This window comes from Cupriavidus pauculus (genome assembly GCF_003854935.1).
Taxonomy (GTDB): domain Bacteria; phylum Pseudomonadota; class Gammaproteobacteria; order Burkholderiales; family Burkholderiaceae; genus Cupriavidus; species Cupriavidus pauculus_C.
In genome coordinates this window covers 1139170-1251894 of record NZ_CP033970.1, presented here as the reverse complement: position 1 = coordinate 1251894, position 112725 = coordinate 1139170, and the positions used below count along the sequence as shown (strand labels likewise).

General features: G+C 69.8%; 110 protein-coding genes (2 of these 110 cut by a window edge). 60 read left to right on the top strand and 50 right to left on the bottom strand.

Going from position 1 to position 112725, the window contains the following annotated elements; translation table 11 throughout:
• From fliD to rfbG, 8 genes are all read left to right on the top strand, one after another.
• Positions 1-502, top strand: partial view of a flagellar filament capping protein FliD gene (fliD, locus tag EHF44_RS23720; RefSeq protein ID WP_124686128.1) — the 3' end only. It extends 920 nt beyond the left edge of the window; only the last 502 of its 1422 coding nucleotides appear in the window; its start codon lies beyond the left edge, outside the window; the stop codon is at positions 500-502.
• Between the two features lie 17 nt (positions 503-519).
• Positions 520-969: a flagellar export chaperone FliS gene (fliS, locus tag EHF44_RS23715; protein ID WP_124686127.1), complete on the top strand. Its 450-nt coding sequence runs from the start codon at positions 520-522 to the stop codon at positions 967-969.
• A 2-nt stretch (positions 970-971) separates the two neighbouring features.
• The gene (locus EHF44_RS23710; RefSeq protein WP_124686753.1) at positions 972-1301 is read left to right on the top strand and encodes a flagellar protein FliT; all 330 of its coding nucleotides are present in this window, start codon (positions 972-974) and stop codon (positions 1299-1301) included.
• 74 nt (positions 1302-1375) lie between these two features.
• Complete coding sequence (locus EHF44_RS23705) at positions 1376-2719, top strand: flagellar hook-length control protein FliK (RefSeq protein ID WP_124686126.1); 1344 nt, start codon at positions 1376-1378, stop codon at positions 2717-2719.
• Complete coding sequence (locus tag EHF44_RS23700) at positions 2716-3018, top strand: EscU/YscU/HrcU family type III secretion system export apparatus switch protein (RefSeq protein ID WP_124686125.1); 303 nt, start codon at positions 2716-2718, stop codon at positions 3016-3018. Before EHF44_RS23705 ends, EHF44_RS23700 begins: the two co-directional genes overlap by 4 nt.
• Positions 3019-3205: 187 nt before the next feature.
• Positions 3206-5440: an O-linked N-acetylglucosamine transferase family protein gene (locus EHF44_RS23695; protein WP_124686124.1), complete on the top strand. Its 2235-nt coding sequence runs from the start codon at positions 3206-3208 to the stop codon at positions 5438-5440.
• On the top strand, positions 5437-6210 hold the full coding sequence (rfbF, locus tag EHF44_RS23690) for a glucose-1-phosphate cytidylyltransferase (RefSeq protein ID WP_124686123.1): 774 nt from the start codon (positions 5437-5439) through the stop codon (positions 6208-6210). The genes EHF44_RS23695 and rfbF overlap by 4 nt, the downstream gene beginning before the upstream one ends.
• Complete coding sequence (gene rfbG, locus EHF44_RS23685) at positions 6210-7286, top strand: CDP-glucose 4,6-dehydratase (RefSeq protein WP_172966169.1); 1077 nt, start codon at positions 6210-6212, stop codon at positions 7284-7286. The genes rfbF and rfbG overlap by 1 nt, the downstream gene beginning before the upstream one ends.
• Here rfbG and EHF44_RS23680 read toward each other — a convergent pair.
• From EHF44_RS23680 to fliE, 6 genes are read right to left on the bottom strand one after another with little or no spacing between them, the layout of a single operon-like run.
• The gene (locus EHF44_RS23680; protein ID WP_124686121.1) at positions 7270-7758 is read right to left on the bottom strand and encodes an acyltransferase; all 489 of its coding nucleotides are present in this window, start codon (positions 7756-7758) and stop codon (positions 7270-7272) included. The two genes, rfbG and EHF44_RS23680, sit on opposite strands and share 17 nt — an antisense overlap.
• Positions 7755-8669: an NAD-dependent epimerase/dehydratase family protein gene (locus EHF44_RS23675; RefSeq protein ID WP_124686120.1), complete on the bottom strand. Its 915-nt coding sequence runs from the start codon at positions 8667-8669 to the stop codon at positions 7755-7757. The genes EHF44_RS23680 and EHF44_RS23675 overlap by 4 nt, the downstream gene beginning before the upstream one ends.
• A gap of 6 nt (positions 8670-8675) precedes the next feature.
• Positions 8676-9242: a dTDP-4-dehydrorhamnose 3,5-epimerase family protein gene (locus EHF44_RS23670; RefSeq protein WP_124686119.1), complete on the bottom strand. Its 567-nt coding sequence runs from the start codon at positions 9240-9242 to the stop codon at positions 8676-8678.
• 2 nt (positions 9243-9244) lie between these two features.
• The gene (gene rfbH, locus EHF44_RS23665) at positions 9245-10561 is read right to left on the bottom strand and encodes a lipopolysaccharide biosynthesis protein RfbH (RefSeq protein ID WP_124686118.1); all 1317 of its coding nucleotides are present in this window, start codon (positions 10559-10561) and stop codon (positions 9245-9247) included.
• A gap of 58 nt (positions 10562-10619) precedes the next feature.
• Positions 10620-12140, bottom strand: coding sequence for an alpha/beta fold hydrolase (locus EHF44_RS28910; protein WP_124686117.1), 1521 nt, complete (start codon positions 12138-12140; stop codon positions 10620-10622).
• A 51-nt stretch (positions 12141-12191) separates the two neighbouring features.
• Entirely contained in the window at positions 12192-12515 is a 324-nt protein-coding gene (gene fliE / locus EHF44_RS23655) for a flagellar hook-basal body complex protein FliE (RefSeq protein WP_124686116.1), read from the bottom strand.
• A gap of 382 nt (positions 12516-12897) precedes the next feature.
• Here fliE and fliF point away from each other — a divergent pair, with 382 nt between their 5' ends.
• The 9 genes from fliF (at position 12898) to EHF44_RS23610 (ending at position 23447) form a co-directional block, all read left to right on the top strand.
• Positions 12898-14583, top strand: a complete 1686-nt coding sequence (fliF, locus tag EHF44_RS23650; protein ID WP_124686115.1) for a flagellar basal-body MS-ring/collar protein FliF — start codon at positions 12898-12900, stop codon at positions 14581-14583.
• Positions 14570-15583: a flagellar motor switch protein FliG gene (fliG, locus tag EHF44_RS23645; RefSeq protein WP_124686114.1), complete on the top strand. Its 1014-nt coding sequence runs from the start codon at positions 14570-14572 to the stop codon at positions 15581-15583. The genes fliF and fliG overlap by 14 nt, the downstream gene beginning before the upstream one ends.
• Positions 15570-16481, top strand: a complete 912-nt coding sequence (gene fliH, locus EHF44_RS23640) for a flagellar assembly protein FliH (protein ID WP_124686113.1) — start codon at positions 15570-15572, stop codon at positions 16479-16481. Before fliG ends, fliH begins: the two co-directional genes overlap by 14 nt.
• The gene (gene fliI, locus EHF44_RS23635) at positions 16474-17925 is read left to right on the top strand and encodes a flagellar protein export ATPase FliI (RefSeq protein WP_124686112.1); all 1452 of its coding nucleotides are present in this window, start codon (positions 16474-16476) and stop codon (positions 17923-17925) included. The genes fliH and fliI overlap by 8 nt, the downstream gene beginning before the upstream one ends.
• The gene (gene fliJ / locus EHF44_RS23630) at positions 17918-18370 is read left to right on the top strand and encodes a flagellar export protein FliJ (protein WP_124686111.1); all 453 of its coding nucleotides are present in this window, start codon (positions 17918-17920) and stop codon (positions 18368-18370) included. The genes fliI and fliJ overlap by 8 nt, the downstream gene beginning before the upstream one ends.
• A 16-nt stretch (positions 18371-18386) precedes the next feature.
• Positions 18387-19859: a flagellar hook-length control protein FliK gene (locus tag EHF44_RS28905; protein ID WP_124686110.1), complete on the top strand. Its 1473-nt coding sequence runs from the start codon at positions 18387-18389 to the stop codon at positions 19857-19859.
• Between the two features lie 256 nt (positions 19860-20115).
• Positions 20116-21120: an alpha/beta fold hydrolase gene (locus tag EHF44_RS23620; RefSeq protein WP_124686109.1), complete on the top strand. Its 1005-nt coding sequence runs from the start codon at positions 20116-20118 to the stop codon at positions 21118-21120.
• A gap of 96 nt (positions 21121-21216) precedes the next feature.
• Entirely contained in the window at positions 21217-21879 is a 663-nt protein-coding gene (gene alkB / locus EHF44_RS23615) for a DNA oxidative demethylase AlkB (protein ID WP_124686108.1), read from the top strand.
• A gap of 110 nt (positions 21880-21989) precedes the next feature.
• The gene (locus EHF44_RS23610) at positions 21990-23447 is read left to right on the top strand and encodes an SLC13 family permease (protein WP_124686107.1); all 1458 of its coding nucleotides are present in this window, start codon (positions 21990-21992) and stop codon (positions 23445-23447) included.
• A 10-nt stretch (positions 23448-23457) separates the two neighbouring features.
• Here the strand turns inward: EHF44_RS23610 and EHF44_RS23605 are convergent, their stop codons facing one another.
• Positions 23458-23715 (bottom strand): helix-turn-helix domain-containing protein, encoded by a 258-nt coding sequence (locus EHF44_RS23605; RefSeq protein WP_124686106.1) that lies wholly within the window; start codon positions 23713-23715, stop codon positions 23458-23460.
• 153 nt (positions 23716-23868) lie between these two features.
• The gene (locus EHF44_RS23600) at positions 23869-24567 is read right to left on the bottom strand and encodes a GntR family transcriptional regulator (RefSeq protein ID WP_124686105.1); all 699 of its coding nucleotides are present in this window, start codon (positions 24565-24567) and stop codon (positions 23869-23871) included.
• Between the two features lie 151 nt (positions 24568-24718).
• Here EHF44_RS23600 and araD point away from each other — a divergent pair, with 151 nt between their 5' ends.
• The 6 genes from araD (at position 24719) to EHF44_RS23570 (ending at position 31930) form a co-directional block, all read left to right on the top strand.
• A complete protein-coding gene (gene araD, locus EHF44_RS23595; RefSeq protein WP_124686104.1) occupies positions 24719-26458 on the top strand; it encodes an L-arabinonate dehydratase in 1740 nt (579 codons plus the stop codon).
• A gap of 10 nt (positions 26459-26468) precedes the next feature.
• Positions 26469-27188 (top strand): ribonuclease activity regulator RraA, encoded by a 720-nt coding sequence (locus tag EHF44_RS23590; RefSeq protein ID WP_124686103.1) that lies wholly within the window; start codon positions 26469-26471, stop codon positions 27186-27188.
• Between the two features lie 101 nt (positions 27189-27289).
• Positions 27290-28261 (top strand): Bug family tripartite tricarboxylate transporter substrate binding protein, encoded by a 972-nt coding sequence (locus tag EHF44_RS23585; RefSeq protein WP_124686102.1) that lies wholly within the window; start codon positions 27290-27292, stop codon positions 28259-28261.
• A gap of 43 nt (positions 28262-28304) precedes the next feature.
• The gene (locus tag EHF44_RS23580; RefSeq protein WP_124686101.1) at positions 28305-29243 is read left to right on the top strand and encodes a 2-hydroxyacid dehydrogenase; all 939 of its coding nucleotides are present in this window, start codon (positions 28305-28307) and stop codon (positions 29241-29243) included.
• Between the two features lie 424 nt (positions 29244-29667).
• Positions 29668-31257 carry an EAL domain-containing protein gene (locus EHF44_RS23575; RefSeq protein WP_124686100.1) on the top strand — a complete coding sequence of 530 codons (1590 nt, stop codon included), beginning with the start codon at positions 29668-29670 and terminating at the stop codon, positions 31255-31257.
• Positions 31258-31312: 55 nt separating this feature from the next.
• Complete coding sequence (locus tag EHF44_RS23570; protein ID WP_124686099.1) at positions 31313-31930, top strand: LysE family translocator; 618 nt, start codon at positions 31313-31315, stop codon at positions 31928-31930.
• Positions 31931-31951: 21 nt separating this feature from the next.
• On the opposite strand, the gene EHF44_RS23565 is transcribed toward EHF44_RS23570, so the two are convergent.
• Both EHF44_RS23565 and EHF44_RS23560 read right to left on the bottom strand, forming a co-directional pair.
• Positions 31952-32941, bottom strand: a complete 990-nt coding sequence (locus EHF44_RS23565) for a tripartite tricarboxylate transporter substrate binding protein (protein ID WP_124686098.1) — start codon at positions 32939-32941, stop codon at positions 31952-31954.
• A gap of 103 nt (positions 32942-33044) precedes the next feature.
• Positions 33045-33971, bottom strand: coding sequence for a LysR family transcriptional regulator (locus EHF44_RS23560; RefSeq protein ID WP_124686097.1), 927 nt, complete (start codon positions 33969-33971; stop codon positions 33045-33047).
• 265 nt (positions 33972-34236) lie between these two features.
• On the opposite strand from EHF44_RS23560, the gene EHF44_RS23555 reads away from it, so the two are divergent.
• Positions 34237-34680, top strand: coding sequence for a polyhydroxyalkanoate granule-associated phasin (locus tag EHF44_RS23555; RefSeq protein ID WP_216643995.1), 444 nt, complete (start codon positions 34237-34239; stop codon positions 34678-34680).
• Between the two features lie 154 nt (positions 34681-34834).
• Positions 34835-35200 (top strand): hypothetical protein, encoded by a 366-nt coding sequence (locus EHF44_RS23550; protein WP_124686096.1) that lies wholly within the window; start codon positions 34835-34837, stop codon positions 35198-35200.
• Positions 35201-35278: 78 nt separating this feature from the next.
• On the opposite strand, the gene EHF44_RS23545 is transcribed toward EHF44_RS23550, so the two are convergent.
• Genes EHF44_RS23545 through EHF44_RS23520 form a run of 6 tightly spaced genes read right to left on the bottom strand, consistent with a single transcriptional unit; the run spans position 35279 to position 41468 of the window.
• The gene (locus EHF44_RS23545; RefSeq protein WP_124686095.1) at positions 35279-35890 is read right to left on the bottom strand and encodes a hypothetical protein; all 612 of its coding nucleotides are present in this window, start codon (positions 35888-35890) and stop codon (positions 35279-35281) included.
• 3 nt (positions 35891-35893) lie between these two features.
• On the bottom strand, positions 35894-36520 hold the full coding sequence (locus tag EHF44_RS23540; RefSeq protein ID WP_124686094.1) for a hypothetical protein: 627 nt from the start codon (positions 36518-36520) through the stop codon (positions 35894-35896).
• Positions 36517-37320, bottom strand: coding sequence for an ABC transporter ATP-binding protein (locus EHF44_RS23535; RefSeq protein WP_124686093.1), 804 nt, complete (start codon positions 37318-37320; stop codon positions 36517-36519). Before EHF44_RS23535 ends, EHF44_RS23540 begins: the two co-directional genes overlap by 4 nt.
• Positions 37313-38326, bottom strand: a complete 1014-nt coding sequence (locus tag EHF44_RS23530) for a FecCD family ABC transporter permease (RefSeq protein WP_124686092.1) — start codon at positions 38324-38326, stop codon at positions 37313-37315. Before EHF44_RS23530 ends, EHF44_RS23535 begins: the two co-directional genes overlap by 8 nt.
• Complete coding sequence (locus EHF44_RS23525) at positions 38323-39426, bottom strand: ABC transporter substrate-binding protein (protein WP_124686091.1); 1104 nt, start codon at positions 39424-39426, stop codon at positions 38323-38325. Before EHF44_RS23525 ends, EHF44_RS23530 begins: the two co-directional genes overlap by 4 nt.
• Positions 39426-41468, bottom strand: a complete 2043-nt coding sequence (locus tag EHF44_RS23520) for a TonB-dependent receptor (protein ID WP_172966168.1) — start codon at positions 41466-41468, stop codon at positions 39426-39428. The genes EHF44_RS23525 and EHF44_RS23520 overlap by 1 nt, the downstream gene beginning before the upstream one ends.
• Before the next feature lie 190 nt (positions 41469-41658).
• On the opposite strand from EHF44_RS23520, the gene EHF44_RS23515 reads away from it, so the two are divergent.
• On the top strand, positions 41659-42366 hold the full coding sequence (locus tag EHF44_RS23515; protein ID WP_172966167.1) for a Crp/Fnr family transcriptional regulator: 708 nt from the start codon (positions 41659-41661) through the stop codon (positions 42364-42366).
• 138 nt (positions 42367-42504) lie between these two features.
• Here the strand turns inward: EHF44_RS23515 and acnB are convergent, their stop codons facing one another.
• Positions 42505-45096, bottom strand: a complete 2592-nt coding sequence (gene acnB / locus EHF44_RS23510) for a bifunctional aconitate hydratase 2/2-methylisocitrate dehydratase (protein ID WP_124686088.1) — start codon at positions 45094-45096, stop codon at positions 42505-42507.
• A gap of 498 nt (positions 45097-45594) precedes the next feature.
• Here acnB and fliL point away from each other — a divergent pair, with 498 nt between their 5' ends.
• The 7 genes from fliL to fliR all read left to right on the top strand — a co-directional run bounded on the left by fliL (position 45595) and on the right by fliR (position 50145).
• Positions 45595-46083 carry a flagellar basal body-associated protein FliL gene (fliL, locus tag EHF44_RS23505; protein WP_124686087.1) on the top strand — a complete coding sequence of 163 codons (489 nt, stop codon included), beginning with the start codon at positions 45595-45597 and terminating at the stop codon, positions 46081-46083.
• Between the two features lie 149 nt (positions 46084-46232).
• A complete protein-coding gene (gene fliM / locus EHF44_RS23500) occupies positions 46233-47243 on the top strand; it encodes a flagellar motor switch protein FliM (protein ID WP_124686086.1) in 1011 nt (336 codons plus the stop codon).
• On the top strand, positions 47236-47709 hold the full coding sequence (gene fliN, locus EHF44_RS23495; protein WP_124686085.1) for a flagellar motor switch protein FliN: 474 nt from the start codon (positions 47236-47238) through the stop codon (positions 47707-47709). Before fliM ends, fliN begins: the two co-directional genes overlap by 8 nt.
• Entirely contained in the window at positions 47706-48230 is a 525-nt protein-coding gene (gene fliO / locus EHF44_RS23490) for a flagellar biosynthetic protein FliO (protein ID WP_253700193.1), read from the top strand. The genes fliN and fliO overlap by 4 nt, the downstream gene beginning before the upstream one ends.
• A complete protein-coding gene (gene fliP / locus EHF44_RS23485; protein WP_253700191.1) occupies positions 48227-49036 on the top strand; it encodes a flagellar type III secretion system pore protein FliP in 810 nt (269 codons plus the stop codon). Before fliO ends, fliP begins: the two co-directional genes overlap by 4 nt.
• Positions 49037-49049: 13 nt before the next feature.
• Positions 49050-49319 carry a flagellar biosynthesis protein FliQ gene (fliQ, locus tag EHF44_RS23480; RefSeq protein WP_124686084.1) on the top strand — a complete coding sequence of 90 codons (270 nt, stop codon included), beginning with the start codon at positions 49050-49052 and terminating at the stop codon, positions 49317-49319.
• Between the two features lie 40 nt (positions 49320-49359).
• Entirely contained in the window at positions 49360-50145 is a 786-nt protein-coding gene (gene fliR, locus EHF44_RS23475; RefSeq protein WP_124686083.1) for a flagellar biosynthetic protein FliR, read from the top strand.
• A 15-nt stretch (positions 50146-50160) separates the two neighbouring features.
• On the opposite strand, the gene blaOXA is transcribed toward fliR, so the two are convergent.
• Complete coding sequence (gene blaOXA / locus EHF44_RS23470) at positions 50161-50985, bottom strand: OXA-1206 family carbapenem-hydrolyzing class D beta-lactamase (RefSeq protein ID WP_124686082.1); 825 nt, start codon at positions 50983-50985, stop codon at positions 50161-50163.
• Positions 50986-51125: 140 nt separating this feature from the next.
• Here blaOXA and EHF44_RS23465 point away from each other — a divergent pair, with 140 nt between their 5' ends.
• Positions 51126-52772, top strand: coding sequence for a hypothetical protein (locus EHF44_RS23465; protein WP_124686081.1), 1647 nt, complete (start codon positions 51126-51128; stop codon positions 52770-52772).
• Here the strand turns inward: EHF44_RS23465 and EHF44_RS23460 are convergent.
• Positions 52763-54391, bottom strand: coding sequence for a methyl-accepting chemotaxis protein (locus EHF44_RS23460; protein WP_124686080.1), 1629 nt, complete (start codon positions 54389-54391; stop codon positions 52763-52765). The genes EHF44_RS23465 and EHF44_RS23460 overlap by 10 nt on opposite strands.
• A gap of 384 nt (positions 54392-54775) precedes the next feature.
• On the opposite strand from EHF44_RS23460, the gene EHF44_RS23455 reads away from it, so the two are divergent.
• Together EHF44_RS23455 and EHF44_RS23450 are read left to right on the top strand one after the other, a co-directional pair.
• A complete protein-coding gene (locus EHF44_RS23455) occupies positions 54776-55978 on the top strand; it encodes an NnrS family protein (protein WP_124686079.1) in 1203 nt (400 codons plus the stop codon).
• Positions 55979-56115: 137 nt separating this feature from the next.
• Positions 56116-56556, top strand: coding sequence for a nuclear transport factor 2 family protein (locus EHF44_RS23450; RefSeq protein WP_124686078.1), 441 nt, complete (start codon positions 56116-56118; stop codon positions 56554-56556).
• 115 nt (positions 56557-56671) lie between these two features.
• Here the strand turns inward: EHF44_RS23450 and EHF44_RS23445 are convergent, their stop codons facing one another.
• The gene (locus tag EHF44_RS23445; protein WP_124686077.1) at positions 56672-56974 is read right to left on the bottom strand and encodes a zf-TFIIB domain-containing protein; all 303 of its coding nucleotides are present in this window, start codon (positions 56972-56974) and stop codon (positions 56672-56674) included.
• Between the two features lie 190 nt (positions 56975-57164).
• Between EHF44_RS23445 and EHF44_RS23440 the strand changes: the two genes are divergently transcribed.
• Positions 57165-57773 (top strand): biliverdin-producing heme oxygenase, encoded by a 609-nt coding sequence (locus tag EHF44_RS23440; protein ID WP_172966166.1) that lies wholly within the window; start codon positions 57165-57167, stop codon positions 57771-57773.
• A 14-nt stretch (positions 57774-57787) separates the two neighbouring features.
• Positions 57788-59419, top strand: a complete 1632-nt coding sequence (locus EHF44_RS23435; protein ID WP_124686076.1) for a sensor histidine kinase — start codon at positions 57788-57790, stop codon at positions 59417-59419.
• A 33-nt stretch (positions 59420-59452) separates the two neighbouring features.
• Here the strand turns inward: EHF44_RS23435 and EHF44_RS23430 are convergent, their stop codons facing one another.
• Together EHF44_RS23430 and EHF44_RS23425 are read right to left on the bottom strand one after the other, a co-directional pair.
• Positions 59453-59896, bottom strand: coding sequence for a response regulator (locus EHF44_RS23430; protein ID WP_124686075.1), 444 nt, complete (start codon positions 59894-59896; stop codon positions 59453-59455).
• On the bottom strand, positions 59853-62297 hold the full coding sequence (locus EHF44_RS23425; RefSeq protein WP_124686074.1) for an ATP-binding protein: 2445 nt from the start codon (positions 62295-62297) through the stop codon (positions 59853-59855). The genes EHF44_RS23430 and EHF44_RS23425 overlap by 44 nt, the downstream gene beginning before the upstream one ends.
• A gap of 324 nt (positions 62298-62621) precedes the next feature.
• Between EHF44_RS23425 and EHF44_RS23420 the strand changes: the two genes are divergently transcribed.
• The 6 genes from EHF44_RS23420 to EHF44_RS23395 all read left to right on the top strand — a co-directional run bounded on the left by EHF44_RS23420 (position 62622) and on the right by EHF44_RS23395 (position 68826).
• Positions 62622-64130 carry an NCS1 family nucleobase:cation symporter-1 gene (locus EHF44_RS23420; RefSeq protein WP_253700187.1) on the top strand — a complete coding sequence of 503 codons (1509 nt, stop codon included), beginning with the start codon at positions 62622-62624 and terminating at the stop codon, positions 64128-64130.
• Between the two features lie 27 nt (positions 64131-64157).
• The gene (locus EHF44_RS23415; protein WP_124686073.1) at positions 64158-64895 is read left to right on the top strand and encodes an aspartate/glutamate racemase family protein; all 738 of its coding nucleotides are present in this window, start codon (positions 64158-64160) and stop codon (positions 64893-64895) included.
• 255 nt (positions 64896-65150) lie between these two features.
• Complete coding sequence (locus EHF44_RS23410) at positions 65151-65906, top strand: GntR family transcriptional regulator (protein ID WP_172966165.1); 756 nt, start codon at positions 65151-65153, stop codon at positions 65904-65906.
• A 158-nt stretch (positions 65907-66064) separates the two neighbouring features.
• Positions 66065-66754: a hypothetical protein gene (locus EHF44_RS23405; protein WP_124686071.1), complete on the top strand. Its 690-nt coding sequence runs from the start codon at positions 66065-66067 to the stop codon at positions 66752-66754.
• 216 nt (positions 66755-66970) lie between these two features.
• Positions 66971-67567 carry an RBBP9/YdeN family alpha/beta hydrolase gene (locus EHF44_RS23400; protein WP_124686748.1) on the top strand — a complete coding sequence of 199 codons (597 nt, stop codon included), beginning with the start codon at positions 66971-66973 and terminating at the stop codon, positions 67565-67567.
• Positions 67568-67662: 95 nt separating this feature from the next.
• Positions 67663-68826, top strand: coding sequence for a porin (locus EHF44_RS23395; protein ID WP_124686070.1), 1164 nt, complete (start codon positions 67663-67665; stop codon positions 68824-68826).
• 121 nt (positions 68827-68947) lie between these two features.
• Here the strand turns inward: EHF44_RS23395 and EHF44_RS23390 are convergent, their stop codons facing one another.
• Positions 68948-69967 (bottom strand): AraC family transcriptional regulator, encoded by a 1020-nt coding sequence (locus EHF44_RS23390; RefSeq protein WP_124686069.1) that lies wholly within the window; start codon positions 69965-69967, stop codon positions 68948-68950.
• 117 nt (positions 69968-70084) lie between these two features.
• Here EHF44_RS23390 and EHF44_RS23385 point away from each other — a divergent pair, with 117 nt between their 5' ends.
• From EHF44_RS23385 to EHF44_RS23375, 3 genes are all read left to right on the top strand, one after another.
• Positions 70085-71143, top strand: a complete 1059-nt coding sequence (locus tag EHF44_RS23385; protein ID WP_124686068.1) for a 3-keto-5-aminohexanoate cleavage protein — start codon at positions 70085-70087, stop codon at positions 71141-71143.
• 26 nt (positions 71144-71169) lie between these two features.
• Complete coding sequence (locus EHF44_RS23380) at positions 71170-71376, top strand: DUF1289 domain-containing protein (RefSeq protein ID WP_124686067.1); 207 nt, start codon at positions 71170-71172, stop codon at positions 71374-71376.
• 140 nt (positions 71377-71516) lie between these two features.
• Positions 71517-72494, top strand: a complete 978-nt coding sequence (locus EHF44_RS23375) for a tripartite tricarboxylate transporter substrate binding protein (protein WP_124686066.1) — start codon at positions 71517-71519, stop codon at positions 72492-72494.
• Between the two features lie 51 nt (positions 72495-72545).
• Here the strand turns inward: EHF44_RS23375 and EHF44_RS23370 are convergent, their stop codons facing one another.
• On the bottom strand, positions 72546-73442 hold the full coding sequence (locus tag EHF44_RS23370; protein WP_124686065.1) for a LysR family transcriptional regulator ArgP: 897 nt from the start codon (positions 73440-73442) through the stop codon (positions 72546-72548).
• Positions 73443-73515: 73 nt separating this feature from the next.
• Between EHF44_RS23370 and EHF44_RS23365 the strand changes: the two genes are divergently transcribed.
• The gene (locus EHF44_RS23365) at positions 73516-74178 is read left to right on the top strand and encodes a LysE/ArgO family amino acid transporter (RefSeq protein ID WP_124686064.1); all 663 of its coding nucleotides are present in this window, start codon (positions 73516-73518) and stop codon (positions 74176-74178) included.
• Between the two features lie 69 nt (positions 74179-74247).
• On the opposite strand, the gene EHF44_RS23360 is transcribed toward EHF44_RS23365, so the two are convergent.
• Genes EHF44_RS23360 through EHF44_RS23350 form a run of 3 tightly spaced genes read right to left on the bottom strand, consistent with a single transcriptional unit; the run spans position 74248 to position 77760 of the window.
• Positions 74248-75900, bottom strand: coding sequence for a fatty acid--CoA ligase (locus EHF44_RS23360; protein WP_124686063.1), 1653 nt, complete (start codon positions 75898-75900; stop codon positions 74248-74250).
• Positions 75901-75921: 21 nt separating this feature from the next.
• Positions 75922-76770: a TauD/TfdA dioxygenase family protein gene (locus EHF44_RS23355; RefSeq protein WP_124686062.1), complete on the bottom strand. Its 849-nt coding sequence runs from the start codon at positions 76768-76770 to the stop codon at positions 75922-75924.
• A gap of 9 nt (positions 76771-76779) precedes the next feature.
• Positions 76780-77760 (bottom strand): quinone oxidoreductase family protein, encoded by a 981-nt coding sequence (locus EHF44_RS23350; protein WP_124686061.1) that lies wholly within the window; start codon positions 77758-77760, stop codon positions 76780-76782.
• Positions 77761-77947: 187 nt separating this feature from the next.
• Between EHF44_RS23350 and EHF44_RS23345 the strand changes: the two genes are divergently transcribed.
• Positions 77948-78949 (top strand): AraC family transcriptional regulator, encoded by a 1002-nt coding sequence (locus EHF44_RS23345; protein ID WP_216643994.1) that lies wholly within the window; start codon positions 77948-77950, stop codon positions 78947-78949.
• A gap of 10 nt (positions 78950-78959) precedes the next feature.
• Here the strand turns inward: EHF44_RS23345 and EHF44_RS23340 are convergent, their stop codons facing one another.
• From EHF44_RS23340 to EHF44_RS23320, 5 genes are read right to left on the bottom strand one after another with little or no spacing between them, the layout of a single operon-like run.
• On the bottom strand, positions 78960-79991 hold the full coding sequence (locus EHF44_RS23340; RefSeq protein WP_124686059.1) for a DUF2955 domain-containing protein: 1032 nt from the start codon (positions 79989-79991) through the stop codon (positions 78960-78962).
• Positions 79981-81126, bottom strand: coding sequence for an HlyD family secretion protein (locus tag EHF44_RS23335; protein ID WP_124686058.1), 1146 nt, complete (start codon positions 81124-81126; stop codon positions 79981-79983). Before EHF44_RS23335 ends, EHF44_RS23340 begins: the two co-directional genes overlap by 11 nt.
• The gene (locus EHF44_RS23330; RefSeq protein WP_124686057.1) at positions 81123-82625 is read right to left on the bottom strand and encodes an efflux transporter outer membrane subunit; all 1503 of its coding nucleotides are present in this window, start codon (positions 82623-82625) and stop codon (positions 81123-81125) included. Before EHF44_RS23330 ends, EHF44_RS23335 begins: the two co-directional genes overlap by 4 nt.
• Before the next feature lie 2 nt (positions 82626-82627).
• Positions 82628-83746 carry an AI-2E family transporter gene (locus EHF44_RS23325; protein ID WP_124686056.1) on the bottom strand — a complete coding sequence of 373 codons (1119 nt, stop codon included), beginning with the start codon at positions 83744-83746 and terminating at the stop codon, positions 82628-82630.
• 38 nt (positions 83747-83784) lie between these two features.
• On the bottom strand, positions 83785-84057 hold the full coding sequence (locus EHF44_RS23320; RefSeq protein WP_124686055.1) for a hypothetical protein: 273 nt from the start codon (positions 84055-84057) through the stop codon (positions 83785-83787).
• 171 nt (positions 84058-84228) lie between these two features.
• Between EHF44_RS23320 and ppk2 the strand changes: the two genes are divergently transcribed.
• The gene (gene ppk2, locus EHF44_RS23315; RefSeq protein WP_124686054.1) at positions 84229-85047 is read left to right on the top strand and encodes a polyphosphate kinase 2; all 819 of its coding nucleotides are present in this window, start codon (positions 84229-84231) and stop codon (positions 85045-85047) included.
• Positions 85048-85075: 28 nt separating this feature from the next.
• On the opposite strand, the gene EHF44_RS23310 is transcribed toward ppk2, so the two are convergent.
• The 11 genes from EHF44_RS23310 to EHF44_RS23260 form a co-directional block, all read right to left on the bottom strand.
• Positions 85076-85465 (bottom strand): hypothetical protein, encoded by a 390-nt coding sequence (locus tag EHF44_RS23310; RefSeq protein WP_253700185.1) that lies wholly within the window; start codon positions 85463-85465, stop codon positions 85076-85078.
• Between the two features lie 29 nt (positions 85466-85494).
• Positions 85495-85974 carry a glycine zipper domain-containing protein gene (locus tag EHF44_RS23305; protein WP_124686052.1) on the bottom strand — a complete coding sequence of 160 codons (480 nt, stop codon included), beginning with the start codon at positions 85972-85974 and terminating at the stop codon, positions 85495-85497.
• 44 nt (positions 85975-86018) lie between these two features.
• Complete coding sequence (locus tag EHF44_RS23300; RefSeq protein ID WP_124686051.1) at positions 86019-89180, bottom strand: efflux RND transporter permease subunit; 3162 nt, start codon at positions 89178-89180, stop codon at positions 86019-86021.
• Complete coding sequence (locus EHF44_RS23295) at positions 89177-90421, bottom strand: efflux RND transporter periplasmic adaptor subunit (RefSeq protein WP_124686050.1); 1245 nt, start codon at positions 90419-90421, stop codon at positions 89177-89179. Before EHF44_RS23295 ends, EHF44_RS23300 begins: the two co-directional genes overlap by 4 nt.
• 31 nt (positions 90422-90452) lie before the next feature.
• The gene (locus tag EHF44_RS23290) at positions 90453-90695 is read right to left on the bottom strand and encodes an RNA recognition motif domain-containing protein (protein WP_367613709.1); all 243 of its coding nucleotides are present in this window, start codon (positions 90693-90695) and stop codon (positions 90453-90455) included.
• Positions 90696-90804: 109 nt separating this feature from the next.
• Entirely contained in the window at positions 90805-91176 is a 372-nt protein-coding gene (locus EHF44_RS23285) for a response regulator transcription factor (RefSeq protein ID WP_124686048.1), read from the bottom strand.
• Between the two features lie 95 nt (positions 91177-91271).
• Complete coding sequence (locus EHF44_RS23280) at positions 91272-91895, bottom strand: response regulator transcription factor (RefSeq protein WP_124686047.1); 624 nt, start codon at positions 91893-91895, stop codon at positions 91272-91274.
• A 7-nt stretch (positions 91896-91902) separates the two neighbouring features.
• The gene (locus EHF44_RS23275; protein WP_124686046.1) at positions 91903-92787 is read right to left on the bottom strand and encodes a sensor histidine kinase; all 885 of its coding nucleotides are present in this window, start codon (positions 92785-92787) and stop codon (positions 91903-91905) included.
• A 12-nt stretch (positions 92788-92799) separates the two neighbouring features.
• On the bottom strand, positions 92800-93366 hold the full coding sequence (locus tag EHF44_RS23270; RefSeq protein ID WP_124686045.1) for a BPSL1445 family SYLF domain-containing lipoprotein: 567 nt from the start codon (positions 93364-93366) through the stop codon (positions 92800-92802).
• Positions 93367-93719: 353 nt separating this feature from the next.
• Complete coding sequence (locus tag EHF44_RS23265; protein ID WP_124686044.1) at positions 93720-94676, bottom strand: DUF2950 domain-containing protein; 957 nt, start codon at positions 94674-94676, stop codon at positions 93720-93722.
• 44 nt (positions 94677-94720) lie between these two features.
• The gene (locus tag EHF44_RS23260; protein WP_172966202.1) at positions 94721-96172 is read right to left on the bottom strand and encodes a DUF3300 domain-containing protein; all 1452 of its coding nucleotides are present in this window, start codon (positions 96170-96172) and stop codon (positions 94721-94723) included.
• A 223-nt stretch (positions 96173-96395) separates the two neighbouring features.
• Between EHF44_RS23260 and EHF44_RS23255 the strand changes: the two genes are divergently transcribed.
• From EHF44_RS23255 to EHF44_RS23235, 5 genes are all read left to right on the top strand, one after another.
• Positions 96396-97388: a hypothetical protein gene (locus tag EHF44_RS23255; RefSeq protein ID WP_253700183.1), complete on the top strand. Its 993-nt coding sequence runs from the start codon at positions 96396-96398 to the stop codon at positions 97386-97388.
• A 375-nt stretch (positions 97389-97763) separates the two neighbouring features.
• Complete coding sequence (locus EHF44_RS23250; RefSeq protein WP_124686043.1) at positions 97764-100004, top strand: TonB-dependent receptor; 2241 nt, start codon at positions 97764-97766, stop codon at positions 100002-100004.
• Positions 100005-100050: 46 nt separating this feature from the next.
• Entirely contained in the window at positions 100051-100737 is a 687-nt protein-coding gene (locus EHF44_RS23245) for a Fe2+-dependent dioxygenase (RefSeq protein ID WP_124686042.1), read from the top strand.
• Positions 100734-101819, top strand: coding sequence for an alpha-hydroxy acid oxidase (locus EHF44_RS23240; protein ID WP_124686041.1), 1086 nt, complete (start codon positions 100734-100736; stop codon positions 101817-101819). The genes EHF44_RS23245 and EHF44_RS23240 overlap by 4 nt, the downstream gene beginning before the upstream one ends.
• 16 nt (positions 101820-101835) lie before the next feature.
• Entirely contained in the window at positions 101836-102408 is a 573-nt protein-coding gene (locus EHF44_RS23235) for a TetR/AcrR family transcriptional regulator (RefSeq protein ID WP_124686040.1), read from the top strand.
• On the opposite strand, the gene EHF44_RS23230 is transcribed toward EHF44_RS23235, so the two are convergent.
• On the bottom strand, positions 102403-103281 hold the full coding sequence (locus EHF44_RS23230; protein ID WP_172966164.1) for a sensor histidine kinase: 879 nt from the start codon (positions 103279-103281) through the stop codon (positions 102403-102405). The two genes, EHF44_RS23235 and EHF44_RS23230, sit on opposite strands and share 6 nt — an antisense overlap.
• Positions 103282-103388: 107 nt before the next feature.
• Positions 103389-104303, bottom strand: coding sequence for a helix-turn-helix domain-containing protein (locus tag EHF44_RS23225; RefSeq protein WP_124686038.1), 915 nt, complete (start codon positions 104301-104303; stop codon positions 103389-103391).
• A gap of 169 nt (positions 104304-104472) precedes the next feature.
• Between EHF44_RS23225 and mnmH the strand changes: the two genes are divergently transcribed.
• The 5 genes from mnmH to EHF44_RS23200 all read left to right on the top strand — a co-directional run bounded on the left by mnmH (position 104473) and on the right by EHF44_RS23200 (position 108586).
• Entirely contained in the window at positions 104473-105534 is a 1062-nt protein-coding gene (gene mnmH / locus EHF44_RS23220; RefSeq protein ID WP_124686037.1) for a tRNA 2-selenouridine(34) synthase MnmH, read from the top strand.
• Positions 105535-105623: 89 nt separating this feature from the next.
• A complete protein-coding gene (locus tag EHF44_RS23215) occupies positions 105624-105899 on the top strand; it encodes a hypothetical protein (protein ID WP_124686036.1) in 276 nt (91 codons plus the stop codon).
• A gap of 277 nt (positions 105900-106176) precedes the next feature.
• Entirely contained in the window at positions 106177-107193 is a 1017-nt protein-coding gene (locus tag EHF44_RS23210; protein ID WP_124686035.1) for an acyl-CoA dehydrogenase, read from the top strand.
• A 23-nt stretch (positions 107194-107216) separates the two neighbouring features.
• Positions 107217-107825: a class I SAM-dependent DNA methyltransferase gene (locus EHF44_RS23205; RefSeq protein ID WP_124686034.1), complete on the top strand. Its 609-nt coding sequence runs from the start codon at positions 107217-107219 to the stop codon at positions 107823-107825.
• Positions 107822-108586 carry a glycosyltransferase gene (locus EHF44_RS23200; protein WP_124686033.1) on the top strand — a complete coding sequence of 255 codons (765 nt, stop codon included), beginning with the start codon at positions 107822-107824 and terminating at the stop codon, positions 108584-108586. The genes EHF44_RS23205 and EHF44_RS23200 overlap by 4 nt, the downstream gene beginning before the upstream one ends.
• On the opposite strand, the gene EHF44_RS23195 is transcribed toward EHF44_RS23200, so the two are convergent.
• The 5 genes in view from EHF44_RS23195 to EHF44_RS23175 are tightly spaced (at most 9 nt apart) and all read right to left on the bottom strand, a layout consistent with a single transcriptional unit that may run on beyond the window.
• On the bottom strand, positions 108474-109058 hold the full coding sequence (locus tag EHF44_RS23195; RefSeq protein ID WP_124686032.1) for a diguanylate cyclase: 585 nt from the start codon (positions 109056-109058) through the stop codon (positions 108474-108476). The two genes, EHF44_RS23200 and EHF44_RS23195, sit on opposite strands and share 113 nt — an antisense overlap.
• Positions 109059-109067: 9 nt before the next feature.
• Positions 109068-110015, bottom strand: coding sequence for a glycosyltransferase (locus tag EHF44_RS23190; protein WP_124686031.1), 948 nt, complete (start codon positions 110013-110015; stop codon positions 109068-109070).
• Complete coding sequence (locus EHF44_RS23185; protein WP_253700180.1) at positions 110008-111060, bottom strand: glycosyltransferase family 9 protein; 1053 nt, start codon at positions 111058-111060, stop codon at positions 110008-110010. The genes EHF44_RS23190 and EHF44_RS23185 overlap by 8 nt, the downstream gene beginning before the upstream one ends.
• Positions 111060-112046: a glycosyltransferase family 2 protein gene (locus EHF44_RS23180; protein ID WP_124686030.1), complete on the bottom strand. Its 987-nt coding sequence runs from the start codon at positions 112044-112046 to the stop codon at positions 111060-111062. The genes EHF44_RS23185 and EHF44_RS23180 overlap by 1 nt, the downstream gene beginning before the upstream one ends.
• Positions 112033-112725, bottom strand: the end of a protein-coding gene (locus EHF44_RS23175; RefSeq protein WP_124686029.1) for a carbamoyltransferase family protein. It continues 1113 nt past the right edge of the window; only the last 693 of its 1806 coding nucleotides appear in the window; its start codon lies off the right edge, out of view; the stop codon is at positions 112033-112035. Before EHF44_RS23175 ends, EHF44_RS23180 begins: the two co-directional genes overlap by 14 nt.

Sequence of the window (112725 nt, the reverse complement as noted above, 5' to 3'; positions counted from 1 at the left end):
CGCGCTCAACGGCGACGGCACGCTGCGCAACATCCAGGCCCGCATGCGCGCCATGCTGAACACGCCGATGTCCGACGGCAACGGCAAGACCATCACGCTTTCCGATATCGGCGTGGAGTTCTCGCTGGACAGCAGCAACAACGGCACGCTGAAGGTCAACGACGACAAGCTGTCCAAGACCATCACGAACAACATGGACAAGCTGAAGGCCGTGTTTGCCGGCGTGAACGGCGCTGCCGGCATCGGCAAGACCGTGACCGACTACAACGACTCGCTGAACGCCACCGGCGGCGCGCTGTCCGCGGCCACCGACGGCATCACGTCGACGCTGAAGGACCTGGAAGACAAGTACACGTTCACCCAGGACCAGATCACCGCGACGATGGACCGCTACCGCAAGCAGTTCACGCAGCTCGACCTGCTGGTCGCCCAGATGAACCAGACCAGCAGCTACCTGACGCAGCAGTTCTCGGCCCTCAACGGCAGCAGCACCAAGAAGTAATCCAACGGAGTCTCGCCATGTTCGCGCGCCAAGGTATCAACGCCTATGCCCAGGTCGGTGTCCAGACCGGGGTCATGAGTGCCAGCCCGCACAAGCTGATCGCCATGCTGTACGACGGCGCGCGCTCGGCCATCGCCCGGGCGAAGTTCCATATGGAAAACGGCGAGCTGGAAGCGCGCGGCAATGCAATCTCCAAGGCCATCAACATCATCGACAACGGCCTGCGCGCGGTGCTGGATCACGAGGCGGGCGGAGAGATCTCCGCCAGCCTCGAATCGCTGTACGAATACATGACCCGCCGCCTGATGCTGGCCAACCTGCGCAGCGACCCGGCCCTGCTGGCCGAAGTCGACACCCTGCTGGAAAACCTGGCCTCGGCCTGGGCGGCCATCGACCCGGCGGCCCCCGCCGACGCCATGCCGCACGAGCCGGCCGTGGCGGCCCAACCCGTTTTGCAGGACAACTGATGATGTTTGCCATGTCCCCCATCGTTCGCAGCTACGAAGAGCTGCTGGTGCTGTCCGAGCAGATGCTCGACGCCGCGCGCGCGTCGAACTGGGACGCGCTGGCCGACCTGCAGAAGGTCTACATGGCCGAAGTGGACCGCCTGCGCCTACTGGACCACAGCGCGCCGTTCACCGACGCCGAGCGCCTGCGCCGCTTCCAGCTGCTGGAGCGCATCCTGGCCCACGACGCCCGCATCCGCGACCTGACCATGCCGCGCCTGGCCGAACTGGGCGCCCTGCTCAACAATTCGCGCCGCAAGCTCGAACTTTCCACGGCCTACGGCGCCGTCTGACCCACGCGCCCCCGGGCCGACCGGGGCGCCGCGCGCGCGCGTAGCGCATCCGTTCCCATCGCTGACACGCGGCCATGACCGGCATCCAGATTCCTCCCAGCCTGATCCCGCATCAGGCCCCGGACCCGCAGCTATCGCGCCCGGCGCTGGCCATCGACAAGCTCGCCGCGCTGATGCCGGTGCCCGACGTGTCGCAGGGCGACGTGCAGTCGTCCACCGGCGAGACGGTGCAGGCGCGCCAGCCCGGCACGCTGACGCCGGGCGGCACCGACCCCCGGCTGGCCGGCCAGACCACCTCCACGCGCGAAACACTGAGCTTTGCCGCCAAGGCGATCCTGGACCTGTTCGAAGGCGGCGACGCCGCGCCGGCACGCCCCGGCGCGCCGCTGCTGGCCACCGCGCCGGCCGGCCAGCCCGGCGCCACGCAGGACCTGGCCAGCGCACTGGCGCGCTTTGTCGACCAGAGCGGGCTGTTCTATGAATCGCACCTGACGCAATGGGTCACGGGCCAGCGCCCGCTTGCCACGCTGCTGCAGGAGCCGCAGGCCACGCTGCGCAACCCCGCCCAGCCCCAGCCGCAAGGCCAGCCCGCTGCGACGCCATCGGCCCCGGCGCCGGCACCGGCTGCGCTGCTGCCCTACGGCGGTCCGTCCACGCCCAGCCCGATGGCGCCGCCCAGCGCGACGATCCTGGCCGAACTGACGCGGCCGGTCATCTATCCGCTGTCGACCGGCGTGCCCGCGCACGGCGACCCCGCCAAACCGGCCCAGCCGTCGCCGGGCAACGCGGCCACCGCGCAGGCACCACAGACGCCGTCCAGCCCCGCCGCCGAGCAGCGGCTGGCCGCCCATGCCAGCGCCGCCGCGCACGCCTACCAGCTCACGGCCGAGATCTCACACGAGGGCCACCATATCGCGCGCGCCCAGCATGCCGCCATCGTGGCGAGCTGGAACGCCCCCGACAACAGCGCCACCCAGCCGCAGCCCGACCGAGGCCCGCCGATCCATCCGTCCAGCGAGGGCGTGGTGCGCCAGCAGCTTGAACTGCTGGCCTCGCAGCAGTTTCGCGCGACGATCGACGCCTGGCCCGGCATGCCCGTCGACTGGGAAATCACACACCATCCGGACCACGTGGCCGAACGCGAAGCCGGCGGCGCGCCGGCCGCCGCCGCAAGCTGGAGCACGCGCCTGCGCCTGAACCTGCCGATGCTGGGCAGCGTCGATGCGGTGCTGACGCTGGGCGCCCACGGGCTCGAAGCACGGCTGGTCGCCGCCGACAGCGACGCCGCCGCGCGGCTGATCCAGGGCCGCGCCGATTTTCGCGCGCAACTGGAGGCACGCGGCATCGCGCTGCTGAACATGAACGTGTCGACCGAGGACGCCCCGTCGACGCCCACCGTCATCGCGCTGCCAGCATGAGCGACCACCCGTCCGACCGCGGCGCCGCCGTCGCCCTCTCCTACCAGTCCAGCGACAACGCCCCGCGCGTGGTGGCCAAGGGCTACGGCATGTCCGCCGAGGCCATCATCGCCCGCGCCCGCGAGGCCGGCGTCTACGTGCACGGATCGCCCGCGCTCGTCAATCTGCTGATGCAAGTGGACCTGGACAGCCAGATCCCGCCCCAGCTCTACGTGGCCGTGGCCGAACTGCTGGCGTGGCTGCACCGCATGGAAGCCGGCCCCGACGCGGCCAACCCGCTCGCCCTGACGCCGGCCTGACGCCCCCGGCCCCGACCGGTGGGGCCGATCCGCCACGCCGGCCGCGCTACCGGCCGAAATAGCCCTTTTTTTGCGTTGTGTTCGCGCCGTCGCCCCGCACGGCGGCTTGTTAATTTGTTGGCATGGGACCAGACCATCCATTAATGGATCGTCCGGGCGTCTGCAGGCCATCGAAAGACACAAGCAAATGAAAAGACAGCCAAGGGGAAGCGGATCGCACGCGCTGGAAGAAGCGTGGGCATTGTTCCGGATCGGCAACTATCAGGCCGCCTACGGCACGGCCGACCAGGCCGGCCGGCGCGGCGCGCCACCGGCGCAGGTGGAATACCTGAAGGGTTACTCGCTGCTGCTGCTGGACCGCGACGCCGAGGCCCTGCCGCTGGCCGAGCAGGCGCTGGCCAGGTGGCCCGACGACCTGGCCCTGCAGGGCCTGCTGGGCATGCTGCTGACCCGCCAGGACAATGCCCGCGACGCCCGGCCGCTGCTGGAACGCGCGCTGGTGGCCCGTCCGGACGACACGAACCTGCAGTTGTCGATGGCGCGCGTCCACACGATGATGAACGAGCGCCGCGCCGCGCAGGACCTTTACCAGCGTCTGGTCGAGGCCGATCCCACCAACTACATCGCGTTCGCCAACCTGGGCAACGAACGCCGCGCCAACGGCGACCCGGCCGGCGGCCTGCAGGCGTACCGCGTGGCCCGCTACGGCGATCCGTCGCTGGCAACCAACCGCTCCAACGTGCTGCTGGGCATGCTGAGCGCCGAAGACACCACCGCCCAGACGCTGCGCGCCGAGGCCGAGGACTTTGCCGCGATGCTGACGCGCGATGCCGTGCCCGCCACGGCGCCGCTGGGCAGCACGGCGCCGCGCATCCGCATCGGCTTCCTGTCCGCCGACCTGGGCTGGCACGCCATTGCCTACTTCCTGATCCCGCTGATCGCCAACATCGACCGCAACCGCTTCGATGTCTACCTGTTCCGCATGAACCGGAAGCACGACGTGCTGACCGAGAAGCTGGCGCAGTACGCCACGGCGATGATCGACGTGAGCACCCTGTCCACGCTGGACACCGTGCAGCGCATCCGCCGCGAGGACATCGACGTGATGGTCGACCTGGGCGGCTACACCGGCCAGTCGCCGCTGCTGGTGCTGGCGCACCGCGTGGCGCCGGTGCAGATGACGTGGCTGGGCTTTCCGGGCACCACCGGCATGCCGTCGATCGACTACCGGATCTCCGACTGGACCGGCGACCCGGCCGGCACGGAGAGCCACTACACCGAGACGCTGCTGCGCGCGCCGGTGTTCTGCGCGTTCCATCCGCTGGTCACCAGCCCGCTGCAGGTCTACGAGGACAAGTACCGCGTCAAGGACACTCCCGCGCTGCGCAACGGCTACATCACGTTCGGCTCGTGCAACGGGCTGACCAAGCTGAGCGACCTGACGCTGCGGCTCTGGTCCGCCGTGCTGGCCGCCTGCCCGGACAGCCGGCTGCTGATCGAGGCCCAGAACGTGGCCCGCGAAGGCGTGCGCGAGCTGTTCGAGGCCCGCCTGGCCGCGCACCGCATCGACCTGGACCGCGTGGAGCTGATCGACCGCGTGGCCGAGAACCAGTACGTGATGTACCACCGCATCGACATCGCGCTGGACGCCACGCCGTACACGGGCGGCACCACCACGTGCGATGCGCTGTGGATGGGCGTGCCCGTGGTGTCGCTGACCGGCCCGGCCTTCCACCAGCGCATCTCTGCCGTGTTCCTCAAGGACTGCGGGCTCGACCCGCTGATCTGCGAGGACGAGGCCGCGTACGTCAACGTGGCCTGCGAGCTGGCGTCCGACGTGGGCCGGCTCAACGAACTGCGCCTGTCGCTGCGCCAGCGCGTGGAGACCAGCGCGATGACCGACGCGCCGGCCTTCGCCGCGTGGTTCGAGCAGCAGGCCTACGCGCTGTCGCACGCGCGCAAGGGCCTGCCCGAGGCGATGCCCGCGCGCGAGCAGGGTGTCTACTTCGGCGGCACGTGGTACTCCACCACCGACATGGCGCTGAGCGTGGCCGCCCACATCGAGACGGGCCAGTACGACAAGCTGCACAACGTGCTGGAAAACCTCAGTTCCACGTGGTACCGCCACTGGATGGTCACCTACGGGCTGGCCGTCTACAAGTACCACATGGCGTCGCGCACCGAGGCCATCGACCTGCTGATCGAGGCCATCGGCCAGCGCCCGTACGCGCTGCCGCTGTACCGCCTGCTGGCCGCGTGGCTGGAAGAGAACGACTACGACAAGTCCGCGCTGGCCGGCCTGCTGGCCGAGCAGTTCGGCCTGGACCTGGCCACGCTCGAAGCCGGCCCCGTGCCCACCGCGTTCGAGATCGCCGGCATGAAGGTCGAGGTCGTGGACGCGCAGGAGGAGGCCGTCGCATGAAAGCCGTGATCCTGGCCGGTGGCCTTGGCACCCGCATTTCCGAGGAATCGCACCTGCGGCCGAAGCCGATGATCGAGATCGGCGGCAAGCCCATCCTGTGGCACATCATGAAGATGTACTCGGCGCACGGCGTCAACGAGTTCGTGATCTGCCTGGGCTACAAGGGCTACGTCATCAAGGAATACTTCGCCAACTACTTCCTGCACATGTCCGACGTCACGTTCGACATGTCCGGCAACCGCATGGAAGTGCACTGCCAGAAGGCAGAGCCGTGGCGCGTGACCCTGGTGGACACGGGCGAGGAATCGCAGACCGGCGGCCGCCTGCGCCGCGTGCGCGACTACCTGCCCGCCGGCGAGACGTTTTGCTTCACCTACGGCGACGGCGTGTCCGACATCGACATCAGTGCCGAGATTGCGTTCCACCGCCGCCACGGCCGCTGGGCCACCGTGGCCGCCGTGCAGCCCCCGGGCCGCTACGGCGCGCTGCAGCGCACGAACGAGGACATGGTCACCGGCTTTGCCGAAAAGCCCCGCGGCGACGGCGGCTGGATCAACGGCGGCTTCTTCGTGCTGCAGCCCGAGGTGCTCGACCTGATCGACGGCGACCACATCAGCTGGGAACAGGAGCCGATGGGCCGCCTGGCGCGCGAGGGCCACCTGCTGGCGTTCGAGCACGGCGGCTTCTGGCAGCCGATGGACACGCTGCGCGAGAAGAACCAGCTCGAACAGCTCTGGCAGACCGGCAAGGCGCCGTGGAAGGTCTGGTGATGGAGGCGCTCGCCGCTTACCACGGCCGGCGCGTGTTCGTGACCGGCCACACCGGCTTCAAGGGCGCGTGGCTGTCGATGTGGCTCGCGCGTGCCGGCGCCCGCGTCACCGGCTACGCGCTGGCCCCCGCCACCGAGCCCAACCTGTTCACGCTGGCCGATGTCGCCCGCGACCTGCACGCGCACCACGTCGCCGATATCCGCGACGCCGCGCGCCTGCAGCAGGCCATGCAGGCGGCCGAGCCCGAGATCGTGTTCCACCTGGCGGCCCAGCCGCTGGTGCGCGAAAGCTACCGCACGCCGGTCGATACGTGGTCGACCAACGTGATGGGCACCGTCAACGTGCTCGAAGCGGTGCGCGCCAGTCCATCGGTGCGCGCCGTGGTGGTCGTCACGACCGACAAGTGCTACGAGAACCGCGAATGGCTCTGGGGCTACCGCGAGACCGATCCGCTAGGCGGCCACGACCCCTACAGCGCCAGCAAGGCCGGCGCGGAGCTGGTCGTGGCGAGCTATCGCCGGGCGTTCCTGGCGTCGGCCGGCCAGCATCTGGCCAGCGCCCGCGCCGGCAACGTGATCGGCGGCGGCGACTGGTCGGCCGACCGGCTGATCCCCGATGCCGCGCGCGCCGCGGCGGCGGGCCAGCCGCTGCGCATCCGCCATCCGGAAGCCACGCGGCCGTGGCAGCACGTGCTGGAATCGCTGCACGGCTACCTGCTGCTCGGCACCCGGTTGCTCGGCGACGACGCGGCCGCCTTTGCCGACGCCTTCAACTTCGGCCCGGCCGCCAGCGACAACCGGCCCGTCCAGGCCGTGCTGGAAGGCTTGCAGCGTCACTGGCCGCAACTGCGCTGGGAACTCGATGCCGCGATGCGCGCGGCGGCGCCGCACGAGGCCGGCTATCTGTACCTGGATTCGTCGAAGGCCATGCGCACGCTCGGCTGGCAGCCGCGCTGGACGCTCGACCGCGCCCTGCTGGCCACGGCCGACTGGTACCGCCAGGTGCAGGCATCGCCCGCCCACGCGCGCGCCATCACCGAGGCCCAGATCGACGCGTTCGTCAGTCGCGATACTTGACGATGCGGGCCGGATTGCCAGCGATCACCGCGTAATCCGGCCACTCGCCCTTGAGCACGGTGCCGGCGCCCACCACGCAGCCCGTGCCGAGCACGGTGCCGTCCAGCAGCACGCAGTTCGCGCCGATCCAGCAGTCGTCGCCGATCACGATGCCGCCGCGCGACGGCATGAAGCGCTGCGCGATGATCGTACGTTCGCGCGAGCGGTACTCGTGGTTGGTCGGCGCCAGCGTGGTGTTGGCCGCGATCAGCACGCCCTCCCCCATCCGCACGCCATTGCCCGAGTAGATCACCACGCCCGAGTTCAGGTAGCAGCGCGGGCCGATTTCGACGTTGCCGTCGCCGCCCGCGAACTTGATCTTGACGAAGCTGTCGATGGTCACGTCGTCGCCCACGGCCACGTGGTTGCCGCGCACCGAGCGTTCGATGTCGGCCAGCGGCGAGATCTTTGCCAGCGTGGAGATGCGGTTCATGGTGTTCCTGCCTTGCTGTCTTGCAGCAGTCTGTCGGCGACGTGGCGCGCGAACGTCGCCATGCGCAACCGTTCGCCCTCGCCTTCGCCTTCTGCGTCGGTTTCATCGGCCCAGTGCCCCGAGCCGAACGTGTAGGCCGCTTCCGCGGGCCGGTGCGTGCCGAGCGATACCGGCACGTCGCGCCCGCTGGCCTGCGCGGCCACGCCGGCGCACAGCCGCGCCAGCGCGTCCATGCGCCACGGCTGGCCGGAGACGTGCGTCACGGGCGGCAGGTGGCCCTGCAGCCCCTGGACGACCGCCGCCGCCAGCCGCTCCAGCGAGACGTAGCAGCGCACCGGCGAGCCGTCGGACAGCAGCCGCACCGCGCCGTCGCGCAGCGCCTGCTGCATGAAGTCGAACGGTGCCAGCGTCCAGCGGTTGAACGTCGACCAGTCGGCCGGCGTGCCGAACAGATTGGCCGGGCGAATCACGGTGGTGCGAAACGGCTGCGCGCGCAGCAGGTGCTCGGCCAGCAGATGGGTCAGGCCGTAGTCGTTGGCCGGCACCGGCTCGGCGGTCTCGTCGAGCCGGCCGGCCGGGCGGCCGAATACGTGGAACGTGGACAGGTAGACCACGTGACCGACCTGCGCGTCGCGCAACCGGCCGGCCAGCGCGCGCGTGGCGGTCACGTTGGCCGTGAACGCGGCCAGCGGGTCCTGCCGGCACAGCACCTCGTTGGCGGCGGCGGCATGGACGCAGGCGTCGATGCCGGCGGGCAGCGCGGGCAGGCGGTCGGGCCGCAGCAGATCGAACGGCAGGTCGTCATCGGCACGGCGGCCGGCGGTCAGCACGGTCATTCCGGCCTGGCGCAGGACGTCGCGGATGGCGCCGCCCGCGTAGCCCGATGCACCGGTCAGCAAGACGGTCGGCATGGCGGTTCAGGAAAAGTCGGTGTGGGCCAGGTACGCGGCCAGCGACGGGTGTGCGGTGTCGCGCGGCGACAGGATCGGCGTGGCGCCGGCCAGCGCGGGCGCACCGTCCCACCAGTCGATGCCGACGTCGTCCACATGGATGCCGGCGTCGGCCGCCGGCTCATGCACGCTGGAAACCAGGTACCAGAGCCGCGTGTCGTCGACATGGGCGGCAAAGCCGTGCGCGATGCCGCGCGGGATGTAGAGCATGGCCGGCACGTCGGCGCTGAGCATCAGGCTCAGGCTACGGCCAAAGGTGGGCGAGCCGCGCCGCAGGTCCACCAGCCCGTCGCGCGCGCGGCCGGTCAGGCAGCTCACCAGCTTGGCGTGGTCGTGCGGCGGCCGCTGGAAGTGCATGCCGCGGATCACGCCCGCGTGGGACGTCGACACGTACGATTCGGCAAACGCGGTCTCCAGCCCCTGGGCGGCCAGCGTGGGCGCGTGGAACAGCTTCATGAAGTCGCCCCGCGCGTCGCCCAGGCGGGCGCCGTGCAGCAGAAAGCAGCCGGGCAGCGCCAGCGCCTCGCACTGCATGGTCAGAACCCGACGCCGAAGAACTGTTCGAGCTTCTCGCCCACGAAGTCGAGCATCGACTCCGACAGCCCCGGATAGATGCCCAGCCAGAACGTGTCGTTCATGACGATGTCCGAGTTGGTCAGGTCGCCCACCACGCGGTAGTTGCGGCCGATCATGTACGGCTGGCGCGTCAGGTTGCCCGCGAACAGCAGCCGCGTGCCGATGCGGTACTGGTCCAGGTAGGTGACCACGTCGGTGCGGCGCACGTTGGCCTCGGGCCGCAGCGTCACCGGGAAGCCGAACCACGACGGGTCCGAGTTCGGCGTGGCTTCCGGCAGGATCAGCATCTCGCTGCAGGCGGCCAGGCGCTCGCGCAGGAAGCCGAAGTTGTGGCGGCGCGCGGCGATGAAGCCCTCGGCGCGGTCGATCTGCGCCAGGCCGCAGGCGGCCTGCATGTCGGTGATCTTGAGGTTGTAGCCCAGGTGCGAGTACGTGTACTTGTGGTCGTAGCCCTCGGGCAGGTTACCGAGCTTCCAGCAGAAGCGCCGGTTGCAGGTGTTGTCCTTGCCCGGCGGGCAGTAGCAGTCGCGGCCCCAGTCGCGGAACGACTCGGCGATGGTCTTCAGCGCGTGGTTGTTCGTGAACACCGCGCCGCCCTCGCCCATCGTGATGTGGTGGGCCGGGTAGAAGCTCAGCGTGCCGATGTCGCCGAACGTGCCGACCAGCTGGCCGTTGTAGGTGGCGCCCAGCGCGTCGCAGCAGTCCTCCACCAGCCAGAGGTTGTACTTGCGGCACAGCGCCGTCACCACTTCCAGGTTGAACGGGTTGCCCAGCGTGTGGGCCAGCATGATCGCCTTGGTGCGCGGCGTGATGGCGGCCTCGATGCGGCTGGCGTCCACGTTGTACGTGCCCAGTTCCACATCGACGAACACCGGCACGGCGCCGCACTGCAGGATCGGGTTGACCGTGGTCGGAAAGCCAGCAGCCACGCCGATCACCTCGTCGCCGGGGCGGATGGCGCGATCGCCCAGGCGCGGCGACGTCAGCGTGGCAAACGCCACCAGGTTGGCCGACGAGCCCGAGTTGACCGTCAGCACGTGCTTCACGCCCAGCAGTTGGCCCAGCCGCTGCTCGAACGCGTCGTTGAAGCGGCCCGTGGTCAGCCAGGCGTCCAGCGACGCCTCGACCATCGCCTTCATTTCCGGGGCGCCCACCACCTTGCCCGACGGCGGGATGACGGTTTCACCGGGCCGGAAGCCCGGCGTCTCGCTCTGGACCAGTGCCGCGTACTCTTCGACGAGACCGGCAATCTTTGCGCGTAGAGATTCTTTGCTCATTCCCATGACTCATGCTGGCCTGCCCCGGCATGGTGGGCAGGTCCGTTGTAGTAGCGGATCAGGCGGCGGCCACGGCCTCGGCCGCGAACGCGTCCATGGCCTTGACGACTGCCGCGGGGTTGTCGTGGATCAGGTCGTGGCCGCCGGCCACCTGCTGCACGCCAATCCCCCGGCGGCGCAGCGCGGCCAGGTCTTCCTTGTCCAGGCAGCACGCCACCTTGGCGGTGCGGCGCGGCGGATGCATCGGCACGTCGCCGGTCAGCACCTGCACCGGCGTGGGCAGGTCGTCCAGCAGGTGCCAGTAGGTGCGCTCGGTCAGCGCGTGCTCGGTGACGCCGTAGATTTCCCAGGCAAAGCGGCGCACGTGCTGGTTGTCGGGGTCGCCGGCAATGGCGCCGCGCAGGAACTGGTGGTTGTGCCAGAGCTTCTTCGCCTCGAACGGCGTGTCCAGCAGCAGCACGCCCCGGCAGCGGCCGTTGTCGCGCGCCATCGCCAGGCCCACCGCGCCGCCAAAGCTGACGCCCACGATGCGGTAGTCGCCGTCGATGGCCTGGTCGATGGCCGGGCGCAGCTCGCGCGCGAACCCTTCGGCCGAGTAGTCGGCCGGGCACCACGACGCACCCGAGCCCGGCAGATCGGCAAAGACCAGGTTGACGCCGGGCGCGGCGGCCTCGAAGTCCTTCACGCCATCGATCGAGCCCAGCGAGCCATGCAGCACCACCCAGGTGGGCGCGCCGGCCTTCCACTGCTGCGGCAGCCGCAGCCGGACGATGCCGCTGGCACCGGCCACGATGCGCTCGCCCTTGGTGGTGGCGCGCATCTTGTGGATCATCGCGGCCTTGTGCTGCGCGAGCTTGTCCAGCGCGGGGCCGCCTTCGTTCATGATCCAGCCGATGCTGGCTTCCACTTCCTCTTTCGGCCAGTCCCACCAGCGCAGCGCCTGCAGCCGGGCGCTGGTGGCCTCGTCGAAGCGGCGCTTGACGAACTGGGCAGGATTGCCGGCCCAGACCTCGTAGGCGCCCACGTCGCGCGACACCACCGAGCCGGCGCCGATCACCGCGCCGTCGCCAATCGTCACGCCCGACAGGATCACCGAATGCGCGCCGATCCAGACGTCGTTGCCGATGCTGACCCCGCCGCGCGTGGACGAGAAGTCCGGCACGGGCCGGGCCGGCCGGAACAGCGTGCCGAAGTTGGGCGCCGTGAACGGGTAGATCGTGTGCCAGTCGTGACGGTGGTAGCTGCCCAGGATGACCTTGACGTCGTGCGCGATCGTGCAATAGCGGCCCACGCGCAGCCGCGCCGGCTGGTCCGCCTGGTTGTGCGGGAACACGGCCGGCACGCCGTAGCTGAAGTCGCCGATGTCGTACAGGTCGGGCCGGTGCAGCCCGATGGCGGTGAACTGCAGGTGGTTCACGCCGTGCCGGATCGTCAGGTCCAGATGGCGGGCACCCACATGGCCGGGCCGGTTCGCCAGGATCTGCCGCGCGATGTCGGCCGCCTGGGCGGGGTTGCCCTGCACCCAGGCGTTGGCCGCGAGCTGCATGGCATCGTCAACCGTCATGTTCTGTGTCGCCATGGCGTTCCTTCTGTGCTCTGGAAATCCGTACTGCTGCCGTGCCGCGCGGGCTTACACCGGCATGTTCATCATTTCCTGGTACGCCGCCGCCAGGCGGTTGCGTACCTGGACGGCCGTCTGGAACGAAATGTTGGCCTTCTGCATGTCGATCATCACGTCGTTCAGCGACACGCCGGGCTTGCCCACTTCAAATGCCTCGGCCTGGCCGTAGGCGCGTTCCTGGCTGGTGTTCAGCCGTTGCAGCGATCGTTGCAGCTCGCCGGCAAAGCCGGACGTGGACGCCGCCGCCGTGGCCTGGGACGCGGTGCCGCCGCCAGCCACCTGCGCAAGGCCGCGCAGTTGCTGGAGCATGCCTTCGATAGAGGAAATGGTCATGGCTCGTACAGGTTGGATGAAGGGGAGACAGGGGGAAATGCGACCTGAAGTCGCCCAACGTGCCTAAAACGTCACGTCCGTCCCTGTTTCAGCCCTCGCACTGTACTGGCGGCCCGCCTCCTCCCAAAGGCTGAAATCGGCGGGAAAACATGGCCTATTCAGCCGATTGTCCATCAGCCGTCTGACCGATCATCGCTACCGTGCCGGATCTGGCGGTTCGCCGCGTTTTTGCCTTACCGCCCACGGCCAGGGAACATCAACTATCGCGGGGAGTGCGCGTGTTTTGTCTGCAGCGTAATGTGAGCCGTGCCGGAATGATTAACGGCAGCGAAGGCCAGAGTGGTAAGGGCAGGGTATGCCCGGCCAAGCCGGAGATGCGCGCATGAACGCGGCCGCCACCCTGCCGAACGGCGCGGCCCTGGTCGAAAAACTCAAGGGCAACCCGCGCCTGCCGCTGATGCTGGGCGGCGCGGCGCTGGTTGCCGCCATCGCCGTGGGCGTGATGTGGTCGCGCCAGCCCGACTACAAGGTCCTGTACACGAACCTGTCCGAACGCGACGGCGGCGCGGTGATCCAGTCGCTGCAGCAGATGAACGTCCCGTACAAGTTCGCCGAAGGCGGCGGTGCGGTGATGGTGCCGGCCGACAAGGTGGCCGAGACGCGCCTGCGCCTGGCCAGCCAGGGCCTGCCCAAGAGCGGCACCACGGGCATGGAACTGATGGACAACCAGAAGTTCGGCATCAGCCAGTTTGCCGAGCAGGTGAACTACCAGCGCGGCCTGGAAGGCGAGCTGGCCCGTTCGATCGAATCCATCGGCGCCGTGCAGTCGGCCCGCGTGCACCTGGCCATCCCCAAGCCCACGCTGTTCGTGCGCGAGCGCCAGAAGCCCACCGCGTCGGTGGTGCTGCAGCTCTACCCGGGCCGCGCCGTCGATGAAGGCCAGGTGGCCGCCATCACACACCTGGTGTCGTCCAGCGTGCCGGAACTGACGCCCAAGTCCATTTCCATCGTCGACCAGCACGGCAACCTGCTGTCGGGCAGCAACGACCGCTCGATGGACGCCACCCAGCTCAAGTTCGTGCAGCAGGTGGAACAGGCGTACGTGAAGCGCGTGGAATCGATCCTGCTGCCGATCCTGGGCAAGGACAACGTCCACGCCCAGGTCACGGCCGACATCGATTTCTCGTCGGTCGAGCACACCGACGAAAGCTTCAAGCCGAACCAGGACCCGACCAAGGCCGCCATCCGCAGCCAGCAGACCAGCGAATCGAACCAGCAGGGCGGCTCGGCCGTCGGCGGCGTGCCCGGCGCGCTGTCGAACCAGCCGCCCGCCGCCGCCGTGGCCCCGGTGACCACGCCGCAGCCGCCGCGCCAGCCCGGCCAGCCGAACCCGCCGGCCCAGGCGCAGGCCAACCAGGCCACGCAGACGGCCGAGAAGACCGGCCCGAGCAGCAACCGCCGCGACGCCACCACCAACTACGAGCTGGACCGCACCGTGCGCCACGTGCAGCAGGCCCCGGGCGGTGTCAAGCGCCTGTCGGTGGCCGTGGTCGTGAACTACCGCAGCAAGGTGGACGCCAAGGGCAAGCCGGTCACCGAGGCGCTGACCGCCAAGGAACTGGCCCAGATCGAGAACCTGACCAAGGAAGCGATGGGCTTTTCCGCCGAGCGCGGCGATTCGCTGAACGTGGTCAACAGCCCGTTCACGGCCGAGAACAACAAGGAACCGGAACTGCCGCTCTGGAAGCAGCCGCAGATGATCGACCTGGCCAAGACCGGCGTTGGCTACCTGCTGCTGGCCCTGCTGGCGATGTTCCTGTGGTTCAAGGTGGCGCGTCCGGTGCTGCGCAAGTACACCGCGCCGCCGCTGCCGCCCACGATCGACACCGCGGACGCCGCCGCAGCGGACGCCGCGCTGCCGCCGCCGGAAGAGGAAACCAATCCGGAAGTGCTGCGCCTGGCGGCCAAATACGAAAGCGATCTCGCCCTGGTGCGCGACGCCGCGCAACGCGACCCGCGCCTGGTCGCCAGCGTAATCAAGACCTGGATGGCAAATGACGAAGGCTAACAAGGGAGCGCCCGAGAAGGGCCTGCAGAAGAGCGCCATCCTGATGATGGCGGTGGGCGAGGATTCGGCCGCCGAGGTCTTCAAGCATCTGTCGCCGCGCGAAGTGCAGCAGCTGGGCTCGGCCATGGCCAACCTGTCGGCCGTGACCCGCGAGGAAATGGCCGAGGTGCTGGCCGAGTTCCGCGGCGAGACCGAGCAGTACCTGGCGCTGAACGTGGACTCCAGCTCGTTCATCAAGAGCGTGCTGAACAAGGCGCTGGGCGAGGAACGCGCGCTGTCCGTGATCGAGGACATCCTGGAAGCCCGCGACCCGGGCGGCGGCATCGACTCGCTGAACTGGATGGAAGCCACGTCGGTGGCCGAGCTGATCAAGGACGAGCACCCGCAGATCATCGCCACGATCCTGATCCACCTGGACCGCCAGAAGTCGTCCGAGGTGCTGGGCTTCTTCACCGAGCGCCTGCGCAACGACGTGGTGCTGCGTATTGCCACGTTCGGCGGCGTGCAGCCGGGCGCGCTGCAGGAGCTGACCGACGTGCTGACCAAGCTGCTGGCGGGCCAGAGCCTGAAGCGCAGCCGCATGGGCGGCGTACGCACGGCGGCCGAGATCATCAACCTGATGAGCACGGCCCACGAGGAAGCGGTCATCGACGGCGTGCGCACGCACGACGCCGACCTGGCACAGAAGATCATCGACGAGATGTTCCTGTTCGAGAACCTGCTGGAAGTGGACGACCGCGGCATCCAGCGCGTGCTCAAGGAAATCGCCACCGAATCGCTCATCGTCGCGCTCAAGGGCGCGCCGCAGGAGCTGCGCGACAAGTTCATCCGCAACATGTCGACCCGGGCCGGCGAGATGCTGCGCGAGGACCTGGACGCGCTGGGTCCGGTGCGCGTGTCGCAGGTGGAGGCCGAGCAGAAGGCCATCCTGCAGGTGGTGAGACGCCTGGCCGAGGCCGGCGAAATCCAGATTGGCGGAGGCGACGATGCCTACGTTTGAACGCGGCTTTGCCGCAGGCCGCGGCCCGGGCCGCGGCGACCCGGGGTTCTTCGGCGCGCCGGCGGCGCCCGGCAGCGGCCAAGGCGGCCGCACGCCGGACCGGTCCGACATGCACGACATGCGCGACGCGGGCGGCACGCCGCAGGCGCCGCGCGGCCTCGGCAACCTGCATCGCAGCGACGAAGGCTTCCAGGGCTTCGAGCCGCCCGGGCGCCGCCACACCGGCGGCGACGCCTGGAAGCGCTGGCAGCCCGAATCGCTCGACCCGCGCGACGCCCTGAAGAAGGTGCTGGCCGCGCAGTTGCCGGTGGAGCCGCCGCCCCCGCCGCCGATCGACTTCGCCGCGCTCGACGCCATGCGCGACGGCGCCCGCAAGGAAGGCTACGCCCAGGGCTACACGCAGGGCCAGACGCAGGGCTACGGCGACGGCCACCGCGAAGGCTACGCGCGCGGCCTCGAATCGGCCCGCAGCGAAGCGGCCCGGCTGCAGGAGCTGGCCGGCAACTTCCGCGACGCGCTGGGCCGCGTCGACACCGAGATTGCCGATGCGCTGATCTCGCTGGCGCTGGACGTGGCGCGCCAACTGGTGCGCAAGACGATGGAAATCGACCCCGCCGCGCTGGTGCCCGCCGCGCGCGAACTGATCAACGCCGAGCCGCCGCTGTCTGGCGCGCCGTGCCTGCTGCTCAATCCCGACGATGTCGCGCTGGTGGAAACTCACCTGCAGGGCGAACTCCAGGCCGCCGGCTGGACGCTGCGCGCCGACCCCGCCGTGGCACGTGGCGGCTGCATCGCCAGCGCGGCCAGCGGCGAACTGGACGGCACGCTGGCCACGCGCTGGGAGCGCGTGATCAAGGCGCTGGGCCGCAACGACCCGTGGGAGCCGCCCCATGCATGACACCCCGGCCGCCGCACCCGCCCCCGACGCCGCCGCCGCGCACACCGGCCGCTGGCGCGACGCGCTGGCGTCCGCGTCGTCGAGCATCGCCGAGATCGACAGCAAGCGCACCTGTGGCCGCCTGACGCGCGCCGCCGGGCTGGTGCTGGAAGCCGTGGGCCTGCGCATGCCCGTGGGCAGCGACTGTCTGATAGAACTGCCGGCGGGCCAGCATTCGCATGGCGGGCCGCGCACGGCCGAGGCCGAAGTGGTGGGCTTTGGCGCCGACCGCCTCTACCTGATGCCGCAATCCGACGTGGCCGGCCTGGTGCCGGGCGCGCGCGTCTATCCGCTGGAACCGTCGCCGCTGCCCAAGGGCGTCAGCGCGCCGCGCGAGCCGGGCTCCAAGCGGCTGCCCGTGGGCGACGGCCTGCTGGGCCGCGTGCTCGACGCCGCCGGCCGTCCGCTCGATGGTCTGGGCCCGATCACGGCCGCCAGCGAGGTGCCGCTGTCGGGCGCCCAGATCAACCCGCTGATGCGCGCGCCGATCGAAACGGTGCTGGACACCGGCGTGCGCGCCATCAACGGCATGCTGACCGTGGGCCGCGGCCAGCGCATGGGCCTGTTCGCGGGCTCGGGCGTGGGCAAGTCGGTGCTGCTGGGCATGATGGCGCGCTACACGAACGCCGACGTGATCGTCGTCGGCCTGATCGGCGAGCGCGGCCGCGAAGTGAAGGAATTCATCGAGAACATCCTGGGCGAGGAAGGCCGCAAGCGGTCCGTGGTGGTGGCGGCGCCGGCCGACTGCTCGCCGCTGCTGCGCATGCAGGGCGCGGCCTACGCCACGCGGCTGGCCGAGTACTTCCGCGACAAGGGCCAGCACGTGCTGCTGATCATGGATTCGCTGACCCGCTACGCGATGGCCCAGCGCGAGATTGCGCTGGCCATCGGCGAGCCGCCCGCCACCAAGGGCTACCCGCCGTCGGTGTTCGCCAAGCTGCCGACGCTGGTGGAACGCACCGGCAACGGCCCCGAAGGCGGCGGATCGATCACCGCGTTCTACACGGTGCTGACCGAGGGCGACGACCAGCAGGACCCGATCGCCGACTCGGCCCGCGCCATCCTGGACGGCCATATCGTGCTGTCCCGCAGCCTGGCCGAGGCCGGCCACTACCCGGCCATTGACGTGGAAGCGTCGATCAGCCGCGCCATGACCGCGCTGATCGAGCCGCCGCAGTTTGCCTCCGTGCGGCGGTTCAAGCAGTTGATGTCGCGCTACCAGCGCAATCGCGACCTGATCAGCGTCGGCGCCTACGTGCCCGGCAACGACCCGGAGCTGGACCTCGCGATCCGCCTGCATCCGCGCATGGAGGCATTCCTGCAGCAGGACATCCACGAGCGCGCCGACTACGAGGCGTCGATTGCCCAGCTGCACGCGACCATCGGAGCAACCCACCATGGCTAAGACTTCGCCGCTGAACACGCTGGCCGACATCGCCCAGGACAACACGGACAAGGCCGCGCGCGAGCTGGGCCGCCTGCAGGGGCTGCGCACGCAGGCCGAGCAGCAACTGCACGCGCTGACCGAGTACCGCCACGAGTACCGCGCGCGCATGCAGGCGATTGCCGCCGAGGGCATGACGTCCAGCCGCTGGCAGGATTTCTCGCGCTTCCTGGATTCGCTGGACCACGCCATCCGCCAGCAGACCGCCACGCTGGCCAAGGCCGAGGCCGACCTGCTGGCCGGCCGCACCCACTGGCAGCAGCAGAAGCGCCGCCAGAACTCGTTCGACACGCTGATCACGCGCGCCGAGGTGCGCGAGCAGCAGGTAGCCACGCGCCGCGAACAGCGCGCCAACGACGAATACGCCGCCCGCATCGCCCGCCAGCCGGCAAGCGGCCACAACTGACCTGCCCCATACCACCATGATCGATATCAGCCAGTTGGCCGGCAACGCCGCCGCAGCCCTGAACAGCCTCAAGTCGCCGGACGCCGGCGGCAAGGGCACCGATGCCAACCTGTTCAAGGACACGCTGACCCGCGCGCGCCAGGACGGCCAGCCGGCCGCCCAGCAGGCCAAGGTGCCCGCCAGGGACAGCAAGCCCGACGCCGGGCAGAACACCCAGAAGCCCCAGCCCGAACAGGCCGGCACGAACAACGCGCTGCCCAAGCAGGACGACGCCAAGGTGGCGAAGAAGGATGGCGCGGCCGATACGGCTGACGCTGCCGACCCCGAGACGGCCGACAAGGACGACACGGCCACGGCCAGCGCCGACGCCGCCGCCGTGGCCGCCGCACTGGCCGCCGCCGCGCTGCTGGCCCCGCTGCCCAATCCGCAGCAGGCCCAGCCCACCGGCACCGGCGCCGATGGCACCGCGCTGACCGGCCTGCCGGGACTGCCCGGCCAGCCTGCCGCCACGGCACCCGCCACCGCAGCCAACGCCGCGCCGGCCGCCGCACCGGACGCCGCCGCGCTGCAGGCGCAGGTGGACGCCAACGTGCCGGCCGGCATCGTCACGGAAGCCCCCAAGGGCAGCGTGCCGAACGCGGGCGACACGCTGGCGCTGATCGCCCAGCAACGCGCCGCGCTGCAGAACGCCTCGCCGACCACGGCCGACAAGCTGGCCGCCGCGGCCACCACCGCCGCACCCGCGCAGGGCGCGCCGCAGCACGCAGGCGGCCAGGGCGCCGGCCAGCAGCAGGGCAACCTCGGCCAGTCGAACCAGCCGGCGCCGACCATCGCGGACAACACGCAGGCTGCTCCGTCGACCCAGCCGTCCGCCACGCCGTTCGCCGCCGCACAGGCCGCCGCCCGCACCGGCGAGGCGGCTGACACGGGCGCCACCAACAGCAGCAGCGCCGCCACGCTGGCATCCGCCCTGGCGGCGGCCCAGGCCCCGAACCACGCCGGCCATGCCAGCGCCGCCGCCGCAGCAGCCCGCCCGGTCATCGCGCCGAACGTCGGCGACAGCCAGTGGTCGCAGGCGCTGGGCCAGCAGATGGTGCGCCTGTCGACGCAAGGCAACCAGACCGCCGAGCTGGACCTGAACCCGCCCAACCTGGGCCCGCTGAAGGTGGTGCTGAACGTGGTCAACGACCAGGCCCAGGCCCTGTTCGTATCGCCCCACCAGGCCGTGCGCGCCGCCGTGGAAGCGGCGCTGCCTCAACTGCGCACGTCGATGGCCGAAGCCGGCATCCAGCTCGGCCAGACCTCGGTGGGCGCCGACGGCTTTGCCCAGGCCAACTCGGGCGGCCAGCAACAGCAGCCGCAACGCCAGGCCAGCGGCAGCAGCTTTGGCCAGACCACGGGCTTCGGCAACGAACCAGCCACCCCGGTCGCCGCCACCCCCCGCACCCCGCGCCCGCTGGCACGGGGCGAGGTGGATACGTTCGCTTGAGTCGGTACATGGCGACGTATCGCAACGTCGCCGGTTTGCTCCCCTCTCCTGCCATGCGGGAGAGGGCTTGGGGGTGAGGGCCAGCGGTCCAAACCGCGACACCCGCATCTTGGCATCTTGAGCGGCCTGCCCTCACCCCCGGCCCCTCTCCCGCGCGGGAGAGGGGAGCAAACCCTCAGCCCTTCAAGCCCCACCCGGAACTTCCCCCACCCCCGCATGGTCACTTGTGCGTCCCATCCACAAGCCGCCCCCGACCATGCCCGCACGCCGTCTCCTGCTCCTGGCAGCCCTTGCCATCGCCCCGCTTGCCCACGCTGCCGATGACGGCCCCGCCTACGGCCCGCAGCTCGAAGGTTTCGACTACCCCTACCCCGTCCAGCACTACCGCTTCACGTCGCAGGGCCAGCCGCTCGACATGGCGTTCATGGACATCCAGCCGGAAAAGCCAAACGGCCGCGCCGTGGTGCTGCTGCATGGCAAGAACTTCTGCGGCGCCACGTGGCAGGAGACGATCCGCGAACTGAGCGGTGCCGGCTACCGCGTGGTGGCGCCCGACCAGGTCGGCTTCTGCAAGTCGACCAAGCCGGCGCACTATCAGTACACGTTCCAGCAACTGGCGCGTAACACGCATGACCTGCTGGCATCGATCGGCATCCGCGACGTCACGGTGATGGGCCACTCCACCGGCGGGATGCTGGCGATGCGTTACGCGCTGATGTATCCGAAGGAGACCCGCCAGCTGGTGCTGGTCAACCCGATCGGGCTGGAGGACTGGAAGGCCAAGGGCGTGCCGCCGCTGTCAGTGGACCAGTGGTACGCCCGCGAGCTGAACACCACGGCCGACCGCATCCGCAACTACGAGAAATCCACGTACTACGTGAACCAGTGGAAGCCGGCGTACGAACCTTGGGTGCAGATGCTGGCCGGCATGTACCGCGGCCCCGGCAAGCAGATCGTCGCCTGGAACTCCGCGCTGCTGTACGACATGATCTACACCCAGCCCGTGGTCTACGAAATGGGCGCCATCCAGGCCCCCACGCTGCTGATGATCGGCGACAAGGACACCACGGCCATCGGCAAGGACGCCGCCCCGCCCGAGATCCAGCCCACGCTGGGCCGCTACCCCGAACTGGCCCAGCGCACGGCGAAGGCCATCCCGAACACGACGCTGGTGCAATTCCCCGAACTGGGCCACGCGCCGCAGATGCAGGACCCGGCGGCGTTCCACAAGGCGTTGCTGGAGGGGATGAAGGGCAGGTAGGGGCTGGCGCGTGACTTCCGGGGGGCCGTTACGACGGCGGCGGCATCCAGCGTGAAACAATCGCCATTCGCAACAAACGAAACGCTGCCCTTTGACATGACTTTCGACCTCTTCGACGCCCTTCCCACCGACCCCGACGCCGCGCCGGCCGCCGAGCCCCTGGCGCCCGGCGCGGTGGTGCTGCGCGGCTTTGCGCGCGAGGCCGGGCCGGCGCTGCTGGGCGCCGTGGGCGAAGTCAGCGCGGGCTCACCTTTCCGGCATCTGGTGACGCCGGGCGGGCTGCGGATGTCGGTGGCGATGACCAATTGCGGCGAGCGGGGGTGGGTGTCGGATCGCACGGGCTACCGCTACGATGGCGTCGATCCCGATTCGGGCCGGCCCTGGCCGCCGATGCCCGAGCCGTTCCGCCAACTGGCGCGCGATGCCGCCGCTGCGGCCGGGTATGCCGATTTCCGGCCCGACGCCTGCCTGATCAACCGCTACCTGCCCGGCACGCGGCTGTCGCTGCACCAGGATCGTGACGAGTTGGACCTGCGCGCGCCGATCGTGTCGGTGTCGCTGGGCCTGCCGGCCACGTTCCTCTGGGGCGGGCTGCGGCGGGCCGACGGGCCGGCGCGGGTGCGGCTGGCGCATGGCGACGTGGTGGTCTGGGGTGGCCCGTCGCGGCTGGTGTTCCATGGGATCGCGCCGCTGGCCGCAGGTGACCACCCACTGACCGGGGCCGAGCGCATCAACCTGACCTTCCGCAAGACGCGCTAGCGGGGTCACGCGGCAGTTGCCTGCCTGTCGAGACAATCCTACGATAGCGACTCAGCACTTCCGCTCATCAAACAAGACCCGCATCGACGGGCGCTCCGAGACAGATCCCGATGTCGATTACCCCCGGCCGTGCCGACGTGCGGCCCGGCGCCCCGCCGCCCCCTCCCCCGTCGCCCCCGCTTGCCGGCCGTCCCGCCGATTCGCTGCGCGCCGCCCTGCTGATCGGCGCCTGCATTGCCGCCGTCTGGATCGCCGGCAGTGCGCTGCATGCGCCGCCCGCACTGATCTGGGCCGGGGCGCTGGTCCTGTCGACGGTCTGCTGCTGGGCCGTGGGCGTGCTGCCCGAGCCCACGGCCACGCTGCTGTTCTTCCTGGCCGCCGTGGTGTTCCACATCGCGCCGCCAACCGTGGTGTTCTCCGGTTTCACGTCCACCGCGTGGTGGCTGATGTTCGGCGGCGCCGTGACCGGCGTGGCGCTGCGCAGCACGGGGCTGGCGCTGCGGCTGGCCGACATCATCTTCCGCAAGCGCGTGGGCACCTATCCGCAGGTGATCACCACCGTGGCGCTCAGCGCGGTGGGGCTGGCGTTCCTGATGCCGTCCACCACGGGCCGCGTGCTGCTGCTGATGCCGATCGTGCTGGCGCTGGCGGACCGGCTGGGCTTTGCCCCGGCGTCCAACGGCCGCATCGGCATGGTGATGACCGTGGCGCTGGCCAGCTACATGCCGCCCACCACGATCCTGCCGGCCAATATCCCGAACAGCGTGCTGCTGGGCGCGGCCAGTTCGCTGTACCACATCAACCTCAGCTACGGCAGCTACCTGCTGCTGCATTTTCCGGTGCTAGGCGCGCTGAAGACCGTGCTGCTGATCTGGATGATCTGCAAGCTGTTCCCGGAAAAAGGCCCGCTGCCGGCGCAGGCGCCCGTCACGGCCACGGCGATGGGCGCGCAGGAGCGGGTGCTGGCCATCATCCTGGCGCTGGCCGTGGCCGGGTTCGCCACCGATGCGTGGCACGGCATCTCGCCCGCCTGGATCTCGCTGGCCGCCTGCATCGTGTGCCTGCTGCCCGGCATCGGGCTAGTGTCGCCAAAGGCGCTGTCCGAGCAGGTCCACCTGGTGCCGCTGATCTACGTGGCGGGCTTTCTGGGGCTGGGCGCCGTGGTGGAATCCACGGGCCTGGGCAGCGCCATCAGCGCGGGGCTGCTGCACGTGCTGCCGCTGACGCCGGGCCACACGGCGGCCAATGTCGGCACGATCGGGGCGATGGGGGCGGTGCTGGGGATGATGTCGACGCTGCCGGCGCTGCCGGCCGTGCTCACGCCGCTGGCGCGCGACCTGGCAACCGCCACGGGGCTGCCGCTGGAAACGGTGCTGATGCTGCAGGTGCCGGTGTTCTCGACCGTGTTCTTTCCGTACCAGTCGCCGCCGATCGTGATTGCGATGCAGCTTGGCGGCGTGGGGCTGCGGCATGGCACGCGGCTGTGCCTGGCGATGGCGGCGCTGACGATCGTGCTGCTGCTGCCGCTCGACTACTTCTGGTGGAAGCTGCTGGGCTACCTGCCCTGATGCGCGGCGCCTACCACTCCAGCTTGTCCAGCAGCGCATCGCTCATCACGCGCGGCTCGATGACGAGGTCCAGGTCGTAGGCGCCCAGCAGCGCCAGCAGTTGCGCCACGCTGATGGTTTCGGGATTCAGTTCCATATGGGACACGCGGCTCTGGCTGATGGCCAGCCGCGCGGCGGCGTCGGCCTGGGTCAGGCCGGCGATCTTGCGCGCGCCCTGGAGCACCTGCCCCAATTGCTCGCTGGTGGTAATGGTGACTCTGGCGGACATCTCGGTCTACCCGGCAGTAGGTACCTCCCGAATCTATCAATTTCCACCGGCAATCGACAAATTCTTCGTGGCTGACGTTTGCGGAGATGCTGCCAATACCCATCCGATGGGTAGATTTGCGCGCAGTCGTTGCCAAAAACAAACGGCGCGCGGTCAGCGCAGGTAGTCGCGGAAGCTGGCGCGGATTTCCTCGACGTTGGCCAGCGTGCCGGTCAGGTGGCCGCGCAGCGCCGCCTCGGCACCGGGCACGTCACCGGCCCCAATGGCATCGACGATGGCCGCATGGTCGCGCAGCACCGCATGAGCCTTGCCCGGAATCGGCAGGTGCAGGCGGCGCAGGCGGTCCAGGTGGCCGCTCTGGCGGCGCACCAGCCCGAACAGGTCGGGCACGGCGGCGGCCTCGTAGAGCTGGCGATGGAAATACTGGTCGTTGGCCGTGAATTCGGCCAGGTCGTCGAGTTCCAGCATGCGCTGCTGGCGCGCGATGGTGGCCCGCAGCCGGTCCACCAGGGCGGCGTCGGGCGCGCCGGCCAGCGCGCGAACGATCTCCACCTCCACCGACCGGCGCAGGAAGTGCGCCTGCCGTGCCAGCGCCACGTCGATCCGACTCACGCGCGTGGCGTGCTGCGGGAACACGTCGACCAGCCCTTCCTCGGCCAGCCGCATCAGCGCGTCACGCACCGGCGTCTGGCTGATGCCGTACTGCAGCGCCAGCTCCGGGCGGGACAGCACCGTGCCGGGGGGCAGCGCCAGCGAGATGATCTGGTCGCGCATGTGCTCGAACACCTGCGGCGCCGCCTGGCGCGTACGGTCGAACTGGAACTGGGCGGGGTTGGGTAGCGTGGCGGCCATGCGAAGGTGACAAGTGCGTTGGGCGCGATTCTAGCTGAACGAACGACGGGAAGATCGCGTTGACGTACTAATATATTAGTGCTTTAATCCATCGAAACACGGTCGTCGTACAACTGAACGGCCGAACGATTACCAAGTGGAAGAGACAACCATGACGGCACCGAAGAAGACGCCGGACCAGCTACGCAGCGCGCGCTGGTTCGCGCCCGACGACTTGCGTTCGTCCGGGCATCGCTCGCGGATCATGCAGATGGGCTACGCGCCCGATGAATGGATGGGCAAGCCGCTCATCGCGATCATCAACACCTGGTCCGACATCAACCCCTGCCACGCGCACTTCAAGCAGCGCGTGGACGACGTGAAGCGCGGCATCCTGCAGGCCGGCGGTTTCCCCATGGAACTGCCGGCCATTTCGTTGTCCGAGAGCTCGGTCAAGCCGACCACCATGCTCTACCGCAACCTGCTGGCCATCGAGACCGAGGAGCTGATCCGCTCCCACCCCATCGACGGCGCCGTGCTGATGGGCGGCTGCGACAAGACCACGCCGGGCCTGCTGATGGGCGCCACCAGCGCCGGCGTGCCGGCCATCTACGTGCCCGCCGGCCCCATGCTGCGCGGCAACTACAAGGGCCAGGTGCTGGGGTCGGGCTCCGACGCCTGGAAGTTCTGGGACGAGCGCCGCGCGGGCAACATCAGCAAGACCGAATGGATCGGCATCGAGGGCGGCATCGCGCGCAGCCACGGCACCTGCATGACGATGGGCACGGCCAGCACGATGACGGCCATCGCCGAGACCATCGGCATGACGCTGCCCGGCGCGTCGTCGATCCCGGCCGCCGACGCCAACCACATCCGCATGTGCTCCGAGGCCGGCCGCCGCATCGTCGACATGGTCTGGGAAGACCTGACGCCGCAGCGCATCCAGACGCGCGCGTCGTTCGAGAACGCCATCGCGGTGGCCATGGCGATGGGCTGCTCCACCAACGCCATCATCCACGTCATCGCCATGGCCCGCCGCGCCGGCCACGATATCGGCCTGGACGACTTCGACCGCATGAGCCGCCACGTGCCCGTGATTGCCAATATCCGGCCCAGCGGCGACAAGTACCTGATGGAGGACTTCTTCTACGCGGGCGGGCTGCCGGCGCTGATGACGCGCATCCGGGACAAGCTGCACCTGGACGCGCCCACGGTCACGGGCCGCACGCTGGGCGAGAACATCGCCGGCGCCGAGGTACACAACGACGACGTGATCCGCACCCCGGCCAACGCGCTGTACCAGGAAGGCGCGCTGGCCGTCCTGCGCGGCAACATCGCCCCCGACGGCTGCGTGATCAAGCCCAGCGCCTGCGAGAAGCGGTTTTTCCGGCATACGGGGCCGGCGCTGGTGTTCGACGACTATCCGTCGATGAAGGCAGCCGTCGAGGACGAGACGCTGGACGTGACCGCCGACCACATCCTGATCCTGCGCAACGCCGGCCCGCTGGGCGGCCCCGGCATGCCCGAGTGGGGCATGCTGCCGATTCCGAAGAAGCTGGTGAAGCAGGGCGTGCGCGACATGCTGCGGATGTCCGACGCGCGCATGAGCGGCACCAGCTACGGCGCCTGCATCCTGCACGTGGCGCCCGAGGCGTACATCGGCGGCCCGTTCGCACTGGTCCGCACCGGCGATCTGATCACCGTGGATATCGACCAGCGCCGCATCCACCTGGAAGTGTCCGACGAGGAACTGGCGGCCCGCCGCGCCGCCTGGACCCCGCCGCCGCCGCGCTACGCGCGCGGCTACGGCTACATCTTTTCGCAGCACGTGCGGCAGGCCAACGACGGCTGCGACTTCGACTTCCTGCAAACCGACTTCGGCGCCCCCGTGGGCGAACCGAGCATCTACTGAGGCCCGACCGATGACCCCGCTCAGTTCCAGCCTGCGCGATGCGCTGAAGACCGTCAGCACGGCCACGCTGTGCACCGCGCTGTTCAAGCGCGGCCTGCGCAACCAGTTCATCCAGGACGTGCGGCCGCTGAACCCGGCCGGCGGCACGATGGTCGGCCCGGCCTTCACGCTGCGCTACATCCCCGCCCGCGAGGACCTGAACCCGATCACGGTGTTCCAGGACCCGAACCACCCGCAGCGCCAGGCCATCGAGCAGTGCCCGCCCGGCGCCGTGCTGGTGATCGACAGCCGCAAGGACGCCCGCGCCGCCAGCGCCGGGTCCATCCTGGTCACGCGGCTGATGCAGCGCGGCGGCGCGGGCATCGTCACCGACGGCGGCTTCCGCGACTCGCCCGAGATCGCGCAGATGGCGATGCCGGCCTACCACCACCGCCCGTCGGCACCGACCAACCTGACGCTGCACCAGGCGCTGGAGTTCGACGTGCCGATCGGCTGCGGCGACGTGGCGGTGTTCCCCGGCGACGTGATGGTCGGCGACGCCGAGGGCGTGGTCGTCATCCCGCGCCACATGGCCGAGGAAATCGCCGCCGAGGCGGTGGAGATGACCGCGTTCGAGGATTTCGTGACCGAACAGGTCCGCAACGGCCGCTCGATCATCGGCCTCTACCCCCCGACATCCGAGCAGGCCCGCGAGGACTTTGCCGCATGGCGAAAGGCAGCCGGCCGCTGAGGCGGCGGCTGGAAACACCCCCACTGTTTGCTCCCCTCTCCCGCACGCGGGAGGGGGAAAAATCGAAACGACACCACCACAAGAACACCCCGGAGATCCCCATGCCCACCCTCCCCCGCATCGCCGCCCTCGCCCTGGCCGCTGCCACGCTTGCCCTGCCCGCGCACGCGCAGGACCCGTGGCCCACGCGGTCGGTGACCATCATCGTGCCGTTCACGCCCGGGGGCGGCACCGACATCGGCACGCGGCTGGTGGCGCAGCGGCTGGCGCAGCTCTGGGGCCAGCCCGTCGTGGTGGACAACCGTCCCGGCGCGGCCGGCAACGTGGGGCTGGAACTGACCGCCCGGGCCAAGCCGGACGGCTACACGCTGGTGGCCGGCAACGTCGGCACGCAGTCGATCAACCCGTTTCTCTACAAGAAGCTCAACTACAAGCCCGACAGCTTCGTACCCGTGACGATGATGGCCGAGCTGCCGTTCGCGCTGGTGGTCACGCCGGGGCTGCCCGCCAGAACGCCGAAGGAACTGGTGGCGCTGGCCAAGGCCAAGCCGGGCAAGCTGACGTTTGCCAGCTCCGGCACGGGCGGCTCGCCGCACCTGTCGGGCGAGATCTTCAAAGCCGCCACCGGCACCGACATGCTGCACGTGCCCTACAAGGGCGGCGGCGCCGCGATGACCGACCTGATGGCCGGCAACGTCGACATGCTGTTCGCGTCGATCCTGGAGACCACGGGCCACGTCAAGGCCGGCAAGCTGCGCGCGCTGGCGGTGACGGGGTCGGTGCGCTCGCCGTCGATGCCCGACGTGCCGACGCTGGCCGAGGCCGGCATCCAGAACGCGGAATCCGGCTCGTGGGTGGGCCTGCTGGCCCCGGCCGGCACGCCGAAGGACGTCGTCGACAAGATCGCCGCCGACGTGAAGAAGGTGGTGGCCATGCCCGAGGTGAAGAAGCAGCTCGTGGAACAGGGCGCGATTCCGGTGGGCAGCACGCCGCAGCAGTTTGCCGAGACCATCGCCAATGACCGCAAGCGTTACGCAAGGATCATCGCCGATAATCACCTGAGCGCCGACTGACCGCGCCCTTTCCCACCCAACGGACACCAAGGACCCCTTCCGCATGAAACCCCGCCTCCTGCAGCATGGCCGGCTGCCCGAACAGACCGAAGCCCGCCTGGCCGAGCATTTCGACGTGCATCCGTTCTGGGCCGAAAGCGACCCGGCCGCCTACCTGGCGCAACACGGCGGCGAGTTCGTGGCGATGACCACGCGCGCCGCCACGGGCGTGGACGCCACGATGCTGGCCGCGCTGCCGAATCTGCGCGTCGTTTCCAGCTTCGGCGTGGGCCTGGACAAGCTCGACCTCGACACGGCCCGCGCGCGCGGCATCGCCGTGGGCTACACGCCCGACGTGCTCAACGACTGCGTGGCCGACACCGCCTTCGCGCTGCTGATGGACGCGGCGCGCCAGGTCAGCGCCGCCGACCGCTACGTGCGGCGCGGCGCATGGCCGCGCGGCCCGTACCCGCTGACCACGCGCGTGAGCGGCAAGCGGCTGGGCATCGTCGGCATGGGCCGCATCGGCCGGGTCATCGCCAAGCGGTCCAGCGGGTTCGACATGGAAGTACGCTACTTCGGCCGCAAGGCGCAGGACGGCGTGCCGTACGGCTTCGAGCCGTCGCTGCCGGCGCTGGCCGAATGGGCCGACTTTCTGGTGATTGCCGCCTCGGGCGGGCCCGAAACGCGCCACCTTGTGTCGGCCGACGTACTCAAGGCGCTTGGCCCGCAGGGCTACCTGATCAACATCGCGCGCGGCACCGTGGTCGACGAGGCCGCGCTGGTCGATGCGCTGGCGAACCAGCGCATCGCCGGCGCCGGGCTGGACGTGTTCGAGGACGAGCCCAACGTGCCGCCCGCGCTGTTCGCGCTGGACAACGTGGTGCTGCTGCCCCACGTGGCCAGCGGCACGCACGAGACCCGCGCCGCCATGGCCGGGCTGGTGTTCGACAACCTGCAGAGCTTCTTTGCCACCGGGGCCGTCCTGCGGTCCGCGATCTGAGGCGCTGAAAAAGCGTAGCCGGGTCGACTCCCGGCCCAAACCCGCGCGCGCGGCCCGGCCCGCGGCGCGGCGCGGCTGCCGGGCATCCCCCGCTGAGCCGCCCCCTCCGCGCGCCCGGCCCCCCTGGGCGCGCCGCCACCGTGCGCCAGCCCACCCCCCGCCATCTGGATGGATTCGGGCGTAGCGCAAATTCCCTTACCCTGTGCGCAGGTTCCGCCCCTGGGCGCGCCGTCGCCGGCCTGCAAAAATGCAACCGCCGGGCCGGCATGACAGACGGGCAGGCCGATTGTTAGCTATGCTCCCCAGAGCGGGTAGATGATCCCGGGCCCCTGCCGCCGGCCCGGGGCCACGGCTGGCGCGGCGGCACTTTCACTTCCGTTGAGACGGGACGGCGCCGCCGCGGCGCGTCTCCTGAGGGCACCCGATGCAGCGTAGCTGGTTCGTGGTTGTGACAATCGTGCTGGCGACGATGGCCACGCTGTTCCCGGTCGGGATCGGCGTGTTCATGGCCCAGCTCGAAGCCAACCGGCGCGAATCCGAGCAGCTCAGCGTGTTCGCGGACGCCGCCGTGGCCCGTGCCGAAACGGTCATGACCCAGGCCCTGAACGCGCTGCAGGACCTGGAATCGCTGCGCGACGACCCCTGCTCGGCGTCGCACCTGGTGGAGATGCGGCGCATCACCTACACCTACCGCCATATCCAGGACGCCGGCGCCTACCGCGGCGGCAAGCGGCTGTGCTCGGCGCTGCTGGGCGCCGTGCAGGCCAACCAGTTCCTGCTGCCGCCGCCCGACTGGCGCACGCCCGACGGCCTGGACTACTGGTTCGACCAGCCCAACCCGTTCGCGGCGCCGCGCCGGTCGATGCTGCTGGGGCGCAACGGCAGCTACGTCGGCATGGACCCGCAGACCTTCGTCGACGTGGTGGACCGCGAGACGCGCATGCTGGCCGCCGTGCAGACCGATGCCGGACGCATCTTCGCGGCGTCGCAGGGCGCCAGCGTGCCGCGCCTGCAGCGCGCCTACGCCGACCATGCCTACGGGTCGGGCAAGGACGTGGGCAGCGACGACGATGCGTCGATCGTGCTGCGCCGCTCGCGCACCATGCCGCTGGCCGTGGTGGTGCTGGCGCCGCGCACGGCGCTGCTGGCCAACTGGAAGGCGCTGCTGGTGGGTGGCCTGGGCGTGGGGCTGGCGGCCGGCATGCCGCTGGGCATCCTGGTCTGGCGGCGCGCCACGCGGCGCTTCAGCCTGGAGGGCGAACTGCGCGGCGCGGTGCGGCGGCACGAGATGGCCGTCCACTACCAGCCCATCGTGTCGCTGGCCGACAACCAGCCGGTGGGCGTCGAGGCGCTGGTCCGCTGGCGCCGCCACGGGCGGCTGGTGCGCCCGAACCTGTTCATCCCGATGGCCGAGAACGCCGGGCTGATCCAGCAGATCACGGACCAGGTGCTGGACATCGTGCTGGCCGAACTGGGCACGCTGCTGCGGCGGCATCCGCACTTCTACGTGTCGATCAACGTCGGCGTGGAAGACCTGAAGAGCCGCCGCTTCCTGAGCGTGCTGACGGCGCGGCTGCGCGGCACCGGCATCGCGCCGGACCAGATCCGCATCGAGGCCACCGAGCGCGGCTTTCTGGAGCCCGACGTGGCGCGCGACACCATCCAGGCATTCCGCGACGCCGGCCACCCGGTCTATATCGACGACTTCGGCACCGGCTATTCGAGCCTGTCGTACCTGCAGAGCTTCAAGGTGGACGCGCTGAAGATCGACAAGTCGTTCGTCGACACCATCGGGCAGGAGGCGGCGTCGAGCACCGTGGCGCCGCACATCATCGCCATGGCCCAGTCGCTGGGCCTGCAGGTGGTGGCCGAGGGCATCGAGGACCGCAACCAGGCCGATTTCCTGCGCGCGCAGGGCGTGGACTACGGCCAGGGCTGGCTGTTCGGGCGCCCGGTGCCCGCTGTGGAACTGGCGCAACTGCTGGCGCGCTCCACGCCGCAGGTGGCGGCCTAGCCGATAGAATCGCTGCGATCGGCCTGCCACGACCACCATGAACGGAGACCCCGCGATGTCCCTGCCCGCCCTGTTCCTGACCGCTGCCGGCGTTGGCCTGGCGGTGGCCGCGCCCGTCGGCCCGATGGGCATGCTCTGCATCCGCCGCACACTGACCGATGGCCCGCGCGCCGGGCTGGCCATCGGCTTCGGCATTGCCTGCGGCGACGCGGTCTACGGGCTGGTGGCCGCGCTGGGGCTGGTGGGGGTGTCGCAGTTCATGCTGGCCTACGACAAGCCGCTGCACGTGGCCGCCGGGCTGTTCCTGCTCTACCTGGGGCTGCGCACGTTCTTCCAGAAGCCCACGGAGCAGGTGGCCACGCTGCGCGCCAATGGGTCGAAGCTGCGCGCGTTCGGCAGCGCCTTGCTGCTGACGCTGACCAACCCGCAGACTGTGATCATGTTCGCCGCGCTGTTCGCCACGCTGGCGCCGCGCGGGGCATTCTCGACGACCATCGCCATGACCACGGTGCTGGGCGTGTTCTGCGGGTCCATCGCGTGGTGGTGCGTGCTGGTGGCGATGGTCACCGGCGCCCGGCATGCGCTGGGCACGCGGTTGCGCCAGTGGATCGACCGCGTGGCCGGGCTGGCGCTGGCCGCGTTTGGCGTGGCGGAGATCCGCCGCGCGCTGTAGGCGCCACGGCGGTGGGTGGCGTTATTCGGCCTTGGCGCCGGAATCCTTTGCTACCTGCGTCCACTTGGCGGTTTCGGTCTTGATGAAGCCGGCCAGCTGCGGCGGCGTCATGTCGCCGGCGGTCACGCCCTGCTCGTCAAAGCGCTTCTGCACGTCGGGCTGCTTCAGCACCTTGGCCAGTTCGGCGCTCATGCGCTGGCGGATCGGCTCCGGCGTGCCGTGCGGGGCCATCAGCGCGTACCACGTGGTCACCTCGTAGCCGGGCACGCCGCTCTCCGCCACGGTCGGCACGCCGGGATAGGCCGCCGAGCGCTTGGCCGACGTCACCGCCAGCGCCTTGACCTTGCCGCTCTTGATATGGGGATTGGCCGACGGGCTGGTCTCGATGGCCATCTGGATCTGGCCGGCCATCAGGTCGGTCATCATCGGCGCGCCGCCCTTGTACGGCACGTGCGAAATATCGGTCCTGGTCAGCGCGCGGAACAGCTCGCCGGACAGGTGCTCGGTGCTGCCGATGCCGGCCGAGCCATAGTTGACCTTGCCCGGATTGGCCTTGATGTAGGCCACCAGCTCCTGCACGGTCTTGGCCGGGATCGACGGATTGACGATCAGCACGTTGGGCGTCAGCGCCACCATGCCGATGGGCGCCAGATCCTTCTGGAAGTCGTACGGCAGGGACTTGTAGATGCCGGGCGCCATGGTGTGGGCCACGGTGGCCAGCAGGAACGTGTAGCCGTCCGGGTTGGCGCGCGCCACCAGGGCGCCGCCGATGGTGCCGCCCGCGCCGGGGCGGTTGTCCACCACCACGGGCTGGCCCAGCGCCTCGCCCAGCCGCTGGCCGACCGCCCGGCCGATGATGTCGGTGGTGCCGCCCGACGCGAACGGCACGACCAGCGTGATCGGCTTGGACGGCCAGTTGTCGGCGGCCAGGGCGGAACCGGAAAGGGCGGCGGCCAGGGCAAAGGTGCCAAGCGCCTTGAGCGCGACGCGGCGCGGCATGCGTGAGGTCATGCGGAGTCTCCTGCGGGAATCGTTGGATTTGTGGGATCTGCTGGACCCCCGACTCTACGCAAGCGGGCACCCGGCGCGCCAGCCCCGCCCCGGCGTACCGTGTTCAGGATTTGTGAAGGGTCGCGCCGGGCCAGCGGCCGGCCGTCACCAGCTGGCGCGCCACCTGCTCCAGCACGCCGCGCGCGGCCAGGCCGGCCGGCGACAGTTCGTCGTCGGACAGGCTGACCAGCAGGTTGGGCCGGCTCACGCCGGCGTCCGAGATCTCGATCAGCGCCAGCGGATCGCCCAGGTGGCGCGCCACGGCCGCGCCGGGCTGGATCGTCGCGCCGATGCCGGCGCGCACCGCATCCATCAGCACGGCCAGCCCGTCGATCTCGGCCACCACGTTCAGCGGCCGCTGGCTGCGCGCCGACGCGGCGTTGAGCACCGCCCGCAGCCCATGCGAGCCGCTGGGCAGGATCAGCGGCAGGTCGCCAATCTCGTCGAGCCGCATGGTGCGGGCCGCCGGCAGCCCCGGCTGGTCGGCCCGCGCGATCACGAACAGCCGCTCTTCCAGCAGCGGCAGGCTGCTCCAGCGCTGCCCCGGCTCAAGCTGGAACAGCACGGCAAGGTCGAGCTGCCGCGCGCCGATCATCGTCGCCAGCCCGCCGGACAGGCTTTCCACGAGGTGCAGGCGGATATCGGGATAGCGGTCGCGCATGGCGACCATGAACGACGGGCCCAGCACGGCCAGCGTGCTCGGTGCCATGCCCACGCTGACATGGCCCGACAGCCGCGCGGTACGGGCCGCCAGCGCCGCATCGTCGGCATGGCGCAGCGCCAGTTGCGCCTGGCGCCAGAACGCCAGCCCGGCATCGGTGGGCACCACGCCCGTGGACGTACGCTGCAGCAGGCGCGTGGACAGCTCGCTTTCCAGCCGGCTGATCTGCTGGCTCAGCGCCGACGTGACCACGCCGAGCCGCTGGGCCGCCTGCCCCATGCTGCCCAGTTCCACCACGTGCACGAAGTAGCGCAGTTGCCGCAGTTCCATTTCCCATCCCGGTCATGAAGAGCCGCTATTGTGCCTGCGATATGTCACACGCTGGGCCGCCCCGAGCCCCGGCGCGGCGCACACGTGATGCCCGGGCCACCGCGTCACGCCTGCCGGTTGACCCATCGGCCGGATGGGCACACGATGTGGTGGTCGCCCCCGGGGGTTGCCGTGATGTGCGCGCCCTGCGCACCGCCAGACAACCATCACGCGCCCCGCTTGCAGCACTTTTTTCCTCACAGGTTTTTCAACCGGAGTTTCCAGCATGCCAAGCAATCCGACGACCTTCTGGGCCACCTGGGCCATGCCTGCCACCTTCCCGTTCCCCGCCTTTGCGCCGTTCGGCGACGCCAAGGTGATGGAAACGTGGCAGAAGTTCATGGGCCTGAACACCGATTTCACGAAGTCCATGACCGAGGAGGCGCAGTTCGACTGGGCGTCGTTCTTTGTCCCGCAGGACCCGGAGGAGCTGTACGCGCGCCAGTGGAACAACCAGATGCCGCTGTTGTCGATCCCGCTGCACTACGCGTCGGCCATGATGGAACTGGGCGCGGCCACGCAGCGGGCCTGGATGGACGCCTGGGGCCACATGCTGGGCATGCCGGCGCTGGCCACCGCGGCCACGGATGCGGCGGCCGATGCGGTGGTCGATGTCCCGGCCGCGCAGGTCCGCGAGACGCCCCGGCCGCGCAAGCCGGCGGCGCACTAGCCGCCGAGAACCGTTACCGGCCGTAACGGCAGGTTCCGGCGTCAGCGACTATCCTTGCAGAGATTGCATTCCAGGCGTCATGCCGCCTGCCCGATGGCTTAGTGGGCGCACTCGGGCGGGCCCCTGAATCGCGCCCTCAACTGGCGAGGCTCTCATGAGCAAGACACTCCTTTCCAGCCTGATCGTCGCAGCCGCGGCCGTGGCCATGGCCCCGCTTGCACACGGGCAAACCAAGCAGTTCGATCCGTACTCGCAGGGTGCCAAGGCCGGCAAGGCCGACCCGTACACCGACGGCGCCAAGGCCGGCAAGTTCGACCCCTACACCGATGGCGCCAAGCAGTCCACGCGGACCGACCTGGCCCCGTCGGCCAAGGCCGATCCGTACACGGACGGTGCGAAGTCGGACAAGTACAACCCGTACACGGACGGCGCCCGCACCGGCAAGCCCGATCCCTATACCGACGGCGCGCGGGTCGGCAAGCCCGATCCCTATACCGACGGCGCCAAGTCCAGCAAGTAACCCCGCGCGGCCTGCCGCCGCCACCCGACGCCCGGCGATGCCTCGCCGGGCGTTTTTGCGTCCGGGGCCGGCTGGCGGTCACGTCGGCGGCGCGCCGTCCTTGAGCCACGGCAGGAAGTGGTGCAGGAACCGCGACGCGGCAGGCATGAAGTAGCTGCCGTGGTGGTAGCACGGGTCCAGCGTCGCCACGATGCGCCGGCCCGGGCCGGTGGCCGCGTCGTCGTACAGCACCGAGCGGCCATCGACGGTATCCACCACCGACACGGCACCGGGTGGCGTCAGCAGGTCGCCGTGGCGGTGCCACGTGGCGTCGGCCAGCCGCATCCGGCGGAACAGCCCGTGGCCGGGATCGCCGACGCGCAGCCCGCTGTCCGCATCGGGCTCCAGCCACCACCAGAAATTGGTGACCGTGGGCCGCCATTGCACGCCGTCGAGCCACAGGTCGGCGCGGCATTCGCCCAGCGCCACCACGAGCTTGCCGGCCGCCAGGAAGGCGTCGATCGCCGGGCGCGCCGCCACCAGGTCCGCCGGGTTCTGGCGGCTGGCCACGTACAGGCAGTCGAACGGGGCCAGGTCTGCCTGCGGCAGGTCGGGCGCGTAGACGTTGGCGTCGAAATACCCGCGCAGCGCGGGGTCGTTGAAGGTTGCGTGATGGTAATAGGTGCCGCCATCCACGAATGCGATACGCACGGTTCAGTCTCCGTTGGCTGTGGCCAGTGCGGGTGCGCCGGCCTGGATCCAGTCCAGCAACTGCGGGCCGATGCGCGCCGCGCTGGTCTCGTCGTCCACGTACATCCAGCACGAATTGCCGCCGTGCATGAATACCTGCCCGCCGGCCGGGCGCTGCCAGACCCAGTCCAGCGGCGAGCCGTCCTGCCGCAGCCGGTGCAGCACCACGGCGCCCGGCGGCGCGGGGTTGGCGCCCCGGCCGTAGAAGCCGGCCACGCCGCGCCGGAAGCTCAGGTCGTCGCACGACACGCCGGCGAAGACCGGGTGGGCGTGCACCCGCTCGACGATCAGGTCGCGCACGCCCCGCCCCGCCGCCACGCGGAACGGCGCCAGTTCGTCGAAGATCGGATAGACCAGGTGGCCGTTGAAGACCAGCGTGCCGCCGGCGTCCAGATGGGTGCGCAGGACCGCGCGGTGGCGCAGCAGCGCGCGCTGGTCGACATGGGCTTCGATCAGGATGGCGCGCCGGCCCAGGAAGTCGGCATCGTGCAGATCGCGCAGCGAATGCGACGCCATGCCGCGTGCCTGAAGCAGCGCGATGAACGACGGCACCTCGTGGGCGATGGCACGGACGTGCAGGACAGAACTCATGACGATGTTGCGCAGGGTTGCGCCGGCTGTGGAGAAGACGGTTGGGAGGGGGGATGCGAGAACACCGGCACGGCCGTGCCGGCGCCGCCCAGCCCGGCCATGCGCACGCGGCGCACGGGCAGGCGATAGAGGCGGGACAGCGCGGCCTCGTCCATGACGGCGTCCGGCGGCCCGAAGGCGTGGCGGCCATCGCCGAACAGCAGCACGGCATGGCTCGCGCATTCCAGCGCGTGCTGCGGCACGTGCGTGCTGAACAGCACGGTGATGCCATCGGCGGCCAGTTCGGCCAGCAGCCGCAGCGTCAGCGCCTGGTTGTGCCAGTCCATCGCCGCACACGGCTCGTCCAGCAGCAGCAGGCTCGCCTGCGCGGCCAGCGCACGCGCCAGCACCACCAGTTGGCGTTCGCCGCCGGAGAGCGACAGGAACGTGCGGTCGGCCAGGTGCAACGCCTGCACGCGGCCCAGCGCGGCGCGCGCCGCGTCATAGTCGGCCCGGCCCGGTGCGCGCAGCAGCGAGATGCCGCCGGCGCGGCCCAGCAGCACCATTTCCAGCGCGCTGATCGGCAGGGCCGGATGCACCTCCTGCGGCACGAAGCCGATGCGGCCCGCGCGCACGACCCGCCCCGTGGCCGGCGCCAGTTGTCCGGCCAGAATCCGCAGCAGCGTCGACTTGCCGGCCCCGTTGGCGCCCAGCAGCGCGCAGCGCGCGCCACGCGGCAGCCGCAGGCCGATGTCGCGCAGCACGGTGCGGTCGCCGTAGCGGTGCCCGATGCCGTCGCAGGACAGGACGATGTCAGCCATGGGCGCTGCCTCCGAGCCTGCGGATCAGCACCGCGAACACCGGCGCGCCCAGCAACGCCGTCAGCGCGCCGAGTGGTATCTCCATCGGCGTCAGCGTGCGTGCCAGCGTATCGACGACGATCAGGTAGCCGGCGCCCGCCAGCACGGTATGCAGCAGGAAATGGCGATGGTGGCTGCCGCAGGCCATGCGCACCAGATGCGGCACCACCAGCCCCACCCAGCCCACCACGCCGCAGACGGCCACGCTGGACGCCGCGATCAGGCCGACGGCCAGCAGCGCCAGCACGCGCACGCGCACCACCGGCACGCCGAGGCTGCGCGCGTCGGCATCCCCCACGGCCAGCGCCATCAGGTGGAACCGCAGCCCGTACAGCAGCAGCAGGCTGGCGCCGATGCACGGCAGCGCCAGCGCCAGCCGCGCGTAGTCGGCCGCCGCAAGGCTGCCCATGAGCCAGAAGACGATGGCCGGCAACTGGTTCTGCGGGTCCGCCATCAGCTTGATCAGCGACACGCCGGCCGCGAACACCGCGTTGACGACGATGCCGGCCAGCACCAGCAGCACCGTGCCGGACTGGCCGCGCCGGCCCCCCGCGAGCCAGTACACCGCGAACAGCGCCAGCATGCCCCACAGCAGCGCGCCCGAGACCACGGGCCAGCCATCGCCCAGCCAGAGCAGCGCCAGCACGCCGCCGAACGCCGCGCCGGACGACACGCCCAGCAGCTGCGGCTCGGCCAGCGGGTTGCGGAACAGCGCCTGCAACGCCGCGCCGGCGCCGGCCAGCCCCGCGCCGACCAGCCCGGCCAGCAGCACGCGCGGCAGCCGCACGCCGGCCACGACGCTGGCCTGCATCGGCGCCACATCGCCCGGCCCCAGCAGCGGCGACGCCAGGATGCGCAGCACGGTGCCCGGATCCACGGTGTAGCGGCCCAGCCCGATGGCCAGCAGCGCGATGACTGGCAAGGCCGTCAGCAAGACGGGCGTGGCCAGGGTACGGGTGCGCGTCATGGCGCGGCGCCCTGGCCGAACAGTGCGCGGTAGTAGGCGCTGGCGCCGTTGGCGTCGAGCTTGAGCAGGTCGTCGGTATCGCGCGGCGTCATGCGGTAGTCGTAAAGCAGGCGGTAGGCGTCGGCAATCCGGTCGCGGATGCCGGGCTCGGCCCGTTGCGGATGAAACAGGCTGGACAGCCAGTCGAGCGTCAGCGGCGTTTCCTGGCTGGGCGGGTCCCAGCGAAAACCGCCGTGCGGATAGCTGTAGACGCGCCGCTCGCGCACCGCGGCCAGCCCGCGCAGCCGCGCATCGCCATAGAGGTCGGCCGGCACCAGGCCGGGCTCGAAGTTGTTCAGCAGCACGACCTGCGGGTCCCAGGCCAGCAGTTGCTCGACGCTGACCTGCGCGAAGCCCGGCACGCCGGCGGCCACGTTCACGCCGCCCGCCAGCCGGATATCGCCGTCCATGCTGGTGCCCTTGCCGGCCGCGCGCAGGCCCGAGCGCGCCCGTTGCAGGTACAGCACGCGCGGGCGCTCGGCGGCGGCAATCGGCGCGGTACGGGCGGCGACGTCGGCGCGGCGCGACTCGAACCATTGCGCCAGCCGCTCGCCGCGCGCCGGCTTGCCCAGGCTGGCGCCGACCAGCCGCAGCCAGCCGGCCGCCAGGCTGCTGTCGCCGTAGCGCACGGTCACCACCGGCAGGCCCAGTTCGCGGATCGGCCGCACGATGTCGTCGCCCCGGTCGCCCCACTGGATCACGACGTCGGCGCCGCTGGCGGCCAGCGCCTCCACGTTCGGCACGAAGCCCTCGCCCGCGATCTGCGCGGGGATGCGGGCCGCGTCCGGGAACAGCCGGCCGAGCAGGCCGTAATCGAAGTCGGCACGGCTGGCCGTGTGCATGGCCGCCAGCCGCTGGGCGCCGCCATCGACGGCCATCACCATCGACGCGAGCGGGATCGGGATTACCGCCACGCGCCGCACCTGCGCCGGCAGCACCACGCGGTGGCCGTTCTGGTCGACGACAGCGGGCGCATCGGCCGCTGTCGCCGCACCCATCCACGCCATCGCCGCCACCCCCGCCATACCCGCCAGCGCCATCGCACCACGCACGCCCCGCATCAGTAGACCCCCGTCAGCTTCAGCGTCACCGCGCGGCCCGGTTCCACGAGCGGGTTGCCGACCAGCGTGTTCGGGTACGACAGGTTCTCGGTCACGGTGGGATTGCGGCCCACCTTGTTGAACACGTTCTCCACGCCGGCCAGCAGCTTCCAGTCGCGCCAGCCATCGCCCAGCACGCGGCTGACGTCCATGCCGACGAACAGGTCGACCATGCCGTAGCCGGCCGTACGCCGCTCCTGCGACGGGTCGATGTCGGTCTTGGCCCGGAACGCGCGGACCACGCCCTCGGCGTGCCAGCCCGCGCCGTCGTAGCGCAGCGATGCATTGGCCGTCAGCGGCGCCACGTACGGCAGCGGCCGGCCCGTGATGTCGTTGCGGGCGTGCGTGTACGTGGCGGCCGCGCCCACGCTCCAGCGCCGGAAGATCTTCGTGCGGCCTTCCAGCTCCACGCCCCGGATCGTCGCCTTGCCGATGTTCTGGCGCTGGAACAGGTTGGCATCGATCCGCTGCAGCGCAATCAGGTCCGTGTACTTGCTTTGGTAGGCCGTCAGCCGCGCCCAGCCGTCGGTGCCGAACCAGCGCACGCCGGCCTCGGCGGTCAGGTTGGTCTCGGGCGTCAGGTGCGGCGATGGCAGCGTGGCCTGCGTGCCCGCCACGCTGGAAATCGTCAGGTTCATGCCCGACGGCGCCCGGAAGCCCCGGCTCAGGTTGCCCACCACCTGCCAGCCCGGCACGAACTCGTAGATCGCGCCCAGCCCGCCGGTCACGGCGTAGTGCCGGGGGCGGGTCGAGCCGGCGTACGCCTCGGTCAGCTTGGGCGGCTCGCCCGCGTAGGTATCGCCGATGCGGATGTCGACCATGTCGCCGCGCAGCGACCCGGACAGCGTCCATGCGTCGCCGACGTGCCAGTCGTCGTGGACGAACAGGCCCACGTTGGTCTGGTGGGCCGCGCGTTCCATCTGGCGCCAGCCGGTGCTGCCCAGCAGCGCGCCGGTGCTGTTGCTGTAGCGCTGGACCTGGTTGATGCGGCCGTCGAAGCTCTCGTTGAAGAAATCGCCGCCAAAGCTCAGCGCATGGCTGCCGAGCCGCTTGTTCACGGTCAGGTGCCCGCCCCAGACGGTGGGCGTGTAGACCTTGATGTGGTTGTAGGCCGTGAAGACCGGCGAGCGCGCGTTGCGCTGGTAGATGTCGGTGTCGAAGTCGCGCACGTAGACGCTGGCGTCGATGCTGTCGGCCAGCGCGCCGAACTTGCGGCCCTGGTAGGCCAGCCGCACGTAGCGCTCGATGATCGGGTCCTCGCGCACGCTCATCCACGGCTCGCCGGGCGCGGCGCCCAGGCCGCCGGCGCGCTCGCTGACCACCCGCTGGTAGCGCGCGGACAGCTCCCAGCGCGCGTCCGCGTGCGGCCGGTATCCGATGGCAAGGTCGGCGCCGGTCGAGTTGAAACCGCTGTTCAGCGCGTCGCCGAGGGGCGTGGAATAGTCGTCGCCATCGCGGTGGTTGACGCCGAGCATCACGTCGAAGCCGTTGCCGCCGCCCAGCACTTCCACGCGGCCGCCGACCATGTTGTTGACGCTGTTCCACTCCAGCGAGCGCAGCCTTGGCTTGAGCGTGAACGGCTGGTCGGCGTCGACCTTCGCGCGGCGGGTGACGATGTTGACCACGCCGTTCATGGCGTCGGAGCCGTACAGCGCCGACGCCGGGCCGCGGATGACCTCGATGCGCTCGATGGTGGCCGGGTCGATCATGTTGTATTCGAGCGTGCTGCGGCCCCGGTAGCGGTCGCCGTCGATGGCCATGATCGAGTGGCCCGAGTTGGTGTTGAAGCCGCGCATCACGAGCTGGCCGCCCAGCCCGCCGGTGCGGGCGAACGCGATGCCGGGCAGGTCCGCCAGCAGCCCCTGGATGCCGCCGCTGCCCACCCGCTCGCGCACCTGCTCGCCCGTGATGACGGTGACGGTGCGCGGTGTTTCCTCCACGGTGCTGGCCGAGCGCATGGCGCTGACGGTCACGCTTTCCAGTTCATGGACCTGATCGGCCACGGTTGCCGACCCCAGGCCCGGCCAGACCAATGCGACCCCAAAGGCGACGCCTGCCGGCCAGCGGCGCCGGCCCGATGTGAAATGACGAACCACGATCTATCCCCGATCAAAGATCGCCCGATTGGCGGGCGACAACTACTTGAAAATGATTATCATTTGCGAATTATTCGGGGCGTGGGTCGAAACACCAATGAGAAATGTCAAGACGGCGGCGGGCGGGGTAGCCGAGGCGCAGGCGATGCTGGCCGGCCACCCGGTGCTGCACGCGGCCGCCCAGGGCGGGCGGCTGCTGGCGCAGGCGTCGGTGCGCGAGCTGGCGCGGGGCGATTACGTGTTCAGCCAGGGCGAGCGGGCCGATTTCTGGTACCTGGTCATGCGCGGCCGCGTGGACACGCTGCGCATCGGCATCGATGGCGAGGACCGCATCATCCACCACGTGGAAGCGGGCCAGTTGCTGGGCGCCATCGTGATGTTCCTGCACCAGCCGCGCTATCCCGTGGAGGCCCGCGCGGCCGTGGACAGCACGCTATGCCAGTTCCCGCGCGCCGCGCTGCGGCAGGCGTGCCTGGACCATCCGGCGCTGGCCGTCAACATGCTGCACCTGGCCGCGCAGACGGTGACGCTGCGGATCGACGACGTGGACAGCCTGGCCAGCACCAGCGCCGCCCAGCGCCTGGCCGCCTACCTGCTGAAGCTGCGGGCGCAGGCCGGGCCAGCCATCGAACTGCCGCTCAGCCAGCGCCAGCTGGCCGCCAAGCTGGCCGTGCGGGCCGAGACGCTGAACCGGCTGCTGTCCGACTGGCAAAAGCTGGGCCACCTGGAAGGCCGGGGCCGCCACTGGCGCATTGCCGACCCGGCTTGGCTGGACGCGCTGGCGCGGGGGTTGCGCAGCGGCTAGCCGCTAGCGGCTGGCGGCTGGCGGCCACCGCGATGCCGGAGGCCGGAAACAAAAAACCCCGCAAGCGCCTGCGCGCCGCGGGGTTCATCAATCAGGCTGGTGTTCCGCCACCCATCCTCGGGCGCGGAACACCGTCGCTCAGATCGTCACCGAATCGGCAACTTCCTTGAAGTCCTCGATCTGGTCGAAGTTCATGTACTTGTAGATCTTGTCGCCATTGGCGTTGATCACGCCGATGTCGGCCATGTACTCGTCCTTGGTCGGGATACGGCCCAGGCGCGAGCAGATGGCGGCCAGTTCGGCCGAACCCAGGTACACGTTCGTGTTCTTGCCCAGACGGTTCGGGAAGTTACGCGTCGACGTGGACATGACCGTGGCGCCTTCGCGCACCTGTGCCTGGTTACCCATGCACAGCGAGCAGCCCGGCATTTCGGTACGGGCGCCGGCCGTGCCGAACACGCCGTAGTGGCCTTCCTCGGTCAGCTGCTTCTGGTCCATCTTGGTCGGCGGGGCGACCCACAGCTTCACGGGGATGTCGCGCTTGCCTTCCAGCAGCTTCGACGCGGCACGGAAATGGCCGATGTTCGTCATGCACGAACCGATGAACACTTCGTCGATCTTGGCGCCGGCCACGTCGGACAGCGTTTTCACGTCGTCCGGGTCGTTCGGGCAGGCCACGATCGGCTCGTGCACGTCGGCCAGGTCGATCTCGATCACGGCGGCGTACTCGGCGTCGGTGTCCGGCTCCAGCAGCTTCGGATCGGCCAGCCATGCCTCCATCGCCTTGATGCGGCGCTGCAGGCTGCGCGGGTCCTGGTAGCCCTCGGCGATCATCCACTTCAGCAGCGTGATGTTGCTGTTGATGTACTCGATGATCGGTTCCTTGTTCAGGCGCACCGTGCAACCGGCGGCCGAGCGCTCGGCCGAGGCGTCCGACAGCTCGAAAGCCTGTTCCACCTTCAGTTCCGGCAGGCCCTCGATCTCCAGGATGCGGCCCGAGAAGATGTTCTTCTTGCCCTGCTTGGCCACGGTCAGCAGGCCCTGCTTGATCGCGTACAGCGGGATGGCGTTGACCAGGTCGCGCAGCGTCACGCCCGGCTGCATCTTGCCCTTGAAGCGGACCAGCACCGATTCCGGCATGTCCAGCGGCATCACACCGGTGGCGGCGGCAAAGGCCACCAGGCCCGAGCCGGCCGGGAAGCTGATGCCGATCGGGAAGCGGGTGTGCGAATCGCCGCCGGTGCCGACGGTGTCGGGCAGCAGCATGCGGTTCAGCCACGAGTGGATCACGCCGTCACCGGGGCGCAGCGAGATGCCGCCACGGGTGCTGATGAACTGCGGCAGCGTGTGGTGCGTCTTGACGTCCACCGGCTTCGGGTAGGCGGCCGTGTGGCAGAACGACTGCATCACCAGATCGGCCGAGAAGCCCAAGCAGGCCAGGTCCTTCAGCTCGTCGCGCGTCATCGGGCCGGTGGTGTCCTGCGAGCCCACCGAGGTCATCTTCGGTTCGCAGTACGTGCCCGGGCGGATGCCCTGGCCTTCGGCCAGGCCGCACGCGCGGCCCACCATCTTCTGGGCCAGCGTGAAGCCGCGGCCGGTATCGGCCGGGTTCTGCGGCAGGCGGAACAGGTCCGACGGGGCCAGGCCCAGCGCCTCGCGGGCCTTGGCGGTCAGGCCACGGCCGATGATCAGCGGAATGCGGCCGCCGGCGCGCACTTCGTCGAACAGCACGTCGGACTTGACCTTGAACTCGGCGATCACGGCGCCGTTCTTGAGCGCCTTGCCTTCGTACGGGCGCAGTTCCACGACGTCGCCCATTTCCATCTGCGACACGTCCAGCTCGATCGGCAGCGCGCCGGCGTCTTCCATCGTGTTGTAGAAGATCGGGGCGATCTTGCTGCCCAGGCACACGCCGCCAAAGCGCTTGTTCGGCACGAACGGAATGTCTTCACCCGTGAACCACAGCACCGAGTTGGTGGCCGACTTGCGGCTGGAACCGGTACCCACCACGTCGCCCACGTAGGCCACCAGGTGGCCCTTTTCCTTGAGCGATTCGATGAACTTCACCGGGCCGCGCTTGCCGTCTTCCTCGGGCTGGAACGCGGCGCCTTCGCGCTTGTTCTTCAGCATGGCCAGCGCGTGCATCGGGATGTCCGGGCGCGTGGTGGCGTCCGGGGCCGGCGACAGGTCGTCGGTGTTGGTCTCGCCCGGCACCTTGAACACGGTGATCGTCAGCGATTCCGGCAGCGCGGGGCGGCTCGTGAACCACTCGGCGTCGGCCCAGCTCTGCAGCACGGCCTTGGCGTTGGCGTTGCCCTTGTCGGCCTTTTCCTTCACGTCGTGGAAGGCGTCGAACATCAGCAGGGTCTTCTTGAGCGCGTTGGCGGCCACGGTGCCCACCTCGGCGTCATCGAGCAGCTCGATCAGCGGCGAGATGTTGTAGCCGCCCAGCATCGTGCCGAGCAGCTCGGTGGCACGGGCGCGCGAGATCAGCGGGGTCTTTTCCGAACCAAGCGCCACGGCGGCCAGGTACGACGCCTTGACCTTCGCGGCGTCGTCCACGCCGGCCGGCACGCGGTAGGTGATCAGGTCCACCAGGGCCTGCTCCTCGCCCGCCGGCGGGTTCTTGATCAGTTCGATCAGCTCGGCGGTCTGCTTGGCAGTCAGCGGCAGAGGGGGAATGCCAAGCGCGGCGCGTTCGGCAACATGGGCGCGATAGGTATCAAGCATGGGAACCTGCTGTTAATAGGGTTGTAACGGGTACGGCCTTGTCTCTTGTGGGCTGGCGACCCCTGGGGGCCGTCGCTGCCGCGTGATTGTAATCCTAAGTCTGGCCGAGATCAAATGTCTTATATCTTATATAAGAGTTAAACGGCGTGAACGACGGCAGGACAACGGCTGGCGGGTGAAGGACTGTTGCGGATTTGCAGATGGGCACGCATCGCGGGCGATCTCCCGAGCGGACGCCCGAGATGGCCTGCATCTCGGCGTAAGAGTCTTTTAGGCCACATTTCGACGCCAAAGCCTACGGAACCGCCACGCGCGTCTTAAGTTCGGCTGCCGGTATTCGTTAACCAGCATGCAGGCGCAAATGGCGCGCCGACGCGCCCCTGCGCCCGATGCCCGTTCAGCTCAAACGGCCAAGCTGAGCGGGTTTCCCCCTTTTTATCGGCCCTTTGCTTGCCTGCGATTCGGGAAGAATGGCAGGCATTCCGACACAGGCATCTCATGGCGAACACGCTTTCCCCCTCCCAGACTGGCGGCACTTCGAGCAAGCGCGGCCGACTGCTGCTGATTGGCGGCGGCGTGCTGGTGGTGGTGCTGGCCGCTGGCGGCTTTTTCCTGGGCAGCATTCTCAGCAGCAATCATCAACCGGCTGCGCCGGCTGCCCCGGTGGTGCCGCCGCCGATCTTCGTGCCGCTCGATGCGTTCACCGTCAACCTCAAGAGCGAGGACGGCGACCGCTTCCTGCACACCGGCCTTTCGCTGAAGGTGGCGGACGCCGACACGCAGGGTCGTCTGGCGCAGTACCAGCCGGAAGCACGCAGCCGCATCCTGCTGCTGCTCTCGGCACGCCAGCCAGGCGATCTGGCCACGGTGGAAGGCAAGCGCAAGCTGGCCCAGGACATCCAGGCGGCGATCAGCCAGCCGTTTGCCCCCGGCCTGCCGCCCCAGAAGATCCTGGATGTCTTGTTTACATCGTTCGTGGTGCAGTAAGCCGTACCCTGCCGCCGCGAACCCCGAGCCAAACCGATAGCCATGAAACTGCCCGCCGACCTTCCTTCCTGCCGCCGCGTCATGCGCGACGCCTGAAGCCGGACATGGACCGTTTCATCCTTACAGCCGTTCACGGGGCAGGACACTAGATGGCCTACGACAAGTTCCTCTCGCAGGACGAGGTAGACGAACTACTCAAGGGCGTATCGGGCGAAACCGATACGCCGGCGGCGAGCGCGCCAGTCGTCGAAGAAGGCGGCGTGCGCCCGTACAACCTGGCCAACCAGGAGCGCGTGGTTCGCGGCCGCCTGCATACGCTCGAAATCATCAACGAGCGATTTGCCCGGGCACTGCGCACCGCGCTGTTCAACTTCATCCGCCGCGGCGCCGACATCTCGGTGGGCTCGGTCAGGATCGAGAAGTACGGCGACTTCGTGCGCAACCTGCCGGTGCCGACCAACCTGAACCTGGTCCACATGAAGCCGCTGCGGGGCACCGCGCTGTTCGTGTACGACCCGAACCTCGTGTTCCTGGTGGTCGACAACCTGTTTGGCGGCGACGGCCGCTTCCACACCCGTGTGGAAGGCCGCGACTTCACCCAGACCGAGCAGCGCATCATCCGCCGCATGCTGGACCTGACGCTGAACAGCTACAGCCAGGCATGGGGCACGGTGCATCCCATCGAGTTCGACTACGTCCGCTCGGAGATGCACACCAAGTTTGCCAACGTGGCCGGCCCGAACGACGCCGTGGTCACCACCGCGTTCCATATCGAACTGGGCGCGGTTGGCGGGCAGTTGCACATCTGTATCCCCTTCTCGATGATCGAGCCGCTGCGTGATCTGCTGATGAATCCGCTGCAGGACGAGGTCGAGGTGGACAAACGCTGGCTCGGCCAGCTTTCCAACCAGCTACGTGCCGCCGAAGTGGAACTGGTGGCCGAATTCGCACACCTGCGCAGCACCGTGGCCGAGGTTCTGGCCATGCGCGAGGGCGACGTGCTGCCGATCGAGCTGCCGGAGAAGATCTTCGGCAAGGTCGACGGCGTACCCGTCATGCAGTGCGGCTTCGGCACGATGAACGGCCAGTACGCACTGCGCGTGGAACGAATGATCAATTACCAAGACAGCGATTCCAACAAGGAAACCGATCATGACTGACGGCACTCAGGACAAGCCGGTCGATCCGATGGACGACTGGGCCAGCGCCCTGGCTGAGCAGACCAGCGCCGAACAGGCGGCACCTGCGGCCGACGCCACCGCCACGGCAGCGCCGGTGGCTCCCGCTTCGGCCATGGCCACGGCCACGCCGGCGGCTTCCACGGTGTTCCCGCCCCTGGCGCAGGACGCACCGAGCGGCTTCCACAACGATATCGGGATGATCCTCGATATCCCCGTGCAGCTGACCGTCGAACTGGGCCGCACAAAGGTACCCATCAAGAACCTGCTGCAACTGGCGCAGGGCTCGGTGGTGGAACTGGACGGCCTGGCCGGCGAACCGATGGACGTGCTCGTGAACGGCTACCTGATCGCCCAGGGCGAGGTGGTAGTGGTGAACGACAAGTTCGGCATTCGCCTGACGGACATCATCACGCCGTCCGAACGCATCCGGAAGCTCAACAAATGACAGCCGCCCCGCGCCGGCTTGCAGCTGCCGCGCGCATGATCCTCGGCACGGCCGCCAGCGGCCTTGCCGCCGCCGGTGCGCAGGCCGCCGACGTCGTGCCCGGCACGGCCCATGCCGCCAGCGGTGCCGCCGCCAGCCCCGCCATCGCGGGCAACGCGCCGGCCATCAGCAGCGGCGCCAGCCTGGCGCAGGCCGGCCTGGGGCTGTTTGCCGTCATCGCGCTGATCCTGGGCATGGCCTGGCTGGCGCGCCGCGTGGGCCTGGTGCGCCACGGCACCGGCAATGCATCGATCAAGGTCGTCAACAGCCTGGCGCTGAGCACGCGCCAGAAGGTGGTGACCGTGGAAGTGGGCGATACCTGGCTGGTGCTCGGTGTCTCGCCCAACGAAATCCGCCCGCTCCATACGCTGCCGGCCCAGCCGGACACCAGCGCGCCCGCCGGTTCGACCCCCATGCCGCCGATGCAAGGCAGCTTTGGCGAACGGCTGATGCGCGCCATGCAGGAAAACCTCAAGAAATGAACACGCCGCGTGCCGCCGCTGTCCAGCGGCTACCCGTGAAGCCCTTCGTGCGTCCGCCGCACGTGGCGGGCGCCCTGCTGGCGCTGCTGCCGCTGGCGCTCTGCCTCGTGCCGGACGCCGCGCTGGCGCAGTCGCTGCCGGGCGTGACGAGCAAGCCGGCCGCTGGCGGCGGCCAGATCTGGTCGCTGTCGATCCAGACGCTGGTGCTGCTCACGTCGCTGTCGTTCCTGCCGGCCGCCATGCTGATGATGACCGGCTTCACGCGCATCATCATCGTGCTGGGCCTGCTGCGCAACGCGCTGGGCACGGCCTCGTCGCCGCCCAACCAGGTGCTGGTGGGCCTGTCGCTGTTCCTCACGTTCTTCGTGATGTCGCCGGTCTTCGACAAGGTCTACACCGACGCCTACAAGCCGCTGTCCGAAAACCGCATCAGCCTGGAGACGGCCGCCCAGCGCGCCGCCGTGCCGGTGCGCGCGTTCATGCTGCGCCAGACGCGCGAGAAGGACCTGGCGCTGTTCGCGCAGATGGCCAAGACGCCCGAGATGCAGAGCCCGGACGACGTGCCATTCGCGGTGCTGGTGCCGGCCTTTGTCACCAGCGAGCTGAAGACCGCGTTCCAGATCGGCTTCACGATCTTCATTCCGTTCCTGATCATCGACCTCGTCGTCGCCAGCGTGCTGATGGCCATGGGGATGATGATGGTGCCACCCGCCACCATTTCGCTGCCGTTCAAGCTGATGCTGTTCGTGCTGGTCGATGGCTGGCAACTGCTGCTGGGGTCCCTGGCGCAGAGCTTCATGAATTGACGCGGAGCCCGAGATGACGCCCGAGATGGTCATGACGATCGCCACGCAGGCGATGAAGATGACGCTGATGCTGTCTGCCCCGCTGCTGTTGGTGGCGCTGGCCGCCGGCCTGGTGGTGAGCCTGTTCCAGGCCGCCACCCAGATCAACGAGATGACGCTGACGTTCATCCCCAAGCTGGTGGCACTGTTCGTGACGATGGTGCTGGTCGGCCCGTGGATGCTCAACACGTTCGTCGACTACATGCGCGAAGTCTTCCAGGGCATCCCCGCCCTGGCGCACTGACGCGCCCGCTCCCCCAGTCTATCCGCAGGAAACCGGCGCCGTGCTAGAGGTCACCACCGACCAGCTCTACGGGTGGATCGCCGCCTTCCTGTGGCCGATGTTCCGGCTGCTGGCGCTGATCGCCACCGCGCCCGTCTTCAGCGAGTCGACCATTCCGCGCCGCGCCAAGGTGCTGCTGGCGGCGGCGCTGTCCACGGTGGTCTCGCCCACCATCGGCGCCATCCCGGCCGCGCCGGTCTATTCGTACGAGGGCCTGCTGATCATCCTGAACGAGGTTGGCATCGGCGTGGCCATGGGCTTCACCATGCGGCTGATGTTTGCCGCGGTACAGATGGCCGGCGAAATCATCGGCCTGCAGATGGGCCTGTCGTTCGCCGCGTTCTACGACCGCTCGTCCGGCGGGCAGACCATGGTGCTGTCGCGCTTCCTGAACATCGTCGCCACGCTGATGTTCCTGTCGCTGGACGGCCACCTGATGATGCTGGCCGCGCTGGTCGACAGCTTCCAGGGCGTGCCGATTGCCGCCGTGCCGCTGTCCGGCCACGGCTGGGGCATGGTGGCGCGCGCCGGCGGCACGGTCTTTGCCTCGGGCATGCTGCTGTCGCTGCCGATGATTGCCGCGCTGCTGACGCTGAACCTGGCGATGGGTATCCTGAACCGCGCGTCGCCGCAGTTGTCGATCTTCGCGGTCGGCTTTCCGGTGACGCTGCTGGGCGGCATGCTGGTGCTGGCGCTGTGCATGCCGCAGATGGGCGTCTACATGCAGCATCTGGTCGATACCGGGCTGCAGACCGCCGCCTCGGTCATCGACCAGCTCGCCCCGTAGCGGCGGCCCGCCGGCTTACGGCAGCGCGCCCACCTGGCGCAGCACCGCGCGGGCGATTTCCTGGCGCCTGGCGCCAACTTCCGGCTGTGGCATGTCCAGGTTCATCGCGAACACGTAGGTATCGTCGCCGCGCGTCACCCAGCCCACCCACCAGCCCACATCCATCTTGCCCGACGTGGCCCAGCCGGTCTTGGCGCGCAGCGTGTACGCCGGCGTGCGCTCGATCGTCAGGATATCGTCCAGCGCCTCGAAGCTGCGCTCGGAGATCAGCGGCACCTTGTGAGCCGCCGCGGCGCGCAGGAAGTCGATCTGCTGGTAGGTGGTGACCTGCAGGCGGCCGTTGAGCCAGAAGCGGTCCACCGGGCCGCCCACGTCGGCGTTGCCGAAGTGCGCGGCGCCCAGGTACTTGCGGTACTGCGCCGTGCCCACGCGGCGCGCCAGCGCCTGGTACGCCGGCACGCACGAGTTCTTCAGCGCCACGCGCAGCGCCACCTCGCCGTTGCAGACGGGCGGCAGGATCGGCTTGCCGTGGTGCATCCAGACCTTGCCGTCCCACGGCAGCTTGTCGTGGTCCACGTCGGCCACGGCGCCGGTTTCCAGCCCGATCAGCGAATTGAAGATCTTGAACGTCGACGCCGGCGAGTACGGCGTGGCCGCGCGGCGCGGGTTGTAGGTCATCGTGCGCTGCTGGCGCACGTCGTAGACGACCATCGTGCCGTCCACGCCGGCGGCGTCGAACAGCGATCTGGCGTCGAGCGGGGTCTCGGCCGCCTGCACGGCCGTGGCGGCACAGGCCGCGATCAGGGGCATCAGGAGCCAGCGGAGGAGTCGGTTTGGCATATCTGCACGCTATGGTTCTTGGTTGTGGGTGTCGTCCATGTCGACGGTTGGCAATCCAGGCCCGGATCGTGGTGCGGAGCATAGGTGGCGGCGCGCGGAACGCCAACCGGCGCCGCTGTAACACGCGTAACATGGCGGCCATGCCAGCCACCACCGTGATCCCGATCGACCTGTCGCCGCCCTACCGCGTGGGCGGGCACGCGGCGCGCTACCAGTCCGTCTGGCTGCTGGCGCGCATCTGGCTGGCCGTGTCGCGCGACCAGGAAGACCTGGGCGCGACGGCCGTGCGCACGCGCTTTGCGGACGCGGCCAACGTGCGGATGATCGTCTCTCGCGCGTTCGCCGATTTCGCGCGCTGGGGCGTGCCGGTTGGCTGGGGCCACGACAAGGCCGTGGGCGCGTCCGCGCTGCGCGCGGAAGGCCGCAGCCGGGGGCCGTTCTGGATGACAGCGGCCACGGCCCGCCGGCTGCGCTTCGTCGCGCACGGCAAGGCCCTGGGCACGGCCGGCGTGGCGCGCTGGCTGGGCCAGGCGCCCGACGGCGGCGACGCGGCGCCCGCACCGGCCAGCCAGGGGTTGCAGTACGTGATGCGGGACATGGCGTTCTGGCGGCACCTGACGCAGGCCATGCGGGGCGCGCAGGACGGCTTTGCGGGCGAGATCGACCATGGCGTGGCCGAGTCGTTTCGCGCGGCGCAGCGTTCGGCGGCCGACGACTTCCAGCAGGCGCTGTCACTGCTCAAGGAAAGCCTGGCCTGGCGCCGCAGCGACCGCCTGGACAAGAGCCGCGCCGCGCTGCGCCGCTTCGAGCGCATCGTGGTGGCCGGCGGCGTCAATGCCGCGCTGCCGACCTTTGCGGCCATGGCCCACGTGGTGCGGGCCTGGGAACACTATGCGCGCGGCGATCTGGACGCGGCGCAGCGCGAGCTGGGCCGCCTGTCCGCCGATGCCGAACTGCGGCCCGTGGTGCGCTACAACCCGCGCATCCGCTTCGAGACGCTGAACCTGGAGGCGCTGGTCTGCAAGAGCGTCGCGCTGCGGCCGGACGCGCCGCGCGGCCCGTCGTCACGCCACGACGCCGCGCGCCAGGCGCTGGACGCGTTCTCGGGCGCGCTGCAGGCCGCCTACGAGGCCGATTCGGTCGACGCCGTGCAGCACGCGGCCGCCAACATCGGCTGGTCGCTGTGGCTGTTCTGGCAATACGGCCTGGTCGACGGCGAGCGGACGATGGCGGCCGGCGACGTGCAGCGGCAGTCGATGCGCTGGCTGGGGCTGTCGGAATGGATCTGCGACCGCTTTGGCGTGGGAGGCGGTTCGGCGTGGAACACGATCTTCCTGCTGCGCGTGGCGCGCGGGCATGCCGGGGCCGGCGCCCATGAGGATGCCGCGCCAATGTCGGCATCGCTGGCGGCCTTCCGCGCCCAGCAGCCGCTGACCGTGGCCGCCGCCGTGGACGCGCTGCGCCCCTTCCATGCGCCGTTCGCGCCGGCCAAGGGCTTTGTGCGGTGGTCGTCGGTGGCCGCGTTCGCGCTGGAAGAGCACGACAACGGCCACGTCCGCTACAACGCGCTGCAACTGGCCAACCTGCTGCTGGAATCGGCGTGGTACCTCGTGCACGAGCAGGGGGCGTCCGCACAGGCGTATGCCGCCATGGAGCGGCTGGCCGTGCAGCTTGGCACGCTGCGGGCGGCCGAGCGCGGCTTCTTCCACACCGCGATCCGGGCGTTTCCGCCCGAACTGCGCGCGGCCGCCGCCGAGGCCACGCGCGCGCGGCGCGGTCAGCCGTAGGCCACCTCGCCCGCCACAACGGGCCGCCGGCCCGGCAACGCGCGGCGCGCCGCCTTGTCGTGGCCCGGCAGCTTGAAGAACGCCACGGCATCGGTCAGCAGCCTGCCCTGCTCTTCGAGCGACTTCGACGCGGTGGCCGCCTCATGCACCAGCGACGCGTTCTGCTGCGTCACCTGGTCGATCTGCACGATGGCCTGGTTCACCTGCTCAATGCCGCGATTCTGCTCGGCGGAGGCCGCCGCGATCTCGCCGACGATATGGGTCACGCGCTCCACCGCTTCGGTCACCGCCGACATGGTCTGCCCGGCCTCACTGGCCAGCGCGGAGCCGGCCTGCACCTGCGCCACGGAGGCATCGATCAGCTCCTTGATCTCCTTGGCCGCGTTCGACGAGCGCTGCGCCAGGCTACGCACTTCGCTGGCCACCACGGCAAACCCGCGGCCCTGCTCGCCGGCCCGGGCGGCCTCGACCGCCGCGTTCAGCGCCAGGATGTTGGTCTGGAACGCGATGCTTTCGATGATGCCGGTGATCTCGGCAATCTTGCTGGAACTGGCACTGATGCCTTCCATGGTGTCCACCACGCGGCCCACCGTGCCGCTGCCCTGCTGCGCCACGTCGGCGGCGCTGCGCGCCAGTTCGCTGGCCTGCCGGGCGTTCTCGGTGTTGTGGCGCACCGTGGCGGTCAGTTGCTCCATGCTGGCGGCGGTTTCCTCCAGCGACGCGGCCTGCTGCTCGGTACGGCTGGACAGGTCCATGTTGCCGCTGGCAATCTCGCCCGTGGCCACCGCGATATTGCCGCTGCTCTCGCGCACGCTGGCCACGGTCTCGGCCAGCCGGTCGTTCATGTCGCGCAGCGCGGCCAGCAGGCGGCCCGGCTCGTCCTGCGAATCCACCTCGATATGCATGCCCACCTCGCCGCGCGCCACGGTGCGCGCCACGTCCACGGCGCGCTGGATCGGCCCCGTGATCGCGCGCGTCAGCACCAGCCCGCCGACGATGCCGAACACCACGGCGGCAATCGCCACGACGATCAGGAACAGGCGCTGCCGCCCGTACTCTTCCTCCAACTGCTTGACCATGTCGGTCTGGCGCTCGCGCGTGAACTGCGCGTAGTCGCGCGTGGCCTTGACCAGCGCGGCCAGCAGCGGCCGGCACTCGGCGTTCATCTTGGCGATGGCGGCGTCCCGCTTGCCGTCGAGCGCCAGCCCGACGATGTCGGTGGCCACCGGGCCGTACTTCGATTCGATGCGGTCGACTTCGGCCACGAGCTGGCGGGCGGCGTCGCTGACGCCTTCGGCCATGACCATCTGCTTGAGCCGGGCCAGCCGCTCCTGGACGTCGGCATGGGCCTTGAGGACCTCGGCTTTCTCCAGGTCCAGGTCGGACTGCGCGCTGACCAGCACAAGGTTGCGCGCCGCAATGGCGCGGCGATCCACGGCCGTGCGCACCAGCGACGCCGCCTCGGCGCGCGCGTTCAGGCCGTTGATGTAGGCCGAAAAGCCGTCGGTGGAGCGGCTCAGGGCCCGCAACGACAGCCCCGACACCACCAGCACGATCAGCGCCAGCGTGCCAAACCCCGCAAGGAGCTTGGTCTTGATGGACAAGTCTTTGAATTTCACGGTTTCCCCTCTGTATTCCCGATGAATGGCCCAAGGCTGGACCGAATGACGATTGCGCCACGCGGCAACTGGCCGTGGCGCGGCATCGCTGAGAAAGCCCGTTCGATTGGCTTGGCGCGGCGTCGTGGCACCGGCTCTGAATGTCTGCTTTGTCTTGGGTATCGGCAGCCTGGCCCGCGATTCACCCCTACGCGAGGAGGGGATGTGCGGCATACCGCGTCAGTGTTTTCCCGAAGGCAGCCGGTTGCATCAACAAGATGGCGATAGCCGAACCATTAAATTGCATTTGTTTTGCATCTTTTCTAGAATCGATTCCGTCACACCGGCGTGCCGCTCCCGGCGCGCCGCCTGCCACGTTCTTGCGCGCCCGTTGGCGCTCTCACCATGTCCGTCCTGCTGCAGATCTCCCCGCCCTCGCGCCAATCGGCCTATCGCGGCCTGCCCGTCCTGGCACTCGGTTTCCGTCCGTTCTACCTGCTGGCTGCGCTGTTTGGCGCGCTGTCCATTGCCGCGTGGGTGGCGATGTATGCGGGCCTGTGGATACCGGCGGCCCCGCCGTGGCTGGGCGGCATGCTCTGGCACGCCCACGAGATGGTCTTCGGCTTCTCCGCCGCGGTCGTGGTGGGCTTTCTGTTCACGGCGGGCAAGAACTGGACGGGGCTGCAGACGCCGCAGGGCGCGTGGCTGGGCGCGCTGGCTGGCGTCTGGCTGCTGGCCCGCGTGCTGATGTGGACCGGGCCGGCGTGGGCCGCCATCGCAGCCGACGTCGCATTCCTGCCGCTCTGCAGCCTGAGCTTCTACGCGATCCTGCGGCGCGCAAAGAGCCAGCGCAACTACGGGCTGGCCATCGCGCTGGGCCTGATGGGCGCGCTGAACATCGGCTTCCACGCCGCCGCCCTGGCCGGGCGGCTGGACTGGTCGCTCTACACGTCAGAAGCGGCGACGGGGCTGGTGACGGTCTTCGTCACCGTGATCGGCGGCCGGGTCATTCCGATGTTCACGGCCAACGCGGTGCCGGGCGTACGCATTCGCCGCTGGGCAACCGTGGAGCGCGGCGTCATCCCGCTGACCCTGCTGGCCACCCTGGCGGCGGCCTCTCCGGCGCCGGGCTGGCTGGTGGCGGTGCTGGCGCTCGGCGCGGCTGTCGCGCAGGGCGTGCGGCTGTACGGCTGGGATTCGATGCGCACGCTGCGCAAGCCTATCGTCGCCATCCTGCACGTGGCCTACGCGTTCCTGCCGGTCGGCTTCCTGCTGATCGCGGCGGCGGCAGCCGGCTGGATCGACCGCTCCACCGCGCTGCACGCGCTGACCGTGGGGGTAATCGGCTGCGCCATCATCGCGATGATCACGCGCACGGCGCTGGGCCATACCGGACGGCCGCTTCAAACGGGCACCATGGAGCACCTGGCCTACCTACTGATGATCCTGGCCGCCGTCATCCGCGTGGCCGGCCCGCTCGCACTGCCGGCGCTCAAGCTGCAGGCCGTCACGCTGGCCGGGGCCTGCTGGGCGACGTCGCTGATCCTCTACGCCATCAAGTACGCGCCGTTCCTGACCCGCCCGCGCCTGGACGGCAAGGAAGGCTGACCGCTGTCTCCCCGACGCAACCCGAGGTTGCGTCTCTACCCCCTTGTGATACGATGACCTACAACCGTCGCGCGATTTCGTCCGCGACGGTTTTCCACATCGACACCCCAGGCAGTTCAGAACAATCGGGAGACATCATGCGTAAATTCACCGCGGCCATCGGCGCCGCCCTCGTGCTTGGCATCGCCGCCGCACCCGCGCTGGCCCAATCGACCGACACCCAGGCCGTCACGTCCGCCGCCGAGAAGCTGCGCGTGGCGATGGTCGATCCGGACCAGGCGACGCTGTCCCAGCTGGTGGCGGAATCGCTGAGCTACGGCCATTCCGGCGGCCGCATCGACACCAAGTCGAGCTTTATCGGCGACCTGCTCGACAAGAAGTCGGACTTCGTCAGCATCAACATCACGGACCAGACCGTGAACGTGTCGGGCGACGTGGCCGTGATCCGCCACACGCTGGCCGGCGAGACGCTGGACAGCGGCAAGTCCGGCACCGTGCAGCTGAAGGTATTGCAGGTCTGGCAAAAGCAGGGCGGCAACTGGAAGCTGATCGCCCGGCAGGCCGTCAAGGCCGCCTGATACGGACGGGCCCTGCCTGTCTGAAAGACCAGACATTGATAGGATGTCTGACGTCTTGACCCAATAAGAAAGGGGCGCTGCCGGGTGAAGGCAGCGCCCCTTTGTCTTGGGCACGTCAGTCGAAGATATCGTATAGCCAGGATTTCTTGCGCTTGTCGTAGTGCTTGTCGTAGCCCCGGTCGTGCCCCCGGTCATAGCCATGATGGTCGCGCCGGCCGCGGTCGTCGGACTGGTACGGGCGCTGTTCACGCTGCCCCGCCGGCTGGGGCGCCGCTTCGACCTGCGTGGAACGCTCCAGGATCTTGTCGAGCTCCCCGCGGTCCAGCCAGACGCCGCGGCACTGCGGGCAGTAGTCGATTTCCACGCCCTGCCGCTCGGCCATCACGAGCGTTGCGTCGGGACAAGTCGGACACTTCATTTCAGACTCCTTCCAAACGGTTGCGCCATCGGGCGCGATGGGACGATTCTATCGGCGGCGGCCCGCCGGCCCCCTTGCATGACACGATTGTCATGCGGGCGTCATCGCGGGCCCCCACCCGGCCGGTCGCGGCGTCATTCGGGTACCATGTGTGCTTGCCGTCTCGCTGCCCCCAAGGACCATCCATCGCGTGACTGAACTCTCGCCCCCATCCACCGACGTACTGGCGTCCCTGCGCGCGGCCACCGCCGAACGGCACGCCACGCTTGACCGTTCGATGCCGCTGTCCCATGCCGCGCCGTCGCTGGCCGACTACCGCGATCACCTGCTGATCCTGCGCGCTTGGCTGGCCCCGCTGGAGCGCTGGCTGGCCAGCTTTGGCGACGGGCCGCAGGACCCGGCCCTGCTGGCGCCGATCACCCGGATGCCCGAACTCAACGCGGATCTTTCGCACCCGGCCACGCCGGCCGGCGGCATGCCGGTGCGCGACTTCGACGTGACTCCGCTGCGCCGCGAACCGGCCTTCCGCTGGGGCGTCTGCTACGTGATCGAAGGCTCGCAACTGGGCGGCGCGGTGCTGTACCGGCAACTGGCCGGGCGGCTGGCGCCGCATCCGCTGCACTATCTGGGCGCTGGACAGTCGCCGGGCCCGCGCTGGCAGCAGTTCCTGCACGCGTTGCGCGCCAGCGTGCGCGAGCCGGCGGATATCGCGCTGGCCTGCGCCGGCGCCCAAGCGGCGTTCGATGCGCTGCTGGACCGCGTCCCCGCTATCGCGCCTGCCGCGCCGGGCACACTTTGAACGGGCTCAGCGTCATGCAAGGTGCCGACCAGATGCTCTCGGAGGACACGCCGCTCGATACGGCGCTGCTGTTCGACACCCTGCCCGAGTCCTACCTGATCCTGAACGGCCGGCGCGAAGTGGTGGGCGCCAACACGCGCTACCTGACGCAGGCCGGACGGACCCGTGACGACGTCGTGGGCAAGTCGGTCTTCGACATCAACCCCACGCTGTCCGAGCCGCAGATGATGGCGCGCCGCGAGTGGCTGATGGCCACGCTGGACACCCTGGCGCTCGGCGAATCGCGGCTGTCCCCGCCCATCCGCTACGACGGCTATCCGGCCGGCGACGGCACCGACGAGCGCTACTGGCAGGCCAAGGCCACCCGCGTGGCGGGCGACAACGCGCCGGGCGCGGTGTTCGTGCTGCTGGTGACGGATGTGACCGACCAGATGCTGCGCACCGAGCAGACGCGGCGCGAGCACGCCAAGCTGCGCTCGCAGGCGCGGCTGCGCCAGGTGCTGGTGGAAGAAGCCAATGCGGCGCTGCAGACGCACCGCAAGCAGCTAGAGGAATTGCTGGCGTTTGCCCGCGTCGGCGCGTGGGAACTGGACGTCGCCACCGGCTACATGAACTGCACCGACCAGTGCAAGGCCAACATGGGCCTGCAGCCGGACGACAGCATCGACGAGGCGCGCGTCTTTGGCGAACTGATGCACCCGGCGGACCGCCGCGACGTGCGCGCCGCCATGGACCGCGCCATCGCCACCCGCTCGCACTTCGAGGTCGAATACCGCGTGGTCTGGCAGGACGGCACCATGCGCTGGCTGATGTCGCGCGGCGCCGCGCGCTACCTGGCCGACGGCTCAGCGCAGTCGCTGATCGGCTTCACGATCGACATCACGGCCCGCAAGGCGTCGGAACTGCACTACCAGGCCGTGGCCGAGGAAGAACAGCGCGCACGCGAGATCAGCGAGCGCGGCGCGCGGGCCATGGACCATTTCGTCGCGGCCGTGAGCCACGAACTGCGCTCGCCGCTGCACGCCATCCTCTGGTGGACCACGCTGCTGGAGCGCGGCACCGACCCCGCGCACGTCAAGCGCGCCGGCGAGGTCATCGAACGCAACACGCGCCAGCTAGCCCGCATGGTCGACGATCTGCTCGACAGCGGGGCCATCGCCACGGGCAAGCTGTCCGTGGAACTGCGTCCGCTGGACGTGGCGTCGCTGGCGGCCACGGTGGCCGAGGACCTGCGCATGGACGCCGAATCGCGCCATGTCACGCTGATCGTGCAGGCGGCCGCGCCGTGCCAGGTGATGGGCGACGAGAACCGGCTCAAGCAGGTGGTGCTGAACCTGCTGACCAACGCGCTGAAGTTTGCCGAGCGCGGCACGGTGGAGCTATCAGTGGCGGAGGAAGGCGATCACGCCGTGCTGTCGGTGCGCGACACCGGCGTGGGCATCTCGCCGGAAGCGCTGGAGCGGATCTTCGAGCGGTTCGAGCAAGCGCATCTGGAGCGCGCCAACCGCGTGCCGGGGCTGGGACTGGGTCTCTGGATGGTGAAGAACCTGGTGCTGATGCACAACGGCAGCGTCAGCGCGCACAGCGACGGGCTGGGCAAGGGCGCCACCTTCCGCGTGCAACTGCCGCTGGCGCGGGGCGTCTGACGGCCCGCGGTACGTCTTGGCGCGTATAGGGTCTCAGCGCGTGTAGGGCGGCGGCTCGTTCAGCACCGCCCAGAACACGCCCAGGTCGTTGATGGCGGCCATGAAATCGTCGAACTCCACGGGCTTCACCACGTAGGCGTTGACGCCCAGGTCGTAGCTCTTCAGCAGGTCGCGCTCCTCGCGCGACGACGTCAGCATCACCACGGGCACGCGGCGCAGCCGCTCATCGGCGCGCACTTCGCGCAGCACCTCGTGGCCATCCACCTTCGGCAGCTTCTTGTCCAGCAGGATCACCGCCGGGTTTTCTTCCTGGCGGTCGGCATAGGCGCCTTCGCGGCGCAGGAAGTCCAGCGCCTCGGCGCCATCGCGCACGGACACCACCGGATTGGCCAGGCGGCTCTTCTGCAGCGCGATCAGGGTCAGCTCGATATCGTCAGGATTGTCTTCCACCAGCAGGATCGGCCTCAGTGCGCTCATTTTCAGTATTCCTCGTATCTTTCAACACCGGGCGGTAGGGCTGGCCCGACGACATGGCCGCCAGCCGGGCCGCGGCCTCGGCGGCGGTCTCGTTCACGCCCGCCGTGCCCTCGGGCACGAACTCGCGCGGCAGCGAGAACCAGATCGTCGCGCCCTTGTCGATTTCGCCTTCGGCCCAGGTGGTGCCGCCATGGCGCTCGATGATGCGCCGCACGCTGGCCAGCCCGATGCCGGTGCCCGGAAACTCCTCGACGCGGTGCAGACGCTGGAACACGCCGAACAGCTTGTCGACGTAGCGCATGTCGAAACCCACGCCGTTGTCGCGGACATAGAACACGTCCTGGCCGGCCAGTTCGCCCTCGCCGGGCTTGGTGCCAACCTCGACCACGGCAGGCGGGCCGTCGGCGTCCACGCCGCGCGTACTGCTGAATTTTATCGCGTTGGCGATCAGGTTGCGCAAAACCACGTCCATCAGCACCGGATCGGCCGTCACGTCGCCCAGCGCGCCGACGCGGCATTCCAGCCGCCGCTCGCCAATATCCTTCGATTCCTCGGCCAGCAGCCGCTCCGCCAGCGCGCGCAGGTTCAGGCGCTGCGGGCGCAGCGCCGCGCGGCCCATCTGCGAGAACGCCAGCAGGTCGTCCACCAGCTTGCCGCCGAAACGGGCCTGCGCAATGATGCGGTCGACAAAGTGGCGGCCGCGCTCCGAGAGCCGGCTATGGTCCATCTCGCGGAGCAGGTCGGCAAACCCGACGATATGGCGCAGCGGCGCGCGCAGGTCGTGCGACACGGTGTACGAGAAGCCCTCCAGCTCGCGGTTGGCGCGGCCCAGTTCCAGCGCCAGCTGCGCCAGTTCCTCGGCGCGGCGCAGCACGATGCCGAGCAGCGCGCCACGGAATTCGGCGGCGATTTCCATGTCCGCGGCGCGCCATGGCTCGGACCGCCCACGTACCGTCTGCGTCCAGACCTCGAAGCTCTCTCGCGGCGACAGCGACGTGGACAGCCCCGACAGCTTGGCGCGCGGATCGCCGGCCCAGCGCACCGTCTGCACCACCTCGGCACGGAACCAGATCACGTAGTTGCGGAACAGTCGCGACAGCGACACCACGAGCATCCCCGCCGCGCCGTCGCCCACGCCTGACGCGACGGCCTCGGGCCAGTCCACGGCAAGCTGGTCGGTCGCGTATACGTCCTCGCTGCGCGTATCGAGCCACGCCAGCAGCTTCTGGATGACGTCGTTGCCCGGCGCGTCGCCAATCCGCACCACGCGACCCTCGAACACGGCCACGGCCCCGGTGGCGCCCACCAGCGCCAGCAGGTCCTCGGCATCGCCCGAGATGGCCTCGATGAAATCGTCGGTGTTGGTCATCGACGCCAGCAGCCGCGACTGCCGCTGGCGCAGCAGCAGCCGGTAGCTGGCTTCGGCATGGTCTTCCTTGGCTTCCACCTGCAGTGACAGCACCTGGGCGATGTGCTCGCACGCGGTGCGCACCTCGAACGACGGCACGCGCGCGGTGGCGTGGTGGCACGAGATCAGGCCCCAGAGCCGGCCGCGCACCACGATCGACATCGACATCGACGACCACGTACCCATGTTCTTCATGTACCGCACGTGCACCGGCGAGATACTGCGCAGCGAGGCAAAGGTCAGGTCGGTGGGCTGGCCGGTGGCCGGGTGCAACGCCGGCACCAGCGGCGAGGGCTCGTAGTCGGCATCGGCAATCAGCCTGATGCGGTTGCGCACGTAGAGCGCGCGGGCCTGCTGCGGGATGTCCGACGCGGGAAAGCGCTGGCCCAGGTAGCTGGCGTAGCCAGGCTCCATCGACTCGGCCAGCACGTGGCCATGGCCTTCCTCGTCGAAGGCGTACACCATCGTGCGGCCGTAGCCGGTGATCCGGTGCACTTCCTCGGCCGCCAGCCGGGCCAGGCCCTCCACGCCCTCCACCGTCTGCAGGCTGTTGATGAAGGTGCGCACGAGCGGGTAGATCGACGCGAATACGTCCTCGGTGCCGCGCGCCGGTTCCAGTTCTACGAATCGCACGCCCTGCCAGGTGTGCACGATGATGGCCAGCGGCGATGCCCCGCTGCTGCCGCCGCGCGGGTCCGCGATGGACCCGGCATAGAGCGGGATGCCGTCGGCCCGCAGCGCGTCCAGCGCCTGGAGCGCCAGTCGCGCGCCGTCGCCGATCAGCGCGTCCAGCGGCTGGCCCAGCACCTCGTCGACGGCCTCCGGGGCCTTGCCCGCGAGCAGCGCGGTATTGCGGCTGGCCTGCACCACGGTGCCGGTCGCGTCCACGCTGACCAGGAAGCCGTGGGGCTGGATGCCGCCGGGAATGTGGATCGGTTCCCGGGCGCAATCCTTGGCCAGGATCGCCGCCGCGGACGTGGAATCTTGAGTCATGCTGGCTCCGCCAAAAGCTTGGAGCCGATTGTGGCACACGGCACCGCGCGGCGCCCGGTCTTTGAGGAATTCACCGCACATTGCGGGCCGGCTGGTAAAAGCTGCAATCGTCGCCAGTTGCCGCGCGGGCCACCCCGTTGACCGCGCAACCCGCGCCGGCTTAGGGGTCTACCCGAAGCCCGGCTGCTGCCGCGTTGACAATCCCGTAGCCGTCGCCTACAACTCCGTACACAAACAAAAACGATTTTGTAGACAATTTTGTCGTCAAGACGAAATCGAAAGATGGCCGGCGCCCCGACGCCCGGCCGCCAACGGAGACAAGACATGCCAGTGACAGCTTCGCCCGCGGTCGATACCATCGGCACGCACGCCCCCGAAAGCAACGCCGTGATCAAGCCAGGCTACGACGACCGGCTGACCAATGAGGACCTGGCCCCGCTGCGCAAGCAGACCTGGGGCACGTACAACATTTTCGCGTTTTGGATGTCCGACGTGCACAGCGTGGGTGGCTACATCACGGCCGGCAGCCTGTTCGCGCTGGGCCTGTCGAGCTGGCAGGTGCTGCTGGCGCTGCTGGTGGGCATCCTGATCGTGCAGTTCTTCTGCAACCTCGTGGCCAAGCCCAGCCAGGTCACCGGCACGCCGTATCCGGTAATCTGCCGCGCGTCGTTCGGCGTGCTGGGCGCCAACATCCCCGCCATCATCCGGGGCCTGATCGCCGTGGCGTGGTACGGCATCCAGACCTACCTGGCGTCCAGCGCGTTCCTGGTGCTGGCGCTGCACTTCTTCCCGTCGCTGGCGCCCTATGCCGACCTGAAGCAGCACGGCTTTGCGGGGCTGTCCACGCTCGGCTGGGCCGCGTTCATGACGCTGTGGGTGCTTCAGGCGCTGGTGTTCTGGACCGGCATGGAGACCATCCGCAAGTTCATCGACTGGGCCGGCCCGGCCGTCTACGTGGTGATGATCGCGCTGGCCATCTGGCTTATCAACAAGGCCGGCATCGAGAACGTCAACTTCACGCTGAGCTTCCTGAAATACCAGGGCTGGGACGCCGTGCCCGTGATGCTGAGCGCCATCGCGCTGGTGGTGTCGTACTTCTCGGGCCCGATGCTGAACTTCGGCGATTTCTCGCGCTACGCCCGCGACTTCCGCTCGGTGAAACGCGGCAACTTCTGGGGCCTGCCGGTGAACTTCCTCGGGTTCTCGCTGCTGGTGGTGGTGACCACCTCGGCCACGCTGCCCGTGTTCGGCAAGCTGATCACGGACCCGGTGGAGACGGTCAGCCATATCGACAGCACGTTTGCCATGCTGCTGGGCGCGTTCACGTTCATGACGGCCACCATCGGCATCAACATCGTGGCCAACTTCGTCTCGCCCGCGTTCGACTTCTCCAACGTCGCGCCCAAGTACATCAGCTGGCGCACGGGCGGCATGATCGCGGCCGTGGCGTCGATCTTCATCACGCCGTGGAACCTGTACAACCACCCGACGATGATCCACTACACGCTGGACGTGCTGGGCGCCTTCATCGGCCCGCTGTTCGGCATCCTGATCTCGGACTTCTTCCTCGTGCGCGGCCAGCGCGTGGTGGTGGACGACCTCTACACAATGCGCCGCAACGGTGCCTACTGGTACCGCAAGGGCTACAACCCGGCCGCCGTGGCGACGATGATCCCGTCGGCCATCGTCCCGGTGCTCTGCGTGGTCATTCCGTCGTGGCAGTGGCTGGCCAACTACAGCTGGTTCATCGGCATGGGGATTGCATTGGTGCTGTACCGCGCGCTGGCCCCCCGGCTGATGCCCGGCCATCTGGCGGACGCCCGCCAGGCCTGACCCCTTCCTCCCCTGCTCTCTCCGACCATGAAACTGAAGATCATCAACCCGAACACCACGCAGAGCATGACCGAGAAGATCGGCCAGTGCGCCCGCGCCGTGGCCCAGGCCGATACGCGCATCATCGCGGTCAGCCCGCGCATGGGGCCGGCGTCGATCGAAAGCCACTACGACGAGGCGCTCAGCGTGCCGGGCATCCTGGACGAGATCCTGCTGGGCGAGCGCGAGGGCGTGGACGGCTACGTGATCGCCTGCTTTGGCGACCCCGGCCTCTACGCGGCACGCGAGGTGGCGCGCGGCCCGGTGATCGGCATCGCCGAGGCCGCCATGCACGCGGCCAGCTTCATCGGCACCAGCTTCAGCGTGGTCACCACGCTGTCGCGCACGTGCAATATCGCCTGGCACCTGGCCGAGCGCTACGGCATGGAACGCTTCTGCCGCAACGTGCGCGCCAGCGACCTGCCCGTGCTGGACCTGGAAAAACCGGGCTCCGACGCGCGCCGCATCATCACCGACGCCTGCCGCCAGGCGCTGGCCGAAGACCGCAGCGACTGCATCGTGCTGGGCTGCGCGGGCATGACCGACCTCTGCGAGGAGATCGCCGACGCCATCGGCGCCCCGGTCATCGACGGCGTAACCTGCGCGGTCAAGATGGCCGAAGCGCTGGTCTCCGTCCGCCTGTCCACCAGCAAGCGCGGCGACTGGGCCCGGCCGCTGCCCAAGGCATACGCGGGGATGTTGAGCCAGTATGCGTTGAATGGGTGAGGGCTGTTCGAGCTGTTCTAGCTGTTTAGCTTCCCTCTCCCGCCTGCGGGAGAGCGGCTGGGGGAGAGGGCCAGCGGTTCAAATTGCCACGGGTCGGCAAGCAGATCCTCCAAGCCCTCTCCCCCGATCTCTCTCCCGCCATGCGGGAGAGGGGAGCAAGCCAACCCCAAAACCAAGCCCTGCACCATTTTTGTGTACGATATGCACAACTTTTGTCACCACCCGCCGCCCTCGCGGCGGGATATCGTTCCCGAAATGGTCACCCGACGCAAGAAAGCCGCGGACGCCGAACTGCCTGTGCCGCAGGTCAGTGGCGACGCCGTGGCCGCCGACGCTTCCGAATCCTCCGTCAACGAAGGCATCTACCAGGATCTGCTGAACGCGATCATGGAGCACCGGCTGCTGGCCGGCACCAAGCTCGTGGAGGAACGGCTGTGCGAGGTGACCGGCGCCAGCCGCGCGCGGATCCGGCAGGTGTTTGCCCGGCTGGCGCACGAGAAGCTGGTGACGCTGGTGCCCAACCGGGGCGCGTTCATTTCCAGCCCCAGCATCGAGGAAGCGCGCCAGGTGTTCCAGGCGCGCCGGCTGGTGGAACCCGAACTGGCTGGCGTGCTGGCCACCACGGCCACGGCCGCGCAGATTCGCGGCCTGCGCCGCCATATCCGCCAGGAGGACGATGCCCGCGCGCGCGGCGACCGCGCCGCCGTGATCCGGCTGTCCGGCGAATTCCACATCGTGCTGGCCGAAATGGCCGGCAACGCGATCCTGGAAAAGCTGATCCGCGAGATGGTGTCGCTGACCTGCCTGATCATCACGCTCTACGACCGTCCGGGCGCTCCGGCCTGCCCCGAGCACGAACACCGCGTGCTCGTGGACGCCATCGAGCAGCGCAATACCGCGCAGGCCCAGGCGACGATGGCCGAGCACCTGGCCCATATCGAAGGCTCGCTGGACCTGACCGTGCGCGAGACCGGCGCGCCCGATTTCTACAGCATCTTCAGCAAGGGCTGAGGCCCCATCCCCCGGCGGGGCCGCCGCGAGACGAAGGACCGAATCGTCGCGCGCAGTCAGACTCGGCACAGACACTGAATATGTCACGCCATGACCGGCTTTGACTTCGGCCCCGCGTTGCCTAGAATCAGGACGCCCGCTGCATCGCAGGAGTCTTCATGCAAGCCGTGCTCGCTCACATTCTGCGCAGGAAGCTGTCGTACGCGCAGTTACCGCTGTTCGAGCGCATGCGCGACGAACGCCTGCCCCCGCAGATTCGGCTCGATTTCATGCGCGGCTTTGCGTTCTTCGTCATGGCGTTCGGCGACCTGAACCGCTACCTGCTGCGCCGCGCGCCGCACGGCGATGCGCACCAGGCCAAGGTCAACGCCCACACCTACGAGGACGACCATCACTGGCCCTGGTACCTGGAAGACTTCCGCAAGCTTGGCTGGGACACCACCACGACCACCACCGACGCGCTGCGCACACTCTGGAGCGACGACACCCACCGCTGCCGCGTGCTGATGTACGAGCTGTGCGCCATCGTGGCGCAGGCCCGCGATGGCGCCGAGCGGCTGGCGGTGATCGAGGCCATCGAGGAAACCGGCAACGTGCTGTTCTCGCTGACCACGCCGCTGGCCGAGGCCCTGCACCCGAAGCTGGGCGTCGAGCTGCGCTATCTGGGCCCGTTCCACTTTGCGCTGGAATCGGGCCACGCCCAGCACGCCGATCACCGCGCCTTTGCCGCCATCGTGCTCGACGACGCCCGGCGCCAGCACTGCATCGCCCTGGTCGACCGCGTCTTCGACGCCTTCACGGCCTGGACGGATGAAGCGGCCGGCTGGATCGACCGCGCCGCCGCCTAGCGCTTCCGCCACACGGGGCGCCAGCCCCGCCCGCCGCGTGCCGCCCCCGCAACCCCGCCGCCGCCCAGGCCGGCGGGGTTTTCCCGCACTGTCCCGTCAAGCAAAGTAGTTGTCCCGGAAAGTCAAACTGCGCGCCCTCGTTGACCAAATACTTCGTGTCGACGGGCAGCCGGCCGCGCTGGCGTGCCTACCCATCCAGTCACCACGCCATACACGATGTTCCTGTCCCCCGATACCACCGTGCTGATCGTGCCCGGCCTGCGCGATCACGTTGCCGAGCACTGGCAGACGCTGCTCCAGAACGACCTGCTGGCCGCGCGCCAGAAGGTGGCCGCCGTGCCGCCGCTCGATCACGACAAGCTCAGCTGTGCCGCGCGCATGGTCGCGCTCGACAAGGCGCTGCTGGCCATCGACGGCCCCGTGCTGCTGGCCTGCCACAGCGCCGGCGTGATGATCGCCGCGCACTGGGCGCGCCACCTGTACCACCGCGTGCCGCAGGGCAAGGTGATCGGCGCGTTGCTGGCCACGCCGGCCGACCTGGAAACCCCGCTGCCGGCCGGCTATCCGGACCGCACCTCGCTGGAATTCGGCGGCTGGCTGCCGATCCCGCGCGAGCCGCTGCCGTTCCCGACGATCGTGGCCGCCAGCCGCAACGACCCGCTGGCCAGCTACGAGCGCGCGGCCGGCATGGCGTGCGACTGGGGCAGCGAACTGGTCGACCTGGGCAAGGTCGGCCACCTGAATCCGGCCGCGGGCTTCGGCCCGTGGCCCGGCGCGACAGAGCTGCTGGCGCGGCTGCAACGCCGCCGTTGAGCGCCAGCCGGCGCGCGCCTTACCGCAGTACCGATTCCGACGGGAAGTACCGCTGCAACACGCAAACACGACAACAGAAGAGAGGAGACAGTTTCATGAAGCTCAAGGGCATGGTCATTGCCGCATCGCTGGCCGGCGCGGGCAGCGCTTTCGCGCAGTCCAACGTCACGCTGTACGGCGTGGCGGACATCAACATCGAATACGCCAACCATGTGGGCAACATCCCGACGGCGGCCAACGGGTTCAATCCCGGTCCGTCCAACAAGGTCTACCGCATGGATTCGGGCGGCCTGGCCGGGTCGCGCTGGGGCCTGCGCGGCACCGAGGACCTGGGCGGCGGCGTGAAGAGCGTGTTCGTGCTGGAAAGCGGCTTCAGCCTGGACAACGGCACGCTGCAGCAGAGCGGGCGACTGTTCGGCCGCCAGGCGTTCATCGGCGTCACCAAGGCCGGCATCGGGCAACTGAGCCTGGGCCGCCAGTACACGTCGATGTTCGAGGCCCTGGCCAATTTCTCGCCAACCGCCTACGCCACGCAGTACGAGCCGGTGGTGCTCCAGTCGGGCGCCAACTTCCGCGAGGACAACACGGTCAAGTACACGGGCCAGTTCGGCCCCGTCACCGCGCTGGCGCACTGGTCGTTCGGCACCGGCCTGGCGCTGCCGGCATCGGTGGGCATTCCCACGCCGATCGGCGGCAACGGCGAGGTGCCGGGCGCGTTCCGCCGCGACACCGCCTACGGTGCCGCCGTGGCCTACGCCAGCGGTCCGCTGGGCCTGACCGTCGGCTACGACCAGTGGAACCCGACCATCGGCACCAGCAGCGGCACCATGCGCAAGGCCGTGGTGGGCGCCAGCTACACGTTCAGCAACGTTGCCAAGATCATGGGCGGCTACCGCTGGGGCCAGAACAAGAACGCGGCCGGCGCGGTGATCCAGCGCGACGACTACTACTGGATCGGCGCCAACTACCAGGTCACGCCGGCCGTGGGCCTGACGCTGGCCTACCACTACGACGACATGAAGAACCTGTTCGGCACCAACGCCCCGAACCCGTGGCAGGTGGCGTTCGTGGCGAACTACACGTTCTCCAAGCGCACGGACGTCTACCTGTCCACGGCCTATGCGAAGAACGCCGGGCTGATGCTGGAATCGCTGGGCACCGTCTACGCCAACAGCCTGTCGCTGGGCAACAGCTACGCGCTGGCCAACGGCCAGAGCAATATGCTGGGCGTGGCGCTCGGCATCCGCCACAAGTTCTGACCGCGCAGCGAACCGGCGCCGTCCGGGCGGGGTGGCCGCATACCCGTCCGGCCGGGCGGCGCCGGGGCTTCGTTGGCCACGCAGGCACCCGCCCGCGTGGCCCTTTTTCGTTTGTCGTCCGTCAGCCTGCCGCGTCCGCGCCGTCGGCGTGCTGGGCGCGCCATTTCGACACGCTGCAGCCAAACTGCACGCCAAACCAGCGCGAGAACGCGCTCAGCGACGAGAACCCCAGCAGCGTCGCCACCTCCGACAACGGCCGCGCCCGGTTCTCGATGTAGCGCGTGGCCAGCCCCGCACGCGCATCGTTGACGATGGCCGAGTACGTGGTGCCCTCCTGCTCCAGCCAGCGGTGCACGGTGCGACGGTCCACGCCAAGCTGCTGCGCCACGCGATCCACCGAACACATGCCGCTGGGCAGCAGCGCGTGCACCAGCTTGCGCACCTTGTCGGCCATGCTCGTGTTCGACTGCGCCAGCAGCGTGCCAAGGTAGCGCTTTACCTGCTGCGCCATCACCGGGTCATACGACGGCAGCGGCGCCTCCAGGTCGCGCGCCACGCAGACGATGCCATCGAAATCCTGGTTGTAGAGCGCCGGCATGCCGAACACGCGCTGGCAGGCCGCCTGGCTTTCCGGCGGCGCATGCGTGAAGCAGATGCTGCGCGGCCGCCACGCCGGGCCCAGGAACAGCGTGAGCATGCGATACATCACCCCCGCCGCCAGCTCGGTGGCCTGGCGCAGCCGGCCCGGCACGTCGCCCAGCAGTTGCAGCCGGATGAGCACCAGCCCATCGGCTTCTTCCACCCGCATCGCCAGCGCCTCGTTCTGCAGGCTCATGTGCCGCACCATCGATTCCAGCGCGCGCCGCAGCGTGGGCTCCTCGCGCACCACGAACGCCAGCGGGCCCAGGTTCGAGAACTGCCGCAGCTCGGCCATGCGCAGCCCGAAATCATCGACCTGCGCCGCGCTGGCCGACGCCTCCAGCAGCCGGCCCACATGCGCGGCCGGAATGCGGATATCGGGGTCCAGCAGCGCGTTGCGGCTGATGCGTGCCGCGCGCAGCATCTGGTGCGGATCGAGCCCCACGGCCCGCGCCACATCCACGTAGTTGGTAAGGCTGGCACTGCGCAGAAAGTAGGACATCGTGTTTTCCCTGACTGTCCCGAAATGTAAATCGAGCGTCCCGGAGCGTCAAATTGCCGCCCTGTGTTGGCCGATACTTCAGGCACTGGATACGCACCGACCAAACAAGGAGACGACATGCAATTCCTCGACGATTCCCTGCACCCCGAGAACATGGACAAGGTGGTCATCACCGTGGCCCCGTACGGCCCCGAGTGGATGCCCGAGGACTTCCCGGAAGACATCCCCGTGACGATGGAAGAGCAGGTGCAGAAGGCCGTGGACTGCTACCAGGCCGGCGCCACCGTGCTGCACCTGCACGTGCGCGAGCTGGACGGCAAGGGGTCCAAGCGCCTGTCCAAGTTCAACGAGCTGATTGCCGGCGTGCGCGAGGCCGTGCCCGACATGATCATCCAGGTGGGCGGCTCCATCTCGTTCGCGCCCGAGGACGAGGGCCAGGCCGCCGTGTGGCTGTCGGACGACACGCGCCACATGCTGGCCGACCTGACGCCCGCGCCGGACCAGGTGACCGTGGCCATCAACACCACGCAGATGAACATCATGGAGCTGCTGTACCCCGAATACCTGGCGGGCACGTCGCTGTCCAACCCGGCGTTCATCGAGGCGTACCGCGAGATGACCGTGCCGGCCGGCCCGGGCTGGGTGGAGGAACACCTGCGCCGCCTGTCGGCCGCGGGCATCCAGCCGCATTTCCAGCTCACCGGCATCCACGCGCTCGAAACGCTGGAGCGCATGGTGCGCGCCGGCGCCTACATGGGCCCGCTGAACCTGACGTGGATCGGCATCGGCGGCGGTTTTGACGGCCCCAACCCGTTCAACTTCTTCAACTTCATCCATCGCGCGCCGGACGGCTGCACGCTGACCGCCGAGTCGCTGCTGAAGAACGTGCTGCCGTTCAACATGATGGCGATGGCCATGGGCCTGCACCCGCGCTGCGGCATCGAGGACACGATCATCGACCAGCACGGCCGGCGCATGACGTCCGTGCAGCAGATCCAGCAGTGCGTGCGCGTGGCGCATGAACTGGGCCGCGAGATTGCCACCGGCAAGGAAGCGCGCGAGATCTACCGCATCGGCACGTGGTACGACAGCGTGGACGAGACGCTGGCTGCGCACGGCATGCTGCCGAACCGCCAGGCCGGCCAGAAGAACCTGCCGCTGCGCCGCGCCGCCTGACGCGGGCCACTGCACGCACCATCGCCATGACGCAGTCCGTCCCGCCCCGCCCGGCCAATCCCTGCATCAACATCTGCCGCATGGACGCGGCACGCCGTTACTGCCAGGGATGCGGCCGCACGTCGACCGAGATCGGCCTCTGGGACGGCATGACCGATGCCCAGCGCGCCTTCGTGCTGGCCGCGCTGCCGGCCCGGCGCGGGCGCTGGGCCGGGTCGTCCGGCAAGCCCTGACGGCCCGGAACGCCCCGGACGCCCGCGCCGGGGCCGCTTTCACCGGACCTGCCGATTTCACGCCACGACACTACCCTCTACCGCCGCACGTGGGCAGGTCCGGACCTTTACACCCTACAAGACCTATATTGGAGACACAGATGCCCAACCACCCTGCCCGATTCCTCCTGCGCCGCGCCACGCTGGCGGCGCTGCTGACCCTGGCGATGCCTGCCGCGATGGCATGGACCACCAAGCCCGTGCGCGTGCTGGTGCCCGCCCCGGCCGGCGGCACCATGGACGTCATGGCGCGCCTGCTGGCCGAGCAGCTTTCCGCCGACCTGGGCCAGCCCGTGGTCGTCGACAACAAGCCCGGCGGGGGCGGGGCCATCGCCATCAACACCATGCTGGCCGCGCCGGCCGACGGCCATACCGTGATGGTCACCGCCACCAACGTGCTGACCGAGGTGCCGCAAGTCCAGAAAACGCCGTACGACACGATGAAGGACATCCGGCCGCTGGCGGCCGTCGGCCGCTCGCGCATGGTGCTGGTGGGCACGCCCAACTTGCCGGCCAAGGACCTCAAGAGCCTGATCGCCTACGCCAAGGCCAATCCCGGCAAGCTCAGCTTCGCGTCGTACAGCGCCGGCACGGCGTCGCACTACGCCGGCGCGATCCTGAACCAGGAGGCCGGCATGGACCTGCAGCACGTGCCGTTCCCCGGTTCGGGCCCGGCGCTCACGCAGGTCATGGGCGGCCAGATCCCGCTGATGTATGACGGCATGGTCACGTCGCTGCCAATGATCCGCGCGGGCAAGCTCCAGCCGTACGCGGTGGCGTCGAAGACCCGCTCGCCGCTGCTGCCACAGGTGCCGACCTTCGCCGAGCAGGGCTACCCCGACATCGACTTCAGCAACTGGGTGGGCGTGATCGCGTCGGCACAGGTGCCGGCCGACGTGGCGCAGAAAATCCAGGGCGCGGTCTACAAGGCGGCGGCCAATCCCAAGGTCCGCCAGCGGCTGGAGGCGCTGGGCTACGAGCCGATGCCGGCCCAGTCGCTGCAGGACCTGAACCAGTCGCTGCACGCCGAGTTCGACCGCAACGCCGGCATCGTCAAGACCTTCCACATCAAGCCGTAACGGCGCCGCCGGGGCCATTGCCCCAGCTCGCCACGCCGCGCCAGGCGTCCGTCACAGCGGCAGCAGCGCGCGGCGGGCGGCGGCCAGCACCTCGTTGCCCAGCCCCTCGAGCAGTGCCGACGCTGCGCGCGCATGCTGCCAGTGCAGCGCCACGTCCAGCGGCGTCTCCGGCACCAGTTCCACCAGCGTGCCGCGCTTCAGGTGCGGCGCGATCATCGACTGGGGATGCATGCCCCAGCCCATGCCGGCCAGCGCCGCCGTCACGAACGCGTGCGACGACGGCAGCATATGCCGCGGCAGCGCCACCGGCCGGTGGCACAGCCGGCTGGCCCAGCGCGCCTGCAATTCGTCCTTGCCGTTGAAGACCAGGCTCGGCGCGCTGGCCAGGCTGCCGGCGCCCACCCCATCCGGGAAATAGCGCGCCATGAACGCCGGGCTGGCCGCCGCCACGTAGCGCATCGCCCCGAGCGGCCGGCTGTTGCAGCCCGCCGCCGGCCGCGCCGTGGCGGTCACGGCGGCCAGCACCGCGCCGCTGCGCAGCCACTCGGTCGTATGGTCCTGGTCGTCGACCGACACATCCATCAGCACCGCGTGCCGCGCCGCGAACGTGGCCAGCGGATCGGCCAGCCACGTCGCCAGGCTGTCGGCATTGACCGCCACCGGCAGCGGCACGCGCGACGTGCCGTCGGGCGCCAGCGCGGGCAGCGCATCGTGCAATTCCTGTTCGAGCAGCCGCACATGGTCCACGTGCTGGCACAGCCGGCGCCCGGTCTCGGTGGCGCGGCATGGCGTGTCGCGGATCACCAGCGCGCAGCCCACGCGTTCCTCCAGCATGCGGATGCGCTGCGAAATGGCCGAAGGGGTCACGTGCAGCGCCCGGGCGGCGCGCTCGAAGCTGCCCTCGCGCACCACGGCGGCCAGCGCGGACAGCGCGGCGTAGTCGAGCATGATTTAGCCTGGCTAATGTGGATGAAGATTGTTTAGTTTGTCTTCACGGCGCCACGATGGCAAGCTGCGCGCCATGCTAGCCATCACCGCCACCCCATCCCCCGGCCTCGCCGTCCTGTTCCAGGGCCTGGCACTGAGCCTCGGCCTGATCGTCGCCATCGGCGCCCAGAATGCGTTCGTGCTGCGCCAGGGCCTGCGGCGCGAGCACGTGGGCAGCGTGGTGCTGCTGTGTGCGCTGGCCGACGCGCTGCTGATCGCCGCCGGCGTGATGGGCATGGCCCAGGCGCTGGGGGACCGCCCCGCGCTGGCGGCCACGCTGGCGCTCGCGGGCGCTGTCTTCCTGGCGTACTACGGCTGGCGCGCGTGGCGCCGCGCGCGGCAGCAGCACGCGATGCAGACCGCGCAGGCCGCCGGCAACGCCAGCCGTGGCGCGGTACTGGCCCAGGCGCTGGCCTTCACGCTGCTCAATCCCCACGTCTACCTGGACACCGTGCTGCTGGTGGGCAGCATCGGCGCCCAGCATCCCGCGCCGATGCGCACGTGGTTCGTGGCCGGCGCCAGTTGCGGCAGCCTGCTGTGGTTCGGCGCGCTGGGCTTTGGCGCGCGCTGGCTGGCGCCGTGGTTTGCCAGCCCGCGCGCGTGGCAGGTGCTGGACCGGCTGATTGGCATCACGATGCTGGTGCTGGCCGCGCTGCTGGCCCACCACGCGCTGGGCGCGTTCCGGACGCTGGCCTGACCGGCCCGCGCCAAGAAAAAAACCGCCCGGCTGGCCGGGCGGCATCCAAGTTTCCCTTTCCTTCTCGCCTCAGGCTGCCTTGCGTTCCCGCAGCAGCTTCTTGTCAATCTTGCCGACGCTGGTCTTGGGAATCGCCGCCACAAAGGCGATCCGGTCCGATTCGGGCACCGCGAACTTGCTGAGCCGCTGCGTTGCCACATGGTCCAGCAGCGCCGTGCGGATCTGCTGCGCGTCTACCTCCACGCCCGCCTGCCGCACCACGTAGGCCATCGGCCGCTCGCCCCAGCGCGCGTCGGGCACGCCGATCACCGCGCATTCCTGCACGCCCGGCACCTGCGTCACGAGGTTCTCGATCTCGATCGACGACACCCATTCGCCGCCCGTCTTGATCACGTCCTTGAGCCGGTCGACGATCTGCACGAAGCCGTCCGGCCCCATCACCGCCACGTCCTGCGTGTGCAGGTAGCCATCGGCCCACAGCTCCTCCGACGCCGACGGCTTGCGGAAGTACGACTTCGTCAGGTACGGCGCGCGCAGCACGATCTCGCCCTGCGCCTTGCCGTCGTGCGGCACCTCGCGCATGTCGGGGCCGACGACGCGGAAGTCCGCCAGCGGCACCGGCCGGCCCGTGGCGCAGCGCAGCGCCACTTCTTCCTCGCGGCTGCCCGCCACGTAGCCCGGCGGCAACTGCGCCAGCGCCACGATCGGGCCGGTCTCGGACATGCCGTAGCCGGCAAAGATGTCGATGCCGCGCGCCAGCGCCGCCTCGCACAGCACCGGCGGCAGCGCCGAACCGCCGATGATCATCTTCCAGCCCCACAGGTTGTGCTGCCCCTCGCCGGCCGCCTGCAGCAGCATCTGCAGGATCGTCGGCACGCAGTGCGAGAACGTCACCTTCTCCGCTTCGCGCAGCGCCAGCAGCGCGGCCGGCACGTAGCGGCCCGGCAGCACCGTGCGCAGGCCGAGCATGATGGCCACGTACGGCATGCCCCACGCCATCACGTGGAACATCGGCGTGATCGGCATGTACACGTCTTCCCGGTGCATGCGCTGGCCTTCGCGCGGCGCGCACAGGCTGGTGGCCGCCGTCAGCGTGTGCAGCACGATGTCGCGGTGGCTGTAGCAGACGCCCTTGGGGTCGCCCGTGGTGCCCGTGGTGTAGAACGTGGTGGCCTTGGTGCGCTCGTCGAAGTCCGGAAAGTCGTAGCCGTCCGGCGCGGCGGCCAGCATGGCCTCGTACTCGCCGTCGAACGCCAGCGGGCCCGGCGGCACGTCCTGCCCGTCGGCCATCAGCACCAGGCGCGGCTGGCGCACCAGCCCGTCGCTTATCTGCGCCAGCACGGGCAGGAAGTCCGGATGCACCAGCACCACGTCGGCGCCGGCGTCGTTGAGCGTGTACAGGATCTGCTGCGGCGACAGCCGCACGTTCACCGTGAACAGCGTGGCGCCCATCATCGGCACGCCGAAGTAGCACTCCAGGTAGCGATGGCTGTCCCAGTCCATCACGGCCACGGTGCTGCCATGGCGCACGCCCAGCGACGCCAGCGCGCCGGCCAGCCGGCCCAGCCGCGCGTGAAAGTCGCGGTACGTGTAGCGCATCTCGCCCCGGTAGCTGATCTCCTGGTCGCCATACAGGCTCATCGCGTTGGTCAGCAGCTGCTTGACCAGCAGCGGGTAGGCGTATGCCGAAGGGGTCGTCACGACGAGATTCTGGTCTCTCATGCCTGTGTTTCCTTTCAAACTTCAGTAAGGCACGCTGCCGATGATGCCGGCGCGCTCCATCTTGCGGTGGCACGGCGCGTAGTCCATCACCGCGTAGTGCTGGGTGGCCGTGTTGTCCCAGATCGCCACGCTGTTCGGTTCCCAGCGCCAGCGCACCTGGAACTCGGGGATGTACGCCTGCGACACCAGGTAGCGCAGCAGGTCGGCCGCGCCGGGGTTGGCGTCCTGGCCGAACCGCACGCGCCCGGGCGTGTGGTAGTTGGTGAAATGCGTGGTGAAGCCGTTCACGTAGAGCACCTTCTCGCCGGTGTCGGGATGGGTGCGCACCACAGGGTGCTCGGCGTCGGGGTACTGGGCCTTCAGCGCCAGCCGCTTCTCGATCGGCATGGCCGCGCCAAAGCTGGCCTCGATGCTGTGGCGCGCGCGCAGGTCGGCAATCTGGGCCTTCACCGTGTCAGGCAGCCGCTCGTAGGCCAGCGCCATGTTGGCCCACATCGTGTCGCCGCCCACGGGCGGGCATTCCACGCAGCGCAGCACCGCGCCAAACTGCGGCGCCTCGCGCCACGTGGTGTCGGCATGCCAGCAGTTCTCGTAGCGGTCGTTCGGCTGGTCGGGCGACTTGTAGATGCGTACCAGGCCCGGATGCTCGGGGTCGCTGCCGGCCACCGGGTGGTCCTCCAGCTCGCCAAAGCGGCGCGCAAAGGCTACGTGCTCGGCGCGGCTGAACTGCTGGTTGCGCAGGAACAGCACGCGGTGCTTCAGCAGCAGCGCGCGGAACTCGCCAAACAGGTCGTCGCTGCGGACGGCATCGGCCAGGTCCACGCCCTGCAGTTCGGCGCCCAGGGCACAGCTCAGTTGTCGGACTTGCATGGCGGCTCCTTAGATGACGAAGATCGACGAACCCGTGGTCTTGCGCGACTCCAGGTCCCGGTGGGCCTGCACCGCGTCCTGCAGCGCGTAGCGCTGGTGGATCTCGATGCGAATGCGGCCGGCGCCCACGTGGTCGAACAGCTCGCCGGCCAGCTCGGCCTTCTCGGCCGGATCGGCGATGTAGTCGGCCAGCGCGGGACGGGTCACGTATACCGATCCCTTCATCGCCAGCAGCACCGGGTCGAACGGCGGCACCGGGCCCGACGCCGTGCCCACGCACACCAGCAGGCCGCGCCGCTTGAGCGAATCCAGCGACGCCATGAAGGTGCTCTTGCCCACGCTGTCGAACACCACGTTGGCGCCCACGCCATCGGTAATCTCGCGCACGCGGGCCGCCACGTCCTCGTGGCTGTAGTTGATGATGTGCTGGCAGCCATGGGCGCGCGCCACCTCGCCCTTTTCCTCGGTGGAAACGGTGCCGATCACGTTCAGCCCCAGCAGGCGCGCCCACTGCGACACGATCAGCCCCACGCCGCCGGCCGCCGCGTGCAGCAGGATCGTGTCGCCCTTGCGGAACGTGTGGATGCGGCGCATCAGGTAGGCCGACGTCAGCCCGCGCATGGTCATGGCCGCGGCGGTCTCGAAGCCGATGCTTTCCGGCAGCCGGATCAGCGGCGCGGCCGGCACCAGGCGCTCGGTGCTGTACGCGCCCAGCGTGTTGACAAAGCCGGTGTAGGTCACGCGGTCGCCCACGGCCACGTTGGTCACGCCCGGGCCGATGGCCTGCACCACGCCTGCCGCCTCGACGCCCATGCCGGCCGGCAGCGGCACGGGATAGGTACCGTTGCGGAAGTACGTGTCCGCGTAGTTGAGGCCCACCGCCACGTGGCGGATACGGACCTGGCCGGCACCCGGCTCGCCCACTTCCGCGTCTTCGTAGCGAAGCACCTCGGGCCCGCCGGTTTCATACATGCGCACTGCCTTTGCCATGGGGATCGTCTCCAGATTCGGCTGGCGGCACGATCTGCGCCGCCATGTCGACAATCTAGAAGCGCGCGGCCCCCGCTGCTTTGCACGGCCATCCAGCGACTTTGCATTTCATGCCACGGCCACCTATCATCGCGGCAACGATGCGCCGCGGCCACGCATGCGGCGCACGTCCCAACAGGAGACCCCCGTGAAAACCCTGGTGCGCGCGGCCGCGCTGACCAACTTCTTCGACGTCGCGCGCGACCTCGGCATCAACCCGCTGCCGCTGCTGCGCGGCGCGCGCCTGACCCAGGCGCTGCTGACCGATCCGGAGCAGCGCATCCCCGCCGAAGCCTGCGCCGCGCTGCTGGAAAGTGCCGCCCAGGCCGCCACGTGCCCCACCTTCGGCCTGCGCATGGCGGAATCGCGGCAGCTTTCGGATTTCGGCGTGATGAGCCTGCTGATCAGCCAGCAAGCCACGCTGCGCGACGCGCTGGAGACGATCATCCGCTACCGTCACCTGGTCAACGAGTCGGTGGCGATCCTGCTGGAGACAACCGGCCGGGTGGCGGTGATCCGCCAGGAAGTGGTGCTCGATACGCCGTCGCGGCAGGCCACGGAACTGGCCATCGGCGTGGTGTTCCGGCTCTGCCGCGCGCTGCTGGGGCCGCAGTGGCATCCGGTCGGCGTGCACTTCACGCACACGGCGCCGCCGGACACGCAGGTGCATCGCCGGCTGTTCGGCTGCCCGCTGGCGTTCGGCAGCGAGTTCAACGGCATCGTCTGCGCGGCGGAAGACCTGTCGGCGCCCAATCCCACCGGCAACCCGGCCATGGCGCGCCACGCAGAGCGGGTGGTGGAAACGCTACCGCGCGTCAACGATGCCTCCATCGGGCGCGAAGTTCGCAATGCCGTCTACCTGATGCTGCCGATGGGCCGCGCCACCGCCGACGCCGTGGCGCAGGGCCTGGGACTGAGCCTGCGCACGATGCAGCGCCAGCTCGATGCGTCGGGCGAGTCGTTCACCGACATCGTCAACACGGTGCGGCGCGACCTGGCGCTGCGCTACGTCGCCAATCCCGACTATTCGCTGCTGCGCGTGTCGGGGCTGCTGGGCTACGGCTCGGCGGCGTCGTTCTCGCGCTGGTTCTCCGCGCAGTTCGGCGAGGCGCCGATTGCGTGGCGCCGGCGCCATGGCGGACGGCCCTGACGTCGCACTGTCATGCGGCGGCCACGGCGCGCGGGCGGTCCAGCAGCGCCAGCATCAGCCAGGCATAGAGCGACACGGCCACGAACAGGCCCATGCGCACCATGAACGCCTGGTAGACGTCCTTGCCCGCCGCGCTGTCGGCCACGGACTGCCCGAGCAGGATGATCATCGTCACGAGGCTGTTGAGCCAGAATCCCGGCGACAGCGCCGTGGGCGCCACGCGGAACAGCCGGCGCGCCACCAGCAGCGCAAACAGCGCCATCCACAGGAAGAACATCCACAGATGGACGAAGAGCCCCAGCGCCAGCCAGCACGCGATGGCCAGCAGGCCGCCCATCAGCGTGGAGCCCACCAGCTCCAGCGCCGCGCCGCGCGCCGTGGTGCAGCTCTGCCGGCCCAGGCTGACAGCCTTCATGATGATCGGCAGATAGGCGACCGGGTCCGACAGCGCCAGCAGGAACGGCGGCATCACCACCAGCGTGGCGCGCCAGGCGATACGGTCCGCGTCCGGCACGGCGCGCGGCGGCGGGCGCGGGGCCGGCGCGCCATGCTCGGGCACCAGCGCATGGCAGGCGCCCAGCGCCAGCACCGCCGCAGTCAGCCCCTGTGTCAGCGCGCCGATCACCGTCAGCGCCAGCGCGCCGCTGGCCGTGCCGGCCGCCGCAATCAGCGTGACCCCGGCCACGACGAACGTCGACACCAGCCCGTTGCCACCGCGCAGGCCATAGCGGAACGCCAGGAACAGGCACAGGGCCGCCATCAGCACGCCGGCGGCCGGCGCATGGCGCAGGAACGGCACCAGCAGCAGCCCGCTGCCGGTGGCCAGCATCACCACCAGCGCCAGCCCCAGCCCGGCCTTGAGCGGCAGCGGCCGGTCCAGCGCGGCAAAGACGAACACGGCCAGCACCGGCGCCATGACTGGCACCGGCCATTGCAGGCCGAAGCTGACGGCCAGGCAGCCCGCCGTGCCCAGCGCCAGCCGCAGCGCGCGGCGGGCCATGGCGGCGCGCAGGGCCGGCGCGGCGGCCGCGTCAGTAGACATAGGACATCCAGCTCATCACGCGCAGAAACGCGCGGCCCAGCAGGTTCAGCGGGTTGCCATCGCGCGGAAACGCCATCACCTCGGCCTGCCCGCCCACGCGGATGCCGCGCAGCGTATCGAGCTGGCCGGGATCGATGTCGACGATGACCGGAAAGCGCTGCGCGGGCCGCAGCCAGTCGCGGCTGTTCTGCACGGTGGGCAACCCGCCCGGCGGCGCGGGCTGGCCGGCGCTGATGCCGTAGCCGATGCTGCGCACCTTGCCGCTCAGCACCCGGCCGGGCAGCGCGTCCAGCACGATGCCGACCGGCGTACCGGGCGCCAGGTGGCCAAGGTTGTTTTCGGTCATGTCGGCGCTGATCCACACGTCGTGGATGGCGATCAGCGTCATGACCGGGCTGCCGGCCGCCGCGTACAGGCCGGCCTCGGTGCGCAGGTCGGTGACCAGCCCGGCCGTGCGCGCGCGCACCTGCGCGTTGGCCATGTCGAGCTCGGCTTTTTCCACGGCCGCCGCGGCGCTGCGCAGCTTGGCGTTGTCGTCGTCGCCGCCGCCCTGCTGCTCGCGCGCGCGTTCCACCTCGGCACGCGCCGCCGCCACCTGGCTCACGGCCTGCGTATGCGTGGCACGCGCCACCTCCAGCCGCCGCACCGACACCGTGCCGGGGTCCTCGCGATACAGCCGCTCCAGCCGCTCGCTGTCCTGCCGCGCCTTGAGCTCGTTGGCCTGCGCCGCGCGCAGCGACGCCCGCGCCGCATCGATGCCGGCCGTGTTGGCGCCAATCTGCCGCCGCGTCGATTCCAGGTCCGCGCGGGCGCGGTCCAGCGCGATCCGGTAGTGCTGCGGATCGACGTCGAACAGCACCGTGCCGGCCGCCACGTTCTGGTTGTTGCGCACGTACACACGCGTGACGCGGCCCGATACCTCGGACGCCACCGGAATCACGAACGCCTGCACGCGCGCCTGCTGGGTGTAGGGCGTCAGCCGGTCGGCCAGCAGGTACCACGCCAGGGTCAGCACGATCAGCGCGACGATCCCGCGCACGGCCTTGCGCGACGGATCGCGCGGCGGGGGCGGCGGGGCGTCCTGAGCAGGGGCTGCCTGCGGCGGCGCGGCGGCGGGATCGGCGCGATCGTTCATGGCGGCGACGGCACCTCGTCCAGCAAGTTGCCCCAGTTGGTGCGCTGGCGCATCTGCGCGCGCGTGCCGGCATCCACCAGCGGCACCGGCGTGTCCCAGCCGCCGCCCAGGGACTTGTACAGCGCGATCAGGTAGTTCACGGCGTTGCCGCGATTGACCAGGTAGCCATCCTGCTGCGCGAACAGCGCGCGCTGCGCGTCCAGCACGCGCTGGAAGTCCGAATAGCCCTCGCGGAACACGGTGTTGGCCAGCGACAGCGAACGCTCGGCCGATACCGCCGCCTCGCCCAGTATCCGCTCGCGCTGCAGCGCCCGGATCAGCCCGCTGGCCGCGTCGTCGGCCTCGCGCGCCGCCTGCCGGACTGCGGCCTGGTAGTCGACGATCAACTGCTGCAGCCGCGCGTCCTGCACGCGCACGTTGTTGACGATGCGGCCGTAGTCGAAGATGTTCCAGCGCACGCTGGGGCCGCCCACCAGCAGCAGGCCGTTCTGCGTGCCGGGCAGCGACGTGGCCGACCAGCCGATGCTGCCGATCAGCGACACCGACGGATACAGGTCGGCCCGCGCCACGCCAATCTGGGCTGACTGCGCGGCCACGCGCCATTCGGCGGCGCGGATGTCGGGCCGGCGCAGCAGCAGGCTGGCCGGCACGTCCTGCAGCACCGCGCGGTCGATCAGCGGCAGCACGCCCTCGCGCGCGCCGGCATCGGCCAGTTCCGGCATGGGCCCCGGCGGACGGCCCAGCAGCACGCCAAGCGCGTTGCGGGCCTGCGCAATCTGGTTCTCGAACTCCGGAATGCTGCTCAGCGTGCCCAGGTACTGCGTGCGGGCCTGCTGGAAATCGAGCTCGTCGCTCTCGCCGCCCTTGAACAGCCGCTCGGTGATCTCGAAGCTGCGGTGCTGCAGCCGTGCGTTGTCCCGCGCGATGCGCAGCCGCGCCTCGGCCGTGCGCAGCGCAAAGTAGGTGTTGGCCACCTGCGCGTGCAGCAGCACCAGCACCGCCTCGCGGTTGGCCTGGGCCGCGAAGTACGCGGCGTCCGCCGACTCGATGGCCCGCGCAAAGCGGCCCCAGAAGTCAAGTTCCCAGCCGATGTCGACGCCCGCGCTGTACTCCCAGAGCCGGCTGGTCTGCGCCGTGGGCCCCGACTGGCGGCTGTTCACGTACAGCGCGGCGGCGCTGGCCTGCTGCATCTGCGGATAGCGGCCCGCCAGCGCCATGCCCAGCTGGGCGCGCGCCTCCATCACGCGCAGCCCGGCCACCTTGACGTCGGCGTTGCCGGCATCGGCCTCGGCCATCAGCGCCTCCAGCACCGGATCGCCGAACACCTGCCACCACTGCCGCAGGTCCGGCTCGGCCTGCTGCGTGCTGACCTGCTCGATGGCGTCGCTGCGCCAGCCGGCGCTCCACGCCTCGGGCTGTGGCTGGAAGTCGGGGCCCACGCGGGCGCAGGCACCCAGCAGCGCGGCGGTTGCCAGCCAGGCGCCGGCACGCGCGGCCACGGCTAGCCTCCGGTGATGTCGGCGTTGCTGCGCGGCTCCAATTCGATGCGCGGCAGCGGCTCGTCCACCCACTGCCAGAACAACTGGTAGCCCACCGCCAGCACGATGGGCCCGATGAACAGCCCGATCACGCCGCCCGTGACCATGCCGCCCAGCGCGCCCACCAGGATCACCGGCATCGGCACATCCACGCCCCGGCCCAGCATCAGCGGCTTGAGCACGTTGTCGGCCAGCCCGGCGATGAACACGTAGATGGCAAAGACGATATTGGTGGCGCTGGCGCCTTCGGACGCAAAAACCAGCAGGATCACCGGAATCGTGATCAGCGTGGCCGGCAACTGCATGATGCCCAGCAGCAGCACCGCCAGCGCCAGCAGCCCCGCGCCGGGCACGCCCTTGAGCACGAACGCCACGCCAATCAGCAGCATCTGGATAAACGCGATGCCCACCACGCCCTGCGCCACGGCCCGGATCGTGGCCGTGCAGAGCGCCGTGAGGCGCGGGCCCCGCTCTGGCCCCGTGATGCGCGTCGCGATGCGCACGGCGCTGCGCGTGCCCTGCTCGCCGTAGGCCATGATGATGCCGGCGATGATCAGCGCGCCCACAAAGACCAGCAGCCCCACGCCCACGCCGCCGATGGCGCCCAGCACCGTCAGGCTGGCCGCCTTGATCTGCGGGCCGAGCCTTTCCATCAGGCTGGCCGCGTCGGTGGCGGCCATGGCCCAGGCGTCGTGCAGCCGGCGCCCCACCAGCGGCCAGCCGGCCAGCGCCTCCGGCGGCGGGGGGATATGGAATTCGCCGCGCCGGGCAATCGCCATCGCCTGTTCCATCGACTCGATCAGCGCCGTACCCAGCAGGTAGGTGGGCACCAGCACGATGGCGATGACCAGCACGATGATCAGCGTGGCGGTGCGGCCATCGCCGGCAAACACCCGGCCGCGCAGCCGCACCTGCAGCGGATAGAGCGTGATGGCCAGGATCACGGACCAGACCAGCAGGTTCATGAACGGCCGGAAGATCTGGAAGCAGAACGTGGCCAGCAGCGCCACGAGGCCGAACCGGATCAGCGAATCGATCAGCGTGCGCGACACGGTCGCGGTGGAATACGGCGCTTGCAGCATCGTATGACTCCGTTGTCCGCCCGGCATGCGGCCGGGCTTCACACCTGCTGGCGGCGGCGCGCAACCAACACCAGCGCCGCCCCGGCGGCAAACAGCAGCAGGCAGCCCAGCAGCCAGTCGCGGGCCAGCACGTTCACCAGGTAGCGCGGCGGGTCGCCGCCGGTGCGGAACAACTGCACCTCCAGGCCGTGCAGCGCAAACCGGAACAGGTTCAGCTTGTCGGGCGTCTGGCCGCTCGGATCGCTCCAGAAGATGCCGATCACGGCCAGCCACATCGCTCCCACCATCAACAGGAATCCGCTCTTGCGCATGCCGGCCACCCTGGAAAATAAGGCGCTGACGGCAAGCGTCCGCCAATCGCCGGGGCAATGCAATTGGTCCTTGGGCCAAGCATTGGACCAAGGTCCATTGCCAAAGCGCGGCGCAGTGTCCAGATTGGTACGGCATTGCAAAGTCCGTGCATCGCACGCGGGGGATCAGCCATGGCAAAACGGAAGGGGGGCGCCGCGGACGCTGCCGGCGACGGCAACGCGCTCGGCCGCAAGGAATACGAGGCGGCGCTGGCCGACCTGCACGTGGAACTGGTGCACCTGCAGGACTGGGTCAAGGCCACCGGCGCCAAGATCTGCATCGTCTTCGAGGGGCGCGACGGCGCTGGCAAGGGCGGCACCATCAAGGCGCTGACCGAGCGCGTCAGCCCGCGCGTGTTCCGCGTGGTGGCGCTGCCCGCGCCCACCGAGCGCGAAAAGAGCCAGATGTACATGCAGCGCTACATCCCCTACCTGCCGGCCGCCGGCGAGGTGGTGATCTTCGACCGGAGCTGGTACAACCGCGCCGGCGTGGAACGGGTGATGGGCTTTGCCGACGACAGCCAGGTGGACATCTTCCTGCGCGCGGTGCCGCTGATCGAGCGCGCCATCGTCGGCTCCAACGTCCGGCTGCTGAAATACTGGCTGGAAGTCAGCCCCGAGGAACAGACGCGCCGGCTGGAGCAGCGCATCAAGGACGGCCGCAAGACCTGGAAGCTGACCGACATGGACCTGAAGTCGTACAGCCGCTGGTACGACTACTCGCGCGCCCGCGACGCGATGTTCGAGGCGTCCGACACCGAATTCGCGCCCTGGCACGTGGTGCGCTCGGACAACAAGCGCCGCGCCCGGCTCAACATCATCCGCCACCTGCTGGACACCGTGCCCTACGAGCGCATCGCGCGCAAGAAGATCACGCTGCCAGCGCGGCAGAAGGCCGGCGGCTACCGGGCGCCCGACTACCCCTACCGCTACATCCCCGAGCGCTTCTAGCGGCCGGGCTGACGGCCGACGCCGGCCCCTAGTCCTTCAGCAGCGTCTTCTTCCACTCGCCGTCCGGCTGCTGGCAGTACCAGCCCGTCCAGCGTTCGGGCTGGCGGCCCGGCTGGCGCAGCTCGCTGCGCACCTTGCGGCAGCGCTGGCCGTTCTCTGTGCGAGTCGTGAGCGGCGTGAACGTGCCATCGGTGGGCTTGCCCTTGGCGTTCGGCGCCAGGTGGAACGGCACGCTCTTGCCATCGTCGGACTCGGACAGCGTCTTGCCGAACGCCGTGGTCAGCTCGGCGGTCTGGTCCTTGTTCAGCGTGCCGATAATCGTGCCGCTCAGGAAGTGGTCGTAATAGGCCCGCGCCGGCCAGGCCGCGGCAAGCAGTACGGCCAGGGCCAGCGCCTGGCGTCGCGGAATCGGTTTCAAGGCTGTCTCCATGCGGATGCCGGTGCCAGTCACTGGATGGTGTAGCCGCGCCCCTGCATGCAGGCGGAATAGGCGCGGTAGTAGGTGCTCATGGCGCCGGACTGCTGTTGCTGGGCGTTGGCCTGCGCATTGCGCTGGTTCTGGCGCGCGCGATGGCCGCCCGCCATCGTGCCGACCGCCGCGCCGGCCGCGGCGCCCTTGCCCGCGTCGCCGGCAATGCCGCCGATGACCGCGCCGCCCAGCGCCCCGCGCGCGGCACCGCCCACGCGCTCGCCGCCGCCGACGGCCGGGCCACCCTGCTGGGGCGGCGGCGCGGCGGCCACCGCGGCCGGGTCGATGCCGGTGTTGGACTTGGCCCACGAATAGCAGTAGCCGTCGTCCTGTTGCTGCTGCGCCTGGCTCTGGCCCTTGGCCGGATAGGCGATGGGCTTCTGCGCCAGCGCCGGCACGCTCAGCGCGGCGCCCAGCCCCGCGCACAGCAGCGCCACGGAAATCTTCGATCTGGACATGGTTCGCTCCTTCTCGGGGCCGGCAGCGCTCGGCGCCGGCCGGTTCACAGGGTGCCTCCGGTGGGCTCGGCCGGGCCGGCGTCGCGGGCGGCCTGCCGCGCCAGCTTCTTCTTGCTCTCGCGCTCCAGCCCCCAGAAGAACATCGGGATGAAGAAGATGGCGATGATCGTGGCGCCGAGCATGCCGCCGATCACACCGGTACCCAGCGACTGGCGGCTGGCGGCCGACGCGCCGCTGGCGATGGCCAGCGGAATGCAGCCCAGGATGAACGCCAGCGACGTCATGATGATCGGCCGCAGCCGCAGCTTGGACGCCTTGACCGCCGCGTCGTACGCGCTCAGCCCTTCCTTGACGCGCATCTCCACCGCGAACTCGAAGATCAGGATCGCGTTCTTGGCCGCCAGCGCGATCAGCACCGTCAGGCCGATCTGGAAGTACACGTCGTTCTCCATGCCGCGCAACAGGATGCCCACCAGCGCGCCGAACAGCGCGAACGGCACGGCCAGCAGCACGCCCAGCGGCAGCGACCACTTCTCGTACTGCGCCGCCAGGATCAGGAACACCATCAGCAGCGCGAACGCGAACACCATGGCGGCCGTGGAGCCAGCCTTCTTTTCCTCGTACGCCTGCCCGCTCCACGCGTAGCTGTAGCCCTCGCCCAGCACCTCGGCGGCAATCTCCTCCATGGCCTGCAGCGCCTGGCCCGAGCTGTAGCCGGGCGCGGCATCGCCGGTGATCTTGGCCGCCGGGAAGTTGTTGAAGCGGGTGACCAGGTCCGCGCCGGCCACCCAGCGCACGGTCGTGACGGCCTTGATCGGCACCATCTCGTTGCGGGCGTTGCGCACGTAGACCTTGTCCAGGTCCTCGGGCCGCGACCGGTACTCAGGCTCGGCCTGCAGGATCACCTGGAACAGGCGGCTGTTCTTCGGAAACTGGCTCACGTACAGCGAGCCGAACATCGTCTGCAGCGCCGAGTACACCTGCTCCACGGGCACGCCCTGCGTCTCGGCGCGCTCGCGGTCCAGGTCCACCAGCAGCTGGCGCGACCGCGTGTTGATCGTCGTGCTCACGCCGCGCAGCTCCGGCCGCTGCCGCGCCTTGGCAATGAACGCGCGCGTGCGTTCCTCCAGCTGCTGGTAGGTGCCGTCGCCGGTGCTCTGCAGCCAGAATTCGAAGCCGCCCGTGGTGCCCAGCCCCGGGATCGACGGCGGGTTGACCGGTATCACCAGCCCATCGCGGTAGGTGGAGAACTCCTGCGTGGCCTGCGCGATCAGGTCCGCCGCGCTCTCGCCCTTGCCGCGCTCGTGAAAGCCCTTCAGCGTGATGAACAGCGTGCCGGCGTTGGACTTGTTCTGCGAATCGATCAGGCTGTAGCCGTCCGGCACGGCCACCGATTTCACCGCCGGCTGCTTCTCGAACCACTCCGCCGCGCGCCGGGACAGGGCGCCGGTGCGGTCCAGGCTGGCCGCGTCGGGCAGGATCACGGCGCCCAGCAGGTAGCCCTGGTCCTCCACCGGCAGGAACGACGACGGAATGCGCACGAACATCAGCACGGCCGCCACGACCAGCGCCACCACGATGGCCAGCGAGATCACCGTGCGCCGGATCACGGTCTGCACCGCCGAGCCGTAGCCTTCCACCACGCGGTCGAAGCTGCGGTTGAACCAGCGGAAGAAGCGGTTCTTCTCGTGCGTGCCGGGCTTGAGCAGGATGGCCGCCAGCGCGGGCGACAGCGTCAGCGCCACCACCCCGGACAGCAGCACCGACACCGCCAGCGTGATGGCGAACTGCTTGTAGAGCTGGCCCGTGATGCCGGACAGGAACGCCACCGGGATGAACACGGCCAGCAGCACCAGCACGATGGCGATCACCGGCCCGCCCACCTCGTCCATGGCGGCCTTGGCGGCCTCCTTGGGCGGCATGTGGAACTCCATCATGTTGCGCTCGACGTTCTCGATCACCACGATGGCGTCGTCCACCACGATGCCGATGGCCAGCACCATCCCGAACAGCGTAAGCATGTTCACCGAGAAGCCGAACGCGGCCATGGCCGTGAACGTGCCGATGATCGACACCGGCACGGCCAGGATCGGCACCAGCGTGGCGCGGAAGCTCTGCAGGAACAGGTAGACGACCAGGATCACCAGAATCACCGCGTCGCGCAGCGTATGCACCACCTCGTTGATCGACTCGTGCACGAACTCGGTGGTGTCCAGCGCGATCTCGTATTCCAGCCCCGGCGGGAACGTCTTCTTGGCCGCCTCCAGCGTCTTGCGCACCTCGCCGGCCACGGCCAGCGCGTTGGCGCCGGGCTGCTGGTACACGGCCAGCAGCGTGGCCGTCTTGCCCTGGTAGCGGCTGCGCAGCGAGTAGTCCTTCGACCCCAGCTCGGCCCGGCCGATGTCCTTGAGCCGCACCAGCGCCGCGTCGCCGGAGGCCGCGCGCAGGATGATGTTCTCGAACTCCTGCGGCTCGGTCATGCGCCCCTTGGTGGTCACCGGGAACGTCTGCTTGACCGGCTCCGACGTGGGCGACTGGCCGATCCGCCCCGCCGAGAACTGCTCGTTCTGGTTGGCCACGGCGTTCTTGACGTCCTCGGCCGTGATGCCGAGCTGGGCCATGCGGTCCGGCTTGAGCCAGATCCGCATGGCGTAGTCCGGCGTGCCGAAGATCGACGACTGGTTGGCGCCCGGAATGCGCTTGAGCGCGTCCAGGATGTAGATGCTCGTGTAGTTGTCGACGAAGGTTTGCGGGTAGCTGTTGTCCGGGGAATACACCGCGATCACCATCATGAACGCCTGCGAGCGCTTTTCCACGGTCACGCCCTGGCGCGTCACGGCGTCCGGCAGCGTCGGCAGCGCCAGGTTCACGCGGTTCTGCACGTCCACCTGCGCCAGCGACGGGTCGGTGCCGATCTCGAAGAACGTGGTCAGCGTCATGTTGCCCGTGGACGAGCTGGTGGACGACATGTACAGCATGTTGTCCGCGCCGTTCACCTGCTGCTCGATCGGCGCGGCCACGTTCTGGGCCACCACCTCCGAGCTGGCGCCGGGGTACGTGGTCGACACCGTGATGCTGGGCGGCGTGATCTCGGGAAACTGGGCAATCGGCAGGTTGAACAGCGCCACCATGCCGCCCACCACGATGATGATGGACAGCACCGACGCAAAGATCGGCCGGTCGATGAAGAAGTGGGACAGCTTCATGACGCGGCACCCTTCGCCGGCTGGGCCCCGGCCGGGGCCGTTGGCGCGGCGGCGGGCGGACCGGGCGGCGCGGCGGGCGGCCGCGCCCCGTCGGTGGCCTGCGGAGCCGCCGCCACGGGCTTGACCGGCGCGCCGGGCGCCAGCCGCACCGATCCGTCGACGATGACCGTGTCGCCTTCGCGCAGGCCAGAGCGGATCACCCAGTTGCCGTGCGACCACTCGCCCACGTCCACCACGCGCGACTCGGCCTTGTTGTCCTTGCCCACCAGCCATACCGACTGCCCGCGCTGGCCCTGCACCACGGCCTCCTGCGGCACGGTGATGGCCCGCGTGCGCAGCGCGCCCATCACCCGCACGCGCACGAACTGTCCGGGCCGCAGCATGCCCTGGCCGTTCGGCATCTCGGCGCGGATCAGGTAGGTGCCGGTCTCGGAATTGAACGACGCATCGGCAAACGCGATATGCCCGCGCCTGGGATAGACGCTGCCGTCGGCCAGCACGATCTCCACCTCCATCGCGCCCCGGTCGGGCAGCTTCAGCGTGCCGGCCGCCGACTGCGACTGGAAGCCCAGCACCTCGTTTTCCGACAGGCTGAAGTTGATCCAGATCGGATCGAGCTTGGCCACGTAGGTCAGCAGGCTGTTCGAGGCGTCGATGTACGAGCCCACCTGCTTCTTGGCGTAGCTCGACAGGCCGTCCACCGGCGACATGATCGTGGTGTAGCCCAGGTTCAGCTTGGCATTGGTGACATTGGCCTTGGCGGCCTCGACAGCGGCGGCCGCCGCCTGCTCCTGGCCGGTGGCGTCGTCCAGGTCCTTCTGGCTCAACGCGTTGCGCGCCGCCAGCGGACGCACCCTGGCCAGGTTGGCGCGCGCGGTGGTAAGCCGCGCCTGCTGCTGGGCCAGTTCGGCCTGCGCGGCCTCCAGCGCCGCCTTGAACGGCTTCTGGTCCATCCGGAACATGACCTGCCCGGCCTTGACCAGCGCGCCCTCGGTGTACAGCCGCTGTTCCAGGAAGCCGTTGACGCGCGCGCGGATTTCCACCTGCTGCGAGCTTTGCGTCTCGCCGACGTACTCGTACGTGAGCGGCACGTCGCGCAGCGCCACCTTGACGACGCCCACCTCGGTCACCGGCGGCGCGGCCGGGGCCTTGGCCTCGTGGCGGTTGCAGGCGGCCAAGGCCAGTCCGGCCGCCGCCAGCCAGACCCCCAGGCCGCGCATGGATTGCAGACCGCTTGCCATCGTCGTCCCTCCCCGCGCGCGGCCCGCGCGACTAGTTGAAGCGTTCCCGCAGCAGCAGCGCGTTGAGCTTGTGGCCGTTCCAGAACACGCCGTGGATGCGCGGCACGAAGTGCTGCAGGGCCGCCATGTCCACCGTGTTGAACGTCAGCGTCATGCCCGGCCGCGTGCCGTCGCCCTCTTGCCGCTCGATCGCGTCGAACGGCGGAAAGCCATAGCGTTCGAGGAATTCGCGCACATGTTCCTCGGTGGTGTCGGGATGGAGGTTGGAAAGCATCAGTATCGCCATTTGCCAGTCCCCCTGGTTGGCCTGCGGGCCGCGTCCTGACAAGAGTGCGCCCGCCGCCGGCTGCTTGGCAATTGGACCAAGGACCAAAGGCATGGGGCTACAGCATCACGCTGCGCACCAGCCGGATCAGCTGGTTGGCGTCGAAAGGCTTGCGCAGGTAGCCCACGGCGCCGGCCGCCAGCGCGCGGTCGCGCACCTCGGGCAGTTCGTGGGCGGTGATGAAGATCAGCGGCAGGCCCAGGCCGGCCAGCTGCTGCTGCACTTCCAGCCCGTCCACGCCCGGCATGCAGACGTCCAGAATCACGCAGCTCGGGCGGTACGCGGCCGGGCCGTGCATCCGGGCCAGGAAGGCGTCCCCGCTGGCAAAGGTGTCCGCCGCGATGCCGGCCGCGTGCAACAGCCGCGCCGTGGACCGCGCCACGGACGCATCGTCGTCGACAACCGCCACGAATTTTCCGGTAGGACCCATGTGCGAGCGGCGCAGCCGATGGTAAGCATGTATCTGCCTAGGCTACGAGACCCGCGCGGCGCGCGATATTGGCCCATGGTCCAGCCGCGGCGCGCTCAGGCGGCCGTGTCGGCCACCATGCCCATGCGGTCGGCAATGCGGACCAGCGCGGGCAGCGAATCCACCTCCAGCTTCTGCATCACATGGGCGCGATGCACCTTGATGGTCTTCTCCACCGTGCCCAGCCGGTTGGCCACCTGCTTGTTGCGGAACCCGGTGACGATCCACGCCAGCACCTCGCGCTCGCGCGGCGTCAGGCGATCCACCTTCTTGCGCAGCTCGCGCAACTCGCGCGCCTGCGTGAACTGGCGCGCCGCGCATTCGCAGCCGCGCGCCACCGACGCCAGCAGTTGCACGTCGGACACCGGCTTCTGCAGAAAGTCGATGGCGCCGGCCTGCATCGTCAGCACCGCGCTGGCCACGTCGGCGTGGCCGGTCAGGATGATGACCGGGATGCGGCTGCACAGCGCCTGCTGCAGGTCGATGCCGCTGATGTCGGGCAACTGCAGGTCCAGCAGCGCGCAGCCCGGCGTGCTGTCCAGGTCCGCCTCTTCCAGGAACTGGCTGGCCGAGGCAAACCCCGCCGTGAGATAGCCGTGGGCCGCAAGCACCCGGCCCAGCGCGCGGCGCACGCTGTCGTCGTCGTCGACGATATGGATGGTGGTCCTGGTGGCAAGCATGGCGGTGCTATCTCCTGGAGGTGGCGGTGCGCAGGCGGGATGCCATCGTCGCGGGCGCGGCGTGGTGGGCGGTGGCTGCCTCGGTGCGCAGCAGGCATTCGAAGGTCATGCCGATGTCGCGGTTGCGGATGGCGCGCAGGCGCCCGCCGTTGCGCTCCATCAGCGCGCGGCTGAACGACAGGCCCAGCCCCATGCCGCGCGGCTTGGACGAGAAGAACGGCCGGAAGATCTTGTCGAGGTCGCCCTCGCTGACGCCGCAGCCGTTGTCGCGCACGGCTATCAGCAGCAGGCCGTCGCGCGCGGCGGCCGACACGTTGACTTGCCGTGCGACGCCGGACGGGGCGGCCTGCACGGCGTCCAGCGCGTTGACCAGCAGGTTCAGCAGCACGAGCTGGATTTCCATCGGGTCGCCCATCGCACGGGGCAGCGCCGGGTCTGCCGCGCCCTGCACCGTCACGCCACGCGCCCGCGCTTCGTCGCGCACCAGCTCCAGCGCGCGGTCGACCACGTCGGCAATCGGAAACGCCACCAGCCGGGGCGCCTCGCCACGGATCAGCGCGCGCACGCCCTTGACGATGTCGCTGGCGCGCGAGGCGTCGGTGACGATGTCGTCCAGGATCTCGCGGATTTCGTCCTGCGCCGCCGCGCCCGACATCAGGTACTCGCGCGCGGCCTGCGCATTGCTGGTGATGGCCGTCAGCGGCTGGTTCAGCTCATGCGCGAGCGATCCCGCCAGCTCGACCATCCCCGGCCGGCTGGCGGTGTCGCAGAGCGGGCTGCCTTCCACCATGCGCAGGCGGTCGGCCGGGCGGCGCGGGGCTGCCGCGCGGGGCAGCGCCACGAACGCCAGGGCCATGGACGCGCCCGCCAGCAGCAGTGGAATCCATCTCATGGCCGCACCCGCTCAGATATCGAGCTTGCTGATCTTGGTGCCTTCTAGCGAGAGGTTGGCCATCAGCCCGGCATTGGTCAGCATGAAGCCGACAATCGGGGCGCGCGCCGTGTTGGTGTCGATCTGCCCGTTCGCGCCGATCGTCGCCAGCGCGATGGAGCCGTCCACGCCGGCCGTCCACCCCTTGCTGGCCTGGAACGCCCGCAGCGCGTCGTCGGTCATGAACATCAGGATCAGCGCCTTGGACTGGGCGCCCGCCAGCAGGCCGAACTGCGCGCTGGTGGTGCGGTAGTAGCCCACCGACGCATTGTTCACGCGCAGCGCCCCCTCGCCGTACTCGGCGCCGACGATGAAGCCGCCGGCCAGGATCTTCGGGAACACCAGGATGCCCTTGGCCTGCTGCGCCAGCGCCTGCGCGGAGCTGGCCGACGCAAACAGCTTGCTCATGGTGCCATCCACGCCGGCATCGATCTCCCGGCGTTTGGCCGCCGCATCGCTGCCGGACGTATTGGTGGTGCAGGCGCCCAGCACGGGCGCCAGGCTCAAGGCGGGCAGACTGATGAACAGCCGTCGATTCATGATGATCTCCCTGTTGAGAGCGGGAGCCAGTCAGGGGGCATGAATGATTGGACTGCCACCGGCGCACGGCCAGGCCGTGGCGCCGCCAGATCGATGAAACGTCCCTGTGTTGACCTACCCCACGCCGAATTGCGATCGTCAAATACGATCGATTCCTGTTGCTTTTTCTGACTCGTTTGTTTGTGCCATATCACGTTAGGTCGGCGCCCTGCCGATTGCAATCTCTACTTGCCATTCCGTGTAAAGAGCTTTCGAGCGTGAATAAAATCTTTCTTAAGGCGCGGCGATTTTCATCGGCCGCTTAATTAAGCGGCCGTTAATCCAGGCGGAAATTGGCGGGAGAAAAGCCGGGCTCAGCGCGTGGCCGCGGTGGGCTGCGCCGCCGGCATGGCCGGCACCGGCTGCAGCAGTTCGGGCGCCACCTTGCTCCACCCGTTGCCGGGGTCAAACGTGGCGATGGCGGCGGCGCGCGCCGGGGTGTCGCGGCCCAGGTCGCGTTCGTAGACCTGGCCGTCGTGGCTGACCATGAAGCTCTTGATGCCCGTGTCGCCATAGCGGGCCGGCCACGCCAGCACCGCAAACCCGCCGAACAGCTTGCCGTCGACCAGGTACGTGTACCGGCCGCCGGGCGCCGCTGGTCCCTGTCCGGTCAGCAATTTGTAGCGATAGCCGTTGTAGCCGTCCGACCCGCCGCGATGGCTGGTCACGGCGTCGATGAACGCGGGGCCCAGGGGGCTTTCGGGCTCGCCGGGCCGGGTAGGCCAGTACAGCCCGTCCTGCTTGCCCGGCGAACTGACGAGCTTGCGCGCGTAGACGACCAGCCCGCCGCCGTCGTGCCGGCCCAGCGCGTACTCGTGCTGGGCGTCGTAGATCGCCAGCATGGTCTGGATGGTCGACAGCTCGTTGCGGCCGATGCGCCGCAGCCGGATCTCGTCGCTGCCGGCCCGCGCGTCGAAATGCCAGCGGCCGTTGGTCGACACCAGCGGAATGGGCAGCGTCCAGCCGTCGTTGCCCACGGCGATGCGCGCGCGGCCATCTTCGCCCCGCACCACGCTGTGCGACTGGCTCCACGCCGACAGGAAGCGGTAGCGCAGGTCCGCGCCCACGGGCGGGATCATGCGCCGCGCCGACGCGCCCAGCAGCGCCGTCATCGCGGCATCGTCGCTGGTCGCCACGGCGTCGCCAAAGGCGTTCATCGCGGCCTCCGGGGTGTCGAAGCCCTTCTGCGCCAGCGCCGGCAGCGCCAGCGCGAGCCCCAGCCCCAGCGTGACCAGCGCGCGCGCCAGGCGCAGCCGCGAGTTTGCTGTCATTGCCCGCATGCGTTCCACCCTGTGGTCGTCATCGCCATGCCCGGTCACCGGCGGCCGCCGCGGCCACCGCCGCCGCCAAAGCCACCGCCACGCCCGCCGCCGCCCCCGCTGAAGCCGCCACCGCCCCGGCCTCCGCCGCCCCCGCTGAAGCCGCCGCCGCCACCGCCCCGGTTGGCCGCCGTATTGCCGCCACCAAAGCCCCCACCGGCGCTGGCGTTGCCGCGGTCGAAATCGCGCTGCGCGCCACCACCGCCCACGCCCTGGAATGCGTTGTCGCGTCCGCCGCCGCCGTAGCCGCCGCCTCGGTCGCCGCCACCGCCGCCCCGGTCCGCCGTGGACAACCGGTCACCTCCGGCCCCCTGCCCGCGATTTGCCGAGCGATCCCCGGCCCCCCCAGCGCGATCCCCGGCGCGGTCGCCCGCCCGGTCGCCGGCACGGTCGCCGGCCCGATCCCCGCCCCGGTCCGCCATGCGGTCGCCGGCGCGATCCTGCCCGCGATTGCCCGCCCGGTCGCCCCGGTCACCGGCCCCCTCGCGCCCCCGGAAGTCGTTGCGCCGATCCGCGCCGCCCACGTTGTTGCCGAATTTCTCGCGCGTGGCGTTGTCGCGGTAGGCCACGCCCTTGCGATGGCTGGAATCATGCTTCCACTTGTTGCCGCCCTCCACCTTGGTCCGGTCGAAGTTGCGGTCGATGTTGGTGGCGCGGTTCACGTCGATGTTCACGTCCCCGCCGCCCCAGTTGCAGTCGCCGAAGATGGCCCCGGCGGCGGCCAGCCCAACGCCCCAGGCAAACCCGGTCATCAGCGCGGCGCCGGGGTAGTAGGCCGGATACGGCGGCCAGTAGTACGGCGGGTAGCTCGGGTACCCCCAGCTGCCGTAGACCACGGTCGGGTTGTAGGCCGGCACGTAGATGACCTGCGGATTGGCGGGCTCGATGACGATGGTCTGCGGCGTGGCCGCGCCCTGGGGTGCCTGCTGCACCACCACGTTCTGCTGCTCGTTCGACTTGAGGTTGCCCGACTGCTGCGCCTTGGCGCGCAGCCGCTGGACGGCCGCCAGCACGTCCTTTTCCTGCGCCAGGAAGGCGTCGCCAAGCTTCTGCGTCCAGTCGAGCTTGTCGTTCAGCGGCTCCAGCACCTGCGGAAACGCCACCAGCGACTTCACGCTGACATCCCACGGCTGGTCCTGCACGGCCTTGACCGCCGCGTCGCCCTTGAGGCTCGCGTTGGCCTTCTGCCAGCGGGCGGCCTGCACGATTTCCAGCGGGTAGGTCGACGCCATCAGCACCTGGGACAGCACCGAATCGGGATAGAGCGCGATGGGCGCCACCAGCGCCTCCAGCTCTTCGGGCTTGAAGGTCGGCGCCTGGGCCGACTGGGGCGCCTGGGCCGACTGCGCCGCTTGCGGCGATTGGGCCAGGGCAGCCGGCGCCACGGCGCTGCCCAGCCCCAGCAGGCACGCCAGCATCCACCGGCCGATGCCACGCCCGCCTCGCATGGGTGGCATACGTCGCATATCCTCAGTACGTCGCACGCTGCCCAACGTCATGGCACCCCCCTCCCAAATGATGCCGCCTGCTCCCGTTCCAGCTTTCAGCACAACATATAGATGGCGCGCCGCGGCGCGGCAATGGAACCTTGGTCCAATACGCAGGCGCGGCCAGCCGGGTTACGCTGGCCCCCATCGCCGAACCCCGCCGGGCGCCGCCCCGGCCGACCGCATGGGCCGCCTGCCGTTACCAGCAACCGGTGTCGTCCGTCGGGGGTGCCTGGCCGCACTGCTGCCCTGGCTGCTGCTGGGCGGCTTGCCCGCGCACGCCCAGCCCGGCCAGGACCTGCGGGTGGCCTTTGGCCCCGGCGTGCAGCGCCAGGCCAACGCGGTGCTGACGCTGATGAGCTTTTCCGTCGTGCCGGACCTGGCGTCCAGTTCGCTGTCGATCACCGACTCGCAGACCGCCAACCCAGGCATGGTCATGTCCCAGCTGGGCGGGGGGTTCACGCTCAGCAAGTCGGTGCCGGTGTACATGGAGGGGTCCATCGCCTACAGCCGCTACGACCCCACGTTCGTGGCATCGAACGGCACCGAATCGCGCGAGCTGCCCACACGCTGGAACACCGTGGCCGGCACCATCGGCATCGGCTGGGACTTTCCGCTGACGGCCAGCAAGGAACTGGTGTTCCGGCCAATCTTCAACGCGTCGCTGGGCAATGTGTCCAGCGACCTGCGGCTGGCGCAGGGCTTTGTCGACCGCAAGACAGACCGCGACATCAACTTCCTGGACGGCGGATCGCTGAACGCCTACGGCCTGGGCGGATCGGTGATGATCGACTGGGAACACTACCGGCCCGAGCACGACATCGACCTGGAACTGCGCTACACCAATATCCACCTGCGCAGCTTCGGCGGGTCGTCGGAGGCCGTGCAGGGGTCGGCCAATGCCCAGACCGCCAGCCTGTACGCGCGCTGGCGCGCTCCCACCGGCTGGCACGCGTTGGACCGGCCCGTGCGCTATGTGCTGGAACTGTCGCATTCCCACTACCTCGGGGCGCAGGCCGGCGCGCTGGGCTTCGACTACCTGACCACGCTGGGGATGGGGCTCGAACTGGACACCAGCGCGCATGAAGTGTTCGTCACCCGGGTGCGCGCCGTGGTGCGCTACGTGTTCGGCAACAACGTGTCGGGCATCTCGCTGGGGCTGGCGGCCAGCTTCTAGGCGCTTCGGGTCGGGCGCCGGAGCCTGCCATCCCCATCCTCGGAAACATCCGAAATTCCCCCCAATCCCCCCACTTCGCAGTTCCCTGAATTCTTTCCTCGCAGGCCGACTTCGATTGACCGGGCCATTGCCGATGCCTTACGGTTGCCCCCGTTGTTGAAGATCACAAGGCGCGGGGCGCGGTCCGGCACGATGTGCGAGACGCATCGGCACTGACCGCGCCCCAGCCAGCCATCGTCCTGCACGGCGACCAGCAAGCCCTTCGCGTCACAACACTCCCGCCCCCCTTCGACCGCCCTCGCGCGCCTGTCCTGCGACAGGTGCAACGGATGTTCACGTCCGTCCGATCGTTGTCTTCCATGCTGGAGTTCAGTTGTGCAGCAGAAAATCGTTTCCTCCTCGATCCGCGCGCTGGTGTCCGGGGCCGCGGGCACCGGCTCGGTCCTCTCGCTCGCGGCGTTGCCGCATGCCGTCCAGGCGCAGCCGCTCAGGCAGTTGCCGGCCGTCACCGTGACGGGCCAGTCCACCGCCAATACCAACGATGCCGGCACCGGCGTCGCGCGGCTGCCCGACACGGTCCGGGAAACGCCCAAGACCATCCTCGTGATCCCGCGCGACCTGCTCGACCAGCAGCAGACCACGTCGCTGGAGCAGGCGCTCAAGAACGTGCCGGGCATCACCATCTCCACCGGCGAAGGCAACGGCGGGCTGAACGGCGACCAGTTCCGCATCCGGGGGCTGACGGCCAAGGGCGATATCTACCTGGACGGCCTGCGCGACTTCGGCGCCTACCGGCGCGACAGCTTCAACCTCGACAGCGTCGAAGTCATCAAGGGCCCGTCCGGCGAGAGCTTCGGCGTGGGCAGCCTGGGCGGCATCATCAACCAGACCTCGCGGCGCGCCGGCCCCGGCACGCACACCAGCATCGACCAGAGCTTCGGCTCCGGTACGACATTTCGCACCACGGTGGACGGCAACTACGCGCTCGGCGAGACGTCGGCGCTGCGCGTGACCGGCCTGTTCCAGGACGGCAGCAAGCCGGGCCGCGACCACGTGGACGACGACCGGCGCGGCATCGCGCTGGACCTGGGCCTCGGGCTGGGCACCCCGACCGAATGGCACCTGAGCTACGCCTACCTGCACCGCAGCGGGCCGCCCGACTTTGGCATGCCGATGGCCGAGGGCGACGACGGCGTCTACCGGCCGATCACCGAATACGGCGTGCCGGGCCTGTCGTCGTCCACGTCCTACGTGCGCAACACCGACCGCGACTTCGGCGACGCCCACGTGGTGACATCGGCGCTGGAGACCAGCCTCGGCAACGGCATCACGCTCCACAACGACACGCGCTTCAGCTTCTACCAGCGCGATTTCTCCAGCACGAACCCGGCCGCCGTCAACAACGCCACGCTGCGCAAGCTGCTGGCCGGCGGCAACGCCAGCCTGCGCTACGGCGCGCGCGGCGGCAGCACCTACCTGCAACGCGGCTGGGGCGTGCAGAACGTGCTGACGGCCAGGGGCGAATTCCACACCGGCAGCGTCCGCCACCGCGCCATGGCCGGGCTCGACACCAGCTATCAGCGCGACCACCGCGACATCGGCACCTGGACGGGCCGGCTCAACAACCAGACCATCGTCAACCCGGCATTCGATGCCAGCCAGAACGCCAGCGTCAGCTACGGCGGCGTGCGGCGCGACGCCAACGCCACGGACGTCGGCGTGTTCCTGCGCGACCGCGCCTGGCTGACGCAGTCGTTCTCGCTGCTGGGCAGCCTGCGCTGGGACTACTTCCGCAGCGAGTACGCCAGCAGCGCGTTTGCCACCGGCGGCACGGCCGACGCGAAGAAGCTGAGCCCGGCCCTGAGCGCCATCTGGGAGCCGACCGACGACACGATGTTCTACGCGGCGTTCTCGCGCGCCTACCGGCCCGTGGGCACCGACATCGCGCTGGCCGTGGGCGGCGTGCAGACCGAGGTGCCGCGCGCCGGGGCCAGCAACACGCCCGAGCGCTCCGACACGCTGGAAGTGGGCGCCAAGCTCGACTTCCTGGACAAGCGGATCGGCGTGACCGGCGCGCTGTTCCAGATCGACAAGGACAACGCCTACACCGAGGACCCGGTGACGGGCGAGGTGGTCAATGGCTTCTCGGAATCGGGCGAGGGCCGCCGCATCCGGGGCGTGGAACTGGGCCTGACCGGTCGCATCACGCCCCACTGGACGGCCAACGTGGCGTACACCTACCTCGATGGCAAGGTCACGGCCGCCACCAATCCGGCGCTGGTCGGCAAGGAGGCGCCCGGCGCGCCGCAGCACAACGTCACGGTCTGGACCGCCTACGACATCCCGCAGTCCATCGTGCCGCTGCCGGGCCGGCTGACCATCGGCGGCGGCCTGCAGTACGCGTCGCCGTACTGGGCCGATTCGGCCAACAACGGCCGCGTGCCGCACACCCTGTCGCTGGACGCGATGGTGTCGTACCGCCAGGGCCGCTTCCGCGCGTCGCTGAACGGCTACAACCTGACCGGCCGCGTGAACTACCTGTCGGCGTTCAACGCGTCCCGCGCGGTGCCCACGGCCGGCCGCACGTTCCTGCTCAACGTGGGCATGACGTTCTGACCGATCTCCACGACGTCCCATACAACGTCCCCACAAGGGTCCCACCATGCTGATAAAGATTCCCGATGTCCTGTCGCCGGACGAAGTCCGCGCCCTGCGCCAGCGGCTGCAAGCCGCGACATGGATCAACGGCCGCGCCACGGCCGGCGACCTGGCCGCCCAGTGCAAGGCCAACCTGCAACTGCCCGTGGACGACCGCGAGGCGCTGGCGCTGGGCGACGCCGTGCTGCAGGCGCTGGGGCGCTGCCCGGCCTACCACTCGGCCGCCCTGCCACTGCGCGTGCTGCCGCCGATGTTCAACCGCTACGAGGCCGGCATGACGTTCGGCACGCACGTCGACAACGCCATCCGCACGATGCCGGGCACCGGCGGCCTGCGCATGCGCGCCGATGTCTCGACCACGCTGTTCCTGTCGGACCCCGACGAGTACGACGGCGGCGAACTGGTCGTCGATGACCTGTACGGCACGCACACGGTGAAGCTGCCGGCCGGCCACATGGTCGTGTACCCGGCGGCGTCGCTGCACCGGGTCACGCCGGTCACGCGCGGCTGCCGCTGGGCGTCGTTCTTCTGGGCGCAGTCGATGGTCAAGGACGACGGCATGCGCACCACGCTCTACGCGCTGGACCAGACGATCCTGGACCTGCGCGTGCGGCTGGGCGACGGCGACCCGGCCGTGCCGGCGCTGGTGAACCACTATCACAACCTGCTGCGACGCTGGGCGGAGCTATGACGACAATTCCCGCCGATACGGTCGCGCTGCGCGACTACGAACGCCGCTTCCACGAGCGCGTGCCGCCCGCCATCGCCGCCTACGTGGCCGGCTACGCCGCCGATGGCCTGACCCAGCGCGACAACCGCGTCGCATTCGACCGGCTGCGGCTGCTGCCCCGGGCGCTGGCCGACCTGTCGCAGCCATCGGCGCGGACGGAGCTGTTCGGCCAGCCGCTCGACTACCCGATCCTGATCGCGCCCACGGCCTGGCACAGGCTGGTGCACGCCGACGGGGAACTGGCCACGGTCCATGCGGCGTCGCTGGCGCGCACGTGGATGACGGTCAGCACGCAGGCCAGCGTCACGCTGGAGGACATTGCGCGCGCCGCCGCCACCACGCTCTGGTTCCAGCTCTACCTGCAGCCGCGCCGCGAAGACACGCTGACGCTGGTGCGCCGCGCGGAGCAGGCCGGCTACCAGGCCATCGTGCTGACCATCGACGCGGTGGTCAGCGGCATCCGCAACGTGGAACAGCGCGCGGGATTCCGGCTGCCGGACGGCATCGGCGCGGTCAACCTCGCCGGCTTTGCGCCGCCGGCGCCGGTCGATGCCAGCCAGGGCAGCCCGGTATTCCGCCAGATGCTGCGCGATGCCCCGACGTGGCGCGACGTGGCGTGGCTGTGCAGCCAGACCGTGCTGCCGGTGCTGGTCAAGGGGCTGCTGCATCCGGCCGATGTCGTGCCCGCGCTGGACGCCGGCGTGTCCGGCATCGTCGTCTCCAACCATGGCGGCCGCACGCTCGACGGCGTGCCGGCCACCATCGACGCGCTGCCAGCCGTGGTGCGCGCCGTGGATGGCGCGGTGCCGGTGCTGCTGGACGGAGGCATCCGGCGCGGCACCGATATCGTCAAGGCCATCGCGCTCGGCGCCCGCGCGGTGATGGTGGGCCAGCCCGTGCTCCATGCGCTGGCCGTGGGTGGCGTGCCCGGCGTGGCCCATATGCTGACCGTGCTGCAGACCGAGCTGGAAGTGGCGATGGCGCTGCTGGGCTGCGCCCGGCTGGCCGCGCTGCCCGGCACGGTGCTGCCGCGCGCCGGCTAGCGGCAAGGGCCCGGCCATGTCCAGTTGCCCGCCCGATCCCAGGGCCGCCATCGTCGAGGCGGCCGCGCAGGTGCTCGCAGCCGACGGGCCTGACCGCTTCACCGTGGAAGCCGTGGCGGCGCGGGCGGGCGTCGACATCGACGCGCTCCATCAGTATTTTCCGAATCGGGACGCGCTGACCGTGGCGCTGATCCAGCGCGAAACGCAGCGCTTCCGGCGCGAACTGGCCGCCGCGCTGGACCAGCGCACCGCCAAGGCCACGCTGGAACTGGTGATCTCGGCGACGGTCCGGCTGCAGTGGCAGCGGCCCGGGCTGGCGCGGCTGCTGGACGCGGCCGACGAGCGGCCGGCGCTGCGCGGCGAGGTCAGCGACGCCGAACTGCGGCGGCTGTTCACCGAGATCGTCACCCAGCTCATCTTTCCGGACCACGTGCGCGTGGACGTGGTGGCGTCCGACCTGTTCGCGATGATCGTGGGCATGGTCGATGCCGCCGCCGGGCGTGGCGAGACCGACATCCCGTTTCTGGAACACCGACTGCGCGCGGCCGTGTTCGGCTACCTGGCGCGCGTGGGCAAGCGGAGACTATGAGTGGACCGGCAGCGTCACCGTCACGGTGGTCTGGCCATCGCCCGACGCCACCGCGATGGTGCCGCCGTGCACTTCCACGATCGAGCGGCAGATGGCCAGCCCGATGCCCATGCCGTCGTCCTTGGTGCTGAAGAAGGGCTCGAACACGCGCGCGAGCTTGTCCGGCGCGATGCCGCGGCCGTTGTCGACAACCTCGATCACGGCCGTGGCGGCGCCCGCCGGCCCGCGCCGCGCGCGCAGCAGCACCCGGGCGCTGCCCGGCGGCCCTTCGCGGCGGGCTTCCACGGCATTGAGCAGCAGGTTCAGGATGACCTGCTGGATCTGCACGCGGTCGCCCTGCACTGGCGGCAGCGTGGCGTCGAGGTCGAGCTGCAGGTCGATGCTGGCGTCGTGGATGCGGCAATCGGCCAGCGGCAGCACGTCGTGCACGGCGTGGTCCAGCCGGAACGGCTCGGGCGTGGCCGGCTCGCGGCGCATCAGCGCGCGCAGGCTGCGGATCACGCGCTCGGCGCGCTCGGACTGTTCCTGGATGCGGGCGATGCCCTCGGTCACTTCGTCCGTGGCCGGGACGGGGCGGCCCATCCAGCGCTGGATGGCGCCCGCCTCGATGCGGATGGCGGTCAGCGGCTGGCGGATTTCATGCGCGATGGACGCGGCCAGCGTGCCCAGCGTGGCCACGCGCGCCAGGTGCACCACCTGCTCCTGCAGGCACTGGATGATCGTGGATTCGGTGTAGCACGGCCCCGCGTGGGGATGGGCGCCGCTCAGGTTCTCGTGGATGCGGCGCTCGACGGCCAGCGCCACGTTGCGCACCATCTGGATGGCCTCCTGCTCGTAGGCCGACCCGGGGGGCGGGGGGCTTTGCGATGTCACAGCCGGCATCTCCAGTTTTGCGGTCACGAAGCGCCGCTCGCGCGGCAGTCCACGCCAATCTACGCGATGCCGGCGCCGTTGCCTTGTCGATTTGTGCCGCGCGGGGCCTAGGCGGGCTGGCGGCGGCGCCAGAGCCCCGGCGGCATGCCCATCTGCCGCGCGAACACGCGCGTGAAATGGCTCTGGTCGGCAAACCCGCAGCCCATCGCCACGTCGGCCAGCGGCAGGCTGGCGTCGCGCAGCAGCCTGCAGGCCAGTTCCATGCGGCGCGCCATCAGCCACTGGTAGGGCGTCTGGCCCGTGGTGTCGTGGAACGCCCGCGAGAAGTGGCTGCGCGACAGCCCGCAGGCATCGGCCACGTCGGCCATCGACAGGTCGCCGTCGATCTTGGCCGCCAGCATCTCCTTGGCCCGCGCCACGCTGCGCGGCGACAGCAGCCGGTTGGCCTTGGCCGACGCCACCGGGTCGCCGCCGTACTGGCTCACCAGGTGCGTGCCGATGCTGGCGCTCAACTGGTCGATATACAGCCGGCACGCCTGCTCGGGGTAGCACAGCGCCGGCACCAGCGCCTGCGCCAGATGGGCCAGCACCGGGTCGGCGCGGCCGGCCGTCTCGTCCAGCCCGCGCAGCCGGCCGCGCCCCAGTTCGCTGCTGGTGCGCTCGATAAAGCTGCGCGGCAGCTCCATCAGCACGAAGTCGAAACAGGTCTGGTAGTCGGCCTTGTAGTCCTCGGCCAGGCTGCGGATATAGATATCGCCGGTGGCAAAGTCGTGCGTGCGCGCGTGGCGGCCCTGGACGATGCGGCGGCGGTGCCCGGCGCGCAGCGCCACGCCCGCCACGAAGCCGCGCTCGGCCGCCGCCATGGCGATCTGGCCGGCCTGCTGGCCCGAGGTCTTGCGATGGAACTGGAGGTCGCTGCCGGCCAGCGACTGGTTGGCGTGCAGCTTGTCGGCGGCACAGCCGAAGGCGTCGACCAGACCGTTCGGACCCTTCGGAGCGGAGGAGGTGCTGAGTGTCGACATGCTGTGCCTTCCACGAGGATTCCCGATGATGCCGCCCGTTTCTTACTGGATCCTTGCAGAAGCGGGGGCCGGCGCACGATAGCACGGGCCCCCGGCGCCCCTTTCGGCGCCGGGCCGGTTATCGCACAATACCGGCACGCCCCCGCCGGGCGACAAGGCGGCTCCAGCCATGAAACCCTACGTTCGCGTCGATGACCGGCACGGCTTCGACACCCTGATCGACGTCCGCTCGCCGGCCGAATTCGCCATCGACCATATCCCCGGGGCGCTCAACTGCCCGGTCCTCGACGACGAGGAGCGGCGCATCGTCGGCACGCTCTACAAGCAGTCCGGCGCGTTCGAGGCCCGACGCGTGGGCGGCGCCATGGTGGCGGCCAACCTGGCGCGCCACCTGCGCGAGCGGCTGGCGGACCAGCCGGCAAGCTGGCGGCCGATGGTCTACTGCTGGCGCGGCGGGCTGCGCAGCGCGTCGATGGTCACGTGGCTGCGCATGGTGGGCTGGGACGCCCAGCAACTGGCCGGCGGCTACAAGTCCTGGCGCCGGCACGTGATCGACCTGCTGGAGACCCAGGCGCCCCGGTTGCCGCTGGTGGTCATCTGCGGCGCCACCGGCAGCGGCAAGACGCGCGTGCTGCAGGCGCTGGCCGCCAGCGGCGAGCAGGTGCTCGACATCGAGGCGCTGGCGCGGCACAAGGGCTCGCTGCTGGGCGCGCTGCCCGGCATCGCCCAGCCGTCGCAGACCGGCTTCGAGACCGCGCTGGCCGACGCGATCGAGCGCGTCGACCTGGGCCGCCCGCTCTATGTGGAAGGCGAAGGCGCCCGCATCGGCCAGCTCAACCTGCCGGTGCCGCTGGTGACGCGGATGCGCGACAGCCCATGCGTGGAGATCGACGTGCCGATGCCAGCGCGGCTGACCTATCTGCTGCACGACTACGCCTACCTGGGCGACCGGCCCGACTGGCTGGTGGAACAGCTCGGCCGGCTCCGGGCGCTGCACGGCGGCGCCACCATCGAGACGTGGCAGGCGATGGCGCGCACCGGCGACCTGCCGCACCTGTTCGCCGCGCTGGCCGCCCGGCACTACGACCCGGCCTATGCACGCTCGCAGCGGCGGCACTTCCATCGCTGGGCGACGCGGACCGTGATCGCGGCGGACAGCCTGACGCCCGAGGGCATCGCGGCGCTGGCGCAGCGCATCGCCGGGCATTGCCATGGGTGGGTGCCGGCGTAGCGCCGGCGCCGAAGTGCGCCATGATCGACGTGCCGACCCGGTACGAAAGATGCAAGCCTGTCCGGCACCCCCAACCTGCCGGACGGCCCATGGACCCCACGCGCAACCGGGCGGACTACTGGGCGGCGCAGCGCCGGCAAGCCCGGCTGGACCGCGACATCTTTCCGATCGACCACCGCATCAAGCGCCTGCGCGCCGACATCCGCAAGCGGCTGCATCACCTGCGCGCGCTGAAGGAAAAAGGCTACCCGCTGGACCACTCGCGCCGCCTGCTGGTGCTGCTGTGCCGCACGCTGGCTGCAGACCGCGCCTACCGCAAGGCGATGGTGCGGACGATCATGGGCGACACTAGCCGCCAGCGCTAACCCGGCGTGAACGGGCGGCACGGCGAGATCGGTCCGGCTGGCATTGCAGATTCATGGAGCTAGGGGCGTTCGCGGCTTACATGCACCGGTAAGGATTGCACACGCGGCGGTTAGCGGCGGACGGAACGCGGGACGGCCGGCGCCACGGCCGGCGCATCGGCGCAAGTTGCTGCGAAACCCGTGCCACACGGCGCGCGCAACCCCCGCGCCCAGGGCCGCCAACGGGCTGGCAGGGAACTTGCGGAGCCGACTGCACTGGAACGCCCTGGACCCCGCCATGTCAGCCGATGCCCCCGACGCCACGCTCGATGCCCTGATCGCCAGCCATGCCGGGCCGGACGGCATCCCGCTGCCCGGTGGCGGCCACACGGCGGCGCGCTGGAAACTGTTCGCCGCCATCGCGGCCGAGCACGGCGCGGTGGCCATCAAGCTGTTCGAAGCACACGCCGATGCGCTGGCGATCCTGGCCGAAGTGGCGGACGCCGCGCCGCAGCCGTCGACCAGCTGGGCCGTCTGGGCCGCCGAGCCGCCCGACGCGCGCGTGCGCGCCACGCCCGACGTGGAGGCCGATACCCGCACGCTTGCGCGCGAGAGCGGCATTGCCCACGGCAAGCCGCTGCGGCTCAACGGGCGCAAGGCGTGGTGCTCGGGCGCCGCCAGCGTGTCGCACGCACTGGTGACGTGCCACGACGGCGAAGACGCGCTGATCGCCGCCATCGACCTCAAGGGCCCGGGCGTGACCGTCACCGACGGCGGCTGGCATGCGGTGGGCATGGCCGATACGCGCAGCGGCGACGTGCTGCTCGACAACTGCCCGGCGCTGCAGATCGGCCCGGCCGGCGCCTACGTGGCGCGCCCCGGCTTCTGGCATGGCGGCGCCGGCATTGCCGCGTGCTGGTACGGCGCCGTGCTGCCGTTTGCGTGGGCCGTGCGCGATACCGTGCGGCGGCACAACGACCCGCACGCCTGCGCGCACCTGGGTGCCATCGACAGCGACCTGCGCGCGGCGGCCGCGCTGCTGCGCGAGACCGCCGCGTGGATCGACGCGCAGCCGCAGGCCGATGCCTACGTGCCGGCCATGTGCCTGCGCACCACGGTGGAAGCCACGGTGCAGCGCGTGATGCAGCGCGCCGGCAGCGTACTGGGCGCCGGCCCGCTGTGCCGCGACGCGCGGCTGGCGGCGCTGTTCGCGGACCTGCCCGTGTTCCTGCGCCAGAGCCATGCCGAGCGCGACCTGGCCAAGCTGGGCGCGGCCGTGAGCCGCGACGCCGACGACTACGACAACGCCCCCTGACCCATCACCCATGACTGACAGCGATGACTGACAGCGCAAACGCGATCCAGACAGACTTTGTCGCGATCTTCGAGCAGGACGATCCGTGGGGCTTCGAATCGCTCTGGTACGAGGCCCGCAAGCGCGACATCGTGATGGCCGCCCTGCCCGAGGCGCGCTACGCCCGCGCGCTGGAAGCCGGCTGCGCCACGGGCCTGCTGACCGAACGGCTGGCCGCGCGCTGCGACACGCTGCTGGCCGTGGACCTGGTGCCGCGCGCCATCGACCTGACGCGGGCGCGGATGGCCGGCCAGCGCCACGTCGAGGCGCGCGTCGCGCAACTGCCGCAGGACTGGCCCGACGGCCGCTTCGACCTGATCGTGCTGAGCGAGCTTGGCTACTACTTCACGGCCGACGACTGGGCGCGCACCGCCACGGCCGCTACCCACGCGCTGGGCCCGGACGGCACGATCGTGGCCTGCCACTACCTGCGTCCGTTCGCCGAGCGGAACCTGTCGACGCGGCAGGTGCATGCCGCCATCGCGCGCCACGCGGGCCTGCATCGCCACGTGCGCCATATCGAGCCGGATTTCCTGCTGGAAGTCTGGTCGCGCAACCCCCGGCCGCTGCGCCAGCGGGAGGCTTACCGATGATCGGCGTCGTCGTTCCCGTGCATAACGAAGAGGCTTGCCTGGAAGGTTGCCTGCTGGCGCTGGCCGCCGCTGCGCAGCACCCGGGGCTGCGCCAGGAGCCGGTGATGGTGGTGCTGGTGTTCGACGATTGCACCGACAACTCGCTGGCCATTGCACGCCGCCACGCCACCGCCCAGGTCACCTGCCTGACCATCGCCGCGCGCAACGTCGGCATGGCCCGCCACACCGGCGCCGAGCACCTGCTGGCGCGCGACGCGCGCTGGCTGGCCTTTACCGACGCCGACAGCCGCGTGGCGCCGGACTGGCTCGTGGCGCAGCTTGCGCTGTGCGCCGATGCCGTGTGCGGGCTGGTCACGGTCGACGACTGGGGCGAGCATCCGCCGCACGTGGCCGCGCGCTTCGCGGCGCGCTACCAGCGCGTGGAAAACCATCGCCATATCCACGGCGCCAACCTGGGGGTCTGCTCGCGCGCCTATCGCCGCGCCGGCGGCTTCCCGCCCCATGCCAGCAGCGAGGACGTGGCACTGGTGCAGCGCCTGATCGCGCTGGAAGCCCAGATCGCGTGGAGCACGCTGCCGCGCGTGGTGACCAGCGCGCGGGCCCGTGGCCGGGCCCCGGCCGGCTTTGCCGACCATCTCGCCATGCTGGCTACGCTTTGCGCCGATGCCCCGCCGGCATTGCTGCCCGCCCCTGCCCCCGCGCCCGTGCACAGCGAAGCAGCTCTTCTGCATACGGCGCCACCACCAGAAACAGCAGCGTGACGAACAGCCCGGCCAGGTAGCGCGCGGGCAGCGGTTGGTCCTTGAGCCGCAGCGCAAAGTCGGCCTGCGCCGGGCCGGCGCCGAACAGCGCCAGGAACTGGTCCCAGTACGCGCTGGCAATCAGCGCCACGGCCATGACCGGCAGCATTTCCAGCAGGCTGTGCATGTGCTGCTCGCCGGGCCGGATCTCGCGCCACTTCGACGCGTAGGCCACGTCGATCCAGGCGGTGACCGCGTGGACCACCACGGCCACCAGCATGATCGCGAACAGCATGGCGTTGATTTCCAGGAACAGGGCCAGCAGCACCGGTATGCCCACCTGGACCATCATCAGGCTGTGCATGGCCGATTCGAGCACGCCGGCATTGCGCTCGATGGCGGTGCGGCGGTGCCACCACCAGTCCCCCAGGCCGGCGAGGATCCACAGCGGGACCACGCCGTACATCAGAATCGTGCGCACGGCGTCCTGCATGAGGCGCTCCTACGACGTCACATCGGCAAATGCCGCCTGCCAGTCCGCGACGAAACGCCCGATGCCGAAGCGCTCGCGCGCCGTCCGGGCGGCGGCCTGGCCCCATGCGGCGGCCATGCGCGGATCTTCCATCAGGGCCCGCATGACGTCAACCAGGCTGTCCAGCCGCGTGTCGACGTGCCCGTTCACGCCATTGCGGATCACGGTGGCCAGCTCCGTCGTGGCCAGCCCCACCACGGGCATGCCGATCGACATGGCCTCGACCACGGCCAGCCCCAGGCTTGTATAGCGGATGGGGTGGAAGAAAAACCGGTAGCGCGCCATGAACGCGGCCAGTTCCGGATTGGGTACCTCGCCCAGTCCGCCGGCCGCCTGCGCGTCCATGCCGACGAGGTCCAGCGCCACGCGCTGGCGCACGGCATCGAACACGTCGGCGCCCAGGCGCCGGCCGCGCCGGGCCAGATGGTTGACCACGCTGATACCGCGCGCAAGCTGGCCGGTGTAGCGCACCTGCGGGTCCACCACCACGCCATGGTCTATCACGCGCGTCGGCGTCACGCCGCTATCCCACATCAGCGCGTTGAACGGCGTCACATGCACCAGCAGCATGGCCGGGTCCTGCACCGGGTGCCGCGTGTTGGTCGGATGCTCCTGGGGCGGATCGTGTTCGAGGTAGATCGCCGGCAGCCGCTGCTGCGCCGGGGTCAGCAGTGTCAGCCGGTCGCCGGCGTAGTGGTCGCGGTGCTGGTAGAGCACGCAGTCGAACGCGGTGCCGGGCACCTGGTCGTACGGTACCTCGTGGACGTTGCCGCCCCACGGCAGTTGCCCGCCCACGCCCGCGTAGCCGGGCGGATAGCCGGGCCGCGTGACGAGCAGGAAGTCGTGCGGCACCTGCGACAAGTAATACAGGTAATTGCCGTGGACATGCCACGTCAGGATGCGCAGTCGCTCAGGCATGGGCCGTTTCCATCGGGGAGAGATCCACAAGCTGGCGCGCCGCCGCGACGACCTGCGCCACGTCGATATGGCGCGCGCATTCGTGGCCGTACGGGCAGGCGTGCCACGCGCACGGCCGGCACGGCGGGTAGTCGGCCAGCACGCGGTGCCGCGCGCGGTCCAGCGGCGCCCAGCGCGCGCTGTCGCTGCCGCACGAGACGACCACGCTGGGCGTGCCCATCGCGGCGGCGATATGCGAGGCGCCGGTGTCGTTGCAGATCAGCAGCCGCGCATGGCCGATCAGCGCCGCCATGGCGCCGAGCGTGGTCTGGCCGCAAAGGTTGACCACCGGCCGGCCCGCCAGCGCGCAGAAGCGCGCGGCCAGCGGCATTTCGTCGGGCGCGCCGGTGACCACCACCTGCCACGGGCCGCCCAGCTGGCGCGCCACATCGGCAAAGCGCTCGACCGGCCAGCGCCGCGACAGCATCCGCGCGCCGGGATGCACGCAAACATACCCGCCCGGTTGCAGCGCGTGCGCCTGCGCCAATGCCTGCCACGCCGCGTGATCGGCGGGATGGAGCGGAAACGACAGGTGGGCGTCGGTCGACGGATAACCAAGCCGCTGCATCAGCGCCAGCAGTCGCTCGATCTCGTTGCCGTCCGGCCAGCGCAGCCACTGGCCGTCACCAGCCTGCGCGGGATCGTCATGGAACCCGGCGATGGCGCGCGCGCCAAGCTGGCGGACCAGCGGGTTGGTCAGCGTGCCGCTGCCGTGGAGCTGGATGGCAAGGTCGAACCGGCGCGCGCGCGCCTGCGCAAAGAAGCCGGGCAGCGCCGGGGCGTCGCACGGCTGCTCGGGCATGCCTGCCGCGCCCGGAAACGGCACAAAGTCATCGAGCAGGCTGGCGTAGCGGTCGACAAAGTCTCGCGCCCACGGCAGCCCGATCAGCGTGATGTGCGCGTCCGGCTCGCCCTGGCGCAGCGCGCGCAGGGCTGGCACCGCGCACAGCATGTCGCCCAACTGCAGCGCCCTGAACACCGCGATGCTGCGCATGGCGGCGGCCATCACAGGAAACCCGTGCGGAACGCCAGCGCGCCGCGCAGGCGCCAGTACAGCGACAGCGGCGGAATTACCACCGACGTCGCGATCATCTCCAGCACATGGGCGGGCCGCCACGACGCGCCGCGCAACCGGCGCATGCAGAAGACCGCCGTCATGGCCAGCCAGATGCCACCCGCGCCGGCCGCCACGCGCGGCGCGCCGGCCAGCAGCGCCAGCCCGGCCACGCAGGCGCTGCCCACGATCACGTAGTAGCTCCACGGCGGCACCGGCCGGATGCGCGTGCGGTACAGGCGCGGATGCTTCTTGTAGAGCAGCGCGTCGAAGTAGACCTTGGCCTGCGCCAGCGCGCTGGCACCCCATTGCGCCGGCCGCACCGGATGCTCGACCACGGCCGCTTCGGCGCGGCCCACCACGCCGGCCTGCTGCTCAAGCCGGAACTGCAGGTCCGAATCCTCGCGCCACGCCCGCGTGAAGCGCTCGTCGAAGCCGCCCACGCGCTGGAACGCCGACCGCCGCACAAAGCAGTTGGCCGTGACGAACTCGGCGCTGGCCAGCCCGGCCGTGTCGCGTTCATGGTCGGTGGGCCGCACCGGCGTGGGCACCACCACACGGCCAGCCGCAGCGCACCACGTCCGCTGCGCGGCCAGCGCAAGGTAGCCCTGCCATACCCATTCGGGGGATGGAATCGTGTCGTCGTCGGTAAAGGCCAGGATCTCGCCGCGCGCCAGCCGTGCGCCCGCGTTGCGCGCGCCGGCCGGGCCCTGTGTGTGCGGCACCGCCGTATAGCGCAGCGCCACGTCGCGATGCCGGGCGGCCAGCGCGGCCACCAGCGCAGCAATGCGGCGCTCGCAGCCATCGTCGGCAACGATGATCTCGAACGCGCTGGCGTCCATCCGCTGCGCGCACAGCGCCGCCAGGCAGCGCTGCAGCAGCGCCGGGCGGCGGTAGGTGGCGATCACCACCGAGACCAGCGGCTCAGGCGCCCGCATCGGCCGTCTCCTTGCGCTGCGCCGCGGCGGACCGTGCCGTCGCGCGCGCACCGGGCTTTTCGAGCAGGAATGAGCCGATGACCAGCGCGTCGAGCGGCGACGTCCAGAAACACTCCACGGCATCGCGCGGCGTGCAGACGATGGGCTCGCCGCGCGTATTGAACGACGTGTTGACCAGCACCGGCACGCCGGTCAGCTTCTCGAACGCGGCCAGCACGTCGTAGTAGGCCGCGTTCTGGTCGCGCCGGATCGTCTGCACGCGGGCCGTGCCGTCGACGTGGGTCACCGCTGGAATGCGGCGGGCCTGCTCCGGGATCACGTCGTAGACAAACAGCATGAACGGCGCGATGCCCTCGCCGGGCTTGCGCGCGCGGAACCAGTCACCGAGGCGCTCCTGCATCACCACCGGCGCCACGGGCCGGAAGTCCTCGCGGTCCTTGATCTCGTTGAGCCGCTGCTGCATGCCGAGGTCGATCGGCGACGCCAGGATCGATCGCGCGCCAAGCGCCCGGGGGCCGAACTCCATGCGCCCCTGGAACCAGCCGATGATGCGGCCCTGCGCCAGCAGTGCGGCGGTCTGCGCGGGAACGTCGTCAAGCTGGCGATACGGCAGCTTGGCCCAGTCCAGGAATGCGGCAATCTCGTCGTCGCCAAATGCCGGGCCCAGGTAGGCGTGGTC

Coding starts and splice junctions, on each gene's coding strand:
- EHF44_RS23300 (WP_124686051.1), bottom strand. CDS start 89,180: ATGAAGCTGTCCCACTTCTTCATCGACCGGCCGATCTTTGCGTCGGTG.
- EHF44_RS23465 (WP_124686081.1), top strand. CDS start 51,126: ATGCCAGCCACCACCGTGATCCCGATCGACCTGTCGCCGCCCTACCGC.
- araD (WP_124686104.1), top strand. CDS start 24,719: ATGACGGCACCGAAGAAGACGCCGGACCAGCTACGCAGCGCGCGCTGG.
- EHF44_RS23670 (WP_124686119.1), bottom strand. CDS start 9,242: ATGCAGTGCGAGGCGCTGGCGCTGCCCGGCTGCTTTCTGCTGCACGGC.
- EHF44_RS23290 (WP_367613709.1), bottom strand. CDS start 90,695: ATGCTTTCCAACCTCCATCCCGACACCACCGAGGAACATGTGCGCGAA.
- EHF44_RS23275 (WP_124686046.1), bottom strand. CDS start 92,787: ATGAGATGGATTCCACTGCTGCTGGCGGGCGCGTCCATGGCCCTGGCG.
- EHF44_RS23410 (WP_172966165.1), top strand. CDS start 65,151: ATGGTCACCCGACGCAAGAAAGCCGCGGACGCCGAACTGCCTGTGCCG.
- EHF44_RS23575 (WP_124686100.1), top strand. CDS start 29,668: ATGCAGCGTAGCTGGTTCGTGGTTGTGACAATCGTGCTGGCGACGATG.
- fliJ (WP_124686111.1), top strand. CDS start 17,918: ATGGCTAAGACTTCGCCGCTGAACACGCTGGCCGACATCGCCCAGGAC.
- fliS (WP_124686127.1), top strand. CDS start 520: ATGTTCGCGCGCCAAGGTATCAACGCCTATGCCCAGGTCGGTGTCCAG.
- EHF44_RS23605 (WP_124686106.1), bottom strand. CDS start 23,715: ATGTCCGCCAGAGTCACCATTACCACCAGCGAGCAATTGGGGCAGGTG.
- EHF44_RS23405 (WP_124686071.1), top strand. CDS start 66,065: ATGCAAGCCGTGCTCGCTCACATTCTGCGCAGGAAGCTGTCGTACGCG.
- EHF44_RS23285 (WP_124686048.1), bottom strand. CDS start 91,176: ATGGGTCCTACCGGAAAATTCGTGGCGGTTGTCGACGACGATGCGTCC.
- EHF44_RS23270 (WP_124686045.1), bottom strand. CDS start 93,366: ATGAATCGACGGCTGTTCATCAGTCTGCCCGCCTTGAGCCTGGCGCCC.
- EHF44_RS23710 (WP_124686753.1), top strand. CDS start 972: ATGTTTGCCATGTCCCCCATCGTTCGCAGCTACGAAGAGCTGCTGGTG.
- EHF44_RS23535 (WP_124686093.1), bottom strand. CDS start 37,320: ATGGCTGACATCGTCCTGTCCTGCGACGGCATCGGGCACCGCTACGGC.
- EHF44_RS23375 (WP_124686066.1), top strand. CDS start 71,517: ATGCCCAACCACCCTGCCCGATTCCTCCTGCGCCGCGCCACGCTGGCG.
- EHF44_RS23245 (WP_124686042.1), top strand. CDS start 100,051: ATGCTGATAAAGATTCCCGATGTCCTGTCGCCGGACGAAGTCCGCGCC.
- EHF44_RS23305 (WP_124686052.1), bottom strand. CDS start 85,974: ATGTCCAGATCGAAGATTTCCGTGGCGCTGCTGTGCGCGGGGCTGGGC.
- EHF44_RS23620 (WP_124686109.1), top strand. CDS start 20,116: ATGCCCGCACGCCGTCTCCTGCTCCTGGCAGCCCTTGCCATCGCCCCG.
- mnmH (WP_124686037.1), top strand. CDS start 104,473: ATGAAACCCTACGTTCGCGTCGATGACCGGCACGGCTTCGACACCCTG.
- EHF44_RS23515 (WP_172966167.1), top strand. CDS start 41,659: ATGAGAAATGTCAAGACGGCGGCGGGCGGGGTAGCCGAGGCGCAGGCG.
- EHF44_RS23180 (WP_124686030.1), bottom strand. CDS start 112,046: ATGCGGGCGCCTGAGCCGCTGGTCTCGGTGGTGATCGCCACCTACCGC.
- EHF44_RS23530 (WP_124686092.1), bottom strand. CDS start 38,326: ATGACGCGCACCCGTACCCTGGCCACGCCCGTCTTGCTGACGGCCTTG.
- fliQ (WP_124686084.1), top strand. CDS start 49,050: ATGACGCCCGAGATGGTCATGACGATCGCCACGCAGGCGATGAAGATG.
- rfbG (WP_172966169.1), top strand. CDS start 6,210: ATGGAGGCGCTCGCCGCTTACCACGGCCGGCGCGTGTTCGTGACCGGC.
- EHF44_RS23195 (WP_124686032.1), bottom strand. CDS start 109,058: ATGCAGGACGCCGTGCGCACGATTCTGATGTACGGCGTGGTCCCGCTG.
- EHF44_RS23430 (WP_124686075.1), bottom strand. CDS start 59,896: ATGAGCGCACTGAGGCCGATCCTGCTGGTGGAAGACAATCCTGACGAT.
- EHF44_RS23370 (WP_124686065.1), bottom strand. CDS start 73,442: ATGCTCGACTACGCCGCGCTGTCCGCGCTGGCCGCCGTGGTGCGCGAG.
- EHF44_RS23675 (WP_124686120.1), bottom strand. CDS start 8,669: ATGCCGACCGTCTTGCTGACCGGTGCATCGGGCTACGCGGGCGGCGCC.
- EHF44_RS23335 (WP_124686058.1), bottom strand. CDS start 81,126: ATGAACGATCGCGCCGATCCCGCCGCCGCGCCGCCGCAGGCAGCCCCT.
- fliP (WP_253700191.1), top strand. CDS start 48,227: ATGAACACGCCGCGTGCCGCCGCTGTCCAGCGGCTACCCGTGAAGCCC.
- EHF44_RS28905 (WP_124686110.1), top strand. CDS start 18,387: ATGATCGATATCAGCCAGTTGGCCGGCAACGCCGCCGCAGCCCTGAAC.
- EHF44_RS23450 (WP_124686078.1), top strand. CDS start 56,116: ATGCGTAAATTCACCGCGGCCATCGGCGCCGCCCTCGTGCTTGGCATC.
- EHF44_RS23210 (WP_124686035.1), top strand. CDS start 106,177: ATGTCAGCCGATGCCCCCGACGCCACGCTCGATGCCCTGATCGCCAGC.
- EHF44_RS23680 (WP_124686121.1), bottom strand. CDS start 7,758: ATGAACCGCATCTCCACGCTGGCAAAGATCTCGCCGCTGGCCGACATC.
- EHF44_RS28910 (WP_124686117.1), bottom strand. CDS start 12,140: ATGGCGACACAGAACATGACGGTTGACGATGCCATGCAGCTCGCGGCC.
- alkB (WP_124686108.1), top strand. CDS start 21,217: ATGACTTTCGACCTCTTCGACGCCCTTCCCACCGACCCCGACGCCGCG.
- rfbF (WP_124686123.1), top strand. CDS start 5,437: ATGAAAGCCGTGATCCTGGCCGGTGGCCTTGGCACCCGCATTTCCGAG.
- EHF44_RS23265 (WP_124686044.1), bottom strand. CDS start 94,676: ATGACAGCAAACTCGCGGCTGCGCCTGGCGCGCGCGCTGGTCACGCTG.
- EHF44_RS23280 (WP_124686047.1), bottom strand. CDS start 91,895: ATGCTTGCCACCAGGACCACCATCCATATCGTCGACGACGACGACAGC.
- EHF44_RS23260 (WP_172966202.1), bottom strand. CDS start 96,172: ATGCGAGGCGGGCGTGGCATCGGCCGGTGGATGCTGGCGTGCCTGCTG.
- EHF44_RS23390 (WP_124686069.1), bottom strand. CDS start 69,967: ATGTCCTACTTTCTGCGCAGTGCCAGCCTTACCAACTACGTGGATGTG.
- EHF44_RS23585 (WP_124686102.1), top strand. CDS start 27,290: ATGCCCACCCTCCCCCGCATCGCCGCCCTCGCCCTGGCCGCTGCCACG.
- fliM (WP_124686086.1), top strand. CDS start 46,233: ATGGCCTACGACAAGTTCCTCTCGCAGGACGAGGTAGACGAACTACTC.
- EHF44_RS23415 (WP_124686073.1), top strand. CDS start 64,158: ATGAAACTGAAGATCATCAACCCGAACACCACGCAGAGCATGACCGAG.
- EHF44_RS23385 (WP_124686068.1), top strand. CDS start 70,085: ATGCAATTCCTCGACGATTCCCTGCACCCCGAGAACATGGACAAGGTG.
- EHF44_RS23365 (WP_124686064.1), top strand. CDS start 73,516: ATGCTAGCCATCACCGCCACCCCATCCCCCGGCCTCGCCGTCCTGTTC.
- EHF44_RS23200 (WP_124686033.1), top strand. CDS start 107,822: ATGATCGGCGTCGTCGTTCCCGTGCATAACGAAGAGGCTTGCCTGGAA.
- EHF44_RS23610 (WP_124686107.1), top strand. CDS start 21,990: ATGTCGATTACCCCCGGCCGTGCCGACGTGCGGCCCGGCGCCCCGCCG.
- EHF44_RS23445 (WP_124686077.1), bottom strand. CDS start 56,974: ATGAAGTGTCCGACTTGTCCCGACGCAACGCTCGTGATGGCCGAGCGG.
- EHF44_RS23695 (WP_124686124.1), top strand. CDS start 3,206: ATGAAAAGACAGCCAAGGGGAAGCGGATCGCACGCGCTGGAAGAAGCG.
- EHF44_RS23395 (WP_124686070.1), top strand. CDS start 67,663: ATGAAGCTCAAGGGCATGGTCATTGCCGCATCGCTGGCCGGCGCGGGC.
- EHF44_RS23205 (WP_124686034.1), top strand. CDS start 107,217: ATGACTGACAGCGCAAACGCGATCCAGACAGACTTTGTCGCGATCTTC.
- EHF44_RS23235 (WP_124686040.1), top strand. CDS start 101,836: ATGTCCAGTTGCCCGCCCGATCCCAGGGCCGCCATCGTCGAGGCGGCC.
- EHF44_RS23255 (WP_253700183.1), top strand. CDS start 96,396: ATGGGCCGCCTGCCGTTACCAGCAACCGGTGTCGTCCGTCGGGGGTGC.
- EHF44_RS23355 (WP_124686062.1), bottom strand. CDS start 76,770: ATGCAAGTCCGACAACTGAGCTGTGCCCTGGGCGCCGAACTGCAGGGC.
- EHF44_RS23700 (WP_124686125.1), top strand. CDS start 2,716: ATGAGCGACCACCCGTCCGACCGCGGCGCCGCCGTCGCCCTCTCCTAC.
- fliE (WP_124686116.1), bottom strand. CDS start 12,515: ATGACCATTTCCTCTATCGAAGGCATGCTCCAGCAACTGCGCGGCCTT.
- fliL (WP_124686087.1), top strand. CDS start 45,595: ATGGCGAACACGCTTTCCCCCTCCCAGACTGGCGGCACTTCGAGCAAG.
- EHF44_RS23380 (WP_124686067.1), top strand. CDS start 71,170: ATGACGCAGTCCGTCCCGCCCCGCCCGGCCAATCCCTGCATCAACATC.
- EHF44_RS23420 (WP_253700187.1), top strand. CDS start 62,622: ATGCCAGTGACAGCTTCGCCCGCGGTCGATACCATCGGCACGCACGCC.
- EHF44_RS23560 (WP_124686097.1), bottom strand. CDS start 33,971: ATGGAACTGCGGCAACTGCGCTACTTCGTGCACGTGGTGGAACTGGGC.
- EHF44_RS23455 (WP_124686079.1), top strand. CDS start 54,776: ATGTCCGTCCTGCTGCAGATCTCCCCGCCCTCGCGCCAATCGGCCTAT.
- EHF44_RS23320 (WP_124686055.1), bottom strand. CDS start 84,057: ATGCGCAAGAGCGGATTCCTGTTGATGGTGGGAGCGATGTGGCTGGCC.
- EHF44_RS23295 (WP_124686050.1), bottom strand. CDS start 90,421: ATGGCAAGCGGTCTGCAATCCATGCGCGGCCTGGGGGTCTGGCTGGCG.
- EHF44_RS23350 (WP_124686061.1), bottom strand. CDS start 77,760: ATGGCAAAGGCAGTGCGCATGTATGAAACCGGCGGGCCCGAGGTGCTT.
- EHF44_RS23185 (WP_253700180.1), bottom strand. CDS start 111,060: ATGGCCGCCGCCATGCGCAGCATCGCGGTGTTCAGGGCGCTGCAGTTG.
- fliI (WP_124686112.1), top strand. CDS start 16,474: ATGCATGACACCCCGGCCGCCGCACCCGCCCCCGACGCCGCCGCCGCG.
- rfbH (WP_124686118.1), bottom strand. CDS start 10,561: ATGAGCAAAGAATCTCTACGCGCAAAGATTGCCGGTCTCGTCGAAGAG.
- EHF44_RS23400 (WP_124686748.1), top strand. CDS start 66,971: ATGTTCCTGTCCCCCGATACCACCGTGCTGATCGTGCCCGGCCTGCGC.
- EHF44_RS23190 (WP_124686031.1), bottom strand. CDS start 110,015: ATGCCTGAGCGACTGCGCATCCTGACGTGGCATGTCCACGGCAATTAC.
- EHF44_RS23555 (WP_216643995.1), top strand. CDS start 34,237: ATGCCAAGCAATCCGACGACCTTCTGGGCCACCTGGGCCATGCCTGCC.
- fliO (WP_253700193.1), top strand. CDS start 47,706: ATGACAGCCGCCCCGCGCCGGCTTGCAGCTGCCGCGCGCATGATCCTC.
- EHF44_RS23435 (WP_124686076.1), top strand. CDS start 57,788: ATGCAAGGTGCCGACCAGATGCTCTCGGAGGACACGCCGCTCGATACG.
- EHF44_RS23705 (WP_124686126.1), top strand. CDS start 1,376: ATGACCGGCATCCAGATTCCTCCCAGCCTGATCCCGCATCAGGCCCCG.
- EHF44_RS23580 (WP_124686101.1), top strand. CDS start 28,305: ATGAAACCCCGCCTCCTGCAGCATGGCCGGCTGCCCGAACAGACCGAA.
- acnB (WP_124686088.1), bottom strand. CDS start 45,096: ATGCTTGATACCTATCGCGCCCATGTTGCCGAACGCGCCGCGCTTGGC.
- EHF44_RS23340 (WP_124686059.1), bottom strand. CDS start 79,991: ATGTCTACTGACGCGGCCGCCGCGCCGGCCCTGCGCGCCGCCATGGCC.
- ppk2 (WP_124686054.1), top strand. CDS start 84,229: ATGGCAAAACGGAAGGGGGGCGCCGCGGACGCTGCCGGCGACGGCAAC.
- EHF44_RS23325 (WP_124686056.1), bottom strand. CDS start 83,746: ATGCTGCAAGCGCCGTATTCCACCGCGACCGTGTCGCGCACGCTGATC.
- EHF44_RS23540 (WP_124686094.1), bottom strand. CDS start 36,520: ATGAGTTCTGTCCTGCACGTCCGTGCCATCGCCCACGAGGTGCCGTCG.
- fliN (WP_124686085.1), top strand. CDS start 47,236: ATGACTGACGGCACTCAGGACAAGCCGGTCGATCCGATGGACGACTGG.
- EHF44_RS23215 (WP_124686036.1), top strand. CDS start 105,624: ATGGACCCCACGCGCAACCGGGCGGACTACTGGGCGGCGCAGCGCCGG.
- EHF44_RS23425 (WP_124686074.1), bottom strand. CDS start 62,297: ATGACTCAAGATTCCACGTCCGCGGCGGCGATCCTGGCCAAGGATTGC.
- EHF44_RS23570 (WP_124686099.1), top strand. CDS start 31,313: ATGTCCCTGCCCGCCCTGTTCCTGACCGCTGCCGGCGTTGGCCTGGCG.
- EHF44_RS23565 (WP_124686098.1), bottom strand. CDS start 32,941: ATGACCTCACGCATGCCGCGCCGCGTCGCGCTCAAGGCGCTTGGCACC.
- EHF44_RS23240 (WP_124686041.1), top strand. CDS start 100,734: ATGACGACAATTCCCGCCGATACGGTCGCGCTGCGCGACTACGAACGC.
- EHF44_RS23550 (WP_124686096.1), top strand. CDS start 34,835: ATGAGCAAGACACTCCTTTCCAGCCTGATCGTCGCAGCCGCGGCCGTG.
- fliH (WP_124686113.1), top strand. CDS start 15,570: ATGCCTACGTTTGAACGCGGCTTTGCCGCAGGCCGCGGCCCGGGCCGC.
- fliG (WP_124686114.1), top strand. CDS start 14,570: ATGACGAAGGCTAACAAGGGAGCGCCCGAGAAGGGCCTGCAGAAGAGC.
- blaOXA (WP_124686082.1), bottom strand. CDS start 50,985: ATGCCAAACCGACTCCTCCGCTGGCTCCTGATGCCCCTGATCGCGGCC.
- EHF44_RS23600 (WP_124686105.1), bottom strand. CDS start 24,567: ATGGCCGCCACGCTACCCAACCCCGCCCAGTTCCAGTTCGACCGTACG.
- EHF44_RS23590 (WP_124686103.1), top strand. CDS start 26,469: ATGACCCCGCTCAGTTCCAGCCTGCGCGATGCGCTGAAGACCGTCAGC.
- fliF (WP_124686115.1), top strand. CDS start 12,898: ATGAACGCGGCCGCCACCCTGCCGAACGGCGCGGCCCTGGTCGAAAAA.
- EHF44_RS23525 (WP_124686091.1), bottom strand. CDS start 39,426: ATGCGGGGCGTGCGTGGTGCGATGGCGCTGGCGGGTATGGCGGGGGTG.
- EHF44_RS23225 (WP_124686038.1), bottom strand. CDS start 104,303: ATGTCGACACTCAGCACCTCCTCCGCTCCGAAGGGTCCGAACGGTCTG.
- EHF44_RS23360 (WP_124686063.1), bottom strand. CDS start 75,900: ATGAGAGACCAGAATCTCGTCGTGACGACCCCTTCGGCATACGCCTAC.